Origin of the sequence: Kosakonia oryzae, assembly GCF_001658025.2 — a bacterium.
GTDB classification, from domain to species: domain Bacteria; phylum Pseudomonadota; class Gammaproteobacteria; order Enterobacterales; family Enterobacteriaceae; genus Kosakonia; species Kosakonia oryzae.
The window spans coordinates 1254846-1369024 of the sequence record NZ_CP014007.2 but is presented as its reverse complement, the minus strand read 5'-3'; the positions used below and the strand labels follow the sequence as shown (position 1 = coordinate 1369024).

Here is a 114179-nt window from a genome sequence, read left to right as displayed (position 1 = left end):
CGGGTCGTTGGGGAAAAGCTGATCAATGAGTATCAAAGCGCTATGCATGCCTCGCTGGATGTCAACAGTGAAGAGAAGCTGCTGGAAAGCGTACGCCTGCTGCGCGACGCGCGACGCATTATTCTGACGGGGATTGGCGCATCCGGGCTGGTTGCACGCAACTTCGGCTGGAAGCTGATGAAAATCGGCATTAACGCCGTCGTCGAACAGGATATGCACGCCCTGCTGGCAACCGTACAAGCCATGGAGCCGGGCGATCTCCTGCTGCCGGTTTCCTATACCGGTGAACGGCGGGAGATCAATATGGCCGTAGATGAGACGCTGCGCGTGGGCGGTAAAGTTTTGGCAATTACCGGTTTTACGCCTAACGCGCTGCAACAACGCGCGACGCATTGCCTCTATACCATTGCCGAAGAGCAGGCGACGCGCAGCGCGGCGATCTCCTCCACCAGCGCGCAAATGATGCTGACGGATTTACTGTTTATGGCGCTGGTGCAGCAGGATCTGGAGCATGCGCCGGAGCGTATTCGCCACAGCGAAGAGCTGGTAAAAAAACTGGTTTGAACAGGGAATGATCGTATAATGCCCGCCCTGTTCGTGATGTTTCTGAGATTTTCCTGATGGCGCTGTTAATTACCAAAAAATGCATCAATTGCGATATGTGCGAACCGGAATGCCCGAACGAGGCGATTTCGATGGGCGACAGCATTTATGAAATTAACAGCGACCGTTGCACTGAGTGTGTCGGGCACTATGAAACTCCGACCTGCCAGAAAGTGTGCCCGATCCCCAATACAATCCTGAAAGATCCCGCGCATGTGGAAAGCGAAGAACAACTGTGGGACAAATTTGTCCTGATGCACCACGCCGATAAAATCTAGTTCTCGATAATTACCGTCGCACAGGCATAGTGGCGCTCATCCGCCAGCGTCACGTGCATACTGCGCACGCCCATTTTTTCCGCCATACGCTGCGCCTCTTCCCACAAACGCAGGCTCGGCTTGCCCAGCTCGTCATTAAAAACTTCGAACTGATTAAACGCCAGCCCGTTGCGGATCCCCGTGCCCAGCGCCTTCGCTGCCGCTTCTTTCACCGCAAAGCGTTTTGCCAGGAAGCGAACCGGCTGCTGATGCGCCTGATAGATTTCCCACTCATTTGCGCTCAGCACCCGTCTGGCAAGGCGATCGCCGCTACGGGCGATCACCGCTTCGATGCGGGCTATCTCAACGATATCCGTACCAATTCCCAGAATCGCCATTAGCCGCGTGCTTCCAGCATCAGGCGTTTCATTTCGGCCACTGCCTCTTTCAGACCACTCATTACTGCACGGCCGATAATCGCATGGCCGATGTTCAGCTCATGCATCTCTGGCAGTGCAGCAATCGCTTTCACGTTGTGATACGTCAGGCCGTGACCAGCATTCACTTTCAGCCCCAGGCTCGCAGCATAGGTTGCCGCTTTGGCAATGCGTTCAAGTTCTTTTGCCTGTTCCGCATCGGTTTTAGCATCGGCATAGCAACCGGTGTGGATCTCAATATAGGGTGCGCCAACCTCGGCAGCGGCTTTGATCTGCTGATCATCGGCATCGATAAACAGCGAAACAAGGATGCCCGCAGCCGCCAGGCGCTGGCAGGCATCACGCATTTTCTCGCGCTGACCGGCAACATCCAGCCCGCCTTCAGTGGTAACTTCCTGGCGTTTTTCCGGCACCAGGCAGCAGAAGTGCGGCTTAGTTTCGCAAGCAATGCCCAGCATTTCTTCGGTGACCGCCATTTCCAGATTCATGCGCGTATGCAGGGTCTGGCGCAAAATGCGCACGTCGCGGTCGGTAATGTGACGGCGATCCTCACGCAGATGCACGGTGATGCCATCGGCACCCGCCTGCTCGGCAATAAACGCCGCTTGTACCGGATCCGGGTATGCGGTCCCGCGCGCGTTACGCAGGGTGGCAATGTGATCAATATTGACGCCTAACAGTAATTCAGCCATGACAATCCTCGTATTTTTATGGGTTCCGGCGCGGTCTTCGCCCCGCCTGGCCTGTAATTTTTCCGCTATCGTTTGGGAACAAACTGCCGGAATAGCTCACGGCTTTTCAGCGGTTTGCCACCAAGATACGGCTTTAACGCAATGCGGGTAAAGCGCTTTGCCGCGCGCAGAGTGTCGGCATCCGGAAACTCCCGCTCCGCCAACGCGCGCAGATGCCGTCCGGTAAACGTGCTGTTATCGATCACCACGCTGGCGATAAAGCCTTTCTCTTCCCGGTAGCGGTAGGTCATTGCATCATCCACCGGCTCGCCGCTGCCCGCGCAGTGGAGAAAATCCACGCCGTAACCGAGATGGCCAAGCAGCGCCAGTTCAAAGCGGCGCAGGACGGGTTCCGGCGTGCCAGTTGCGCCAGCCAGCGCCTGGATACAGTGCAGATAATCAAAAAAGAGTTCTGAGAAGCGCGTCTCATGCTCCAGCACTCTGGAGATGAGTTCGTTGACGTAGAGACCGCTGTAGAGCGTGATGCCGCTCAGCGGCAGCGCCAGGGATACGGCTTCCGCACTGCGCAGGGTTTTCACTTCGCCGCGCCCGCTAAAGCGAACCAGCAGAGGGGTAAAAGGCTGTAAAGCGCCTTTCAGACTGGAGCGTTTTGAACGTGCGCCTTTAGCGACAAGGCGCACGCGGCCAGACTCTTCCGTGAAGACGTCCAGCATCAGGCTGGTTTCGCTCCAGGGGCGACTATGCAGAACAAATGCGCGCTGCCAGCCTTCCATGATGTTATGTCCGGCGTTCTGATTGCAGATGCACAGGCTGTTCTTGCGCAAACCAGCCGGTAACTTCAAGACTTACGGCCTGGCCGCCTGCCTGCAACCCGAAATTCATCGAGATGGCACGCTTAGAGATCGTCTACATAACCGAGACTGCGCAAAGCGCGCTCGTCATCGGCCCAGCCGGATTTCACCTTCACCCACAGTTCAAGGTGAACTTTGGCTTCGAACATCTCTTCCATATCTTTACGGGCTTCAATACCGATGGTTTTGATTTTGGCGCCTTTATTGCCAATCACCATCTTCTTCTGCCCTTCGCGCTCAACCAGGATCAACCCGTTGATGTCGTAACCGCCGCGTTCATTGGTGACGAACTGTTCGATCTCCACGGTAACCGAGTAAGGCAGCTCAGCGCCGAGGAAACGCATCAGTTTTTCACGGATGATCTCAGAGGCCATAAAGCGCTGGGAACGATCGGTCACGTAATCTTCCGGGAAGTGATGAATCGCTTCCGGCAGATGCTTACGCACGATGCTGGCGATGGTATCGACGTTAGTGCCAGTTTCCGCAGAGAGCGGCACGATATCGAGGAAATTCATCTGGCTTGCCAGGAATTGCAGGTGCGGCAGCAAATCCGCTTTTTCCTGCACGTTGTCAACTTTGTTGACCGCGAGGATCACCGGTACTTTACTGTCACGCAGTTTGTTGAGCACCATTTCGTCGTCCGGCGTCCATTTGGTGCCTTCGACAACAAAAATCACCAGCTCAACATCACCGATGGAACTGCTGGCCGCTTTGTTCATCAACCGGTTAATGGCGCGTTTCTCTTCCATATGCAGCCCGGGGGTATCGACGTAGATTGCCTGATATTCCCCTTCGGTATGGATGCCGACGATGCGGTGACGCGTAGTTTGCGCTTTGCGGGAGGTGATCGAAATCTTCTGCCCAAGCAGCTTGTTCAGCAGGGTGGATTTGCCGACGTTCGGACGCCCGACGATGGCGATAAACCCGCAGTAGCTTTTTTCAGTTTCAGTGCTCATTCCAACTCCAGTTTTTTCAGCGCCTGTTCGGCGGCAGCTTGTTCCGCCTTACGACGGCTGGAACCCGTGCCAACCACCGGTTCACTCAGGCCGCTGACCTGGCAGTGGATAGTAAATTCCTGATCGTGCGCTTCGCCACGCACCTGCACTACCAGATAGGAAGGCAGCGGCAGATGGCGACCCTGCAAAAACTCCTGCAGGCGCGTTTTCGGATCTTTTTGTTTATCGCCAGGACTGATTTCATCCAGACGCGTCTGATACCAGCTCAGGATTAATTGTTCGACGGTCTGGATATTGCTATCGAGGAATACTCCGCCAATTAATGCCTCAACGGTGTCCGCCAGAATAGATTCACGGCGAAAACCGCCGCTTTTCAATTCACCCGGCCCTAAACGCAGACATTCGCCCAGTTCAAATTCGCGGGCGATTTCCGCCAGCGTATTTCCGCGCACCAGCGTCGCACGCATACGGCTCATATCACCTTCATCCACGCGAGGGAAACGGTGATAAAGCGCATTGGCGATCACAAAACTTAAAATAGAGTCGCCGAGAAATTCGAGACGCTCATTATGTTTGCTACTGGCGCTGCGGTGGGTTAATGCCTGCTGCAACAGATCCTGATGTTGAAAAGTGTAGCCCAGCTTCCGCTGAAGCCGATTAATTACGATGGGATTCATGCGATACCAATAAATAAATGCGTCAACAATGCAGCACACGAAACCGACCTGAAAATAAACCAACGCGGTTTCGTGTGCCGTGGCTCTTGTGGGAACCAGTCCTAAACTTCGGGGGAATATTCTATACGCAACGACCGGGGTTGTCGTTAGCCAGATGGGAATAATCTTGGAAATAATTCGGGGCGCAAGCGTAATGATTGCGCCCCGGCTAATTAATGAATTCCGCCGATACGATTCAGGCGTACGCCTGTCGGCCATTCACCTTCTTGTTTCTCGAAGCTCATCCAGATTGCCGTGGCCCGGCCCACCAGATTTTGCTCCGGTACAAAGCCCCAGTAACGGCTGTCCGCGCTGTTGTCGCGGTTATCACCCATCATGAAGTAGTGACCCGGCGGCACAATCCACGTCGCCAGCGGCTGGTTCGACTGGCGATAGTAGATCCCCAGTTGATCCTGCGCGATAGGCACGGTCAGAATGCGGTGCGTCACATCACCCAGCGTCTCTTTACGCTCGGCCAGACGCACGCCGTCATCCATACTCTGCCCTTTCGGCATCTGGTAGAAACCGCTGCTCGCTTCCCCGCCAGTACGACGGCCGAAAGTCTGCACAAAATCGCTCTCTTCCACATTGCTGTAAGTGATCGGCAGCGCGCTGCCGCATGCCTGGCCAGAGCTACAATTCGGCTGCACGGTAACCTGTTTGCTCACCGGATCGTACGTGACTTTATCGCCCGGAAGGCCAACGACGCGCTTGATGTAGTCAAGACGCGGATCGTCCGGGTATTTAAATACGGCAATATCGCCGCGTTTCGGATGACCGGTTTCGATCAGCGTTTTCTGGTAGATCGGATCTTTAATGCCATAGGCGAATTTCTCCACCAGAATAAAATCGCCAATCAGCAGCGTCGGCATCATCGAACCTGACGGGATCTGGAACGGCTCGTAAATAAACGAACGCACGATCAGAACAATCGCCAGCACCGGGAATACAGAAGCGCCCGTTTCCAGCCAGCCCGGTTTCGGGCCGATTTTCTTCAGCGTTTTCGTATCAAGAGCATCACCTGTCGCAGCCTGCGCGGCGGCCTGACGTTCCCGGCGTTTTGGTGCAAAAATAAACTTATCCAGGCACCATAAAATTCCCGTCACCAGCGTCGCGATCACCAGTATCAGGGCAAACATGTTCGCCATGCCAACTCCTTTAGGTTATTTGCTCTCTTTGCCTACGTGCAGAATGGCAAGGAACGCTTCCTGCGGCAGTTCGACGTTACCGACCTGCTTCATACGTTTCTTACCTTCTTTCTGTTTCTGCAGCAGCTTTTTCTTACGGCTGACGTCACCGCCATAGCATTTTGCCAGTACGTTTTTACGCAGCTGTTTCACGGTTGAGCGGGCAATAATGTGGTTGCCAATCGCTGCCTGAATCGCAATATCAAACTGCTGGCGCGGGATCAGCTCTTTCATCTTCTCCACCAGCTCACGGCCACGGTACGGCGCGTTATCGTTGTGGGTGATCAGCGCCAGTGCGTCAACACGCTCGCCGTTAATCAGCACATCCACACGTACCATGTTTGAAGCCTGGAAACGTTTGAAGTTGTAATCCAGCGACGCATAACCGCGCGAGGTTGACTTCAGACGGTCGAAGAAGTCCAGCACCACTTCCGCCATTGGAATTTCATAGGTCAGCGCCACCTGGTTACCGTGGTAAACCATGTTGGTTTGTACGCCGCGTTTTTCGACGCACAGGGTAATGACGTTGCCCAGGTATTCCTGCGGCAGCAGCATATGACATTCGGCGATCGGCTCGCGCAGTTCGTCGATATTGTTCAGCGGCGGCAGCTTGGAAGGGCTATCGACGTAAACCACTTCTTTATTGGTGGTCAGTACTTCGTAGACTACGGTCGGCGCCGTGGTGATCAGATCCAGATCGTATTCACGCTCCAGACGTTCCTGAATGATCTCCATGTGCAGCAGGCCGAGGAAGCCGCAGCGGAAGCCAAAGCCCAGCGCGGTGGAACTTTCCGGCTCATAGAACAGCGAAGCATCGTTCAGACTCAGTTTACCGAGCGCGTCACGGAAGTTTTCATAATCGTCGGAACTGACCGGGAACAGACCCGCATAAACCTGCGGTTTCACCTTTTTAAAGCCTGGCAGCGCTTTGTCTGCCGGGTTACGGGCTGAGGTCAGGGTATCGCCGACCGGTGCGCCGAGAATGTCTTTAATTGCGCAGACCAGCCAGCCTACTTCGCCGCATTTCAGTTCGTTACGGTCAATCTGTTTCGGTGTGAAAATACCGAGGCGATCAGCGTTATAGACCTGCCCGGTGCTCATCACCTTAATTTTGTCGCCTTTGCGCATGGTGCCGTTTTTGATACGCACCAGGGAAACCACGCCGAGGTAGTTATCGAACCAGGAGTCGATGATCAGCGCCTGCAACGGCGCATCCGGATCGCCTTCCGGCGGCGGAATATCGCGCACCAGGCGTTCCAGAACGTCCGGTACGCCGACGCCAGTTTTCGCCGAGCAGCGCACCGCATCGGTAGCATCGATGCCGACGATATCTTCAATCTCTTCCGCAACGCGTTCAGGATCGGCAGCTGGCAGGTCGATCTTGTTCAGTACCGGCACCACTTCGAGATCCATTTCAATGGCGGTATAGCAGTTCGCCAGCGTCTGCGCTTCCACGCCCTGCCCGGCATCTACCACCAGCAGCGCCCCTTCACAGGCGGCCAGCGAGCGAGAAACCTCATAAGAGAAGTCAACGTGACCCGGGGTATCGATAAAGTTGAGCTGGTAGATTTCGCCATTATTGGCTTTGTAATCCAGCGTCACGCTTTGCGCTTTGATAGTAATACCGCGCTCGCGCTCAAGATCCATCGAATCAAGAACCTGGGCTTCCATTTCGCGATCGGAAAGACCACCGCAAATCTGGATGATACGGTCAGACAGCGTCGACTTACCGTGGTCGATGTGAGCGATGATCGAAAAGTTACGAATATTCTTCATAGAGTGAGATTTTATGCCTTACGAGTAGCTAAGAGGCCTGTTCGCGCCTGACGTCAAATGTACTGAAACGCCGCATTCTACACTACAACCACAATGCGGGGAAATGCCAGAAAGTGACGCCATTACCGCAAGGCGAAAAGGGAAATTACGGACGATTTTCAGCAGTTGTGCTATCGACGCGAATCATCTCTGGCGGCAAGCCAACGCTCAGGATCACCGGCTGCCACTCGCTGCGGGTAGCCAGCTTTGGCGACAGCCCGCGCGCGAGTAAAAAGCCGCCAACGCCGCCCAATACCGCGCCGCACAGCGCTGCGATATCGGCAGCAAACAGCGACTGGAAAATAGCGCCCATGGCAAACAGCCCCACCAGTGGCGACATATACACCAGCATTGCGGAGCTCAGCAGGCTGGCTTCAGCAATGCCCAGCTCCACCTTTTGCCCCGCGACCAGCGGTTGTTCGCAAGGAACAGCAATGGTGTGCGTTGTTTGCGGACCCAGTTTATTCAGTACACGGCTGCCGCAACCTGCACGGGAAGCGCAACTGCTACAGGATGCTTTGACATCACATTCGACCAGCGCGTTACCATTTTGCCAGGAAACGACGGTCGCCCACTCTTTAATCATTGTGCGGCCTTGAATTTGAGGCTGTCCGCAATACGTTTTGCGGTTTGCGGTGGCAGTTCGCCGACAACGGTGATTTCCGCGTTATCGCGAACCGTGGTCATCACGGTGCGTCGACCGGTGCGCAGTAACTGCTCGGCGCTATTCTGATTAGCCGGGCTGATGTTAACCGAGAAGCTGAATAACCCATCAGAATAGAGACGCGATTCAACCGGCATCTCAAGCGTTGGCAATTTACGGCGGCTACTGGCGACCTGCTCAAAACCTTGCGGCACCCAGGATGGCATCCAGTTGAAATCTACGTTATCGCCAACCGGTAATGACAGCAACGGCGGCAGACTGGCTTTTGCCAGCGTCTGCATATTACTGGCAACCTGACCATTGACCGAGAATGCGATGACGCGGAACTGCTCAAGGGTTTCGCCATCGCGGTCGAGCAGATCGACGCGCATTGGCAGATGCGTCTCTTCATCCATCCAGACGATATAGCTGTAGCGGGTGCCATCGCGCGCCACAACGCGGATCACTTCGCATAGCCTGTCAGCAATACGCGTACGGCCTACGGAGATGAAGTCATAGTAAGGGGAAAGACGTTTGAAATCGGTATAAACCAGTGACGGCAGCGAATCGACAATATAGTTGCCGTTGAGCGTAAAGGGTTCAAGACCAGGCTCAAAGTAGCTGATCTCACTGCCCCGCTGCACCACTTCCCGACGCGGACCGTCCATCTGCAATAACTGTGCAAGCGGTTGGTCATTCAAACGCACATGACGGTAGCGTAAAGATTCTACTCCCTGCTTATTAATGCTGATAAAAGACAGTTCGTAGTTGAGTGACTGACTCGCCACATTCATTTGCTGTAACAACGCCCCGGATGAAACATCAGCCGAGGCGTTGACAGAGAAGAACAGGCCAGTAGCCACAAAAGACATGGCACACCAAAGTTGCTTCATTACTGCGATTGCGTTCCTAAAGTTTGATTTCCCGGCACCTGTACAGCGGCCTGCTGCGTTTGCGCCTGCTCAAACTGAAGCTGTTCGGAGTGCAGGCGGCGCTGCAGTTCATAATCCTGCAACATCGCATTAATGCGACGACGCTGTTCCTGCACCTGCTGCTGCTGACCGGCGCTTGCCGATGATGCATCAGACGGAACACCCAAACTTACCGGACTGGCTTTACCCATCATCGGCAGCGTATTAAACACTGGCGCTTCGGGCTGTTGGGTTGATTCAGTTGAGCCATTATAGTGCTGGACACCAACAATAACAGCAAGTGATACGCATGCAGCTACGCCCATTTGGGTAAGCTGACTTGCCCACGGGCGAACCTTGTGCCAGAACGGCATCTTCTGCCATTGATGCGGCGCAGGCTGCGCTTCGGGAATCAACGGCGTCGCAGTTTCAACGGCGTCGTTCTCAATCGCGGCCATCACGCGGGCGGAGATATCGAAATGGAGGAGATCGGCCGTATCACCGCGCATAGAGTCGCGAATCAGGTGATAGTTCTCCCAGGTTCTCTGCATTTCAGGATCGCGGGCCAGCTCTGCGAGCAGCTCACTATCCAGCGTTTCACCATCCATTAAAGCGGAAAGTTGTTCTTTCTGCATGCCTAATACCTTTTTCAGTATCCCGCTATCGTCAACGCCTGATAAGCGGTTGAACTTTATTATCAATAGCTTCACGCGCACGGAAGATACGTGAACGCACTGTACCAACCGGGCAATCCATGATGACCGCAATCTCTTCGTAACTCAGGCCATCCAGCTCCCGCAACGTAATTGCCATGCGTAAATCTTCCGGGAGCGACTCAATGGTACGGAAAACTATTTGTCTCAGTTCTTCTGACAACATTAAGTTCTCAGGGTTCGAAATTTCTTTTAGTGCTCCGCCACTTTCGAAGTTTTCTGCTTCAATAGCGTCCACATCACTGGATGGCGGCCTGCGCCCCTGGGCGACCAGATAATTTTTCGCTGTGTTAACAGCAATTCGGTATAGCCATGTATAAAAAGCACTATCTCCCCTGAACGAATCAAGCGCGCGATAGGCCTTTATAAATGATTCTTGTACGACATCAGGTACATCGCCCGAAGGGACATACCGGGAAACCAGACTCGCCACTTTATGCTGGTAGCGCACCACCAGTAAGTTAAACGCTTTCTGATCTCCTTTCTGGACCCTTTCGACAAGAACCTGATCCGTTAACTGCTCGCTCATCCGAGGTAAAATCTCCCCAAAACCAATTTCCACGCGTATCCAGAACGCCACTCCAATACTGCAATATGAGCAAGCAGCCAATTAGAGCCCAGGTTTACAGTAAAGTTCCGTTACGCCATTGTTTTTGTGTATCGTTCGCAAAAAATCATTATCACTCATTATAAGTCTGCAAACGCTGAACACTGTGTTTTCTCAAAGAAAAGACCTTAAGATCGCCAGAGAGTAACGCAATAGTGTTTTTTTTTCATCTCTAATACACCTTCGCTAACGGTCTGCTTCTTAATATTTTTTCTGCGGATGATACCTGCTTGCGCAGAGTTTCTGTTTAGCCATTCATACAACCCTTGCAAAAAAGAGTGATCTTTCGCCGGATGCGGTGCTATGCTCAGCAAACCTTGTTTAGTAAATTAAACACAGATCATGAAAACAACGCCTGAACTCTCCTGTGATGTATTGGTGGTCGGCAGCGGTGCCGCCGGCCTTTCCGTGGCATTACGTCTGGCAGCACAACAGCACAACGTTATCGTCTTAAGTAAGGGGCCAATCAGTGAAGGCTCAACATTTTATGCTCAGGGCGGCATTGCCGCCGTATTTGACGAAACAGACAGCGTTGAATCCCATGTGGAAGATACGCTGATTGCTGGCGCAGGAATTGTTGAACGTCACGCGGCGGAATTTGTCGCCAGCAATGCCCGTTCCTGCGTACAGTGGCTTATCGATCAGGGGGTATTATTTGACACCGAGATCGCCGCTAATGGCGAGTCCAGTTACCATTTGACGCGCGAAGGCGGGCACAGCCATCGCCGCATCCTTCATGCCGCCGATGCCACCGGTAAAGCGGTGGAAAATACCCTGGTCAGCAAGGCCATCAACCACCCGAATATTCGCGTACTCGAACGTTGCAATGCGGTGGATTTGATTATTTCGGACAAAATCGGGCTGCCGGGTACGCGCCGCGTTGTAGGCGCCTGGGTGTGGAACCGAAATAAAGAACAGGTGGAAACTTGCCAGGCAAAGGCGGTGGTGCTGGCGACCGGCGGTGCATCGAAAGTTTATCAATACACCACTAACCCGGATATCTCCTCCGGTGACGGTATCGCCATGGCGTGGCGCGCCGGTTGCCGGGTGGCGAACCTGGAGTTTAACCAGTTCCATCCCACCGCACTGTTTCATCCGCAGGCGCGCAGCTTCCTGCTCAGCGAAGCGCTGCGCGGTGAAGGAGCCTGGTTGAAACGTCCGGACGGTACGCGTTTCATGCCGGATTTTGATCCACGTGGCGAACTGGCACCGCGTGATGTCGTCGCCCGCGCTATCGATCATGAAATGAAGCGCCTCGGCGTGGACTGCATGTATCTCGATATCAGCCATAAACCCGCCGAATTTATTCGTCATCATTTCCCGATGATTTATGAAAAATTGCTGGGTCTGGGAATCGATTTGACCAAAGAACCCGTGCCGATTGTGCCTGCTGCGCATTACACCTGCGGCGGCGTGATGGTTGACGATCGCGGGCGTAGCGATGTCGATGGTCTCTATGCCATTGGTGAAGTGAGCTACACCGGCCTGCATGGCGCGAATCGCATGGCTTCGAATTCACTGCTTGAATGTCTGGTGTACGGTTGGTCGGCGGCGGAAGACATTGCTCGTCGCATGCCACATGTGCATGCCATTCCGGCCCTGCCCGCCTGGGATGAAAGCCGCGTCGACGACGCCGATGAGCGGGTAATCCTGCAACATAACTGGCACGAACTGCGTCTGTTTATGTGGGACTACGTGGGTATCGTGCGCACCACAAAACGACTCGAACGCGCCATGCGCCGCATTACCTTATTGCAGCAGGAAATTGACGAGTACTACGCCAATTTCCGCGTCTCCAATAATCTGCTGGAGTTGCGTAACCTGGTACAGGTAGCCGAGCTGATTGTACGCTGCGCGATGCAGCGCAAAGAGAGCCGCGGATTGCATTACACGCTGGATTACCCCGAGCAGCTTGCGGAATCCGGCCCGACGGTGCTTTCGCCGCGCAGTTACATAAACAAGTAGAAGCTCTGGGTCAGCGCGGTGTAACTGTCGGAATAGCGCTGGTCCGGCCCGCGAATCGCCAGCCGGTCGGCGAACACGTCACCGGCACGCGGCGAGAACGCCAGCAAGACACGATGCGGCAAACGGCTTTCCGTTTCCGCCACATCGGTTCGCAAACGTAAATGCCAGCCGATATTAAGCGCTTTTTGTGTGAAAAGATCGCTGGCTTCAATCGGTAGCACAACGCAGAAAAAGCCCTCTTCCGTCACCAGAGTGGCGGCAATTTCCAGCAACGACTGATGATCAAGCGTAGTGGTATAGCGCGCACGATCGCGTTCTGGCGTCGCACATTTCACCCCTTCGTCAAAATAGGGAGGATTGCTGACAATCAGATCGTAACGCGCGGTATTCTCACTGCTCCACTGGCGAATATCAGCCTCGTGAACGGTGATACGATCTGCCCACGGCGATGCCAGCACATTTTCCTGCGCCTGCGAAGCAGCCTGCGCATCAAGCTCGACGGCATCAATGGTCACCGTCGGCCCGGTTCGCTGTGCCAGCATCAGCGCCAGCAGACCGCTGCCCGTGCCAATATCCAGCACATGCCGGGCTTTCGATACCGGCGACCAGGCGCCCAACATCAAACCATCGGTGCCCACCTTCATGGCGCAACGATCGTGTGCGACAAAGAATTCTTTAAACGTGAAGCCGTCACGGCGCAACTGAGCCTTTGGCTGAGACATCTTTACAACCTCAATACGGAAACAGGCGTAGCATAGGTGAAAGCAAAGCGCCGGAAAAGCGATAAGCAGACAACAGATGAAGATTCCAGCCGTAACGTCTATAATCAGCGCCCCACACAGAGGTAGATCATGACTGTAACGACTTTTTCCGAACTCGAACTTGACGACAGCCTGCTGGACGCGCTCCAGGATAAAGGCTTTACGCGCCCAACCGCTATCCAGGCAGCTGCCATTCCGCCTGCGCTTGAGGGGCGTGACGTCCTTGGTTCTGCGCCTACTGGTACCGGTAAAACGGCGGCCTACCTGCTGCCAGCGTTGCAACACCTTCTGGACTTTCCACGTAAGAAATCTGGCCCGCCGCGTATTCTGATCCTGACGCCAACCCGCGAACTGGCAATGCAGGTTGCCGATCATGCCCGCGAACTGGCGGCGAATACCCATCTGGATATCGCGACCATTACCGGCGGCGTCGCCTATATGAACCACGCTGAAGTGTTCAGCGAAAATCAGGATATCGTGGTTGCCACCACCGGTCGCCTGCTGCAATACATTAAAGAAGAGAACTTCGACTGTCGTGCGGTAGAAACGCTGATCCTCGATGAAGCCGATCGCATGCTGGATATGGGCTTCGCGCAGGATATCGAGCACATCGCGGGTGAAACTCGCTGGCGCAAACAGACGATGCTGTTCTCCGCAACGCTTGAAGGCGACGCGATCAAAAATTTCGCCGAACGTCTGCTGGAAGATCCGGTCGAAGTCTCCGCCACACCGTCAACGCGCGAACGTAAGAAAATCCATCAGTGGTACTACCGCGCCGACAACCTTGAACACAAAACCGCACTGCTGATCCACCTGCTGAAACAGCCGGAAGTCAGCCGCTCTATCGTCTTCGTGCGTAAACGTGAACGCGTGCATGAGCTGGCGGGTTGGCTGCGTGAAGCGGGCATCAATAACTGCTATCTCGAAGGCGAGATGGTACAGGTGAAGCGCAACGAAGCGATCAAACGTCTGACCGACGGCCGCGTCAATGTGCTGATCGCCACCGATGTTGCTGCGCGTGGTATTGATATTCCGGATGTCAGCCACGTCATTAACTTCGATATGCCGCGCAGCGGCGACACCTACCTGCACCGTATTGGCCGCACCGGCCGCGCCGGTCGCAAAGGAGCCGCTATTTCTCTGGTTGAAGCGCACGATCACCTGTTGCTGGGCAAAGTAGGCCGTTACGTTGAAGAGCCGCTGAAAGCCCGCGTCGTGGACGAACTGCGCCCGACAACACGAGTGCCAAACGATAAGCTGAAAGGCAAACCGTCGAAAAAAGTGCTGGCCAAACGCGAAGAGAAGAAAAAAGAGAAAGAGAAGCCGCGCGTGAAGCTACGCCATCGCGATACCAAAAACATCGGTAAGCGACGCAAGCCCAGTGCTGCAAGCAGCGGGCAGCAAAAAACAGAAGAGTAAAAAAACGCCGGGATATCCCGGCGTTTTTATATCTGCCTGAAATTACAGGCTTTCAGTAAAGGTACGAGCAATAACGTCGCGCTGCTGTTCCGGCGTCAGCGAGTTAAAACGTACGGCATAACCGGATACACGAATGGTCAGCTGCGGGTATTTTTCCGGATGTTCAACGGCATCAAGCAGCGTTTCACGACGCAGAACGTTCACGTTCAGGTGCTGACCGCCTTCCACGCGTACTTCCGGTTTCACTTCCATCGGAATTTCACGGTATTCGATAGCGCCCAGTTTGTTGACCGCAACCACTTCATCTTCCGCAAAACCACCTTTTGCGCAGACGCAACGTGCTTCGCCTTTTTCGCTATCAAGCAGCCAGAACGAATTCAGCAGGTTGTCGTTTGCAGCTTTAGTAATCTGGATACCAGTAATCATGATTTGCCTCCCTTCGGCACATTATTCGATTCGCCGGTTTTTCCGGCCAATTGGTAAAACCATTGTTGTCTGATTGTTTATATACCAGTCTGACACCCTGCATTCTTTGATTTAAATCAATAAAAACCACACAGTAAAAATGGTGATTAGGGAATATACTTGTTTTATATCAAGTTACGCGTTTCAGACCATCTTAAAACATTTGTAAATTTTCAAATTTTTTTGAGGAGATTCTGCAAAAGCCGACGGTGAATTTTGTTCTGCCGAAAGAAGCAGTTAAGCTACAGGGAACCAACTTCGCAGGAGAGCGGGATGACCACCTCATTAACATGGCATGATGTGCTGGCAGAAGAAAAACAGCAGCCTTACTTTATTAACACTCTCAGTACGGTTGCGGCTGAGCGGCAGTCCGGAATAACCATCTACCCACCGCAGAAAGATGTGTTTAACGCCTTCCGTTTTACCGAACTGGGCAACGTTAAAGTGGTGATTCTGGGGCAGGATCCCTATCACGGTCCTGGTCAGGCACACGGCCTGGCATTTTCTGTGCGCCCTGGTGTCGCCATTCCCCCTTCCCTGCTGAATATGTATAAAGAGCTGGAAAACACCATACCGGGCTTTGTACGACCGCAGCATGGTTATCTTGAGAGCTGGGCGCGCCAGGGCGTATTGCTGCTCAACACCGTGCTGACAGTACGCGCCGGCCAGGCGCATTCGCATGCCAGTCTCGGCTGGGAAACCTTTACCGACAAAGTGATCGCGCTGATTAATGAGCATCGGGAAGGCGTCGTGTTTTTACTCTGGGGTTCACATGCGCAGAAGAAAGGGGCGATTATCGACAAATCCCGCCACCATGTTTTGCGCGCCCCTCACCCATCGCCGCTCTCCGCACATCGCGGTTTCTTTGGCTGTAATCACTTTGTGCTGGCAAATCAGTGGCTGGAGCAGCATGGAGAGCAGCCGATCGACTGGATGCCGACCCTGCCTGCGGAAACCGAATAAAAAAAGCCAGCATTGCGCTGGCTTTTTTAATCTGCTGGCTAACGTCAGGCTTTGTTCTGCCGCCACCATTCTGCCAGCAACACGCCGGTTGCCACAGAAACATTCAGGCTTTCAACGTTGCCGGTACCTTCAATTGAGACGCTCAGATCCGCGCGGGAAAGCGTCGCATCAGATAAACCATCGCGCTCCTGGCCCAGTACCAGCACCATTTTTTTCGGTAACGTCGCTTTGAACAGCGGCGTGCCGTTGTGGCTGGAAGTCGTTACCAGCGCATAACCGGCCTGACGGAAATCTTCCAGCGCATCGACAAAGCTATCGCCAGTGATGGCCTGAACATGTTCGGCTCCGCCTTCTGCGGTACGCACCGCAGCGCCAGATTCAATCACCCCAGCATCCTGCAATACCACGCCTTTGACGCCAAAGTGCGCGCAGCTACGCATAATAGCGCCGAGGTTATGCGGGTTGCCGACATCCTCGAGTGCCAGCACGCAATCTTCTTCACCGGCGTTCGCCACCCATTTCTGCACGCTCAGACCATTGCGTTTTTTGATCAGGAAACAGACACCGCCGTGATGTTCCGTACCAGACGCTTTCTCCAGTTCTTCGTCATCCACCACATGATAAGCTTTGCGGTTTGCCGCCATCCAACGCAGAGCTTCTTTAAAACGCGGCGTTACGCTCTGCACAAACCAGGCGCGAACAATGGATTCAGGACGGCTGCTGAATAGCGCCTGACAGGCGTTTTCGCCATATACACGCGTCTCTTCCGCACGCTGACGACGCAGCACTTCAGGGTCGATAAAGCTTTTACCGCTGATACCGCCGTGATCCGGTTTTTCCGGCGTGTCGTCGCCTGGCGCGCGGGAAACGGTGCGCCACGGTGAACCACCACGTTCACTGTAATTGTCTCGCTGCGGGCGGCGACTGTTGTTGTCGCGAGCAGAACGGCCTCGGTCATCACGGCCAGGACGGCCACGATCATCGCGGGCAGTACGACGGTCATCTCCGGCACGAGACGACGATCCTGCACGTGCTGGCCCTTTCCCGGTGCGCGGGTTTTGGCCACGTTTATCGGAATCATCATCACTGCGGACATACATCACTTTGACCTTGCCGCTTTTGTTCTTTAATTCATCGTTCATGCTTTTCTCCACCAGCGCTGCGCGAAGCGCGCAGATTACCTGATGTCCTTGCGCTTCGCCATTAATTCGTTCAAAAGCTATCGACTATTGTATTCATTGAACAAAACGCATTGTCGTTTAAAACCTTCTTATTAATAATATGTAACATAGTAGAAACATACCGGCAGTCATGCCGCTCTGTACCATCGCTTTTCCTGAGGTTAGTTATGAATACCGTATGTGCAAGCTGTCAGGCGCTGAACCGCATTCCCGAAGAGAGAATGAACGACGGCGCAAAATGTGGACGCTGTGGACACGAGCTGTTCGATGGAGATGTGATCAACGCTACCGGTGAAACGCTGGATAAATTGCTGAAAGACGATCTGCCCGTGGTCGTTGATTTCTGGGCCCCATGGTGCGGCCCGTGCCGCAGTTTTGCGCCGATTTTTGAAGATGTGGCGGAAGAACGCAGCGGCAAAGTGCGATTTGTCAAAGTGAACACCGAAGCTGAACGTGAATTGAGCGCGCGCTTCCGCATTCGCAGTATTCCAACCATTATGCTGTTCAAGAATGGTGAAGTTGTTGACATGCTCAGCGGCGCCGTGCCGAAAGCCCCGTTCGACAGCTGGCTCAACGAATCTCTGTGATCCCGTCGGGGCGCATCTTGTGCCCCGTTTTCAGCTCTGCGACAATGGCGTTTTTATTGCGCAATCCCCATGACCGAAAACGCTGTTCTTCGACTCCGTGCCGAACGCCTTGCCCGTTCGACGCGTCCGTTCCTTGCCCGTGGTAACCGTATCCGTCGCTGCCAGCGTTGCCTGCTGCCGCTGCGCCAGTGTCTGTGCGAGACGTTAAAATCCGCGACCGCCAATAGCCGTTTCTGTCTGGTGATGTTCGATACCGAACCGATGAAACCGAGCAATACCGGAAGGCTGATCGCTGACGTGTTACCCGATACGCTGGCCTTTCAGTGGTCGCGCACCGAGCCGCCGCAGGCGCTTATCGATCTTTGCCGCAGTGAGACGTATCAGCCAATGGTGGTGTTTCCCGCCTCTTATGCGGGCAGCGAACGCCAGGTGCTGAGCGCGCCGCCGTCAGGTAAACCGCCGCTATTTATTATGCTGGACGGCACCTGGACCGAAGCGCGTAAGATGTTCCGCAAAAGCCCTTATCTGGATGCACTGCCGGTTATCTCTGTGGATCTCTCGCGCGTTTCCGCTTACCGCCTGCGGGAAGCGCATGCCGATGACCAATATTGCACTGCGGAAGTGGCGATTGCGCTGCTGGATATCGCGCGCGACAACGCTGCCGCACAGGCGCTCGGCGAACACTTCACGCGCTTTCGCGAGCGTTATCTGGCAGGGAAAACGCGCCATCCATCCGCTATCACAGCAAATGCAGTCGAAAACGTTTAAAATCATCGGATCTCTCTTAAGCGGAGGCCGGTATGAGCCAACGAGGGCTGGAAGCGTTATTGCGTCCCCGATCGATTGCGGTAGTAGGCGCGTCAATGAAGCCAGAGCGCGCAGGTTTTCTGATGATGCGCAATTTACTGGCAGGAGGATTTGCCGGGCCGGTATTGCCGGTCACACCCGCCTATAAAGCGGTTCAGGGCGTGCTGGCCTGGCCGGATGTCGCCAGCCTGCCGTTTACCCCCGATCTCGCGGTGCTGTGCACGCATGCCAAACGCAACCTTGAACTGCTTGATGCGCTGGGGCAAAAAGGCTGCAAAACCTGCATTATTCTCTCGGCGCCTCCCGAACAACATTCACTTCTTCTGGCCTGCGCTGCGCGCTATCAGATGCGCCTGCTCGGCCCGAACAGCCTCGGTTTACTGGCTCCCTGGCAGGGTCTGAACGCCAGTTTTTCGCCGGTGCCAATTACGCGCGGCAAACTGGCGTTTATCTCCCAGTCAGCAGCAGTGTCGAATACGATCCTCGACTGGGCGCAACAGCGAGAGATGGGATTCTCTTACTTCATCGCGCTTGGCGATAGCCTGGATATCGATGTTGACGAATTGCTGGATTTTCTCGCGCGGGACAGTAAAACCAGCGCCATTCTGCTTTATCTGGAACATTTAAGCGACGCGCGTCGCTTTGTTTCCGCCGCCCGCAGCGCATCACGAAATAAACCTATTCTGGTTATCAAAAGCGGCCGCAGCCCGGAAGCGCAGCGATTATTGCAGGTGCATTCCGGTCTTGATCCCGCCTGGGATGCGGCGATTCAGCGAGCCGGTTTGCTGCGAGTCCAGGATACACATGAACTGTTTTCCGCGGTAGAAACGCTCAGCCATATGCGTCCGCTGCGTGGCGAGCGTCTGATGATCGTCAGTAATGGCGCCGCGCCGGCCGCGCTGGCGCTGGATGAGCTTTGGCTGCGCAATGGCAAACTGGCGACGCTCAGCGAAGAGACGCTGGCCCGTTTGCACTCCGCGTTACCGGATTTCGTCGTCCCCGGTAATCCGCTCGATTTACGCGATGACGCCGGTAATGAGCGTTATGTCGCGGCGCTTAATATTTTGCTCGACAGCCATGATTACGACGCGTTGATGGTGATCCATGCGCCCAGCGCCGCCGCGCCGGGCAGCGAAAGCGCAGTAACATTGATCGACGCACTGAACAAACATCCGCGCGGGAAACATGTGACGGTACTGACCAACTGGTGCGGCGAGTTTTCTTCGCAGGAAGCGCGACGCCTGTTTAGCGAGGCGGGTCTACCAACTTATCGCACGCCAGAAGGCACCATTACGGCGTTTATGCACATGGTGGAGTATCGCCGTAACCAGAAACAACTTCGCGAAACACCCGCAATATCCCTCAGCACGGCGGCGAACACCGCCGAAGCGCACCATCTATTGCAGCAAGCGCTGATGGAGGGCGCAACGACGCTGGATACGCATGAAGTCCAGCCGATTTTAGGCGCCTGGGGGCTACAAACTCTGCCGACGTGGATTGCCAATGACAGTGCTGAAGCCGTACATATTGCCGAACAGATTGGTTACCCGGTCGCCTTAAAACTGCGTTCGCCAGATATTCCGCACAAATCCGAAGTTCAGGGGGTGATGCTTTATCTGCGCACAGCAAACGAGGTGCAGCAGGCAGCTGATGCCATTATCGATCGTGTGAAGATGAACTGGCCGCAGGCACGTATTCAAGGTTTGCAGGTGCAAAGCATGGCAAACCGCGCGGGCGCGCAGGAATTACGGGTGGTTGTCGAACATGATCCTGTGTTCGGCCCGTTGATTATGTTAGGCGAAGGCGGCGTTGAGTGGCGGGCAGAAGATCAGGCCGCCGTCGCGTTGCCACCGCTGAACATGAATCTCGCCCGTTATTTGGTGATTCAGGCGATTAAAAGTAAAAAGATCCGCGGGCGCAGTGCGTTACGCTCGCTGGATATCCCCGGGTTAAGCCAGTTTCTGGTGCAGGTTTCAAACCTGATTGTGGATTGCCCGGAAATTGAGCGGCTGGATATTCATCCTTTACTTGCCTCCGGTAGCGAATTCACCGCGCTGGATGTAACTATGACTATTGCCCCCGTTGTCGGAAACGGTGAAGCGCGTCTCGCTATTCGCCCCTATCCTCAGCATCTGGAAGAAGAAGTAGAGATGAAGAATGGCGAGCAGTGCCTGTTCCGCCCGATTCTTCCGGAAGATGAACCTCAGCTACAGCGCTTTATCTCGCAGGTGACAAAAGAGGATCTTTATTACCGTTACTTTAGCGAGATCAACGAATTTACCCATGATGATTTAGCGAATATGACGCAGATCGACTACGATCGGGAAATGGCATTTGTTGCAGTACGCCGCACAGATCAAGGTGAAGAAATTCTGGGTGTTACGCGTGCGTTTTCCGACCCGGATAATATTGATGCTGAATTTTCTGTGCTGGTTCGTTCCGATTTGAAAGGGCTCGGGCTTGGCCGTCGTTTACTTGAGAAGCTTATCAGTTATACCCGGGATCACGGACTTAAGCGCTTGAATGGTATTACTATGCCCAACAATCGCGGCATGGTAACGCTGGCGCGAAAACTGGGATTTGACGTTGATATTCAGCTGGAAGATGGCATTGTGGGACTGTCTCTCCCACTCATGAAAACGGATGAATCCTGAGTAAGGTACTGGAAATGTTGACTACTTCAGCAGGCACGGTGTTATTATTGCCCGCTTATGTCGTCTGCATGCTACAGAAGACCCTTCAATAAACAGAGAAGAAACGCACTGTGATGTTGTCAAAATTTAAGCGTAATAAACATCAACAACACCTTGCCCAACTCCCCAAGATTGCTCAGTCAGTTGATGACATAGAGTTTTTCTACTCACCCGCTGATTTCAGGGAGACGCTGCTGGCGAAAATCGCCAGTGCTACGCGCCGGATCTATATCATCGCCCTGTATCTGGAACAGGACGATGGCGGGAAAGGAATTCTGCATGCGCTGTATGAAGCCAAGCGCCAACGCCCGGAACTGGATGTCTGTGTGCTTGTCGATTGGCACCGTGCCCAGCGTGGCCGCATTGGCGCAGCAGCATCGAATACCAACGCCGACTGGTACTGTCGCCTTGCTCAGGAAAATCCGGACGTTGTGGTTCCGGTCTATGGCGTTCCTGTGAATACGCGTGAAGCGCTTGGCGTGCTGCATTTCAAAGGATTTATCATCGATGACAGCGTCCTTTACAGCGGCGCAAGCCTCAATGATGTCTATTTGCATCAGCACGATAAATATCGCTATGACCGCTATCAGCTGATTCGCAACCCGCAAATGGCGGATATCATTCGTAACTGGGTCGATCAGAACCTGATTCAGGGACGCGGCGTAAATCGCCTTGATAATGCTCAGCGTCCGAAAAGCCCGGAAATCAAAAACGATATTCGTCTGTTCCGTCAGGAGCTGCGCGATGCCACGTACCATTTCCAGGGCGATGCAGATAACGATCAGCTGGCGGTCACGCCGCTGGTCGGTCTGGGTAAATCCAGCCTGCTGAACAAAACTATTTTTCACCTGATGCCGTGTGCAGAGCACAAGCTGACGATCTGTACCCCCTATTTCAACCTGCCTGCGGTGCTGGTGCGTAACATTATTCAGCTACTGCGCGATGGCAAAAAAGTGGAAATTATCGTTGGCGACAAAACGGCGAATGACTTTTTCATTCCGGAAGATCAGCCGTTCAAAATCATCGGCGCGCTGCCTTATCTGTATGAAATCAATCTGCGTCGCTTCCTGAGCCGGCTACAGTATTACGTTAACACCGATCAGTTAGTTGTGCGTTTATGGAAAGATGACGATAACAGTTATCACCTGAAAGGAATGTGGGTGGATGACGAATGGATCCTGTTGACAGGTAACAACCTGAACCCCCGCGCCTGGCGGTTGGATCTGGAAAATGCCATCCTGATCCACGATCCGAAACATGAACTTGCGGCTCAGCGCGACAAAGAGCTGGAGCTTATCCGCACGCATACGACTGTGGTGAATCATTATCGTGATTTGCAAAGCATTGCCGATTACCCGGTGAAGGTGCGCAAACTTATTCGCCGGTTGCGCCGTATCCGCATCGATAAGCTGATAAGCCGTATTCTTTAAAACTAAGCCCCGTCTCCGCGATGGGGCTTTTTTTCGGGTCTGCTGATGAAATATATGCTGATAGCAAGTGTGGTGCTACTGACGGGCTGTAGTCATATGGCGAATGATAGCTGGAGCGGGCAAGATAAGGCGCAACATTTTCTGGGCTCCGCCATGCTTTCTGCCGCCGGTAACGAGGTAGCACAACATCAAGGATATAGCCGCGATCGCAGCGCAATGGTAGGGCTGATGTTTTCAATTAGCCTTGGCGCATCGAAGGAGCTTTGGGACAGCCGTCCGGCGGGGAGCGGCTGGAGCTGGAAAGATTTCGCATGGGATATTGCCGGCGCCACAACGGGTTATACCGTGTGGCAACTGGCAAATCACTAAAGACGGATGCCTTTTCCTTTACGATGAAGCATAAGCGAAACCATAAATGCTAACGCTCCCAGCGCGGTGACGTACCAGAAAAAAGCGGTTTCGATACCGAATGACTTCAACGACAGCGCCACATATTCCGCCGAACCGCCAAATAACGCATTCGCCACGGCATAAGAAAGCCCGACACCCAGAGCGCGCACCTGCGCGGGAAACATTTCTGCTTTCAGGATCCCACTGATCGAGGTGTAAAAGCTGACGATCACCAGCGCCAGCATCACCAGAGCAAATGCCGCGTATGGCGAGGTAACGCTATGCAATGCACTGAGGATCGGTACTGTACACACCGTTGAAAGACCGCCGAATAGCAACATTGATGTGCGGCGTCCAATCTTATCAGATAAAGCACCGATAATCGGTTGAATCAACATGAAGACAAACAGAGCGACAGTCATGATGATGCTGGCAACATTCGCGTGCATACCCGCCGTATTAACCAGGTACTTCTGCATGTAAGTGGTGAAAGTGTAAAACGCCAGCGATCCCCCCGCCGTGAACCCAAGCACCATCAGAAAGGCTTTACGGTTGCGCCATAATCCTTTCATTGAACCGGCTTCTTTTAAAGCCCGAACTTCTTGCTGCGATGTTTCATCCAGTTGGCGGCGTAACCAGAGTGCGACAATGGCCAGCGCTGCACCAATAGCAAAGGGAATACGCCAGCCCCATGCGCGTAATTCAGCATCATCAAGAATCTGTTGCAGGATCACGACAACCAGTAGTGCCAACAGTTGTCCACCGATCAGCGTAACGTACTGGAATGACGCGTAAAAACCTTTACGACCTTCCACGGCAACTTCGCTCATATAGGTCGCGCTGGTACCATACTCGCCGCCGACAGATAGCCCCTGAAACAAACGGGCAATCAGTAATAGTGCCGGAGCCCATGTGCCGATTGCGTCATAACCCGGTAAACAGGCAATGACCAGCGATCCAAGGCACATCATGCAGACAGAGATCAGCATTGAGGTTTTACGCCCGCGGCGATCGGCGATTCGACCGAATAACCATCCGCCAATAGGACGCATCAGAAAACCGGCGGCAAATACGCCTGCCGTTTGTAACAACTGAGTTGTCGTGTTGCCTGCCGGAAAAAAGATATGAGCAAAATAGAGAGAGCAAAAGGAGTAGACATAAAAATCAAACCACTCCACCAGGTTGCCCGATGAAGCGCCAATAATCGCCCACACCCTTCTGCGAGTATCGCTGCTGGTGAGCGATGCACGCGTTGTTATGCTGCTTTCAGCCATTCGAATGATACTCCTGCCAGAGCCAGAGGTTACTTGCCTATGGTGAGTATCCTTGCCCACCACTGCGCAAAGATAGAAATGTTACTTATTTGTTATAATTAAATCGTGATTGCAATCACGTTTTAGCTTAGCAGGATAAGCAATTAAGAATATGACCTGACCAGGAAAATAAATAAAGCAAAAAAGCCCCGGGCCTGCGCCCGGGGCTTCCCCGCCTGTTCCGCGTCAGCGTTTATCTGAGCGCAGACGCAAAAAGGCCATCCTTACGGATGGCCTCTTCACTGGTTTGATGCCTGGCAGTTCCCTACTCTCGCATGGGGAGACCCCACACTACCATCGGCGCTACGGCGTTTCACTTCTGAGTTCGGCATGGGGTCAGGTGGGACCACCGCGCTAGTGCCGCCAGGCAAATTCTGTTCACCGCCATGCCCACAGGGCACACCGGTTTAATCTGTATCACGCTGAAAATTCTCTCTCACGCCAAAACATCTTCGGCGTTGTAAGGTTAAGCCTCACGGTTCATTAGTACCGGTTAGCTCAACGCATCGCTGCGCTTACACACCCGGCCTATCAACGTCGTCGTCTTCAACGTTCCTTCAGGAGACTTTAAGTCTCAGGGAGAACTCATCTCGGGGCAAGTTTCGTGCTTAGATGCTTTCAGCACTTATCTCTTCCGCATTTAGCTACCGGGCAGTGCCATTGGCATGACAACCCGAACACCAGTGATGCGTCCACTCCGGTCCTCTCGTACTAGGAGCAGCCCCCCTCAGTTCTCCAGCGCCCACGGCAGATAGGGACCGAACTGTCTCACGACGTTCTAAACCCAGCTCGCGTACCACTTTAAATGGCGAACAGCCATACCCTTGGGACCTACTTCAGCCCCAGGATGTGATGAGCCGACATCGAGGTGCCAAACACCGCCGTCGATATGAACTCTTGGGCGGTATCAGCCTGTTATCCCCGGAGTACCTTTTATCCGTTGAGCGATGGCCCTTCCATTCAGAACCACCGGATCACTATGACCTGCTTTCGCACCTGCTCGCGCCGTCACGCTCGCAGTCAAGCCAGCTTATGCCATTGCACTAACCTCCTGATGTCCGACCAGGATTAGCTGACCTTCGTGCTCCTCCGTTACGCTTTAGGAGGAGACCGCCCCAGTCAAACTACCCACCAGACACTGTCCGCAACCCGGTTCACGGGTCAACGTTAGAACATCAAACATTAAAGGGTGGTATTTCAAGGTTGGCTCCACGCAGACTGGCGTCCACGCTTCAAAGCCTCCCACCTATCCTACACATCAAGGCTCAATGTTCAGTGTCAAGCTATAGTAAAGGTTCACGGGGTCTTTCCGTCTTGCCGCGGGTACACTGCATCTTCACAGCGAGTTCAATTTCACTGAGTCTCGGGTGGAGACAGCCTGGCCATCATTACGCCATTCGTGCAGGTCGGAACTTACCCGACAAGGAATTTCGCTACCTTAGGACCGTTATAGTTACGGCCGCCGTTTACCGGGGCTTCGATCAGGAGCTTCTCCTTACGGATAACCCCATCAATTAACCTTCCGGCACCGGGCAGGCGTCACACCGTATACGTCCACTTTCGTGTTTGCACAGTGCTGTGTTTTTAATAAACAGTTGCAGCCAGCTGGTATCTTCGACTGATTTCAGCTCCACGAGCAAGTCGCTTCACCTACGCATCAGCGTGCCTTCTCCCGAAGTTACGGCACCATTTTGCCTAGTTCCTTCACCCGAGTTCTCTCAAGCGCCTTGGTATTCTCTACCTGACCACCTGTGTCGGTTTGGGGTACGATTTCGTGTTACCTGGAGCTTAGAGGCTTTTCCTGGAAGCAGGGCATTTGTTGCTTCAGCACCGTGGTGCCTCGTCATCACGCCTCAGTGTTAAAGCGCTCCGGATTTGCCTGGAGCACACACCTTCACGCTTAAACCGGGACAACCGTCGCCCGGCCAACATAGCCTTCTCCGTCCCCCCTTCGCAGTAACACCAAGTACAGGAATATTAACCTGTTTCCCATCGACTACGCCTTTCGGCCTCGCCTTAGGGGTCGACTCACCCTGCCCCGATTAACGTTGGACAGGAACCCTTGGTCTTCCGGCGAGCGGGCTTTTCACCCGCTTTATCGTTACTTATGTCAGCATTCGCACTTCTGATACCTCCAGCAGCCCTCACAGGCCACCTTCGCAGGCTTACAGAACGCTCCCCTACCCAACAACGCATAAGCGTCGCTGCCGCAGCTTCGGTGCATGGTTTAGCCCCGTTACATCTTCCGCGCAGGCCGACTCGACCAGTGAGCTATTACGCTTTCTTTAAATGATGGCTGCTTCTAAGCCAACATCCTGGCTGTCTGGGCCTTCCCACATCGTTTCCCACTTAACCATGACTTTGGGACCTTAGCTGGCGGTCTGGGTTGTTTCCCTCTTCACGACGGACGTTAGCACCCGCCGTGTGTCTCCCGTGATAACATTCTCCGGTATTCGTAGTTTGCATCGGGTTGGTAAGCCGGGATGGCCCCCTAGCCGAAACAGTGCTCTACCCCCGGAGATGAATTCACGAGGCGCTACCTAAATAGCTTTCGGGGAGAACCAGCTATCTCCCGGTTTGATTGGCCTTTCACCCCCAGCCACAGGTCATCCGCTAATTTTTCAACATTAGTCGGTTCGGTCCTCCAGTTAGTGTTACCCAACCTTCAACCTGCCCATGGCTAGATCACCGGGTTTCGGGTCTATACCCTGCAACTTAACGCCCAGTTAAGACTCGGTTTCCCTGCGGCTCCCCTATACGGTTAACCTTGCTACAGAATATAAGTCGCTGACCCATTATACAAAAGGTACGCAGTCACACCCGAAGGTGCTCCCACTGCTTGTACGTACACGGTTTCAGGTTCTTTTTCACTCCCCTCGCCGGGGTTCTTTTCGCCTTTCCCTCACGGTACTGGTTCACTATCGGTCAGTCAGGAGTATTTAGCCTTGGAGGATGGTCCCCCCATATTCAGACAGGATACCACGTGTCCCGCCCTACTCATCGAGCTCACAGCCTGTGCGTTTTCGTGTACGGGGCTGTCACCCTGTATCGCGCGGCTTTCCGGACGCTTCCACTAACACACAAGCTGATTCAGGCTCTGGGCTCCTCCCCGTTCGCTCGCCGCTACTGGGGGAATCTCGGTTGATTTCTTTTCCTCGGGGTACTTAGATGTTTCAGTTCCCCCGGTTCGCCTCACAGCACTATGGATTCATGCTGTGATGATGCACCGTAGTGCACCGGGTTTCCCCATTCGGACATCGCCGGGTCAAGGGTTCATATCACCTCGCCGGCGCTTTTCGCAGATTAGCACGTCCTTCATCGCCTCTGACTGCCAGGGCATCCACCGTGTACGCTTAGTCGCTTAACCTCACAACCCGAAGATGTTTCTTCCGATCCATCATCGCATTGCGAAAATTTGAGAGACTCACGAACAATTCGCATTGTTCAGTGTTTCAATTTTCAGCTTGATCCAGATTTTTAAAGAGCATATATCTCAAACATGACTCGTAAGTCAGTTTTGAGATACGGATGGGCAACGCCTTTCACACATTCCCGCGCAAGTGGCGTCCCCTAGGGGATTCGAACCCCTGTTACCGCCGTGAAAGGGCGGTGTCCTGGGCCTCTAGACGAAGGGGACACATAGTCTGCTTCGCAAGACGCCTTGCTTTTTACTTTTCATCAGACAATCTGTGTGAGCACTTCAGGGAAGGGTTCTTTAAGGTAAGGAGGTGATCCAACCGCAGGTTCCCCTACGGTTACCTTGTTACGACTTCACCCCAGTCATGAATCACAAAGTGGTAAGCGCCCTCCCGAAGGTTAAGCTACCTACTTCTTTTGCAACCCACTCCCATGGTGTGACGGGCGGTGTGTACAAGGCCCGGGAACGTATTCACCGTGACATTCTGATTCACGATTACTAGCGATTCCGACTTCATGGAGTCGAGTTGCAGACTCCAATCCGGACTACGACGCACTTTATGAGGTCCGCTTGCTCTCGCGAGGTCGCTTCTCTTTGTATGCGCCATTGTAGCACGTGTGTAGCCCTGGTCGTAAGGGCCATGATGACTTGACGTCATCCCCACCTTCCTCCAGTTTATCACTGGCAGTCTCCTTTGAGTTCCCGGCCTAACCGCTGGCAACAAAGGATAAGGGTTGCGCTCGTTGCGGGACTTAACCCAACATTTCACAACACGAGCTGACGACAGCCATGCAGCACCTGTCTCACAGTTCCCGAAGGCACCCCGGCATCTCTGCCAGGTTCTGTGGATGTCAAGACCAGGTAAGGTTCTTCGCGTTGCATCGAATTAAACCACATGCTCCACCGCTTGTGCGGGCCCCCGTCAATTCATTTGAGTTTTAACCTTGCGGCCGTACTCCCCAGGCGGTCGATTTAACGCGTTAGCTCCGGAAGCCACGCCTCAAGGGCACAACCTCCAAATCGACATCGTTTACGGCGTGGACTACCAGGGTATCTAATCCTGTTTGCTCCCCACGCTTTCGCACCTGAGCGTCAGTCTTCGTCCAGGAGGCCGCCTTCGCCACCGGTATTCCTCCAGATCTCTACGCATTTCACCGCTACACCTGGAATTCTACCTCCCTCTACGAGACTCCAGCCTGCCAGTTTCGAATGCAGTTCCCAGGTTGAGCCCGGGGATTTCACATCCGACTTGACAGACCGCCTGCGTGCGCTTTACGCCCAGTAATTCCGATTAACGCTTGCACCCTCCGTATTACCGCGGCTGCTGGCACGGAGTTAGCCGGTGCTTCTTCTGCGGGTAACGTCAATCAGCACGGTTATTAACCGTACCGCCTTCCTCCCCGCTGAAAGTGCTTTACAACCCGAAGGCCTTCTTCACACACGCGGCATGGCTGCATCAGGCTTGCGCCCATTGTGCAATATTCCCCACTGCTGCCTCCCGTAGGAGTCTGGACCGTGTCTCAGTTCCAGTGTGGCTGGTCATCCTCTCAGACCAGCTAGGGATCGTCGCCTAGGTGGGCCGTTACCCCGCCTACTAGCTAATCCCATCTGGGCACATCTGATGGCAAGAGGCCCGAAGGTCCCCCTCTTTGGTCTTGCGACGTTATGCGGTATTAGCTACCGTTTCCAGTAGTTATCCCCCTCCATCAGGCAGTTTCCCAGACATTACTCACCCGTCCGCCACTCGTCACCCGAGAGCAAGCTCTCTGTGCTACCGTTCGACTTGCATGTGTTAGGCCTGCCGCCAGCGTTCAATCTGAGCCATGATCAAACTCTTCAATTTAAAAGTTTGATGCTCAATGAATTAAACTTCGTAATGAATTACGTGTTCACTCGTTGAGACTTGGTATTCATTTTTGTCCGAAGACATTCAAGAATCCGCGTCACCTGAGTGCCCACACAGATTGTCTGATAAATTGTTAAAGAGCAGTGCCGCTGTGTTTTCGCTGCGGCGCGGGGTGTGCATATTACGCTTTCCCGCTGTGAAGTCAACTGATTATTTTCAGATTTCTTCACCTGACAGGCCGGTGTGTTTGCCGTTGTGCCGTGTCAGTGGAGGCGCATTATAGGGAGTTAATTCTGGCTGACAAGCATAAAATTCAAAAAAGTTATCGTTTGATTATTTTCCAGGCAAACCACCCTTTGAATGGTAATTTTTGCCTGGTTTTTATACAAAAACGAGCCCCTGAGGGCTCGTTTTCTTTATTTTGTGACTTACTGCACTGCCACAATACGATCGTCTTTTACGACAAGCTGCACCGTTTTGCCTGGAATCAGCTCACCAGACAATATCTGCTGCGCCAGCGGGTTTTCGATCTGCTGTTGGATTGCACGTTTCAACGGACGCGCGCCATACACCGGATCGTAACCATTCGCACTCAACAGCTTCAGGGCTTCATCAGAGATAGTTACCGCATAGCCACGCTCTTCCAGACGTTTGTACAGACGCTGCAACTGGATCTGCGCAATAGAAGCAATATGTTTTTCACCCAGCGGATGGAAGACCACCACTTCATCAATACGGTTGATAAACTCCGGACGGAAGTTTTGGCTCACCACACCCAATACCAGTTCCTTCATATGTCCATAATCCAGCTCGCCAAAACGTTCCTGGATCAAATCGGAACCGAGGTTGGAAGTCATGATCACGACAGTATTACGGAAATCCACCGTCCTGCCCTGTCCATCCGTCAGACGACCATCGTCAAGCACCTGCAACAGGATGTTGAATACATCCGGATGCGCTTTTTCCACTTCATCCAGCAGGATGACGGAATAGGGGCGACGGCGAACCGCTTCCGTCAGATAGCCCCCTTCTTCATAACCGACATATCCCGGAGGTGCGCCCACCAGCCGAGAAACGGAGTGTTTTTCCATAAACTCAGACATGTCGATACGCACCATTGCATCGTCGCTATCGAACATAAAGTTCGCCAGCGATTTACACAGCTCGGTTTTCCCTACCCCGGTTGGCCCAAGGAACAGGAACGAACCGATCGGGCGATTCGGATCTGACAAACCCGCACGGCTACGGCGAATGGCGTTCGATACCGCTTCTACCGCTTCGTCCTGACCAATCACACGATGATGCAGGTCATGTTCCATACGCAGCAGTTTTTCACGTTCACCTTCCATCATCCGCGACACCGGAATACCGGTCCAGCGCGCCAGCACCTCGGCGATCTCAATATCCGTCACGCGGTTACGCAACAGACGCATCGTTTTGCCTTCAGCCTGGGTTGCCGCTTCCAGTTGTTTTTCCAGTTCAGGGATTTTCCCGTACTGCAACTCCGACATCCGCCCAAGATCGCCATTACGCCGCGCCTGTTCCATCGCGATTTTCGCCTGTTCCAGCTCAGCCTTAATGGTCTGGGTGCCGGAGAGAGACGCTTTCTCGGCTTTCCACTCTTCTTCTAATGTCGAGTACTGGCGCTCTTTATCTTCCAGCTCTTCGTTAAGCATTTCGAGGCGTTTTTTACTCGCTTCGTCAGACTCTTTCATCAGCGCGCGCTGTTCCAGCTTGAGCTGGATAATGCGGCGATCGAGACGGTCAAGTTCTTCCGGTTTAGAGTCAATCTGCATACGAATGCTGGATGCAGCTTCATCGATCAGGTCGATAGCTTTATCCGGCAACTGGCGATCGGAAATATAGCGATGCGACAACGTAGCCGCCGCGACGATCGCCGGGTCGGTAATTTGCACATGATGGTGCAGCTCATAACGTTCTTTCAGGCCACGCAGAATCGCAATGGTGTCTTCCACAGTCGGCTCAGCAACAAGCACTTTCTGGAAACGACGCTCCAGTGCAGCATCTTTCTCTATATATTGACGATACTCATCCAGCGTGGTGGCACCAACGCAATGCAATTCGCCACGCGCCAGCGCTGGTTTCAGCATATTACCCGCATCCATCGCGCCGTCGGCTTTCCCGGCACCAACCATGGTATGCAGCTCGTCGATAAACAGAATGACATTGCCTTCCTGTTTAGAGAGATCGTTCAACACACCTTTCAGGCGCTCTTCAAACTCGCCGCGGTATTTCGCCCCGGCCACCAGTGCGCCCATATCCAGCGCCAGAACGCGCCGGCCTTTCAGCCCTTCCGGCACTTCACCATTAACAATGCGCTGCGCCAGTCCTTCAACGATAGCGGTTTTACCCACCCCCGGTTCACCAATCAGCACCGGGTTGTTTTTAGTCCGGCGTTGCAGTACCTGAATGGTACGGCGGATCTCTTCGTCACGGCCGATAACCGGATCGAGCTTGCCTTGCTCGGCACGCTCGGTCAGATCGACGGTGAATTTCTTCAAGGCCTGACGTTGGTCTTCAGCCCCTTGATCGTTCACGTTTTCACCCCCACGCATTTGTTCAATGGCCTGAGTCACATTCGCTGTGGTTGCGCCCGCTGATTTCAGTAAATCGGTTAGCGTACCGTGAGACTCCAGCGCGGCCAGAACGAAAAGTTCTGACGAAATAAAGTTGTCACCCCGTTTTTGCGCCAGCTTGTCGCAAAGATTGAGCACACGCACTAAATCCTGAGAAGGCTGCACATCACCGCCGGTGCCTTCCACCTGCGGTAAACGACTCAACGCCTGTTCAACGGCTGTACGTAGTGAGCCAGCGTTAACGCCAGCAGAGGTTAATAAAGGGAAAACCGAACCGCCTTCCTGCTTCAGCAGGGCGCTCATTAAATGAAGGGGTTCGATAAATTGGTTGTCGTGCCCCAGTGCAAGAGACTGGGCATCGGCAAGAGCAAGCTGGAATTTATTGGTAAGACGATCCAGACGCATAACTCCTCCCATAACAGGTCAAAATTGCTACTGGAGATTAAATGAGGTCATCCCTCAATTATTCAAGGTGAATGACCTGAATTATGCAAAAGAAAGCATATGCGAACTGGATCGTCTTGATTCTTTAGGTTATATCAGCCAAATAAAACTTGCCATACGGCCGGTTACCTTGTCCCGGCGGTATGAGAAAAAATCATCCTTTTGACTGAAGGTGCAGTGCTCACCGCCGAATACTTGCTGGACGCCCACCGACGCCAGACGCTGGCGCGCGAGCTGGTAGATATCAGCGAAATATTTCTCACCGTGCGGGCGAAAAGCCCGATCGGCCTCAACATCATGCGCCATAAATGCCTCGCGCACTTCTGCGCCGACTTCAAACGCCTGCGGCCCGATCGCCGGCCCTAACCAGGCGAGCAGATTTTCCGGCCTGTCGGTAAAACAAGCAACCGTCTTTTCCAGCACGCCCGCACACAACCCTCGCCAACCAGCATGAGCAGCAGCGACTTCGGTTCCATCACGATTGCAAAACAGGACCGGCAGGCAGTCGGCGGTCATCACCGCACAAACCGTACCGGGCGTATTGCTGTATGACGCATCCGCCCGTTTAGAGGGATAAGGCCCGCCATCGAGCAGCAGCACGTCGGTACCGTGTACCTGCTCAAGCCATACCGGTTTTGAAGGCAGCCCTCCCTCGGCAAACATACGTTTGCGATTCTCTTCCACATGCTCCGCATCGTCGCCACAGTGGGCGCCGAGGTTTAGCGAGTGATAAGGCGACAAGCTCACACCGCCGATACGGGTTGAACTGCATGACGCCACGCCTTTCGGCTGCGGCCACTCAGGGAGGATCAGTTTGGTCATAACCAGGCGACATCGTCCTTATGGGTTTCAAAATCCGCGCGCATGGCAGCAATCAAATCCACCATGTCCTGCGGAATAGGCGCGTGCCACTCCATCTCAATGCCGCTGATGGGGTGGTAAAGACGCAGCATCGTGGCGTGCAAAGCCTGACGATCAAACTTGCGTAGCGCGTCGATAAATTCCTCGGAAGCGCCTTTCGGCGGACGCGGGCGCCCACCATACAGTTGATCGCCCACCAGCGGATGAGTGATATGCGCCATATGCACGCGGATCTGGTGGGTGCGCCCGGTTTCCAGACGCAGACGCAGACGCGTGTGCACACGGAAGTGCTCCATGATGCGATAGTGCGTTACCGCCGGTTTACCCATCGGGTGCACCGACATATGGGTACGCTTGGTCGGGTGGCGACTGATGGGTTCTTCAACCGTACCACCTGACGTCATATGCCCAATCGCCACCGCTTCGTATTCGCGCGTGATTTCGCGCAGCTGCAACGACTCGACCAGCCGCGTTTGCGCCGGGATCGTTTTCGCTACCACCATCAAGCCGGTGGTATCTTTATCCAGACGGTGCACGATCCCCGCGCGCGGAACATCGGCAATCGGCGGATAATAGTGCAGCAAAGCATTCAGCACCGTACCGTCCGGGTTGCCTGCGCCCGGGTGAACGACGAGATCGCGCGGTTTATTGATCACGATAATGTCATCATCTTCGTAGACGATGTTCAGTGGGATATCCTGCGGTTCGAAGCGCGCTTCTTCTTCAATTTCCACATCAATAGTGATGCGTTCTCCACCCAACACTTTCTCTTTCGGTTTGTCGCAAATACTGCCGTTGACCTGCACGTGCTGGTCGAGGATCCATTCTTTTATTCGCGAACGTGAATAATCCGGGAACAATTCGGCCAAAGCCTGATCTAAGCGTTGACCGAGTTGGTTTTCGGACACCGTTGCGGTGAGTTGTACTCGTTGTGCCATATACAGCTTCTTCGTTAACGTTGGGTTTTACGGCTTCGCCGTTTAATATAGTGTGCTATTGTAGCTGGTCTTAGTCGGGAGCAGGAATAAAGAATCTCCCGCATAAACATTCTGAGGAAAGTCTAAACGTCATGACGCGCTTGAAATATCTGGTGGCAGCCGCCACGTTGAGTCTGGCTTTGGCGGGTTGCTCCGGTTCAAAGGAAGAGGTGCCTGATAATCCACCAAATGAAATCTACGCGACTGCCCAGCAAAAACTGCAAGACGGTAACTGGAAGGCGGCAATAACGCAACTGGAAGCACTGGATAACCGTTATCCGTTTGGCCCTTACTCACAGCAAGTGCAGCTGGATCTGATCTACGCCTACTACAAAAACGCCGATTTACCGCTGGCGCAAGCCGCGATTGACCGTTTTATTCGTCTGAACCCAACCCATCCGAACATCGATTATGTGATGTATATGCGTGGGCTGACCAACATGGCGCTGGACGACAGTGCTCTGCAAGGGTTCTTCGGTGTGGATCGCAGCGATCGTGACCCGGCTCATGCGCGTGAGGCGTTCAATGACTTCAGCAAACTGGTACGCGGCTATCCGCAGAGCCAGTACGTCACCGACGCCACCAAGCGTCTGGTGTTCCTGAAAGATCGTCTGTCGAAATATGAGCTGTCGGTGGTGAATTACTACACCGATCGCGGTGCCTGGGTTGCGGTTGTCAACCGCGTAGAAGGCATGCTGCGTGATTATCCGGATACGCAGGCAACGCGTGATGCACTGCCGAAAATGGAGAGAGCCTACCGCGAGATGCAAATGAACGCGCAGGCAGATAAGGTTGCAAAAATTATCGCAGCCAACAGCAGCAATACATAAGTCCCTGAAACACAAAACGGCAGCCAATGGCTGCCGTTTTTTTATTCATTTTACCAATAGCTGAAGCGGTTTAGCCGCAATGCATCCTATCAACTATGACCGTTAATTGAGAGTTCCACAAGGAAATTTTCCCCTCTTCCTGTCCTGCCTCACAAAACCTTCCCTTTGACAAAAACCGACAAAATAATGTGATTTAAATCACGCTTTTTGACATTAGGCACGGTATGCTGAAATCACCAAGACGGAAAGACAAGAGGTAAATTTATGACAATGAACATTACCAGTAAACAAATGGAAATTACTCCGGCAATCCGCCAGCATGTCGCAGACCGTCTCGCCAAACTGGATAAATGGCAAACACATCTGATTAATCCACATATCATTCTCTCCAAAGAGCCGCAGGGTTTTATCGCTGATGCCACTATCAACACGCCGAATGGACATCTGGTGGCCAGCGCACGGCATGAAGATATGTACACCGCTATCAACGAATTGATTAACAAGCTGGAACGGCAGCTCAATAAAGTGCAACACAAAGGTGAAGCACGTCGCGCCGCAACATCGGTGAAAGACACAAGCTTCGTTGAGGAAGAAGAAGAGTAGTCTCTACATTGAGTCCATATCCAACGCGCCTGCGGGCGCGTTTTTTATTGACAGAGCGAAAACAGTGCGGGTACTGTACTTCGGTCGCTCACAGGAAATTTACATGAAACTTGTACCGTTCTTCTTCGCATTCTTTTTTACCTTCCCCAAATAGGGAGGCGATTCGTTTTGTGATAAAGAATGCGAAGACGAACAATAAGGCCTCCCACTCCGGGAGGCTTTTTTTTTAATAATAAAAGGCAACAACATGACGGCTGAAAACCCCTTACTGGATTTACGCGTAAAGATCAGTGCACTGGATGAGCAGTTGCTGACCCTGCTGGCCGAGCGCCGCCAGCTCTCCGTTGAAGTCGGCAAAGCCAAGCTCGACTCACACCGCCCGGTGCGCGATATCGACCGCGAGCGGGATTTACTGGAGCGCCTGATCCAACTGGGCAAAGCGCATCACCTCGATGCACATTACATCACTCGCCTGTTCCAGCTGATCATTGAAGATTCCGTCCTGACTCAACAAGCCCTGCTCCAGCAGCATCTCAACAAGATCAATCCGCACTCCGCGCGCATCGCTTTTCTGGGGCCAAAAGGCTCTTATTCGCACCTCGCGGCACGTCAGTACGCCGCGCGCCATTTTGAGCAATTTATCGAGAGCGGTTGCCTGAAGTTTCACGATATTTTTAACCAGGTAGAAACCGGCCAGGCGGATTACGCCGTAGTGCCGCTGGAAAATACCAGCTCTGGTGCTATCAACGACGTGTACGATTTACTTCAACACACCAGCTTATCGATTGTTGGCGAACTGACAGTGCCGATCGATCACTGTGTGTTGGTTTCCGGTTCGACGGATCTTGAGCAGATCCAGACGGTTTACAGCCACCCGCAACCTTTCCAGCAGTGCAGCCAGTTCCTGAACCGCTACCCGCAGTGGAAAATCGAATATTGCGAAAGTACTTCAGCCGCGATGGAGAAAGTGGCGCAGGCGAACTCACCGCATGTTGCTGCGCTGGGCAGCGAAGCGGGTGGCGCACTGTACGGTTTACAGGTGCTGGAACGGAACCTGGCGAACCAGACGCAGAATATCACCCGCTTTATCGTGCTGGCGCGTAAAGCCATTGATGTATCAGAGCAGGTTCCGGCAAAAACCACGCTACTGATAGCGACAGGTCAACAGGCCGGTGCACTGGTTGAAGCGTTGCTGGTGCTGCGCAATCACAATCTGATCATGACCAAACTGGAGTCGCGCCCGATTCATGGCAATCCGTGGGAAGAGATGTTCTACCTTGATGTGCAGGCCAATCTCCACTCGGCAGAAATGCAAAAAGCGCTGCGCGAACTGGGCGATATCACCCGTTCGCTGAAAGTGCTTGGCTGCTATCCCAGCGAAAATGTGGTGCCGGTCGATCCGGTTTAACACTCTCTGAACAGCGGTTTCTTCATCCCTGCCACGCTCACCGGCAGGGTGAAGATAGCGCCAGAAAGCGGATAACGCGCCAGCTCTTCCTCTTCCATATTTTCCCGCGTGGTGGTGATAAACAGCGTTTTCATGTCATCGCCGCCGAAGCAGACCATCGTCGGGCAACGTACCGGTAAACGGTACTCCGCAAGTTGTTCTCCCTGCGGTGAGAAGCGTGCCACGCGCCAGCCGTCGAACATCGCACTCCAGTAGCAGCCTTCCACATCCACCGCCGCGCCATCCGGGATCCCCTCTCCGGCAGTAAACCGGCGCAACACTTCCCGACGCCCCGGTTCACCCTGCGCATCCAGCGGCGTACGATAAATCACACCGTTGGGCGTATCGGAGGTAAACATCCATTGCTGATCCTCGCTGAACGCCAGACCATTCGCACCGTGAATATCGCACTGCACCACTTTCGGCGTCAGATCGTTATCCACGCGCAGCAACAAAGCGCCATTGTAATCGCCCGGCCCCCAGAACGTCCCGGCGTAAAAGCGCCCCCAGTGATCGGTGCCGCCATCGTTAAAGCGCGCCAGTTGCGGGTTCGATGGGTTGTCGCACACTTTCTGTCGCAGCAGGCCGCGCGCATCCGTCAGCCAAATGGCGTTACGCATTGCCACGATAAAGCCACCTTTCTCGCGCAGCGCAAAACAGCCGACCTCTTCCGGGAAGGAGAGCACCTGATGTTCGCCAGATGCCAGATGGTAACGATGAATTTCACCTTCCAGAATATCCGCCCAGTAAAGTGCCTGTTCTGCTTCGCTCCAGGTCGGGCATTCCGGCAGATGGCCGGTGTAATCAAACAGCTTCTGTAACTCCGCCATTGCACGCCCCTTAAATAAAAAAAAGCCAGCGGTGACCACTGGCTTTTCAGTATAAACGGCTTTTCTGTTACTGGCGGCTATCGTTCGCCTGGCGCAGCAATACCCGGCTTTCGTTCTGAAAACGCTGAGCGTAATCGCCAAACCAGTGCTCCACTTTGCGGAAGCTGTCGATAAAGGCCTGTTTGTCGCCCTGCTCCAGCAAACCGATGGCTTCGCCAAAGCGCTGGTAGTAACGCTTGATCAGCGCCAGATTGTTCGACGACGACATAATAATGTCTGCGTAAAGCTGCGGATCCTGGGCAAACAGACGCCCAACCATTGCCAGCTCCAGACGATAAATCGGCGATGAGAGCGCCAGTAACTGCTCAAGCTGCACATTCTCTTCGGCCAGATGCAGCCCGTAAGCGAACGTCGCGAAGTGGCGCAGCGCCTGAATAAACGCCATATTCTGGTCGTGTTCGACAGCGCTGATGCGATGCAAACGCGCGCCCCAGACCTGAATCTGTTCAAGGAACCACTGATAAGCCTCAGGCTGACGTCCGTCGCACCAGACCACCACCTGCTTAGCAAGGCTGCCGCTGTCCGGCCCAAACATCGGATGCAGACCCAGCACCGGGCCTTTGTGCGCCGACAACATCGCCTGCAACGGACCGCTTTTCACCGATGCCAGATCGACCAGAATACAGTCATCCGGCAGCGGCGGCAGTTGGCCTATCACCTGTTCGGTCACATGGATCGGCACACTGACAATAACCATACCGGCGTCGGCCAGCAGTTCGCCCGCCTGCGCCCAGTCTTCTTTTTCCAGAATGCGCACCTGATAACCCGACAGCGTCAGCATTTTGGCAAACAGCTGCCCCATCTGGCCCGCGCCGCCGACAATCACCACCGGCCGCATTTCAGGACACAGGGTTTTAAAACCTTTGTCATTTTCGCTGGAGTAGGATTCGCGCATCACGCGGCGCAGTACATCTTCAATCAGATCCGGCGGAACGCCGAGCAGTTCGGCCTCCTTGCGGCGGGAGGCCAGCATTGTGGCTTCACGTTCCGGCACGTAGATCGGCAAGCCATACTTGCTTTTTACTTCACCAACTTCGGCCACCAGCTCCAGACGGCGCGCCAGCAACCCCAGCAGCGCCTTATCCACTTCATCAATTTGATCGCGCAGCGCGGTCAATTCAGCAACCATAACAACCTCTTAAGCGAAACGCGCCGCCAGACTATTGCGCAGATCTTTATCGATCTCACGCAGCAGCGCTTCGGTCGATTCCCAGCTAATGCAGGCATCCGTCACGGAAACACCGTACTTCATGGCGCTGCGCGGCTGCTCAGAAGATTGATTGCCTTCATGAATGTTGCTTTCAATCATCAGACCGGTAATCGAACGGTTGCCATCTTTGATCTGTGCCACCACAGATTCGGCAACGGCAGGCTGGCGACGGTAATCTTTGTTGGAATTACCATGGCTGCAATCTACCATCAGCGACGGTTTCAGTCCCGCCTGTTCCATCTCTTTTTCACACTGCGCAACATCCGCCGGGCTGTAATTCGGCGCTTTGCCGCCGCGCAGGATCACATGCCCATCCGGGTTACCCTGGGTTTGCAGCAGGCAAACCTGACCGGCCTGGTTGATGCCGACAAAGCGGTGCGGCATGGCCGCCGCGCGCATGGCATTGATTGCCGTAGCCAGGCTGCCGTCGGTGCCGTTTTTGAAACCGACCGGCATCGACAGGCCGGACGCCATTTCGCGGTGCGTCTGGGATTCGGTGGTGCGCGCACCAATTGCCGACCAGCTAAACAAGTCGCCGAGGAACTGCGGGCTGTTCGGATCCAGCGCTTCGGTCGCCAGCGGCAGGCCCATACTCACCAGTTCCACCAGCAGACGACGCGCAATCTTCAGGCCGGCTTCCACATCAAACGAGCCATCCATGTGCGGATCGTTAATCAGCCCCTTCCAGCCAACGGTGGTACGGGGTTTTTCAAAATAGACGCGCATCACCAGATAGAGGCTATCGCTGACCTCTGCGGCAAGGGCTTTAAATCGACGAGCATATTCAATCGCGGCTTCAGGATCGTGAATCGAGCAAGGACCACACACCACCAGCAGGCGCGGATCTTTTCCGGCAATGATGTTGGAGATGGTCTGGCGGGACTGCGCGATTTGCGCTTCCTGCTCAATGCTCAGCGGGAAAGCCGCTTTCAATTGTTCCGGGGTGATCAAAACCTGTTCGTCGGTGATATGTACGTTGTTCAGCGCGTCTTTTTGCATGATGGCGATCCTGTATGACTCGTTTTGCGATAGGGGTTCCTCCGCAGAGGATGGCGTAACCATACCACATACGGTAAAGATTTCAATCCACAAAACGTAGCAATTTCTTTACACCAGCAATTTATTCCGCCTGAATGCGGCGCTGAGTGTAATTATATATTTACACTCAGCGCGTTTTGCTTATGCCTGCGCGCCGGCTGAACGCTGCACGGCACGTTTCCAGCGCAGTGCATCAATCAGTATAAACAGCAGCAGACTGCCGCCCATCAGCGGTAACATAAGCCCCAGCAGCAGCGCAATGAGCAGTGTGCTAACGCGCCCTGCCCGGCTTAAACTCAGCCAGCAAGAAAGCAAGGTTGCCGCCGGATTCACCGCAGCGCCTGCCGGTCGGTGAATCCACCATAAGCGGTAGCCAACCACGATCATCACGCACAGCGCAGCGCCAAAGAGGATCAGTAATAACTGGTTCGCAAGGCCGAACAGCACACCCATATGAAAATCGACGCCCCAACGCGTCAGTTTCGCCATCAGCGGGAAGTCGGTAAACCGCGTGCGATCAACCACCGCCAGCGTACTGCCATTAATCGCAACCGCATCGACTTGCGTTGGCCAGCCGCGATCGATTTCTGTCACCGTCCACGCTTTATCCATGCTGCGCGGCGGGCGGATCTCCAGCTTGCTGGCAGCAATTCCAGCCCGCCGCGCAGCCTGCAACACATCATCGAATTGCACCCAATCCAGCGCCATTTCCGGCATATTCATGCCCGCATGATGCAGATGATGTTCCGCATGGGGATCGGCCGCCATCGCTGCGCCATCAAGCTGCGTGTTGACCTGCGGCGTCATCCAGCCGAAAGCCGCCCGCAGGCTATCGACATTGCCGCCCGCCCACTGCGACCACGTCAGGCCGGTGGCGGAAAACAGCAGCATACCGGCCAGCAGGCTCCAGCCAAGCAGCACGTGCAGGCGGCGATGATTTTGCACCGGGTTATTTATCCGCCGTTTCGGGCGCGTGAAAAACCACAGTGCAATACCGCCCAGCGCCGCCACCCACATCCATGAAGCGGCAAGCTCGCTGTAAAGACGGCCCGCATCGCCCAGCAACAGCGAGCGGTGAAAATAGTCGATCCACTGGCGCAGCGGCAAAATACCGCTGGTGCCGTACACCGTCATATCGCCCTTCATCTGTAACGTCACGGGATCGATAAAGATGGCGCGGTTTTCCGACACGCCAAGTTGCGGATCGGCAAACATCACGCGCGTCGTGGCGTTGTCGGCAAGGCCTGGCCGCACAGCCTGCAGACGCAGATGGCCGCCGGTCACCTGCTCAGCAACAGCAACCTGCTCAGCAAGCGGTTGGCGAGTACCGGCGGACACACCGTACAGCGCATCGCTGTAGAGGGCATTTTCCAGTTGTGGCGTCGCCACATACAGCGTGCCGCTCAGGGCCGCAATGAAGATAAAAGGCCCGACAAACAGGCCAATATAAAAGTGCAGGCGTCGCAGCAAATTCAGCCACGCCGCACGCGGGGTGCAGGAAGTCATACTTTTCCTCAGGAATAGTCAGCGCGTGCCGTTACGCAGAGGCAAACGGCCTTTTATAGATGTCAGGAAAAGCAGAAAAGCGGCGGCGCGCGGGTGTCAGGGTAGAGCCAGGGGAAGAAGTGCCACTGCCTGACCAGCGGGCGAGCAGGCTTCAGGCGAATGCGCAATGCACGCCCCATCAGCAGCAGTGCAACCAGCAGCATCAGGCCAGGCACATGCGCCAGCAAGACGCAGTAGCCACAGGCTTCAGCGTGATCCACAGGCAGGGAAGTTTGCGGGTGCGTTTCCGGTTGAGATGACATCTCATGATGCATCGGCATGCTCATCTCGTGATGCATACCCGGCATGGCACTCATGGGATCTTGTTGCAGGGAGACGGAAATCAGCGGAGCGACGACGATCAGCAGGATCGCAAACAGCGCCAGCCATGTGGCTGAACGTTTGGCTGCCCATTGATGAAAAACGTTCTTCACCGCATCTCCTCCCGATCGAGGCGGCATTGTAAATTAATCATCACCGGCAGGTTAAATTATTTCGAAAAAGAAAAGGTAAACGCAGCAAAAAAGTTAGTTAAACCGCTTTTTCTGCCACTCGCCGCATTCAACGATTTACCCTTATTTATCAGCGTAGAAAACCCTTTTTCATGCAGCGAATTGCAGCGTTATGCAACATCCGCCGCCATTTTGCCGCCATTAAGTTGCGACAGCGGGTTGAGCATCACCGCCTCTTCAAGATGATCCGGCGCAAAGTGCGCGTAGCGCATGGTTTCACGAATATTGGCATGGCCAAGAATGCGTTGCAGCACGAGAATATTGCCGCCATTGGTCATGAAGTGCGCAGCAAAAGTGTGGCGCAGAACATGGGTTTTCTGCCCTTCGGCCAGCGCGATATCGGTGGTCGCCAGCATTTTGCTGAATTCCCCATAGCACGGCTGGAACATCTGCCCTTGCAGCGGCGACAGCTCGTCAAAAAGCCACGGCGGGATCGGCACCGTCCGGTTGCGCCCGCCTTTGGTTTTGATAAAGGTGATTTTATTCGCCACAAGCTGCGCGCGATTGAGGTTTTCCGCCTCGCGCCAGCGCGCGCCGGTGGCGAGGCAAATTTTCACCACCCGCGTTAAATCGGCATGCCCGTAGCGCTCGCAGGCCGCCAGCAGGGTGATGATTTGCGGCTGCGTCAGCCACGTCATTTCCCGCTCTTTTTCGCGAAAAATGCGCACATTTTCAATCGGGTTCGGCAGCGACCACTCCCCCAGCCGCCGCAGTTCGTTAAACACCGCGCTCAGATATTGCTGCTCGCGGTTGACCGTGACCGGTTTCACCTTCCACTTTGCTTTGTCCGGCGTGTAACCGTTATCGATTTCGCCGCTCAGACGCTGGTCGCGATAGTGCGCCCAGGCTTTAGCGGTGAGGCGTGAGGCAACCGGATCACCCAGCCCGCGACAGACAATCTCCAGCTTTGCCATCCGCGACTTACCCGCCGCCAGCGACTGGCCATGCAGCTTAAACCACAGTGCAATCAGCTCGCTTAAACGTCGGCGATCCTCTTTCTCGCCCAGCCACGGCTTCTCCTGCGCCTCCTGTTTCGTCCAGGATTCAAACGCTTCGGCCTCGCCTTTGGTATTAAACTGCCGACGAATGCGCCGCCCTTCCCGCCCCTGCGGATAGAGTTCGCACAGCCACTTGCCGTTTTTCTGTTTGCTGACCGTCATTGCCGCTTACACATGTTTTTCCAGCGTGAAAACCACCACGCCGAACGGCGCAATCTCTGCCACGCCGCATTCAAAATCAACCGCGTTATTCGTCAGGCGTACTTTGCCGCCCGGCAGACGCACCACATCAAACACATCCAGCGCATCGTCGATACTGATAAACCAGCGCCCGTTACCAATTTTCTGCGCCGAGGTATCCACCAGCCAGGCCGCATTCAGCCCCTCGATAAAATTCAGCCCTTCCGTCGATGACGGCGCAAGGCTGCGATCCAGCGCCCAGACGCCCGCTTCTTTCAGCTCGCCGGATTCCAGACGGAATTTTGGAATGCTCAGCACAGCATCATTTGACGCCACAGGAGCCGGGGCCGGGTACATTTCGCCTTTCCCGGTCGCCAGCCAGTTCAGCGAGACGCCGGTATCCAGCGCGCAAGTCACCACCACATCGCCGGGAAAAAACTCGCGCCGCACCCAGGTGCTGATGGTCCCGGAGGAGATATCGAGCAGGTCGCCGAGATCTTTTTGCATCTGGAAACCATACGCATCAAGGATGCGACGCAGCACCGGACGCCCGCCGGTCGATAAAATCTCATCGTACAGCGCCTTGCCTTTCGGCAACGGCTTATCCGCTAATTTTGCATTTGCAAATTCACCGTTTACCAGCCAGTGCAAATCTGCGCCGGTATCCAGCGCGCATTTGACCACTGCCTTATAGGGCACGCTGTCGCGCTGGATCCAGCTACTGATATTGTTCGCCGGGACGTCCAGCGCTTCGGCGAGCGCCTTCTGGCTGGAGACAGAATAGGACGCAGCAATACGCTCGATCACATCCTGAACACTCATTTTGTTATCACTCATGTTCACCAACATCAAAAAAGCGATTTACACAATCGCATTTGCGATTTATATTGCTGTACATCGACCAAAATGCACAGCAGTGCAGTACATTTCAAACAACAGGAGATAATGCGATATGTCAGATGCAAAATCAACGCCGTCGCATCCGTTATCTGGCTCTCAAATGCAATCCAGGAATTTCACCCATGGGCAGATGGATGAGCTGGTCTCCGCCCTTCTCCCGACGTTGCAAACCCTGATCCGCTCGGCGATGTCCGATGCCATGACGGTGCGGGATTTCGCTGCCATGCGCGGTATCAGCGAGCGTCTGGTCTGGCAATGGCTCGACGAAGGCATTCTGCTGAAGGCCCCAACCCGCGACTATTCGAGCGCGGAAAACGCCGGCAAACGCAGCCGCACGCTGATCAATGTGCAGGCCTGGCGCGACAAATTAACCCAGCAGGCGATCGACTGTCGTTATCTCGACCGTCGTTCCGGCACCTCGTTTAGCTGAATTTGCTTTTGCAAGCTCAGAATCGAACAGGAGGCAATATGGCGATCACTTCACCCACCGCAACGCTTCCGCTCAACGCTGGGGAACGCCTGAGCGGGCTGAACCATATCGCGGAAATCCGCGGCCGCTTCTGGGGCGATAGCTGGCGCGAGGTGGCGCGCTTTATCGACGAGCTGCGCGACAAGCGGGATGAACACTTTGAAGAGAACAGCCGGGCGCTGGCAGCGATCTTCTTTCTCGCCAGAGTACCCACGGCGCGTCAGGCGCTTCATCCGGATGCGCTGACGCTTGAGGAGAAGCGGGCGCTGATTGCCGCGATGAACCATTTCCGCGCGGTAGTAAGCCTGTTTCCGAAACGGCTCACCATGCCGCTGTAACCCTTTTTCATACCTATGACGTCAACCCGTCGGGCCTCCCTTTGCCCGAATTTCAGGAGAAATACCATGCGAAAAAATAGTCCCCCCCATTCAGGACGCAGCCATGAAGAGATCGCGCTGCTGCTGGCAGATGCCCGCAACAACGAACGCCTGCGCTGCGCCGGCGTTATTTCCGGGCGGCTGGAGGCGCTGGCCGCGTTTATCGCCACTCAGCGTCTTGAGTGGTGCGACGCCGCCGAACTGCTACGCCAGGAAGCCAGCCATATCGATAACCAGGCGCAGGAGCTGCACTGATGGCCGATGAAATGGATCTCGTTCAGCAGCGTGAACTGGACGATCGCGAGCGCTATATCCGCCAGGCGCGTCACCGCCTGCTGTTGCCCTCACGCCTCACCTGCGAATGCTGCGATGCGCCGATTCCCCAGGCCCGGCGGATGGCGTTGCCCGGCGTGACCTGCTGCGTCAGTTGCCAGCAGCTCGCCGAACTGAAAGATAAACATTACCGGAGGCGCTAATTGGCGATCTCGTGGGCCTATCCGTGGAACGCGCCGCGTTCAGCGATCGCCAGCCCGTATCTCACTCACGCGGAACTGCACCGCCGCAACCGGCATTTTGCGGTGGTGCAGCAAGCGCGCCACGCGCTGGCGCGGCAACCGGAGTGCATCCGCTTTCCGATCACCCGTCGTATCGATGCGCTGGAACAGGCGCACGGTACGGCGAGGGCCAACGCCTTTCTCTGCCACTTCTTTCGCCGCGCTATCCCACGGCTAAACGCGGTAACGCAGCGCTACCAACACAAACCGCTTAGCCCGCGCCTCTCCAGAGCCGTGTTCAATGGCCATTTTGATACCGCCATTCAGCAGGATCTGGCGAGCCGGCTGGTGGCGCTGCTGGCCCGCTATAACCAACTACCGGATCTGGCGAAAAGCGCGATTGACCGGCTGGCAACCGACATCGCGCATTTTATACGTGGCGAACTGGCGAACATCGACAACGCGGAAGCGGCAGAGTTGAAAACCCTGCACCGTTGGTATCTGCACGCCGGAATGATTGCACTGCAATTTAACGTCACGCCGCCGCACTGGCAGCGTGTCACCCGTAAAGTTGCCTGCGCTGATGAGATTGCCCCGGCGGTGATCCGCCTGTTTAGCGAAGTGTGGTGGCGCGGCCATTTGCGCCGTATCGCCGCCCAGTGGCGCGAACATTTGCACATTGCGGTCGGTAACGTCAGCAAGAAAAAACGGCCCTACGCCAGCGACGATTGCGTCAGCGCCTGGCGCGAGCAGAAGCGCCGTAACCGCGAGTTTCTCACAAGCATGGAGCTGGAAGATGAGGAAGGAAACCGCATCAGCCTGATCGATAAGCATGATGGCTCGGTCGCCAACCCGGCAATTCGCCGCTGCGAGCTGATGACGCGCATTCGCGGCTTTGAAACGATTTGTCAGTCGCTGGGTTATGTCGGCGAATTTTATACCCTGACCGCACCTTCCGCCTGGCATGCCACCACCCGCGCCGGTTATCGCAATCATAAGTGGAACGGCGCCAGCCCGGCGCAGACGCAGGGCTATTTCACCCGTCTGTGGGCGCGGATCCGCGCCAGGCTGCATCGTAACGGGTTGCGCATTTTCGGCATCCGCGTGGCTGAGCCGCATCACGATGGCACGCCACACTGGCATCTGCTGCTGTTTATGCAGCCGCAGGATGTCAGCCGCGTGCGCGAAATTCTCAGCGACTATGCCCGCGAAGAGGATAACCACGAGCTGCGCAGCGATAAAGCGAAGCGCGCCCGCTTTCACGCCGAGGCGATCGATGCGCAAAAAGGCAGCGCCACCGGTTACGTGGCGAAGTATATCGCCAAGAATATCGACGGTTATGCGCTGGAAGGCGAGCGCGATAACGAGAGCGGCGCGCCGCTGCAGGAGACGGCCTGTGCCGTTTCCGCCTGGGCGGCGCGCTGGCGTATCCGCCAGTTTCAGTTTGTTGGCGGCGCGCCGGTGACGGTGTATCGCGAACTGAGAAAAATGGCCGATAGCGAAACGGCACGCGGCTTAAGCGTGGAGTTCGCGCTGGTGCACGATGCCGCCGATGCCGGGGATTGGGCAGGTTACGTCAATGCGCAGGGCGGGCCGTTTGTTCGTCGCGATGATTTGCAGGTGCGCACGCTGTATGCGCCGGATGAGGAATTTAACCAGTACGGCGAAACCACGGTACGTATTCGCGGGGTGTATGACACCCAGGTTGGTGCCGGTTCGCCGGTGCTGACACGGCTGAAAAAATGGAAAATTGTGCCGAAGCGAACGGGGGTTGACCTTCAGGGCGCGCCTGCGCCCTCTTGGAGTTCTGTCAATAACTGTACGCGCTGGCCCACCAGCCGCTGTAGCGATCCACCGCCCGACACCCCGGCATTAATGGGAAAACCTGTACCCAAAGCGGGGGGCGCAGCAGAACAATGGTTTTCTTTTTCAGCAACATAGTGATGCGGTGAAATAATTTTCGCTTCACATCAATAAACGGCCTATGATACTGTACAAATATACAGTAAAGAACTCATGAGGGGATTCATGGTGTCTGAACGGAATGAACGCGCTCAGCGGAAATGGGCGTGCGTAAGGTTTATTGCCGAGTTGTCTCTGCTCCACCATTGCAAAAAGGAAGAGCTGGAAATGGCGCTGTGGCTGATTGCTGACATGGCGGAAAGCGAAAGCGCGACCGCGCAGGAACGAGACATCTTTTACCAGGCAGAATAGCGGCCGGAAACTCGCCGGTTACGGCGGCCTGCGCGCCAGATCATACTTGCACAGTTTCAGGCCGCCCCTCCCACTTCATACTGCTTTCGCCCTGTTGTGCCAGCGTGCAGCCAGCGGCGACAGATAGCGTCCGCCCGCTCCGGTCTGGAGACTTAACGGTGGGAAAAATCCTTCCCGACGGTAAGAGACGCGAAAACGATGAATGTAATCACACAACAGGGCGACACGCTCGATCTCCTTTGCCTGCGCTATTACGGCTACACCCAGGGTGTGGTTGAAACGGTGCTGGCGGCCAATCCTGGCCTTGCCGATCTGGGCGTGATTTTGCCTTACGGTACTCCGGTAAACCTGCCGGAAGTGCAGGCACCGACGCAGACAGAAACGGTGAATCTATGGGCCTGACTATCGAAAAAGTCACTTCGTCGCTGGCCTACTGGATAAGCGTCGCGCTGACCTTTTTCGGCGCGATGACGCCGCAGGATTTCGCGGCCTGGTTCGGCGCGCTGGGCGTTGCCGTCACCGTCGCCGTGAACTGGTATTACCGCCGCAAAAGCTATCTGTTCCTGAAATCCTGCGCCACGAGCCAGGAGGTGATGAATGGGCTTACCCGTTAAACGCTGTAGCGCTGCGGCGGTGCTGGCACTGGCGATGCTGGTGCCGGATTTCCGTTTGCTGCATACCTCGCAGCCGGGGCTGGCGCTGATTGCCGATCTGGAAGGCTGTCGTCTGCGTCCGTACCAGTGCAGCGCTGGCGTCTGGACATCCGGCATTGGCCACACCGCTGGCGTCGCGCCAACGCGGGATATCAGCGAAAAAGAGGCGGCGGTGAATCTGGTCGCCGATGTCCTGCACGTTGAGCGACGGCTGGCAGTCTGCGCGCCGGTTGCCATGCCATCACAGGTCTACGACGCGGTAGTCAGTTTCGCCTTTAACGTCGGCACCACTGCCGCCTGCCGTTCGACGCTGGTGTGGTTTATCAACCACAAACAGTGGCAACAGGCCTGCGATCAGTTACCGCGCTGGGTGTTTATCAACGGCGATCGCAATCGCGGGCTGGAAAACCGCCGCGAACGCGAACGCGCCTGGTGCCTGAAGGGGGTGAAATGACCGTCCGGTCGATTGCCCTGCTGCTCGCAGTGCTGGGCGTAGTATGGCTGGTGCAGCAAAACCACGCGCTGCGCAGCGCGCTTTCGCAATCCACCCAGCTTACGCACGAGCAGAACAACACCATCGCGCAACTGAAAGCGCAGCGCGAGGCAGCTGATGCGCTGGCGGCCAACAACGAGCAGGCGCAGGTGGCGCTGCGTCAGCAACTCAATGCCGCCAGCGAACAGGCCGTGCGCCGCGAACAAACCATCACAAGGTTACTCCATGAAAATGACGCCTTCCGCCGCTGGTATAACACTCAGTTGCCTGATGCTGTGCGCCGGGTGCACCAGCGCCCCGCCTGCCCCTCTGCCGGTCACTGTTTACAACCGCTGCCCGCAGGTCAGCCTGTGTCCGATGCCGGGCAGCGATCCGCAAACTAACGGCGATTTAAGCGCCGATATCCGTCAGCTTGAGCGCGCGCTGGAGAGTTGCGCACTGCAAGTTGAAACCGTTAAACACTGCCAGGATGAGATAAATGCTAAAACCCGACACGCTGCGCAACGCCCTGACTGATGCTGTCCCGGCGCTGCACAACAACCCCGATACGCTGCGGCTGTGGGTGGACAAAGGCAGCAATACCGCCACGTTTGCCCCTTCGCTGTCGTTTGAAAAACAGTTCAACCTTAACGTCGCCGTCAGCGCTTTTTCCGGCGATATCGATACGATTTTTGTGCCGATCATGGCCTGGCTGCGCGACAACCAGCCGGATATTCTCACCGTCGAAGCGGGCCAGCGCGGCTGCTTTAGCTGGTCGCTGACGGCCAACAGCGACGGGACGCAGGATCTGTTGATTATCCTGCAATTGACCGAGCGCACTAAAGTGACGGAAGTCGATGGCGCGTTGCACGCCGAGACGCTGCCGGAGCCGCTGCCGCCAGCGCTGGTTACCCGCCCGGTTGAGCTCTATATCAACGGCGAACTGGTGAGCCGCTGGGCTTCATAACGCCCGCTAATGCGCCCCGCGTTGTGCCAAAAGCCGGACAGCCTTGTCCGTTTTTCAAAGCCGGGGCCGCATAGCATCATTTCCGCTATGAACACACAACTCTCGCTCCAGGAAATGGCCCGCGCGCTGCGCAATATGATCCGTACCGGGATTATCGTCGATATCGACCTGACTTCCGGGCGTTGTCGAGTGCAGACAGGCGGCATCGTTACTCAGTGGTTGCAGTGGTTAACCCACCGCGCCGGACATTCACGTACGTGGTGGGCGCCCTCGGTCGGCGAGCAGGTTTTACTGCTGGCGGTCGGCGGCGAGCTCGACACCGCCTTTGTGCTACCGGGCATTTTTTCTGACGACAACCCGGCGCCTTCCGTTTCGGCGGACGCCTGGCATGTCGCCTTTCCCGATGGCGCGGTGTTCGAATACGAACCGCAAAACAGCGCGTTGAAAGTCAGCGGCATTAAAACCGCCGATATCACCGCGTCGCAATCCGTAACCGTCAGCGTGCCGGAAGTGAAGGTTGTCGCCTCCACCCGCATCACGCTTGATACCCCGGAAGTGGTCTGTACCAACAAGCTCATCACCAGCACGCTGGAGGTGCAAAAAGGCGGCACGATGAGCGGCAATATCTCGCACAGCGGCGGTTCGTTGTCCTCTAACGGCAAAGTTCTGCATACCCATCAACACCCCGGCGACAGCGGCGGTACCACAGGAGCGCCTCTATGACAGTGCAATACAGCGGCTTTGACCGCACCACCGGCCAGCGCCTGACCGACACCGAACATATCCGCCAGAGCATCAGCGATATTCTGCGCACGCCTGTTGGCTCACGGGTCATGCGCCGCGATTACGGCTCACTGCTGTTTGAGATGATCGACCAGCCGCAAACCCCGGCGCTGGCGCTGCAAATTCAGGCCGCCTGCTATATGGCGCTGCTGAAATGGGAACCGCGCATCACGTTGAGCGCGGTGACAACCGAACGGCAGTTCGACGGCACGATGATTGTCAATCTGACCGGCCAGCTCGCCAGCACCGGCGAATCCCTTTCGTTAACCCTTCCAGTGAGTTAAAACCATGCCGATTATCGATCTGAGCCAGTTGCCCGCGCCCAATGTGGTTGAGGAACTTGATTACGAGGGTCTTCTTGCCGAGCGCAAGGCGACGCTCATTTCCCTGTTTCCTGCCGACGAGCAGGCAGCCATCGCCCGTACGCTGGCGCTGGAGTCCGAGCCGCTGACCAAGTTTCTTGAAGAGAACGCGTACCGCGAAGTGCTGTGGCGCCAGCGCGTCAATGAAGCCGCCCGCGCGGTGATGCTGGCGTACGCCGCCGGTAACGATCTTGATGTGATTGCCGCTAACAGCAATACCGCGCGGCTGGTGATCACCCCTGCCGATGACAGCACCATCCCGCCGACGGCTGCGGTGATGGAGTCTGATAAAGACCTGCGACTCCGTGCGCAGCAGGCCTTTGAAGGTTTAAGCGTAGCCGGACCAGAAGGCGCTTATGAATACCACGGCCGCAGCGCCGATGGGCGGGTTGCCGATATCTCCGTGATCAGCCCGAACCCGGCATATATCACCATCTCTGTGCTCTCACGCGAAGGCGACGGCAGTGCCAGCGACGAACTGATTGCCATCGTTGAAAAGGCGCTGAACGCAGAAGATGTCCGCCCGGTTGGCGACCGCGTAACGGTACAAAGCGCGGAAATTGTGCCCTACCAGATTGACGCTACGCTCTATTTTTACCCGGGGCCGGAATCGGAGCCGATCCGTCAGGCCGCCGAACAGCAACTCAAAGCCTATATCACCGCACAGCGCCGGCTGGGCCGCGATATCCGCCAGTCAGCCATTTACGCTGCGCTGCACGTCGAAGGTGTACAACGCGTGGAGCTGAACGCGCCGCAAAGCGATCTGGTGCTGGAGAAAAATCAGGCCTCGTACTGCACCGCCTGGAGCATTAATACAGGAGGCACCGATGAGTGATGACCGCCTGTTGCCCGTTGGCTCCTCGGTTCTGGAGGTGGCAACGGCAGAGGCAGCGGCACAAATCGAACGCGTACCGGTGCCGCTGCGCACATTATGGGATCCACAAACCTGCCCGGCAGAGCTGCTGCCTTACCTGGCGTGGGCGCTCTCCGTCGATCGCTGGGATTACAGCTGGCCCGAGGCCACCAAACGTAAAATTATCGCCTCCGCTTTTTTTGTTCATCAACACAAGGGAACCATTAGCTCATTACGACGCGTTGTTGAACCGCTCGGTTACCTGATTGAGCTACGTGAATGGTGGCAGGAGAACGCCGAACCCGGCACGTTCCGGCTGGTGATTGGCGTGCAGGAGAATGGCATTACTGAGCAGATGTACCAGGAGCTGGAGCGGCTGATCAACGATGCCAAACCGGCGAGCCGCCATCTGTCGGAGCTGAACATTAGCCTTAGCACCAGCGGCGAGTTTTATGTTGGTGCCGGTTGTTACCTTGGTGAAGAGCTGACGGTTTATCCTTACATGCCGGAAGAGATTGTGGTCGGCGGCGAGTATTACCCCGCATCTGCCATCCATCTTATCGATGATGTTTATATTTCGTAACCCGCCATATTGCTGAAACGGGCTGCGGCCCGTTTTGTTTTATCTCTCTCGTTGTATCAGCAGGCCGACAACGCCGCTGATTAGCGTCTGCCTGTGGCTGAACGGAAAATAGCCCCGCCGTTCATTCCCCCTTCAACAACCAGAGAGCATACACATGACTGTCAAATATTTTGCCATTCTGACCAATCAGGGTGCCGCAAGGCTGGCGAATGCCGCCGCTATCGGCACCTCGCTCAATCTGACGCAAATCGCCATCGGCGACGGCAACGGTGTATTGCCGACACCCGACGCGACGCAAACCCGGCTGGTGAATCAAAAGCGAATTGCACCGCTAAATGCCCTGTCGATCGATCCGACCAACAGCAGCCAGATTATTGCCGAACAGATCATCCCCGAGAACGAAGGGGGTTACTGGATCCGCGAACTTGGTCTCTACGACGATGAAGGTGTACTGATTGCCGTTGCCAACTGCCCGGAAACTTACAAGCCATTGATGCAGGAAGGGAGCGGCCGCACGCAGACGATTCGCATGGTGATCACTGTCTCATCAACCGCCGCTGTGACGCTGAAAATCGACCCGGCAGTGGTGCTGGCGACGCGTAAGTATGTCGATGATAAAGCGATTGAGGTACGCACCTATGCAGACACCCTGATGGGCCAACATGTCGCAGCGGGCAATCCGCATGCGCAATACCCTCTTATAGCCAATGCGTTGAAAGAGATGGCGAATGCCGGGCTTGTCAGCAGCGTGCAGAGCAATCTTGGGCTGAGTTCCCTTGTGCAGGCAGGAACCGCAAGTGGCCTGCTGGCCACCGCCGGTTATTTTCAGATCCCGGGTATCTTGAATGGCGGTAAACAGGCGCTGATTATTCAATGGATGAGGGTAGCGACCAGTGTGAACAACGGTGAGAACTCCGTCTTCACATGGCCAATAGCCTTTCCGAACGCCTGCCTGAATACGCAAGTCACCTATACCGAAGGCTCAGCGCCCTTCACCGATATCACGGTGCCCATCTTTGTTGTGGCCCGATCCTTACAGAACATCACCATCCGTTCCTACACCGGCGCGGGCAACGGCATCGACATTCTGGCGATCGGTTTTTAACCGCCTCGTTAGCTTGCCACGGGCTGCGGCCCGTTTTTTTCATCACGCTTGTTGTGTCAGCAGGTAACCAACGCCGCTTAATGGTGTTCGCCTGTGACTGAACGGAAAATAGCGTCACCGTTCATTCTTCACCAAACAACCTGAGAGTTAACGCATGACTGCCAAATATTTTGCCATTCTGACCAATCAGGGCGCTGCGAGGCTGGCCAACGCCGCGTCGCTCGGCACAAAACTTAATCTCACGCAGATGGCGGTTGGCGATGCCAACGGCGTACTACCGATGCCAGACCCGGCACAAACAAAACTGATTAACCAGCAGCGTATTGCGCCGCTGAACCGACTGTCGATCGATCCTAATAACAGTAGCCAGATTATTGCCGAGCAGGTTATTCCGGAAACGGAAGGCGGTTTCTGGATCCGCGAAATTGGCCTCTATGATGACGAAGGCGTGTTGATTGCGGTCGCCAACTGCCCGGAAACATACAAACCACAAATGCAGGAAGGGAGCGGACGCACGCAGACCATTCGGATGGTGCTCACCGTCTCATCAACGGCTGCCGTCACGTTGAAAATCGACCCGTCGGTGGTGCTGGCGACGCGGCAATATGCCGACGATCTGATGAACAACCATGTTAAAGCCGCGAACCCGCATGCCCAGTACGCACCGCTGGCCAGCCCGGTATTTATCGGCACGCCGACGGTGCCGGATACGCATATTGGCAACTACGGACAGCAAATCGCCAACACCAAATATGTGCGCGATGTTATTGCTGACTACGACGGCATTTTGCCGGTGGGTTCGCCCGTCGCCTGGCCGCAAGCCACTCCGCCTGGCGGCTGGTTTAAATGCAACGGCGCGTCCTTTGATAAAACCCAGTATCCACGGCTGGCAGCCGCCTACCCGGCCGGTGTTCTGCCGGATCTGCGCGGGGAATTTATTCGCGGCTGGGATGATGGGCGAAACCTTGACGCTGGCAGGGCACTACTAAGCGTGCAACTGGATGATTTTAAAAACCATAACCATACGCCGGTAAAAAACCCATCAAGGAATCGCTTCCTGACCGACTACAGCGAAAGCGGTGTTGGCGCTCTCGCCAATTTAACCACCGGGGGCGGGTTGTTCTCCTTTTCAAGCTATACCGAATATACTGGCGGAGGAGAAACACGCCCGCACAACGTCGCATTTAACTTCATCGTGAGGGCTCAATAATGTCTCAAGCAACACTAAATCAGAATCTGATTGCCGCGACCGCCGGGGAGCTAACCGTTTATAACTTTACAGGCGATACCCGCGAATATCTGGCGCCTTCTGTGGAGTATCTGGCTGTGGGGGTCGGTATTCCGGCGAATTCAGCCGTCGACGCTCCCTCTGCGGCAAAAACGGGGTTTGCTGTATGCCGTAAAACGGATAACAGCGGATGGGAGTACGTGGTCGATCATCGAGGTGAAACGGTATACAACCTGCAAAGCGGTGAAGCCTCTCAGATGAAGACTCTGGGTGATTATCCAACTGATATCACCCCATCGGCACCAGCGACCAGGTTTGATAAGTGGGACGGCAGCAAATGGGTTACTGATAGCGCTGCACAGCAGGCATCACTGGTAACCAGCGCTGAACAGAGCAAAACGCAGCGGTTGAAAGAGGCGAAAGAGAGTATCAGCGTATGGCAGACCGAGCTGCAACTCGGCATTATTAGCGACGACGACAAAGCCAGCCTGGTGAAATGGCTGGAGTACATCAAGGTCGTGCAGGCTGTCGATACCACAAGCGCACCTGATATCCGCTGGCCTGAACAGCCACAATAAGAGCAACGGGCCGCGGCCCGTTTTTTGTCGGGTTGGCGCTGCGCTTACCCGACCTACTGTTCCCCCACAGGCCTGCCCGCCAGCAGGCCATTCTCCTCAGGGTTGTATCGCCCGGCAACCAACCCTAACTGATAGGCCCCGCCCCACTGCGCCCCGGACAATACCGTTTACTCAATCGATAACCTGAGAGTGAACGCATGACTGTAAAATATTTTGCCATCCTGACCAATCAGGGCGCGGCGAAGCTGGCGAATGCCACCGCGCTGGGCACCCAAATCCATATTACGCAAATGGCCGTTGGCGATGGCAACGGCAGCCTGCCCACGCCAGACCCGGCACAAATCCAGTTGGTTAATCAGAAACGCATCGGCGCAGTAAACACACTGACTGTCGATGCCGAGGATGCCAATCAAATTATTGCCGAGCAGGTAATCCCGGAAAACGAAGGGGGATACTGGATCCGCGAGCTGGGTCTTTTTGACGACGAGGGTGTACTGATTGCCGTCGCCAACTGCCCGGAAACCTACAAACCGCTGTTAGGTGAAGGTAGCGGACGCACGCAGACGATTCGTATGGCGCTGATTGTTTCTTCTACCTCAGCCATCACACTAAAAATTGATCCGTCAGTGGTGCTGGCGACACGCAAGTATGTCGATGACAAGGTTATCGAGGTAAAAGCCTATTCTGATGCTCTGCTGAGCCAGCATATTGCAGCCAGCAACCCGCACACGCAGTATGCGCCGATTGCCAGCCCCACACTGACCGGAACACCCAAAGCCCCCACTGCAGCGCAAACGGCAAACGATACGCAACTGGCCACCACCGCTTTTGTTAAAGCAGCAATATCAGCGCTGAACCTGGGTGACGGTTCGGCATTGCCGGTTGGCGTGCCCATTCCCTGGTCATCGGCGACACCGCCGGCAGGCTGGCTGAAATGTAACGGCGCGGCGTTCACCGCAGCGCAATACCCGAAGCTGGCTGTGGCTTATCCAAACCTTGTATTACCCGATTTACGAGGGGAATTTATTCGCGGCTGGGATGATGGGAGAGGCGTTGATTCTGGCCGAAGTATTGGCAGCACTCAGACCGGAAGTATTCAAAGTCACTCACATGCAGTAAGCGTTGACACATCTGCTACGGATGATAGTAGCGGTTATTTGAGTAGTGGCGCAGGAACAGCAGGCGGGACGGTGACTTTTAATACGCAATCTACGGGTGGTAATGAAACTCGTCCGCGCAACATCGCCTTTAACTACATTGTGAGGGCTGCATAATGACATCAGCAGTATTGGATAAAGCAAAAATCGCCACCACAGCAGGAAACATCACGGTTTACGGCTTTTCTGCGCAAACCGGCGAATTTACCGGTTCCAGCGAAGAGTTTTTAGCGATCGGCGTTGGTCTGCCCGCCGGTTCAACAGACATTGCTCCCGGTACCGTTGCTGAGGGATGTGTGGCTATTTTCACGGGAAGTTCGTGGGAGCAGCAAGAAGATCATCGCGGGGAAACCGCCTATTCCACGGTCGATCTTAGCGCTTCAACGGTCGATTATATCGGCCCGCTTAAAGACGGATTTGTTGCCACCGCGCCCACAACGCCCTATGACAGGTGGAATGGAAGCGCATGGATTACGGACGCCGAAGCACAACAGGTAGCCGCAGTTCAGGATGCGCAGGCGCTTCGTCAACAACATATCGATACGGCAATGTCATCAATCAGCGTTATCCAGCTTAAGTTGCAGGCGGGCAGGACGCTGAATGACGAAGAAAAAAACCGGCTCGATCAGGTTCTGGATTATATCGATGCCATAAACGCCATTGACCTCTCCAGTGCGCCCAACATCACCTGGCCCACTCAACCCGCATAATTCAACGGGCTACGGCCCGTTTTTTTGCCGCCCGCTGTTGTTTCATCCTCGCCCCAACCCCGATAAATAGCGCTGCGCCGCTGCGGCCTGGAGAATAGCACTCACCCCAACACCACGGAGTTAAACGGATGAGTGACTATCATCATGGCGTTCAGGTCGTCGAAATCAACGACGGCACGCGCGTCATTTCCACTGTCTCAACCGCCATTGTCGGCATGGTATGTACTGCCAGCGATGCCGATGCGGCAACCTTTCCACTGAATGAACCGGTGCTTGTCACCAGCGTGCAAAGCGCCATCGCCAAAGCAGGCACCAAAGGTACGCTGGCCTCTTCGCTGCAAGCCATTGCCGACCAGGCGAAACCGGTTATCGTCGTTGTGCGTGTCGCTGAAGGCAGCGGCGATGATGCGCAGGCGCAGACGATTTCCAACATCATCGGCACCACCGACGAAAACGGCAAATACACCGGCCTGAAAGCGCTGCTGACCGCCGAAGCCGTCACCGGCGTGAAACCGCGTATTCTGGGCGTGCCGGGTTATGACACGCAGGAAGTCGCCACCGCGCTGGCGCCAGTCTGCCAGAAGCTGCGCGCCTTCGGTTATGTCAGCGCCTGGGGCTGCAAAACCATTTCCGATGCCATCAAGTATCGCGAGAACTTCAGCCAGCGCGAGCTGATGGTGATTTGGCCCGATTTCCTCGCCTGGGATACCGTGGCAAACTCGACGGCAACCGCCTACGCTACCGCCCGCGCACTTGGCCTGCGTGCGTATATCGACCAGTCCGTTGGCTGGCACAAAACGCTGTCCAACGTTGGCGTGAATGGTGTCACCGGCATCAGCACCCCGGTCTTCTGGGATTTGCAGGAATCCGGTACCGATGCCGATCTGCTGAACGAAGCGGGTGTGACAACGCTGATTCGCAAAGATGGTTTCCGCTTCTGGGGCAACCGTACCTGCTCCGACGATCCGCTGTTCCTGTTTGAAAACTACACCCGCACTGCGCAGGTTATCGCCGACACCATGGCAGACGCGCATATGTGGGCGGTCGACAAACCGATCACCGCGACGCTTATCCGCGACATCATCGACGGTATCAACGCTAAGTTCCGCGAACTGAAAAGCAACGGTTACATCGTTGACGCCACCTGCTGGTTCGACGAGAGCGCTAATGACGCCGAGACCCTGAAAGCCGGGAAACTGTATATCGATTACGACTATACGCCGGTGCCGCCACTGGAAAACCTGACCTTACGCCAGCGCATCACCGATAAATATCTGGCGAATCTGGTCTCCTCGGTCAACAGCAATTAAGGAGCCTGATAAATGGCAATGCCGCGAAAACTGAAATATATGAACGTGTTCCTCAATGGCTACAGCTATCAGGGGATCGCAAAATCCATCACGCTGCCGAAACTGACCCGCAAGCTGGAGAACTACCGTGGCGCAGGCATGAACGGTATCGCGCCGATTGATATGGGTCTTGATGACGACGCCATGGCAATGGAGTGGTCGCTGGGCGGCTTCCCGGATGAGGCTATCTGGGAACTGTATGGCGCAACCAGCGCCGATGCGGTGCCAATCCGCTTTGCCGGTTCCTACCAACGCGATGACACCGGCGAAACGGTCGCCGTTGAAGTAGTGATGCGCGGTCGTCAGAAAGAGATCGACACCGGCGAGAACAAGCCGGGCGAAGACACCGAGTCCAAAATCTCTGTCGTCTGTACTTATTTCAAACTGACGATGGACGGCAAGGAACTGGTGGAAATCGACACCATCAACATGATCGAAAAAGTGAACGGCGTCGATCGTCTCGAACAGCACCGCCGCAATATCGGCCTGTAACCCCTGCCCGGTCAGCCTGGCTGGCCGGGACTTCCCTTCGCTAATGCAATCACGAGGATTTTATGAGCAACGAAACTGATAACGTCGTTACCCTGGAAACGCCGATCAAACGCGGCGAACAGCTTATCAACGCCGTTACCCTGATGAAACCGAATGCCGGCACCCTGCGCGGTCTGAGCCTGGCGGCAGTGGCGAATGCTGAAGTGGATGCGCTGATTAAAGTGCTGCCGCGTATCACCTCGCCTTCTCTGACCGAACAGGAAGTGGCGGCGCTGGACCTGGCGGATATGGTCGCGCTGGCAGGCAAGGTGGTCGGTTTTTTGTCGCCGGTTTCGGCACAGTAAGTTTTCCGGCCAACCTGTCGGTTGACGATTTGATGGCGGATATCGCGGTGATTTTTCACTGGCCGCCATCAGAACTCTACCCCCTGAGTCTGACCGAACTCATCACATGGCGCGAAAAGGCGCTTCAGCGAAGCGGAAACACACATGAGTAACAGCACAAATATTGACGCACTGCTCACGGCTGTTGACCAGGCGACGCGCCCGTTTAAAAACCTGCAAACGGCGAATGTTTCGCTTGCTGCGGGTATCAAAGAGACGGAGAAAAACCTGAGCGGGTTGTACAGCCAGCTCGCCCAGGTTGAAGGTTTAACGCAGGCCGAAAAATCCCTTTCGGCGCTCAGTCTGCGCCTGCAAACCGTGCAGTTGCGCGCGCAAAAGCTGACGGAGCAAGGCCCGCCGACGCGCAGCCACGCCAGTATTCTTACTTTCACGCAGGAGCGCGCAACCGCGCTTTCGCAACAGCACGAAACGGCACGCGGAGCGGTGATCGACCACCGGTTAGCGCTGCTACGCGCAGGTATCGAACCAAACGCGCCGACGGCGGCGAAACTGCAACTGCAAAGCCAAATCAACGAACATCGCGCGCAGCTCGTTACGCAGCAGCAGGCGCTGAAGCAGGAGAACCGGCAAAAACGCGCGGAAAAAATCCAGGCGGGCCAGCAAACGATTCAGGGCATCGCCGGGAAAGTCTCTGCGGTGGGCAAAACCGGGATGTCCGTCGCCACTTCCGGCTTCAACATCGGCAAAAAACTGTTGCAGCCGGGCTATGAGCAATCGCTGAAAAATAGCGCACCGGCACAGCCTGAAAGCGGAGTGAGTAACCCGGCAAGTGCGGTAAGTGCGCAGGCGGGCAATCTCGGTAGCGATTTACAGGCGCTGCAAAGTGCTTATCAGTCACTGAGCGTGGATATTTTCACTACGCAAGAATCCTCCCTGCGCCAGCTGGTGCAAACCGCAACGGTTTATCTGGGGCAACTGCAACAGTGGGTGCAGAACAACCAGGGGTTGGTGCAAACCTTCGGCATGATTGCCACTGTCGTGGTCGGCGTCGCCGGGGCGATTGGCACCGTGGCGGGCGTTATCGCGCCGGTCTTTACCGGCATCAGCACGCTGATCACCATTGCGACCACTTTTGGCAGCGTCTTTACCACCGTCTGCGGCGGGATTATGGCGGTGCTCGGTTCGCTCACGCTGCCGATTGTCGGCGTGATTGCCATTGTGGCCGCCGCCGCGCTGGCCATTTACACCTGGTGGCAGCCAATCAGCGCTTTCTTTAGTGGTGTAATGGCCGGGATTAGCGCCGCGTTCGCCCCGCTCGCCGGGCTATTTGCGCCGCTGCAACCGCTGTTTGATTTCATCAGCACCAGCTTGCAGAACATCAAACAACTCTTCAGCGATCTGATTACCCCCGTTCAGGCCAGCCAGGAAACGCTGAACCAATGCGCAAAAGCGGGTTTCTATTTCGGTCAGATGCTTTCTGGCTCCATCGCGCTGGTGATTGAGAGCGTAAAAATATTGGGCAGCGGCTTGAATTGGGTACTGGAAAAACTCGGGATTATCGACAAAAAACCGGTGCTCGAGGTACCGAAACCGCCGACAGATGCCAGCGGCAGCCAGAGCTACATTCAGCCAACCAGCGCAATGCCTGGCTTTAACAATTATCAGGCAGCGAAACCGGCTGGCGGTGGTTCCTACGTTGACCAGAGCAGAACGGATATCAACGTGACGCTACAGGGCGATGTTTCACCGGGCAGCGATAACAGCCGCCACCTGATGGAGCTGCTCGAACAGTACGAAAACAATAAGCGCGACAATGCGCTCTCGCAATTCAACGCGTTAGGAGGTTATGCACCATGATGCTGGCGCTGGGACTTTTTGTATTTATGCGGCAGACACTGCCCTATACCACCATGAACCGCACGGCCGGATATAACTGGGCCTCCAATAGCCGCGTCGGTAAACGCGCGGCATTTCAGTACCTTGGCCCGGGCGAAGAGACCATCGCTCTTGGCGGTGAACTCTATCCGGAGCTGACCGGCGGCCCGCGGTCGCTCGATGTCGTGCGCACGATGGCCGAACAGGGGAAAGCGTGGCCGTTGATTGACGGAACGGGAACCATTTACGGCATGTTTGCTATCGAAAGCCTGAAGGACAACGGCTCCGAGTACTACAGCGACGGTTCGCCGCGCAAAATTTCCTTCACTCTGAGCTTAAAACGGGTGGATGAGTCACTGGCCGCCATGTTCGGCGATATTCGCCAGCAGGGCGAAGCACTCTATTCCGGGGCAAGAAAAACGCTGGGGATCGACTTATGATCGATGCGCTGACCAATGGGCTGGCGCAGGTCAGCAGCCCTGCTTATTTATTGATGCTGGATGATAAAGATATCACCGAAAATATCGCCCCCCGGCTTATCAGCCTGACGATCGAAGATAACCGTGGTTTCACCGCTGATACACTGACCCTGGTGCTGAGTGACGCCGATGGCGATATTCAGTTGCCGCAGCGCAAAACAAAAATCCGCGTGTTTATCGGCGAAAAGGGCTATGCGCTGGCCGGGCTGGGTGAGTTTGTTATCGATCAGGTTAAGCATGATGGTGCGCCGGATAAGGTGACGGTGATCGGACGCAGTGCGGATTTCAACGGCAAACTCAACAAGGAGCATGAGCAGTCGTGGCATGACACCACGCTGGGCGCCATTGTCGAGGAGATTGCTAAACGCTGCGGGCTGGAAGCCAGCGTTGCCGAATCACTGGAGGGAATAAAGATTGCGCATATCGACCAATCGATGGAATCGGACGCCAGTTTCCTGCACCGCCTGGCGGTGCGTAACGGCGCCGAACTGACGGTGAAATGGAACAAACTGATGCTGATTAAACCTGGCCGGGGATTGAATGCAAAGGGCGAAGCGTTCCCGCAGGTCGTCATTCAGCGCAGCGACGGTGATAAACACAGTTTTAATATTGCCGACCGCTCAAGCTACACCGGCGTGACGGCGCGCTGGCTTGATACCAAAAAGCCCAAAAACCAGACGCAAAAAGTGCAGTTACAACGAAAAACCACTACGCAAACCCCAGCCAGTACAGGGCATCCCCAGGCGGTGACACCCGCGGCAGAGCAAAGCGAAAAGCCGGTTTACGTTGCCGGGAGTGCCGATAACGTCTATGGCATATCGACCGTCTATGCCAGCAAAGAGGAAGCGATAAGGGCTGCTGATGGGCTGTGGAGTTACATTCAGCGCAATACGGCCACCTTTTCCCTCACGCTGGCGCGGGGACGTACCGACATCACCCCGGAAACGCCGGTGCGAGTCTCTGGCTTTAAGACGGTCATTGACGATACGCCATGGACGATTAAAAAAGTGACGCACAGCCTGGATAACAATGGATTTGTCAGCAAGCTTGATTTGGAAGTCAAAATCAAGGAGGGACAATATGATGTGCAGAATGAATAGCAAATGCGATTTACAGTTTGCATTTGCAAGTTATAAGTTTATTATTGCAGCATGTTAACGAGGGAGAACCCACCATGATGCATTGCCCGGTATGCCAGCAAGCGGCGCATGCGCGCTCAAGCCGCTACCTGAGTTCCGAAACCAAAGAGCGCTACCATCAGTGTCAGAATATCCAGTGTGGCTGCACATTTGTCACCCACGAGTCGCTGGCGCGTTACATTGTCCGCCCGCCAGTGACAGAAGCCGCTCCCCATTCAACACGATAACTGCTTCCTCTTCAGCCTGCGCCAGCAGGCTTTTTTTTGCCTGTCGCCACGGCGATCCGCTGCCGCCATTCTGCCGCCATCGCCAATAAAAAAGGGGTTAGCATTACGCTAACCCCTTGTTCTATAACACGCTTTGGATGTAGCGCGTGCGTTTTATCAGTTAAGACGCTCTTTAATACGAGCAGCTTTACCGGTACGCTCACGCAGGTAGTACAGTTTAGCTTTACGTACAGCACCACGACGTTTAACAGCAATGCTGTCAACTACCGGAGAGTGAGTCTGGAAGACACGCTCAACGCCTTCGCCGTTGGAAATTTTACGAACAGTGAATGCAGAGTGCAGACCGCGGTTACGAATAGCGATAACCACGCCCTCGAATGCCTGCAGACGTTTTTTGGAACCTTCAACAACCCATACTTTCACTTCCACGGTATCACCCGGACGGAAGGAAGGTACGTCCTGCTTCATCTGCTCTTGTTCAAGTTGCTTAATAATGTTGCTCATAATTTAATCTCTTATCCTGGGTAAACTGATATTCGGGGGGTGTGTTACACCAGCCCATCATGTTTGTGTTGCTGTTGTGCGTGCTCTCGTTGGAACTCCGCCAGCAACCTTGCTTGCTCTTCAGTCAGAGCCAGGTTTTCCAGAAGTTCAGGTCTTCTAAGCCAGGTACGGCCCAGCGACTGCTTCAAACGCCAGCGACGTATCTCGGCATGGTTCCCCGACAGTAATACCGCCGGTACTTCCATCCCTTCTAACACTTCAGGTCGGGTGTAGTGTGGACAATCCAGCAACCCGTCAGCAAAGGAATCTTCCGTTGCCGATGCTTCGTGCCCCAGTACCCCTGGAATAAACCGGGAAACCGAGTCAATCAGCGTCATTGCTGGTAGCTCACCACCGCTGAGAACGTAATCGCCGATAGACCATTCTTCGTCAATCTCGGTTTGAATTACGCGCTCATCTATCCCTTCGTAGCGACCACACACCAGAATCAACTTCTGATTGGTAGCCAGCTCGCTAACGCCCGCTTGATCAAGCTTGCGTCCCTGAGGCGACAGATAAATCACTTTGGCGCCTTCGCCCGCCGCGGCTTTTGCTGCATGAATGGCGTCCCGCAACGGGTTCACCATCATTAACATCCCCGGTCCGCCGCCGTAAGGACGATCGTCCACGGTACGGTGCCGGTCATGAGCGAAATCACGCGGACTCCAGCTCTGGATGCTCAGCAGGCCATTTTTTACTGCCCGGCCAGTTACCCCGTAGTCGGTAATCGCGCGGAACATTTCAGGAAACAGGCTAATTATGCCAATCCACATAGCGCCGTCTTTTACCGTATATCCGGAGGTTTAAAAACCAGGATCCCAATCTACTTCAATGGTTTGAGTAGCGAGATCGACTTTCTTGATAACCTGCCCATCGAGGAACGGAACCAACCGCTCCTTGATACCAAATGCATCTTTCAGGTTTGCCTTGATGACGAGAACGTCATTAGACCCGGTTTCCATCATATCGACGACTTTACCGAGGCTGTAACCTTCAGTAGTCACTACCTGGCAGCCCATCAGGTCTTTCCAGTAGTAATCACCCTCTTCCAGTTCCGGCAACTGCGAGGAATCCACGACGATTTCGCAATTCGTCAGCAAATTCGCTGCATCTCTGTCATCAACACCTTTCAGTTTGATGATGATGTCCTGATTGTGGTAGCGCCAGCTTTCCAGCTCAATGCCCTGCCACTGACCCGCCTTCTGGATAAACCAGGGCTGATAGTCAAAAATGCTTTCGGCGTCTTCGGTGGAGGAAAACACTCTGAGCCAACCACGAATTCCGTAAGAAGACCCCAGTTTGCCGACAATAATTGGCTCAGCGGGGACCGCTGCGGTTTGTTGCTTGCTCATCATGACCACCGTGACAGATTAAGCTGCTTTCTGTGCTTCTTTGATCAGCGCGGAAACGCGATCGGAAACGGTAGCGCCCTGGCCAACCCAGTGCTGAATGCGATCCAGATCCAGGCGGGTGCCTTCTTCTTTCTCGGAAGCGATCGGGTTGAAGAAGCCAACGCGCTCGATGAAGCGACCGTTGCGTGCATTACGGCTGTCAGTCACAACAACCTGATAGAACGGACGCTTTTTAGCGCCGTGACGTGCTAAACGAATAGTTACCATAACATCCTCTTGTGTGAATAAAACACCAGGCCCCATCGAGGAACGGAGCCCGGCGTCATATTAAAAGCCCGAAAATTTTACTGATTTTTGGGGAAATTGCAATCAGGATAAATAAACAAGGAGAATAAGGCGTATATCGGTGCAGCCAGTTTAGTTTCGGCGTGTGCGCAGCAAGCGGAGCGTACACAGAGTACGTGAGCATTTACTCGCTCCGCTCGCCCTCCGGGGCCGCCCTAAAGGGCGTTCAAAACACGTTCGTGTTTTGTCGAGCCACCGGAGCGAAAATGGCAAACAAGATAGCCTTATATCCTTGTTTTACACGCAGTACGTGAGGGTGACAAGCACCCCCGATGCAAAAATGGCAAACAAGCCAGGCCGTTTATTAGCGCCCAGGGAAGCCTGGCGGCATCATCCCCTTCATCCCGCGCATCATCTTCGCCATCCCGCCTTTCTTCATCTTCTTCATCATGCGCTGCATGTCGTCGAACTGTTTAAGCAGACGGTTCACATCCTGCACCTGCATACCGCAGCCTGCTGCGATGCGGCGTTTACGGGAGCCTTTGATGATGTCCGGGTTGGCGCGCTCTTTCAGCGTCATCGAGTTAATGATCGCTTCCATCCGCACCAGCACTTTGTCATCCATTTGCGCTTTGACGTTGTCCGGGATCTGCCCCATACCCGGCAGCTTGCCCATCAGGCTTGCCATACCGCCCATGTTTTTCATCTGGCGCAGTTGTTCAAGGAAATCGGTCAGATCGAAGCCGTCGCCTTTTTTCAGCTTGTTCGCCAGCTTCTCGGCCTGCGCACGATCGACCTTGCTCTCGATATCTTCAATCAGCGACAACACATCGCCCATACCGAGAATGCGCGAGGCAATACGATCCGGATGGAACGGCTCCAGCGCTTCGGTTTTCTCGCCGACGCCGAGGAACTTAATCGGTTTGCCGGTGATGTGACGAATCGACAACGCCGCACCGCCGCGGGCGTCGCCGTCCACTTTGGTCAGCACGACGCCGGTAAGCGGCAGCGCTTCATTAAAGGCTTTCGCTGTGTTCGCCGCATCCTGACCGGTCATAGCATCGACAACAAACAGCGTTTCCACCGGATTAATCGCGGCATGAACCAGTTTGATTTCGTCCATCATCGCTTCATCAACGTGCAGACGACCGGCGGTATCCACCAGCAGCACGTCGTAGAATTTCAGCTTCGCTTCTTTCAGCGCCGCGTTAACGATATCGACCGGCTTTTGCGCGACGTCAGACGGGAAGAAATCGACTTCAACCTGCTGCGCCAACGTTTCCAGCTGTTTGATCGCCGCCGGGCGATAAACGTCCGCAGAAACGACCAGTACTTTCTTCTTGTGCTTTTCGCGCAGGAACTTACCGAGCTTACCGACGCTGGTGGTTTTACCAGCACCCTGCAAACCCGCCATCAGCACTACCGCCGGCGGTTGCGCGGCGAGGTTCAGGCTCTGGTTCTCTTCCCCCATCGCCGCAACCAGTTCGTTACGGACGATTTTGACGAATTCCTGGCCCGGCGTCAGGCTTTTGTTAACTTCATGCCCAACCGCTTTCTCTTTTACGCGGTTGATAAAGTCACGCACTACCGGCAGCGCAACGTCCGCTTCCAGCAGCGCCATACGCACTTCGCGCAGGGTATCTTTGATGTTGTCTTCGGTGAGGCGTCCACGGCCACTGATATTGCGCAGCGTGCGCGACAAACGATCGGTTAAATTATCAAACATTGTCTCTCGCCTGAGGTGATACGGTTGGCCGCCAGGGCGACGCATTACAGAAATTTGCCGGAGTATAACATGAAGACATTGCTCCTGTATGTGATGCAACTGTTGGAGCCAACGTCGCCTGACGTTATACTGCTTTTCTTTCTTCTTCAGTCAACTGCCGACATCCCTATGCCCGTTTTTGCTCTGATCGCTCTTGTTGCCTACTCAATCAGCATCGCGCTGATCGTCCCCGGTTTGCTGCAGAAAAACAGCGGCTGGCGGAGAATGGCTATTCTTTCGGCGGTGATCGCGCTTATTTTTCACGGTTTCGGGCTGAAAGAACGGCTGTTCCCGGACGACGGCGGGCAAAACCTCAGCTTGCTGAATGTCGGTTCGCTGGTCAGTCTGATGATCTGTACGGTGATGACCATTGTCGCCTCGAAAAACCGCGGCTGGCTGCTGCTGCCGATTGTCTATACCTTCGCGCTGATCAACCTCGCCTTCGCGATTTTCGTGCCGAATGAGTACATCACTCACCTGGAAGCGACGCCCGGCATGCTGGTGCATATTGGCCTGTCGCTCTTCTCTTATGCCACACTGATTATTGCAGCAATGTATGCCCTGCAACTGGCCTGGATCGACTATCAGTTGAAAAACAAACGGCTGGCTTTCAGTAGCGAAATGCCGCCGTTGATGGTCATCGAGCGTAAGATGTTTCACATCACCCAGGTCGGTGTGGTGCTGCTGACACTGACGCTCTGTACCGGCCTGTTCTATATGAAGAACCTGTTCAGCATGGAGAATATCGACAAAGCCGTGCTCTCTATTATTGCCTGGTTTGTCTATATCGTCCTGCTGTGGGGCCATTACCATGAAGGCTGGCGCGGTCGCCGGGTTGTCTGGTTCAACGTTGCAGGCGCGGGTATTTTAACGCTGGCCTACTTTGGCAGCCGCATCCTGCAACAGTTTGTGAGTTAACGCCAAAAGGAGTTCCCCCTGGAACACATCTCTACCACGACGCTGATCGTTACCCTGATTATCATGGTCGTGGTTTCAGCCTATTTCTCCGGTTCTGAAACCGGGATGATGACGCTGAACCGCTATCGCCTGCGTCACCTGGCCAAGCAGGGCAACCGCACGGCCAGACGCGTCGAAAAACTACTGCGTAAGCCCGATCGCCTGATTAGCCTGGTGCTGATCGGCAACAACCTCGTCAATATTCTTGCCTCGGCGATAGGGACTATCGTCGGGATGCGCCTGTACGGTAACGCCGGTGTGGCGATTGCCACCGGCGTGCTGACATTCGTGGTGCTGGTGTTCGCCGAAGTATTGCCGAAAACCATTGCCGCGCTCTACCCGGAAAAAGTTGCCTTCCCCAGCAGTTTTCTGCTGGCACCATTGCAGGTGATTATGATGCCGCTGGTGTGGCTGCTTAACGGCGTTACCCGCGTGCTGATGCGCATGGTTGGCATCAAAGCCGATGTGGTGGTCAGCGGCGCGCTCAGCAAAGATGAATTGCGCACTATTGTTAACGAATCGCGCTCGAAAATCTCGCGCCGCAACCAGGACATGCTGCTGTCGATTCTCGATCTGGAAAAGGTGAACGTTGATGACATCATGGTGCCGCGCAACGAAATTGTTGGTATCGATATCAACGACGACTGGAAAGCGATTGTTCGCCAGCTCACTCACTCACCGCACGGTCGCATTGTGCTATACCGCGATTCGCTTGATGACGCCATCAGCATGTTGCGCGTGCGCGAAGCCTACCGTCTGATGACCGAAAAGAACGAGTTCACCAAAGAGGTGATGCTGCGCGCTGCCGATGAAATCTACTATGTGCCTGAAGGAACGCCGCTCAGCGTTCAGTTGGTGAAATTCCAGCGCAATAAAAAGAAAGTCGGGCTAGTGGTCGATGAGTATGGCGATATTCAGGGGCTGGTGACGGTAGAAGATATTCTTGAAGAGATTGTCGGCGATTTCACCACTTCTATGTCGCCTGCGCTGGCCGATGAAGCCACGCCGCAAAACGACGGCTCGGTAATAATCGACGGCAGCGCCAGCGTGCGCGAACTGAATAAAGCCTTTAACTGGCACTTGCCGGAAGATGAAGCTCGCACCATTAACGGCATGCTGCTGGAAGAGCTGGAAGAGATCCCGGCCGTTGGCACGCGCGTGCGCATTGAGCAGTACGACATCGATATTCTCGATGTGCAGGACAACATGATTAAGCAGATAAAAGTGATTCCGGTGAAAACGCTGCGAGAAAGCGTGGCCGAATAATAAAATGAAAAACCCTCTCCGGGCGGAGAGGGTTTCAGACCGGGATTAACCCTTAGCCTTGGCGACGGTAACCATGGCTGCGCGAATAGTACGCCCGTTTAAGGTATACCCTTTCTGCATCACGCCCAGCACGTTGCCAGCGGCGATCTCGTCGGATTCCACCATCGCAATCGCCTGATGGACGTTCGGATCCAGTGGAACGCCGGTATCAGCAATCACTTCAACGCCGAATTTCTTCACCACATCCAGCATGGATTTCAGCGTCAGTTCGATACCCTCAACCATCGGCGCCATTTCGGCATTGTTTCTGTCTGCGACTTCGAGCGCGCGATCCAGGCTATCCACTACCGGCAGCAGTTCGTTGATGAATTTTTCCAGCGCGAACTTATGCGCTTTTTCAACGTCCTGTTCGGTACGGCGACGCAGGTTTTCCATTTCCGCTTTCATGCGCAGGACAGTTTCACGCTCGCGGTTTTGCGCTTCGGTTAACTGCGCTTCAAGGTTCGCAATTTTCTCATCGCGCGGATCCACCTGCTCAGCAGAATCGTCAGACTCAACAACTGCCTCAACTTCGTCGTGCTGTTCCATGATAATTTCTTCCGGGGCTTGCCCGTCAGGCGTTTTCTGTTCTTTACTACTCATGAATTTCTCCGCGTTTTTTTGCATTCATCTCGCTAACCTGGCTTATTATGGGGATCAGTTTCCGGGATTCAAGGGAACGTGACAGATTGTCATCATTCATTCGCCACAAGGACCACCAGAACATGACCCTCCATTTCAAGTGTATTGGTATTGTCGGGCATCCACGACACCCTACCGCGCTGACCACACATGAAATGCTCTACCGCTGGCTTCACGAAAAAGGTTATGACGTCATTGTCGAACAACAGATTGCCCAGGAATTGCAGCTCACAAATGTGAGGACCGGCACACTGGCGGACATTGGTCAGCAGGCCGACCTGGCGGTAGTGGTCGGCGGCGACGGCAATATGCTGGGCGCGGCGCGTACGCTGGCGCGCTATGATATTCAGGTGATCGGCATCAACCGCGGTAATCTCGGCTTTCTTACCGATCTCGATCCAGACAACGCCCAACAGCAGTTGGCCGATGTACTGGAAGGGCATTATATCGCCGAAAAACGCTTCTTGCTGGAAGTTCAGGTCTGCCAGCAGAGTTCCCTGCCAGAGTGCCAAAAACGGATCAGCACCGCTATCAACGAAGTGGTGCTACACCCGGGCAAAGTTGCCCATATGATTGAATTCGAAGTGTATATCGATGAAATCTTCGCGTTCTCTCAGCGTTCCGATGGGCTGATCATCTCTACGCCCACTGGATCGACCGCTTATTCACTCTCTGCCGGCGGGCCGATTCTGACGCCGTCGCTGGATGCAATTACGCTGGTGCCCATGTTCCCGCATACTTTGTCGGCCCGCCCGCTGGTAATTAATAGCAGCAGTACCATCCGCTTGCGCTTTTCCAACCGTCGCAGCGACCTGGAGATCAGCTGCGACAGCCAAATTGCACTGCCAATCCAGGATGGCGAAGATGTACTGATTCGCCGCAGCGACTATTATCTGAATCTGGTTCACCCTAAAGATTACAGTTATTTCAATACATTAAGCTCAAAGCTTGGTTGGTCGAAAAAATTGTTCTGAAATTCGTCGTCAGGGCTTTACTGTATATAAAACCAGTTTATACTGTATGAAAACACAGTTATGGTTTTTCATACAGGAAAGCAACCATGTTGGCACAACTGACCATCAGTAATTTTGCTATCGTTCGTGAGCTTGAGATCGATTTTCACAGCGGGATGACGGCTATTACCGGCGAAACCGGGGCGGGTAAATCCATTGCCATTGACGCGCTCGGGCTGTGCCTCGGCGGCCGCGCCGAAGCCGACATGGTGCGCGCAGGCGCGCCGCGCGCCGATCTGTGCGCCCGCTTTGCGCTGAAAGACACGCCCGCCGCGCAGCGCTGGCTGGAAGAGAATCAACTGGAAGATGGACGTGAGTGTTTACTTCGCCGCGTCATCAGCAGCGACGGGCGTTCCCGTGGTTTCATCAACGGAACGGCGGTGCCACTTTCTCAACTCCGCGAGCTTGGCCAACTGCTCATCCAGATCCATGGTCAGCACGCGCACCAGCTGTTAACCAAACCAGAACACCAGAAAAACCTGCTCGACGGTTATGCGGGTGAGTATGCACTCACTCAGCAAATGGCTGAACACTACCGCACCTGGCATCAAAGCTGCCGCGAACTGGCTCAGCACCAGCAGCAGAGTCAGGAACGCGCCGCCCGCGCCGAACTGCTGCACTACCAACTGAAAGAGCTGAACGAATTCCACCCGCAGCCGGGTGAATTTGAGCAGATCGACGAAGAATACAAACGTCTCGCCAACAGCGGTCAGCTGCTTTCCACCAGCCAGCATGCGTTGAACGTGCTGGCCGATGGCGAAGAGGTCAATCTGCAAAGCCAGCTTTATACCGCCCGCCAGCTTTTAACGGAGCTGGCAGGTATGGATTCGCGCCTTTCCGGTGTACTGGATATGCTGGAAGAAGCGGCCATTCAAATCAGTGAAGCCAGCGATGAGCTGCGCCATTACTGCGACCGCTTAGATCTCGATCCCAATCGTCTGTACGAGCTGGAACAGCGCCTCTCCCGGCAGATCTCGCTGGCGCGCAAGCACCATATTTCCCCGGAAGAGCTGCCGCAGTTCCACCAGTCTCTGCTTGATGAACAGCAGTTACTGGACGATCAGGCTGACTCCCAGGAGACGCTGGCGATGGCGGTAACGCAGCACCATCAACTGGCGCTGTCCAGCGCGCAGGCCCTGCATACTCAGCGCGTGAAATATGCACAGGAACTGAGCGAGCTGATCACCGAGAGCATGCATGCGCTTTCCATGCCGCACGGCGTGTTTGTCATTGATGTCGATTTTGACGATCGCTCGCTGACGGCGGAAGGCGCAGATCGTATTGAGTTTCGCGTTACTACTAACCCCGGCCAGCCGCTGCAACCGATCGCTAAAGTCGCCTCCGGCGGCGAGCTGTCGCGCATTGCGCTGGCGATTCAGGTGATCACCGCACGGAAAATGGAAACCCCGGCGCTGATCTTCGATGAAGTGGATGTCGGTATCAGCGGGCCAACGGCGGTCGTGGTCGGCAAGCTGCTGCGTCAACTGGGCGAATCGACTCAGGTGATGTGCGTTACGCACCTGCCGCAGGTTGCCGGTTGTGGCCATCATCACTTCTTTGTCAGCAAAGAGACCGACGGCGCAATGACCGAAACGCATATGCAACCGCTGGATAAACGTGCTCGTCTGCAGGAGCTGGCCCGCCTGCTCGGCGGCAGTGAAGTGACGCGCAATGCGCTGGCAAATGCCAAAGAGCTGCTGGCGGCGTAAACTTTTCGGTAATATGACGGTCTGAGTTCTCGACAAAATCGACAACAGACCAGCCCGCAGAGGTTTTAAACTGGCTAAAGGTCTATTATCATCGGCATATTACATATGAGCCACGTATTGTTCGGGCCCGAAAAGGAATCAAATCACTATGCGCTGTAAAATGCTGACTGCTGCCGCAGCGGTTCTCCTGATGTTGACCGCTGGTTGCTCTACCTTAGAACGCGTGGTTTACCGCCCTGATATCAATCAGGGGAACTACCTGACAGCAAACGATGTTTCTAAAATCCGCGTAGGTATGACGCAACAGCAGGTTGCTTATGCACTGGGTACGCCAATGATGAAAGACCCATTTGGCACCAACACCTGGTTCTATGTGTTCCGCCAGCAACCGGGCCACGAAGACGTCACGCAGCAGACGCTGACGCTGACCTTCAGCAGCAATGGCGTGTTAACCAATATAGATAACAAACCTGCTCTGACCAAAAGCTAAGGTCGCAGAAACGCAAAAAGGTGCTCAGTGAGCACCTTTTTTGTTTCCGCTAACAGCGCATTACGACTTGTTCGCCGCTTTTTCTGCCCGCTGGCGACGCAGCTCTTTCGGATCGGCAATCAGTGGACGGTAAATCTCCACGCGGTCGCCCTCATGCACCACATCATGCAGTTTTACCGGACGGCTGTAGATGCCGACTTTATTGACCTTTAGATCGATATCGCTGCGCAACTCCAGCAGACCCGACTGGCGAATCGCCTGCTCAACGGTCGCGCCCTCTTCCAGCGTCACCTGTTGCAAATACTGCTTTTCAGGCAGTGCATAAGCCACTTCGACAGCGATTTTACCCGACACGGTAAACCTCTTTCGCGCGAAGGGTAAACGCCTGCACCATATTGGCCGCCAGCTCTTTAAAGATGCGGCCAAACGCCAGCTCAATCAGCTTATTGGTAAATTCAAAATCAAGCTGAAACTCGATGCGACAGGCATCGGCGCTGAGCGGCGTAAATTTCCAGCCGCCCATTAATGACTTAAAAGGTCCATCGACCAGATGCATCAAAATGCTTTGGTTAGCAGCCAGCGTATTGCGCGTGGTAAACGTTTTGCTGATCCCGGCTTTGGAAACATCGACCGCCGCCGTCATCTGCGTCGGCCCGGCTTCCAGCACCCGGCTGCCGGTGCAGCCAGGCAAAAACTGAGGATAGGACTTCACATCGTTCACTAACTGATACATCTGCTCCGCGCTGTAAGGCACCAGAGCAGTACGGCTAATCTGAGGCATAAGGTTTCCCGCGTTCACACAATCTTCAAATAATACCATTTCCGTCGGATGAAAGGAAAACGCTAAGCCGGAACTCATGCTAAGATAACGCGTTAAACCTCACAGGACGCAATGAGGTCAGTTTCAGATATCAGATTACCGGATGGCTTCACGACATTATGACGAAGAAAAAAGCACATAAACCAGGTTCAGCCACCATTGCGCTGAATAAGCGCGCCCGCCATGAATACTTTATCGAAGAAGAATTTGAGGCCGGGCTGTCACTGCAAGGCTGGGAAGTAAAATCCTTACGCGCAGGTAAAGCGAACATTGGCGACAGCTACGTTATTCTGAAAGACGGCGAGGCGTTTCTGTTTGGCGCAAACTTCACGCCATTAACCGTTGCCTCCAGCCACTATGTTTGCGACCCCACGCGTACCCGTAAGTTGCTGCTGAATCAGCGCGAGCTGGATTCCCTCTACGGCCGCATTAACCGCGAAGGCTACACCGTTGTCGCGCTGTCGCTGTACTGGAAAAACGCCTGGTGCAAAGTGAAAATTGGCGTAGCGAAGGGTAAGAAACAGCACGATAAACGCTCCGATTTGAAAGAGCGCGAATGGCAGCTGGATAAAGCCCGCATCATGAAAAACGCCGGGCGCTAACCCGCACAGCCCTCTCACACCGGGAGAGGGCAACGCGCTTTCCGTCTTCTCTTCTTTACCCTGCAAAAATTTTGTTCGCGAATCACGCTTCGATAGAACAAATGCCGCTCAGAATATCCTCAACTCGTATTATCAGGCCCGCTTGCCGCGATATGGACTGGTATGCTGCGTCATAAATCTGTTATACTCAGCGAACACTTTTGGGGCTGATTCTGGATTCGACGGGATTTGCGAAACCCAAGGTGCATGCCGAGGGGCGGTTGGCCTCGTAAAAAGCCGCAAAAAATAGTCGCAAACGACGAAAACTACGCTTTAGCAGCTTAATAACCTGCTGAGAGCCCTCTCTCCCTAGCCTCCGCTCTTAGGACGGGGATCAAGAGAGGTCAAACCCAAAAGAGATCGCGTGGATGCCCTGCCTGGGGTTGAAGCGTTAAATCTAATCAGGCTAGTTTGTTAGTGGCGTGTCCGTCCGCAGCTGGCAAGCGAATGTAAAGACTGGACTAAGCATGTAGTACCGAGGATGTAGGAATTTCGGACGCGGGTTCAACTCCCGCCAGCTCCACCAAATAAAACAAGGGGTTACGTGAAAGCGTAGCCCTTTTTCTTATGTTATGTCCACTTTGCGTCCACTAAGCTTTATGAACTGATATTCTGATGGAGTAGATATGGGACGACTTATACCTCAACCAGTCATAGCTGTAGTTGCTGACTTCTTAGCAATTAATGAAACCCATGCTAGCCTTGATAGCTTGTTTGCTTACGCTGATGCCCCTGGTGAGCCTCCACTAGGTTCAAAGCATGTCAAAGCTCTGGAATGGTTAAGGCGTATCAATAAAGAAAGCGAAGAACCACTGACTATCTTAGGCCGCTTGATTGAAAACCATATGGAGTCTGAACTTCCTAAAAACGCTGAGTATGAATGGGAAAAAAAGAAAGTCGATTTCGTAAATAAAATGCCTGATCTTCTCGGCCGCTATGGACTGCAATATATCACTGGCGGGTATATTACTGACGGTTCCTCCATAGCCTCACTTTCCTTGAAAGAAGCTATAGAGAAACGCAATACTCCGGCAGTAGAGATGGAATTTACGAGAGCTATGGAAAACCTTCATACTGATCCCAGAGAAGCGGTCTCAGCAGCATGTAATATTTTAGAATCAACTTTCAAAATATTCATTGCGGACGAAAATCTTCCTATTCCAGCAAAACAGGATTTACAAGGGTTATGGAAAGTAGTCCGTGAACATCTTGGCTTGGATACGAAAGCGATAGAAGATGAAGATCTAAAACGTATTTTAAGTGGTCTATATTCGTTGACGGACGGCATAGGCTCACTCAGAACCCATGCCAGTTCAGCTCACGGTGCAGGGCGTAAGATTTATAACCTCAAACCACGGCACGCCAGGCTGGCTATCAATGCGGCTCATACCTTAACTATGTTTATTCTCGAATCTTGGGATGAAAAAAAGAAGTGACGTAACTTTCTAAGCCCATCATCCATAATGAGCTTAGATATCATGTTATAAAGCTAATGTTTTTTGTGGCCTGCTATTTTATCCCTTACAAAACTGCTAGTTAGCTCATCTCATTTCTATCAATGGCGGCAGTCATTAACTATAATGCCATTTTAGACTCTATAGCTTTAATCCACGTGCAAGATGCGCAGTTACTATATCAGCTGAGTACTCAGCAAGCGCGGCTTCCTGCATCTCTTCCCAAGATGAGTAAGTTGTGTTGTCTGTGATGAACATTTCCCACTCCTCTTCAGGAATAGCTTGAAAGTCTTCAAGAGTTTCTATTTTAAATCCTGATGCCGCAAAAAGTTCTTCTAACGAAGAAAAATTTGAGCATTTAGCCAAGAAAGATGGATTGAGCGATTGTTCCAAAGTAATTTCGTATGTTGTGTTATCTAAGCTTTCAGCATTTTCAAATATTTTTTCTAAATCTGTTTTTCCACTCATTGATTACACCTTTTCATAAGTAGTGATGATAGTTAATATTACAATCACATCCTGTTAAAATGTGGAACACTCATCCCGTTTTAGTCACGAGCCATTGCAGTAGCAAAATAAAGATATAAACAAAGCTCGCCATCCCTAAGAAAATACAACACTGAATAAATTTTATAAAATACTTGTTCAATACCTTTTGAGGGTATAGAACTATTAACCGTGACACTCCCTGCTCACTTCTTGATATAAGAAGCTCAGGAAGCTCAGAATTAATAGACAGCACTTCGCATCTAAAATTCTCCTTAGGCGCAACATATCCAAAGGTCAAAACATATCTGCCATTAGGATCATAACTTTCTGAGTAAGGTCTAACTGGCCATATATTTAAGTGCATGTCAGATTTAAAGTTAAAAATCAACTCAAAGTTTTTTGCCGCCTCTCGACCTTCGTTTAAAATAATGTAGGCTCGAGTGTTAATCACTTGCTTGGGTTTAACGACTTCTCCTTGTTCATTTAAAATCGGTTCCTCTATTAAAAAACTAAACTGATGCAACTCACCTACAGATACTTTAGCAGAACCTTTAAAAAAATTATTCAAGAGAAACGTGATCAACGGCACTAATATTGAAGTTATTTCTTTTCCATATTGAGAAAAAAAATTCATAATTTAATCCACTTTAAGAATGTAACACCACATAGAACACCGGCTGAATCTTAATAAAAAATAGCACATTAACTTCTTAAAGTGCAGTGATCACATCTACTTTTTTCAGTGCCTAATGATAAATGAAAGATAACAACCTATTGAATTAAAAGTATTAAAACCTTACTCAAGCAATAAACTTCTTCCCCCCCTCAAACATTCGACCCTGCAAAACATTCATAAAAAACTTTAAATTCAGTCAGTTAAACAATTCTTTATTTTAACTAATGCCTATAAAAACTGGAAAAAGCTGAAATTCTTTTCAATTTTTTCATTTCCGTTTTTTCCGCAAGCCGCCAGCAATGGCGCACTCTGGCGGTGTGGTTTGTAGAAAAATAAAACTGAAAAATTTCCCCGATCCAAAACCCGCAGGCGGGTGCGGTGTAGTGCCGTTTTTGTCTGTGACGACTTTATTTTGTCAGCGCGTGGCTGCGCCAGCGAAGCGGGACGGGTGCGATCGTGTTGATGTGTAGAAAAATAAAACTGAAAAATTTCCCCGATCCAAAACCCGCAGGCGGGTGCGGTGTAGTGCCGTTTTTGTCTGCGACGACTTTATTTTGTCGGCGCGTGGCTGCGCCAGCGAAGTGGGACGGGTGCGATCGTGTTGATGGGGTGCGGGGCGATGATGTGGGGTGTGACGCGCTCAGAACGCGCCGTAGCGCGTCTGGTGAGGGGTACAAAAAAGCCCGCAGGGCGCGGGCTGTCGGGAGGGGATCAGGCGATGATGCCCTGATACTTGCTGCGGGTCTGTCCTGCCCTGCCAGCCATCTGCGTAAAGGCGCTGGCGTTGGTCGGCGTGCCGGTGTCGGGGTGAGTGTGGCTCGCGCACTGCTGCGCCAGCTCTGCCAGCAAATCAATGGTGTCCAGCATCATGACCAGCGTGTTCACGCTTTCGGTGCCGATATGGACAGTCGCGCCAATCACCTGCTGACCGCCAGCGGCCACGGATTTACGCAGCGCGGCAATTTTCTCGGTGAGTGCCCCCCTGTGTTTCAACGCTGATATTCCCGGCCACGGTGGTGGACTGTCTGCCGGTGATATCTGTCTGCGCATCCCCCTTCACGCTGGCCAGAGCGTTGCCCCCGCAGGCCATCGCAAAATCGCCGGTTGTCACGTGCTGAATATGCCCGGCCATCAGCGTGGCCGTTCCCAGCACCGTGGTTTTATCCGTGGCCTTGATCGTGGTTTCGCGCGTCACCATTTCGCGGGTTTCCGTATCCGCCTGGACATTACGTGACATGGAGATTTCCCGGATGGCCTGATCGGTCTGACGCTCCCAGTCACCGCCCTGCGTCACGCGCTGCGACACTTCCGCGCGTTGCTGTTGCAGCTGCTCCCCCGGTTTCACATCCGGCAGACTGGTGCCCTCCGGCATGGTCTGGCGCACAAAGGGTTTATCCGGCCTGCCGCCTGTAAATCCGACTTCAACCAGTGTCCCTTCGGGCGGAAACTGAAACATGCCGGAATCATTACCGGCCATCGGCACCGGCAGCGGAACCGCAGAATAAACCGGCGTGCTGTTGTCCGGGTTGCCGTCCGCGTCAAGCAACTGCACATCCACCGCATAGCGAGGGCATGTGGTGCTGGCTACGCCACGGTTTGCTGCGCAGGCAGGCAGAAAAGCAGAGCGGGCAAGTCCGTTTTGCCCAATCCAGGCTGATGAGGCGGGCTTCCGCTATCCGCCATGCCTCGTTCCAGCGCAGTAACCCGTCGCCAGGATTTCTCCTCCGGAGCCCCTCAGACTATGGAGCGCAGCACGCCGCCATCCACGCGCAAGGCCGCGCCGGTCGTCGCCGAGGCTTGTTCCGAAGCAACGTAGACCACCATGTTGGCGACTTCCTCTGTGGTGGCGAAGCGCTGGATCAGCGTGGTCGGACGCATCGTTTTCAGGAAGTTCTGCTCGGCCTGCGCTGGCGTGATGCCTTGTTCCTGCGCGGTGGACTTCATCCAGTTGGACAGGATTTCCGAATCCGTCGGGCCAGGCAGTATCGCGTTGACGGTGATGCCGCTGCCAGCGACGAGTTCGGCCAGCCCGCGCGACACCGCGAGCAACGCGGCTTTGGTTACGCCGTAGTCGATCATTTCCCTGGGAATGTTCAGCGCCGACTCGCTGCTGATGAACACCACGCGACCCCAGCCACGCGTTGTCATTTTAGGAATGTAGTGGCGCGCCAGGCGCACGCCGCTCAACACATTGAGCTGGAACAGATCCAGCCATTCAGAATCAACCTGGTCGAAGAAATTGTTCGGGTGCGCGGTGCCTGCGTTGTTGACCAGGATGTCGACGTCCGGCGCATGCGCGATCAACGCCGCGCAACCATCCGCCGTGGCAACGTCGGCGGCGATGCCGTCCAGTTCGGCGAGCGGCAACAGCGCGCGCATTTCGCGCAGCGCGGCATCCACGCGCGCCTGTGTGCGGCCGTTGATCACCACCGCCGCGCCAGCGCGCGCCAGTCCTTCGGCAATCGCGCGACCAATGCCAGCGGTGGAGCCAGTGACGATGGCTTTGCGGCCCTTCAGTTCGATGTGCATGGGATTTTTCTCCGTTCGAATGTTGAAAATGTCAGTCTGCTTTCTTCGCCATTTCGGCTTCAGCCGCCTGTGCGAGGCGTTCGACCCAATCCTGGTGATAGCGATACAGCGCGCCGGGATATTGGCGGCCGATCACGTCCAGGAAGAATTCGCCTTGCTGTGTCTCTTCGGTCAGCACATGGCAGCCTTCGGCCGTCGGCCGTCGGCGTGATAACCCAGCCGTGGTAAGCACTGGAATCCGTTTCGTCGCCATCGACGGTGGTCGCCCATGCGAGGAAGATGACATCTGCCTGCAAGGCGTCCGGCAACGTCCTGGGCGAGACGGCCGAACCGATGGCTTGTGCCTGCGGTGCCAGTGTTTCAGGTGTGCGCCGACTGGCGACGGTGACTTCGATGTTCTGGCGGGCGAAGGCACGGGCAAGAGCCTGCCCCACAGCGCCAAAACCGATGATCGAATACGACATGAAATTTCTCCTGACACGAATGTTTGTGTGAGGAGGAGAGTAATTTAATTCCATTTTGATGATAATATGCGCATTCATCATAAAACTTATTCCAGAAAAGAATGGATAGATTTCAGGAATTAACGGCCTTCATCGCCGTGGTCGAGACCGGCGGCTTCTCTGCGGCAGCACGTAAGACGGGTGATTCACAATCGGGGATCAGCAAAGCGGTGAATGCGCTGGAGAAACGTCTTGGCGTAGCGCTGCTCCATCGCAGCACGCGCAAGGTAACGCTGACCGAGCAGGGGCAGAAGTACTACGAACGCACCAAGCCGTTGCTCGATGAAATCCAGGTGGCCGATGGCGAATTGACCAGTAGCGTGCAGACCGTGTCCGGCCTGATGCGCATTGCCGCGCCTTCAACGTTCGGACGGCTGCATGTGCTGCCGCTGATCCCCGAACTGCTGTCGCAGCATCCCGGCTTGCGCATCGATCTGGTGCTGTCCGATGCGTTGCGCGACATGATCGAAGACCGGATCGATCTGGCTATCCGCATCAGCCAGATCAATGATCCGGATTCCGTAGTGCGGCGCGTGACGGGCACTTCGCTGGTTTGCGCCGGCTCCCGCCGCTACTTCGAGCAGCACGGCATTCCCGAGACGCCCGCCGATCTGGCCGACCACAACTGCCTGATCTACGGCGAAATGACCGAATGGCCGTTCACCGGGCCGGAAGGGCATTTCAGTGTTCCGGTGCGCGGCAATCTCTCGTCCAACAGTGTCGAAACCATCCTGGCTGGCGTGGTGGCGGGCGTCGGTATCGGCCTGTTCCATCGCGCATCGCTGGTCGGCGAGTTCCAGCATTCGGATGTCATCACCGTGCTGGATGAATTCATGCACGAGCCGCGCGACATCAGCCTTGTCTGGCCGAAGCGTCGGTTTGTGCCTACGCGCGTGCGTCGGGCGACTGACTTTCTTGCCTCGGCGCTCTCAAAACGTATCCAGGACGGCAAAATTAACTATCCCCCGCTTACGCCTTGAATACTCAAGGCGCATCAAAGGTTTACGGGCAGAAGCGACTGCGGGTGTGATTTTGTGGGAAAAAGCTGAGACCACTCACGCTGGCAGCCTCTCTGCCAGCGTGAGACCGCTTTAGAAAAGAATCGTTAACCATTTTCCAGCCAACGGTTTTCGGTATTTTTGCTGAAAGCGGTGAAAATACCTGCGATGAAAAAGGTGAAACCTCTTTCACATCCTGTATCGCATAGCCATTAATATTTAGCGCTCTAATATTGATATAAATGGAGAATCATTAATAGCGACCAACGTATTTCCTTTGCGTTGCCATTTCAGACGGCTATCCGAATCGTCAGGGTATTTTTTTAGACCGCCAGGCCGAACAAGTAATTTGATACAGTTATTAATCGATAACTGAAGATTCCGGGAAACCGGCCCTTTCTTTTCGCCTTTTTTCGCCCACTGATCGCCTGCTTTTGGCGGAATACCTTTGACGCATAACCATTGCCACGTCTCACCATCGTTGCGGAAAGTGCCGCCGGTACGGACAATACGTAATCGGCTGGATTGTTGCCCATCCAGGCGCATCAGGGGCGGCGTAACAATAAATGGCGCCTTATCCTTTTTGTTTTCCGTCAGCACCTGAGACTGAATTAAAATAGGGTAATTGTGCGGATTGGTTACCGTCAGGGTTGCCCCATTGGAATCAGGATCATAAATCAGGCGAGAAGCGCCAAGCCTGACTAAAGAAATCCGGCTGGAGGTTTCAGGGCTGGAGGGCATGGCTAAGACACTATCTGTAAAAAAATAAACAGATGCGATGATGAGTGAAAATACTGCAATCCTTTTCTTCACGTGACATCCTGTATAAAAATCGAAGAAAAAACGCTAAATCATTGCTTCCGGCAGGCTCTCATCCGGAGAGCGTTATCGGTTTAATTGCCCGGCAGAAAAAGATCGCCCATTGAATGCACAATACCGTTCGTCATTATTTATGCAGCAACAGCATCATATTATAAATAACGGCAACCTATGTTCTGCCCCACGATAACACCATCAACATCAAGAATTGTTTCCATGCAGTTATTTAGCGATTTTATAAAATACAAAAACTTTATTTTCGAAATACAACCATTATCGCCACATTAAAATCTTATCCAGCAATGATGGATGCAAAAGATCATGACATAAATAATAACAAAAGAGAATCTATCGAAGTCACCAGGCAAATTTAATAAAAAATCAAAGCCATCTATATTAAAATTAATTATTCATAGTGAAATATTAAAATTCATTACAATACAAACACCTAACAGGTTGCACCGGTAAATATAACCCTTTATTTTTCTGTCAGGGGAAAAGAAAAGTCGTCACTCTCAGCCAGCCCATACTTAATTTCAAAAAATATTCCAGATTATTCTTTCCCTGCATCCGATAAACAAGGCCACCTTTAACGAGTTTGATCATCGCCTGCCCGAAGCCGTCTGGCACCATAAAATAAAAACCCCGACAGACCTGAACCCGCCAGGGTTTGCATCCAACCTGTGCCCGCTAAATGACAGAGCGCAGCAGTTTCTCAAAATCTCACGCCACTTTCGCGCCATTCACCCCCATAAACTGGCGGATGCGCTGCAGCGCTGGTGTCGCTTCGCCGTGGCGGATATTTTCCGGCGTGGTATCGGCCTGAATAGTGCCTTTATCCATCAGCACCACGCGGTCAGAAATCGCCAGCGCAAAATCCATTTCGTGGGTCACAATCACCATGGTCATCCCTTCCCGCGCAAGATCGCTTATCACTTTCAGCACTTCGCCGACGCGTTCCGGATCCAGTGCCGAGGTCGGTTCATCAAACAGCATAATATCGGGCGATAGCGCCAGCGCGCGGGCAATCGCCACCCGCTGCTGCTGCCCGCCGGAAAGCTGGTGCGGATATTTGTTCATATGCGCCAGCAGGCCGACTTTATCCAGCAGCCACAGCGCCTGCGCACGCCGGGCTGGCTCCTGTTCCGGCTGCTGGTGATAACGCTGCGCCAGCATCACGTTCTGCAAAATGGTGTAATGCGGGAACAGGTTAAAGCCCTGAAAAACCATGCCGATGCGGCGAATGCCCTGCTGGCGTAAGCGGGAGTGGCGGTTGTCGCCAGCCTGAATAAAACTTTCGCCAAACAGCACAATCTCACCGCTATCCAGCGTCTCCAGACCATTAATACTGCGGATAAGCGTGGTTTTCCCGGAGCCGGAAGGCCCGATCACGCTGACCACTTCGCCGGGCGCGACCCGCAAATCAATATCCTTAAACACCGGGTTTTGCCCCCAGGTTTTCTGGATCTGTTTCATCAGCAGCGCATCGGGCGCGCCGTGCTGTTCGCCAGCCTGGCGTTTAGCCAACGGCACGGCCTGCTGGCGCAGCGCGTCAAGCTGGTGATCATCCAGCGTTTGCGGGTTTTTCACTTGCACGTTCGCCCAACGCTCCACCACCTGGAACAGCAAACTGAAGACGGAAACGATCAGCACGTAATAGACCGCCACTGCCGCCAGCGTCTCCATCACCAGGAAGTTTTCCGCGTAGAGCCGCTGCCCGGTCATCAGCAGTTCCGGCAGAGAAATCACCGACACCAGCGAAGTCTGTTTAACAATGGTAATAAACTCATTCACCAGCGCCGGTAACGCAATGCGCAATGCCTGCGGGATCACCACCTTCCGCTGAATGCCGAGGTAGCTGAAACCCAGCGCATAGCCGGCCTCGTGCTGGCCCTTCGCCACTGAGATCAGCCCGCCGCGATGAATCTCCGCCATATAAGCCACTTCAACCAGAATGGTGGCGAGAAGCCCGGCAAAAAAAGCATTGCCGAGCACCGCGCCGCTGGCTGGAAACATCTGCGGCAGGTTATAAACGAACACCACCAGCACCAGCAACGGCACACTGCGAAACAACCAGATGTAAATCTGGCAAACGCTTTTCAGCCAGAGAGGGCCGGATAACCTGGCGCTGGCGACCACAAACCCCAGCACCAGTCCCGCGCACCAGGCAAGCACGCTGAGTTCCACCACGGTGACGCTGGCCTGCCAGAATGTCGCCATCGAAAACAGTGAAAAGAAGTAGTCCCAGTTAAATGTCATGCGTGCCGCTCCCTTATCTGGTGAGGCCAGGCGCTATCAACGCGCCTGGGTTTCGGTGATGCCATAACGGGCGTATTTCTGCAGCAGCGCGGCGTATTTACCGTTTTCACGCAGGGCGTTCAGCGCGGCAGTGATTTCGGTTTTCAGCGCGGTGTTGCCTTTCTTCACATAAATCCCCAGCGTCTGCGGATAAATGGTTTGCGGCGAGGTGATTTTGACGCGGCCATTGCTGCGCTCGGCGAACATACTCACCGCCCCGGCAATATCCACCTGCGCCTGCACATTGCCGGAAAGCAGAGCCTGCAACGTCTCTGGCGCAGTGGGGAACTCTTTCACGGTGATACGTTCTTTGCCGTTTGCTTTGCAGTAACTTTCTGACAAGTCACGCAGCTTGGTCACCCATGAAGTGCCCTGCTGCAAACCGACGGTTAAGCCGCACAGATCCTGTTCGGTTTTTGGCGCGACCTTGCTGTCGCTGCGCACCATAATGTAGGCCCCGGTATCGGCATAAGGAATGGCGTCGGCCTGCGCGATGCGCCCTTCGGTGATGTACAGCGCGGAAATCACCGTGTCGTGACGATTGGCGTTCAGCCCGAGGATCAACCCGGCGAATTTGGTGTCGGCCAGTTGCAGTTTCAGGCCCATTTGATCGCTAAGGAGCTGTGCCAGCTCAGCATCAAAACCAACAATTTTATTATCCTGCCAGGATTCAAACGGCGGATAGGCCACTTCCAGCCCGACTTTCAGCTCACCGGGCGTCAGAATGCCGTCTGCAGCGCTAGCCGCCGACATGCCCGCTATCAGCGCCGCTGCGGCGCAAAGCCCACGTAACATTTTCATTTTCTTCATTCCCCTGCTCCTGTAGAAAGCCGCCGCCGATGATGCGCATCAGCAAGCTGGCAAAGTAGTTCAAACATCATGGTGGCCCCGGTCAGGCTGGTCAGATTGCCCTGATCGAACGGCGGCGAGACTTCCACCACGTCGGCTCCTACCAGATTTAACCCCTGCAATAAACGGATCCCTTGCTGCCCCTGTAGCGAGGTCAGCCCGCCGATTTCCGGCGTTCCGGTTCCCGGCGCGTACACCGGGTCCAGCACATCAATATCAAAGCTCACATAGGTCGGTTGCTGGCCCACAATGGCTCTGGCCCACGCCATGACAGCCGCCATGCCCTCTTCGGCGACCTGCTCCATGCGGATCACCGTGATACCGTTCTCTTCGGCCCAGCGATGATCTTTTTCACTGAACAACGCGCCGCGAATGCCAATCTGCACGGTGCGTGTCGGATCCAGCACGCCCTCTTCCACCGCGCGGCGAAACGGTGTGCCGTGGGTAAAACGCTCGCCACCGAAATAGGTGTCGTTGGTATCGGAATGTGCATCAAAATGGATCATTCCCAGCGGCTGCTCACGCCCTAACGCCCGCAAAATGGGTAACGTCGTCAGGTGATCGCCACCGGCAGTTAACGGCATCACCTTTGACTCATGTAGCGCGCGATACCAGGCCTCGATCAGCGCCAGCGTGTCCTGCACATCCACCGGGTTGACCGGAACATCCCCCAAATCACCGACGCGGGCCAGGTCATACGGCGACTGAAAGGTCACCGGATGCACCCGCCGCACCAGGCTGGAGGCATTGCGTAATTCACGCGGGCCGTGCCGGGTTCCCGCCCGGTTGGTGGTGCCACCATCCCACGGCACGCCAACCACGCCGATATCGAGCGATGCAATTTGCGCGCCAAACGGCAGGCGAAAAAAGGTCGGCAGCCCGCTGTAGCGCGGAATTTCGCCGCTTTGCGGCTGCGGATAATCCACTGGCGTTAAATGATTCACTGATCTTTTTCCCCCTGATAATGAACACCGGGCAACACACACAACATTTCGTACAGCAGGTTGGCGCCAAGCTGCGCCGTGATCCCGCTGATATCGTAAGGCGGAGAAACCTCCACCAAATCGCCGCCAATCAGGTTCAACCCACGGCAGCCGCGCACAATCTCCAGCGCCTGAATCGCGCTCAACCCGCCGACTTCCGGCGTACCGGTGCCCGGCGCCCAGGCGGGATCGATGCTGTCAATGTCATAGGAGAGATAGACCGGCCCGTCGCCGAGCATTTCGCGGATCTCCGCCATCAGCGGCGTCAGGCTTTTATGCCAGCACGCTTCGACCGGGATCAGGCGAAATCCCTGCTCCACGCCCCACTGGAAATCGCCGCTGGCGTAGCCCTGCGCGCGCTGGCCAATCTGCACCACGCGTTTGCAGTCCAGCAGCCCCTCTTCCACCGCCCGGCGGAAGGTGGTGCCGTGGGCAATTTTCTCGCCAAACATCTCGTCGTTGGTGTCGGTGTGGGCATCCACATGAATCAGCCCGACCGGGCCATGCTTTTTGGCGAGCGCGCGCAGGATCGGCAACGTCAGGGTGTGATCGCCGCCAAGCGTCAGCGGGATCAGCGGCCACGCATTGAGTTCGCTATAAAACGCTTCGATAAGATCGACAGACTTCAGCAGGCTGTAGGTATTGATCGGTACATCGCCAATGTCGCCCACCTGCAATGACTCAAACGGTGCAGCGCCGGTCGCCATGTTGTACGGGCGAATCATCACCGATTCGCTGCGGATGTGGCGCGGGCCATAGCGGGTACCGGCTCGTTGCGACGTACCGACATCCAGCGGAATGCCGACAAACGCCACATCCAGCCCGGCCGGGCTATCGCAATACGGCAGACGCATCATGGTGCTGCGCCCGGCGAAACGGGGCATGTCGTTACCGCTCTGCGGCTGGTGAAAAAGAGTTTCCATGCTGACTCGCTCCTCGCAATACAGGGTGTGTTGCGAAGATAGTGCCCAGGGGAAAACGGCGAAAAAATAGCAAAATGCAAAAAATTAGTTTAGAAAAGTGAAAACTAATTACGCGCGAAAAAGAGGGCAATCGACTGTCATGGCTGCAAAATTTCCCAATCTGCGGTTAATGCATATTTTCGTCACCGTGGCGAAACATCAGGGCTTTGCCAGCGCGCAACAGGATCTCAACCTGACGGTATCGGCCATCAGTAATTACATGAGCGAGCTGGAAGAGAAGCTGGGTTTTGTGCTGTGCCGCCGTGGCCGGGGAGGTTTTGCGCTCACGCCAAAAGGCGAGGCGTATTTGCAGCAAAGCATGACGCTACTGAATACGCTGGAAAACTTTGAGCGCTACACCGCCTCGCTGCGCGGCGAACAGGGCGGGACGCTCAACCTTGGCGTCATTGACTCGACCATTACCGACCCAATGCTGCCGATCACCGATGCGATTGGGCAGTTCAGCGATCTCTTTCCGCTTGTGCATCTGAATCTGCAAATCAAAAACCCGAACGCCCTGCTGCACGGCATTTTAAATAATGAACTGGATATCGCCGTCGGCACCTTTTCATTACAGGGAAACAGTGTGGTTTCGCATCCGCTGTACCGCGAGCAGCACTGGTTATATTGCAGCGATCAGCACGAATTATTCGGCGTTCGCCATCCGACCGTCGCGCATATTTCGCAGATGCGCATGGTGACCCGCAGCTACTGGAGCGCGGCAGATTTGGGTAAAAAAGGCTTTAAACAGAGCGTGGCCAGCGTGGAGAGTATGGAAGCGCAGTTGATGCTGATCCTGTCCGGGAAATACATCGGTTATTTACCGGAACACTACGCGCTGCCGTGGGTGCAGCAGCAGCGCCTGCGCGCCCTGCTGCCGACCGATTACGGCTACCAGGCACCGTTTTCCCTGATCTTCCGCCGCGGGCGCAGCAAAGAGATCCTGATCCGTACGCTGCGCGATTTACTGCGCAGCGCGTCGAAATCGTGGAAAACGCGGCGTTAACAATCGCAGTTTTACCGCAAGCTGCCGATAACGGGTCACCAGCAGTGAATTTCTGTGCTGGCGAAAGAGCCAGCCGTAAACCATGAATTCAGAGTTCAATGGGTTATTGAAATAAAGGACCAGCAATGATGAATGAAGAGACTAACCCACCGCAAAACAACACTATTGAAGATGATGCCGCCTACTACAGGCGAAATTACCATGTGGATATCAGTAAAGTTGCCACCGAATTGCATCGGACGGATAAATTCATTATCTATTTAAACCCCAGGGATGAACTATCATGGTTTATAAATCATATACCGGATCATGCAAAAAAATCATATGCAGAGTTTTGTCGATTAAACAGTCTGATATCGATTAACCTGACTAAACACAATGCTATAAATGCTTACAGACTTATCGCCAGTGCATTGAACAGTAGCCTAAGAGCGCAGGAAGAACAAACTATTGCCCAACTCTACAAAGATGCATATGAGTATTACGAAAAAAACAAAGGCGAGATAAAAAAAATAGTTATAAGAAGTGCACAATATTGTATCTACATCACACGAAAAAACACCGTTACCTGGTGGCATGGTCGTACCCCCTCAGAACATGTCAAACTTGCGCAGGCTGAATTTGAGAATACAAATTCAATGGCGGAACAATGCCTTAATGAAAGCTATAGCGAAGCTATTGCCAGTAAGCTCGGAGCAGCATTGTCTATGGCCTTCTCAAAAGAGAATCCACAGGAAATCAAAGCCTGTTTTGATGAGGTGAGAACCTTTGTCGCTGCGAAGGTGCAATCACACCTTAAACTATGGCTGTTTATCACCAATGCCAGCGTAAGCGCGATGTTTATCGCTATTGCTTTTTTCCTCTCCTGGTGGCTTCCGGATCTGACAACCTATTTTTTGTGTGCCGGCGCAGGCGTCGTTGGCTCAATGGTGTCGAGCTTACAACGAAATAAAACAGTAGAATCCGACGGCTATGTCAGCAACTACGGCTTATATTGCGAAAGTATTTCTCGTTTAATTATTGGTGCCTCTTTCGGCGTGCTGGTTTTACTTGGCGTAATGTCCGATCTCTTTCTTCCCTTAATTAAAGGAAATATGCAGGCCATTATCTGCATGTCTTTTATCGCTGGTTTTTCTGAACGTTTTGTGCCGGACTTAATTGATAACGTGGCAAAAAAACAAAAAGAGTGATCTTTTTGCTTTACCCTACGTAACTCATCGAAAAAAGGCGCATCCTGCGCCTTTTGTTCGTTGATTAGCGCATTCCCGGCCCCTGATACATACCACCACCGCCGTGACCGCCACCGCCAGGGCCACCGCCGCCGGGTCCCCACGGTCCCCAGGGACCAATACAACCGGTCAGCGCACAAGCGCTGGTTAACATCAGCACGGCAAACACCACTTTTTTCATATCCACTCCTCAGGGACATCACAGGTAAAACAAAACATTATTCGGACGGGCTGGCATGCCAGCCGCCGCCGAGCGCGGCAATCAGTTCGACGCTCGCCACCCACTGCGTGCTCTGTAGCGCCAACAGGCTCTGCTGCTCGCTCAGGCTGCTGTTTTCGGTAGTGGCCACGTCGAGGTAATCAATCATCCCGGCTTCATACTGGTTGCGGGTCACGCGTGCGGATTCCTGCGCCGCATCGGAAGCGCGCTGCTGCGCGGCGATTTCTCCTTGTAAGGTATTGAGTTCCACCAGCTCGTCTTCCACTTCCTGCAACGCCTCCAGCACCGTTTGCCGGTAGGTCGCGACTTTGCTGTCATACGTCGCGCGCGCCTGATCGACTTGTGCAGACGTCGCGCCGAAATCGAGTAGCGTCCCGCTCAGCGATGGCCCCAACGACCAGACGCGGTTCGGCAGTGAGAACAGGTTCTGAATAGCGGAGGCGCTGACGCCGCCGCTAGCGCTTAGGCTCAGATCCGGGTAATAACCGGCCACCGCCACGCCAATCGCCGCATTGGCCGCGGCGACGTTACGCTCGGCCTCGGCAATGTCCGGTCGGCGCTGTAGCAACCCGGCGGGCAAGGTTTGCGGAATAGCGGGCATGGTGGCGTTGAGTTTTGCCACCGGCAGGCTGAAATCGGCAGGCGCTTTGCCCAGCAGAATGGCGATGGCGTGCTCCAGTTGCGCGCGTTGCCACTGGTAGTCCTGCGCGGTCGAGCGGGCGCTTTCGAGCTGCATTTGCGCCTGCGCCAGCGTACCGCGCGATTCGCTTCCAGCCTGATATTTATTGTTGATAACCGTCAGATAGCGCTCATAAGCGGCAACGCTGCGCTGGTAGAGGGCGATTTTTTCGTCCATCACCCGCAGTTCGAAATAGTCCTGCGCCAGTTCGGATTGTGCGCTCAGCGTCATGTTTGCCAGCTCAGCCGCGCTGGCTTCGGCGCTGGCGCGGTTCTCTTCCAGCGTGCGTCGCTGTTTCCCCCATAGATCCAGTTCCCAACTGGCGCTGAGTTCCGCCTGGTGCGCATTGCCGGTGCTGCGCTGCCCGTTGCTATGGCTGCTGCTGCGGGTGGTACTGGCGTCATAACTGACGGAGGGAAATAGCCCGGCGCGCGACTGCGCCGCCAGCGCTAACGCCTGGCGGTACAGCGCGGCGTAACTGGCGACGTTCTGGTTGGAGAGGCTCACCTGGCGCAGTAGCGCATCGAGTTGCGGATCGCGGTACACCGCCCACCACTCGCCTTTGCTTGCGCTATCCTGCGGCGTCGCCTGCTGCCAGCCGCGCGCCTCTTTGTAATGAACCGGCAGCGCCATCGACGGGCGCTGATAGTCCGGGCCGACGGTACAGCCGCCAAGCAGCAATAAGATGACCGGAGTCAGACGTAACGACATTTTCATCAATCAGGATCCTGCATGGCGCAGACGACGCCACTGACGGCGGGTCGCGCGGCTAAGCGTATCGAGCCAGAGGTAAACCACCGGCGTCGTAAACAGCGTCAGTAGCTGGCTGAGCGCCAGACCACCGGCAATCGCCAGCCCCAGCGGGCTGCGTAAATCGGCATCGCCGCCGCTGCCCAGCGCCAGCGGCAAGGCACCAAAAAAGGCGGCAAGGGTGGTCATCATGATCGGGCGAAAGCGCATCAGGCAGGCCTGTACGATCGCCTGCTGCGGTGTCATCCCCAGCCGCCTTTCGGCGTCCAGCGCGAAGTCGATCATCATGATGGCGTTCTTCTTGACGATGCCAATCAGCAGGATGATGCCGATCAGGGCGATCACCGTCAGTTGGGTATTGCTGAGCAGTAACAGCAGCAGCGCGCCAACGCCTGCCGACGGCAGCGTGGAGAGGATCGTCAGCGGATGGATGTAGCTCTCGTACAGCATGCCCAGCACGATATAGATCGCCGCCAGCGCGGCGACGATCAGCCACGGCATCGTGGCCGCCAGTTCCTCATAAGCTTTCGCCGTGCCCTGGAACCCGGCCTGAATCGACGCGGGCAGACCGATTTTCGCCATCGCGGTTTTAATCAGGCTCTGCGCCTGCTCCAGTGAGACGCCATCATTGAGGTTAAAGGCCACTGTGCTGGTCGCCGACTGCCCCTGGTGCGCCACCGACAGCGGCGCATTCCCGCTGACAATCGAGACAAACGCCGCCAGCGGCACGCGGTCGCCATCGTCATTAATCACGAACAGTTCCTGCAATATCGCCGGATCGCGGGTGTAGTTATCGGCGAGCGTCATCACCACGTGGTACTGGTTCAGCGTGTGATAGAGGGTGGCGATCTGCCGCTGGCTGAACGCGTTATTCAGCAGGGTATCGAGCATGCTGACGTTAACCCCGAGGCGGCTGGCGCGATCGCGGTCGATCTGCAACACCACTTCCTGGCCGCCGGTTTGCGAGTCGGAATCCACGCTGTTCAGTTGCGGGATCGCCGCCAGTGCCGCCTGCACTTTTGGCGTCCACTCGCGCAGCAAATCAAGATCGTCAGCTTGCAGGCTGTATTGATAACTGGCGTTGGCGCTGCGCCCGCCAATGTGCAGATCCTGCGCCGCCATCAGAAACATTTGCGCACCGGGCACGTGGCTGGTTTGCCGGCTCAGCCGGTTGGCGATTTCAGTCGCGGTGGCGTCGCGCTGGCTAAAATCCTTCAGCCGGACAAAGAAGTTGGCGCTGTTGCGTGAGCCGAACATGCCGCTGCCCATCGATGACATCACGCTGTCCACCGCCGGATCGGCCTCGATCTGTTTGGTGAACATCTGCACTTTCGGCTCCATCGCCTGGAAGGAGATATTCTGATCGGCACGCACCGCGCCCATCAGCAGCCCGGTGTCCTGATCGGGGAAGAAACCTTTCTGCACCACGCTGTAGAGAAAGACGTTGAGTATGACGGTGAGCAGCAGGCTTAACATCACCACTTTCTGATGCGCCATCACCCACGTCAGCCGCCGCGAGTAGGCCGTCAGCAGGCGGTTAAGCTGATTTTCAATCCAGCGGTACAGCGGATGACGGCGTTCACCAACGGCGGGTTTGGCTTTCAGCAGCCGCGAGCACAACATCGGCGTCAGGCTCAGGGAGACGAACATCGAAATCAGCAGCGCCACGCTGAGCGTTACGGCGAATTCGCGGAACAGCCTGCCGATAATGCCGCCCATCAGCAGGATAGGGATAAACACCGCCACCAGCGAAACGGTCATCGACAATACAGTGAAACTGACCTCACGCGCGCCGCGCAGGGCCGCACGTAACGGGCTAAGCCCCTCTTCGATATGGCGGGCAATGTTCTCCAGCACCACGATCGCGTCATCAACCACAAAGCCGGTGGAGATAATCAGCGCCATCAATGAAAGATTATCGAGGCTGTAACCGAGCAGATACATCACCGCGCAGGTGCCAATCAGCGATACCGGCAGCGCCAACGCCGGGATCAGCACCGCCTGCGCATTGCGCAGGAACACAAACACCACCGCGATCACCAGCAGCACGGCGATCAGCAATGTCTCTTCGGTGTCATACAGCGATTCGCGCACCGTACCTGAACGGTCGACCACCACTTTGAGCTGCGTATCTGCGGGCAGATCTTTCTCAAGCTGCGGGAGCTGCGCTTTCACCGCATCGATGGTCTCCAGCATATTCGCGCCCGCCTGGCGCTTGATGCCCAGCATCACCGACGGGCTGCCGTTGAGGAAACCGGCCTGGTATTTATCTTCGATCGAGTCATAGACGTTGGCGACATCGCTCAGGCGCAGCGCTTTGCCATTCTGATAGGTAATGATCAGCGAGCGGTACTGCGCGGCTTTGTCGAGCTGGCCGTTGCCATCTACCACCCAGGATTGCGTATCGCCCTGCAACATGCCTTTCGGCAGATTGGTGGTACTGTTGGCGACAGCCTTGCGCACGGTGTCGAGCGAAATACCGTACTGCGTCAGACGCTGCGGTTGCAGATCGATGCGCACCGCGGGCAAGGCGCTGCCCATCAAAGACACTTCCCCAACGCCTTTCACCTGCCCGATAGCCTGCTCAATTTTGCTTTCCGCCAGATCGTAGAGTTCGCCCGGCGAGCGCGTCGCGGAGGTGAGCGCCAGCATCACGATCGGCGCATCAGACGGGTTGGCTTTGCGGTACGTTGGTAAGGATTCCATGCTGCTCGGCAGCAGGCTACGCGCGGCATTAATTGCCGCCTGCACGTCACGGGCGGCACCGTTGATGTCGCGGTCGAGATCGAACTGCAAAACAATGCTCGCCGATCCCTGCGAGCTACTGGAGGTCATCTCAGTAATACCGGCGATCTGCCCAAGCGATCGCTCCAGCGGCGTGGCAACGGTGGCCGCCATGGTTTCCGGGCTGGCACCGGCGAGGCTGGCGCTGACCATAATGGTCGGGAAATCGACCTGCGGCAGCGGCGCGACCGGTAACAGCCGGTATCCGAGGCTCCCCAGCAGCAGGATAGCCAACGTGATCAGCAGCGTGGCGACCGGGCGGAAGATAAACAGACGCGTCAGGTTCATGATTTCGCCTGCTGCCGACGTTTTATCCAGCGGCTACCGCGCGTGGCGAGGCCGTCAAACCACAAATAGATCACCGGCGTGGTAAACAGCGTCAGCATCTGGCTGACCACCAGCCCGCCAACAATCACCAGCCCCAGCGGCTGGCGCAGTTCCGCGCCCGAACCGGAAGCCAGCATCAGCGGCAGCGCGCCAAGCAGCGCCGCCATGGTGGTCATCATGATCGGTCGAAAGCGCAATAAACACGCCTGATGAATCGCCTCGCGCGGGCTGAGCCGCTGCTTGTATTCGGCTTCCAGCGCAAAGTCGATCATCATAATGGCGTTCTTTTTCACGATGCCGATCAGCAGGATCACGCCGATCAGCGCAATCAGGCTGAAATCGGATCCGGCCAGCATCAGCGACAGCAAACCGCCCACCGCCGCCGATGGCAGCGTGGAGAGGATGGTCACCGGATGGATAAAACTTTCATACAGGATGCCGAGCACCACATACATGGTGAGTAGCGCCGCGAGGATCAGCCACAGCGTATTGCTGGTGGCGCTCTGGAAGGCGTCGGTTTCCCCCTGGTAGCGCAGGGTCATGCTGGAAGGCAACTGCAACTGCTCGCTCACCGCAGCAATGGCTTTTTGCCCATCCCCCAGCGAATAACCGTCATTCAGATTGAACGAAATCATCGCCGCCGGGAACTGGTTCAGGCGCATATGCATCAGCGAACCGGTACGCTGGTGAATGGTGGCAATCGAAGTCAGCCGTACCATGCCGCTGGTGCTGCTTGAGGTTGAGCGGGTCGAACTGCTGCTGGTGGACGACGAAGTGCTGGTCGAACTGCTGTCTGATGACGAAGAGGCACTGCTGGTTGACGGTTGCAGCCAGACATCATCAAAAGAGGCCGGTGATTGCTGATACTGCGGCGCGACTTCCAGCACCACGCGATACTGGTTCGACTGGGTGAAAATGGTCGAAACCAGCCGCTGACCAAACGCGTTATACAGCGCCGTATCCACATCGGAAGCGGTAATGCCAAAGCGGGCGGCTTTATCGCGATCCAGCGATACATACGCCACCCGCCCCTGCGATTGCAGATTGCTGACCACGCCGTTAAATTCCGGGCGTTTTTGCAACGCCGCCACCATTTTCGGTACCCAGGTAAGCAGATTTTCGCTGTCGGCATCGTCAAGGGTGAACTGATACTGGCTGGGCGTCACCTGGTCGTTGACCGTCAGATCCTGCGCCTGTTGCAGATAGAGCTGAATGCCCACCACCTGCTGCGCCGCCTGCTGCAACTGTTTGATCACCACTGGCGCTTTATCGCTGCGCTCAGCGAACGGTTTCAGGTTGATCTGCAACCGTCCGCTGTTGAGGCTGGTGTTGTTGCCATCAATGCCGATGGTTGACGAGAGGCTCTCCACCGACGGATTCTGCAATATCACTTTCGCCAGCGCCTGCTGACGCTTCGCCATTTCATTGAACGACACGTCCTGCGAGGCAATGGTCACCCCCTGAATCAGCCCGGTATCCTGCACCGGGAAGAAGCTTTTCGGAATGGCGATATAGAGCACGGCGGTCAGCGCAAAGGTCGCCAGCGCCACCAGCAACGTTAACTTGCGGTGGTTAAGCACCACGGTCAGCAGACGGTCGTAGTGATGAATTAAGCGGTCAAACAGTTCCTCGCCCTTGCGGGAAAAACGCGACTGCTGTTCCGGCGGAATATGCCGCAGCAGGTAAGCGCAGAGCATCGGCGTCAGGGTTAGCGACACCAGCATCGAAACGAGGATCGAGACCGCCAGCGTAATGGCGAATTCGCGGAACAGCCGCCCGACCACATCGCCCATAAACAGCAGCGGGATCAGCACTGCAATCAGCGAAAACGTCAGCGAGATGATGGTAAAGCCAATCTGCTGCGAGCCTTTCAGTGCCGCCTGCATCGGCGTTTCGCCCTCCTCCAGCCGACGGGAAATGTTCTCCACCACCACAATCGCATCGTCAATGACGAACCCGGTGGCGATGGTCAGCGCCATCAACGACAGATTATTGAGGCTGAAACCGGCGAGGTACATCACGCCAAACGTACCCACCAGCGACAGCGGCACCGCGATGCTCGGAATGAGCGTTGCCGCCACACTGCGCAGAAACAGGAAGGTCACCATCACCACCAGCGCGATCGACAGCATCAACTCAAACTGCACATCGCTGATGGAGTCGCGAATGGTCTGCGTGCGATCCGAAAGAATGCTCATCTTCACGCCGTCCGGCAGCGCCGCCTGAAGCTGCGGCAGCCGCGCTTTGATGTTGTCCACCACCTGAATCACATTCGCGCCGGGCTGGCGCTGCACGCTGATGACAATCGCCGGGCTGTTATTGGCCCACGCCGACTGGAAGCTGTTTTCCGGCCCCTGCTCAATATGGGCAATGTCTTTCAGACGCAGCGCGGCACCGTTCTGATAGGTCAGAATCAGATTGCCGTACTCCTGCGCCGTGCGCAGTTGGTCGTTGGCATCGATGGTGACCGAATGGTACTGGCCGTCAAAGCCGCCTTTCGAGCCGTTAACGTTGCTATCACCGATCAGCGTATTGACGTCTTCCAGCGTCAGGCCGTGCGCCGCCAGCGCTTTTGGGTCCATCTGCACGCGAATCGCCGGTTGATGGCCGCCTGCCAGCGTCACCATACCGACGCCGGAAATCTGCGACAGTTTCAGCGCCACGCGGGTGTTGACCAGATCCTGCACGCTGGTCAGCGGTAAGGAATCCGAGCTGGCAGCCAGCGTGATGACGGCGTTATCCGCCGGGTTCACCTTTTTGTAGGTCGGCGGGTTCGGCAGGTCGCTCGGCAGCAAATTGTTGGCGGCATTGATGGCCGCCTGCACTTCCTGCTCGGCAACGTCCAGCGACAGATCGAGCGAGAATTTCAGGGTGATGATCGACGAACCGCCGGAACTGGAGGAGGTCATCTGGCTGAGCCCCGCCATCTGCCCAAGCTGGCGCTCCAGCGGCGACGTAACAGACGAGGCCATCACATCCGGGCTGGCGCCAGGGTAAAGCGTGGTCACCTGAATCGTCGGGTAATCAACCTGCGGCAACGCTGAGGTGGAGAGAAAACGGTAAGCAAAAATGCCGCTGATCAGCACGCCGACCATCAGCAAAATGGTGGCGACCGGACGTTGAATAAACAGACGGGACGGGTTCATTTCGCGCGGGCCGCCGCCGTTGTTGCCGGGCGTTCATCCACAACCGACACTTTGCTGCCCGCGCTGAGACGATCGATCCCTTCGGTTACCAGCCTGTCGCCCGGCGTAACGCCGGTGAGCACCACTTGCAGGTTATCCTGCCAGGCCGGGCCGGTCGTTACCACTTTGCGGGTAACGGTATTGTCTTTGTTGATCAGCCAGACAAAAGTGCCATCGCTGCTCAGTTGCAGCGCCTGCGACGGCACCACCGTGGCCTGTTTCAGCACGCGGGTCTGCAAGCGCAGATTGACAAACTGGTTGGCATACAGCGCTTCGTTCTGATTGGGGAACAGCGCTTTCAGGGTCACCGTACCGGTGCTGGTGTCGATCTGGTTGCTGATGAATTTCACCGCGCCCTCGTCCAGCACGCTGTTGCTGTCGGCATCGAAAGCGGTCGCAGGTAACGTCTGGCCGCTGTGCAGCGTTTTCGTCAGTTCAGGAATATCGCTTTGCGGCACGCTAAAGGTCACCGCTGCGGGCTGCATCTGGGTAATGATCACAAGCCCGGTAGTGCTGGAACTTTGCACCATATTGCCCGGATCGACCAGCCGCAGGCCGACGCGCCCGCTGACCGGCGCGGTAATCCGCGCGTACTCAATGTTCAGTTGCGCGCTGGCGATCTGCGCCTCGTCGGACGCCACTGCGCCGCGATACTGGCCAACGGTAGCGATTTGCGAATCCAGATCCTGGCGCGCCAGCGAGTCCTGCGCATACAGCTTGCGATAACGCGCCAGCGTCAGTTCTGCGCTTTGCAGCAACGCTTTGTTTTCACTTAATTCGCCCTGGTACTGTTTCAGCGTCGCCTGGTAAGTACGCGGATCGATCTGCGCCAGCAACTGCCCGGCTGACACTTTTTGCCCTTCGGTGAAAAACACCTTTTCCAGTTGCCCATCCACCCGGCTGGTGACAGTGACCGACGCGTTGGGGATCACGGTGCCGAGCGCATTCAGATAAACCGGCACATCCGCCACGCTTGCTGTACCGCTATGCACCAGCGTGGTTCCGGCACCCCTTTTCGCCATCGGCCCGCCGGGACCGCCGCCCGGAGGGAAATCGCCGCCCGGCCCTTTCCCCACAGGCAGCAGACGCCACGCCACACCGGCTGCAATCAACACCAAAATCAACACTATTAGCCATTTGAGCCAGCGGGAGCCATTGCTCGGGGATACGTTCGTTTTCATTGAATTCTTCTGGTGGACGGGAAAAGAGTCGCTACTATCCGGCGAGGGAAAACCTGTCGCCGGTTATATCCCGTTAAACTCACATGAAATTATGAAGATAATTGCTTTGGCGATATTTCAATTTATTTCAATATAATTCAAATAAATAATATGGAGAAAATAAATCAACTTTAATAATATTAAACAGTTCTTTCCATGCCGTAACAAAAATACAGAATACTCTCACAGACAAATAAAAACCGCTTAACCAAATCGCCAGTCTCCTTACCAGTAGCTTCATAACCCTACCATTATCGAAGCTATTTCCCATATTCATACGCCTACCCCCTCAGAATAATACTCCCGCATCGGGAAAACATAATTTATGGACAATTGAAACAATGAAAATTAAATCATTGGCGTTACTGATCTGCGCAGTACTCCCCTCTTTCTCTGCGCTGGCGGAAAATATTCCGGTTATTCAGATCGCGTGGAAAGGCAATACTTACCCGGCCATTATGGTCAAAATGAAGGCCGCCCCGGGCCTCACTCGTCAGCAACTGCCCGCGCTGTTAACGCTCGACGATCCCTCTCTTAGCGTTAACGCGGCATTTAAGCACGCCACCGCACGCGGGACAGAAATAAGCGAGTTGCAGGCGCTGGATGCGAAATACGGTTTTGACCGCTACCTGCGCATTGCTATTCCGGACGAACGCAAACGTGATATCGCCTATATCAATGGCATCGTCGAAGAGTTGAAACAAAATGCCAACGTCGAAGTGGTTTATCCGGAAGCGGAACTGGTGCCGCACGACGCTGTAAAAACAGGGCGCACCGCGAAGCAACTGAAGGTTATCGATTATCGCTCGTTGCAGTATTACACCAAAGGGCCGAATGACTCTTCCCCCTCCTACAGCCTCGGCGGCGTGAACCGCGATAGCGTAAATCAGTTTGAAGGTCATGACGGTTCCAACGTCACGATCTTGTCCCATGAGCTGGGCATGTGGAACCAGAACCATATTAACCTGCCCAAAGCGGCCTTTATTCTGGGTACACCAAATAACAACCAGGCGATGACGGACCATGACACCGCATCGGTGGGCATCATGGCGGCAACGGATATCGGTGCGGGCGTGAAAGGCCTGGCCTGGAATACACGTATGGCGTACGCCGCAGCGGGCAGCGATCAACTCTATAATGCTATTCCACACCTGCAAGCCGGGGACGTGGTGCAGATTGGCTTTGAGATCTCCGGTGGTCAGCAGGCCGGTTGTGCCGACGTGTGCGCTCTGCCGCTCGAAAGCCAGCAGGCGTACTTCGATGTGCTGAAAGCGCTGACGGACAAAGGCGTACACGTGATTGAAGCCGCCGCCAACGGCAATGTTGACCTCGACAACAGCGCGTTCGGCGGCCTGTTCGATGTCAAAAAACGCGATTCCGGTGCCATTCTTGCGGGTGCAATCAACCCGGTAGACAGCATGCGCGCCAGCTTCAGTAACTACGGCAGCCGCGTCACCAGCGCAAGCTGGGGTTTATATGTCACCACTACCGGCTATGGCGATCTCGCCAGACCGAATGCCAACGAAACCTACACCTGGCAGTTCAGCGGCACCTCGTCGGCTAACCCGATTATCGCCGGGGCCGTCGCCAGCCTCTCCAGTATCGCTAAAGCGCACGGTAAAACCGTTACTCCGCGCCAGATGCGCGACATCATTCATGACACGGGTACTCCGCTTGCGAGCAATACCTCCACGCTTATTGGCACCCAGCCGGATATGGGCAGAGCGGTAGAGAAGATCCTTGAGCTGGACGGCGAAGTCATCTCCGGTGAAGCGCCGGTTATCAGCGTCGATCGCGCCACCATCAATACCGTTGCCACCAGCACGAGCTGGAGCTATCCGGTGACCGCCAGCAGCGATCAGGCTAACGTCTCCTGGGAGTGGAAATTCATTTCCGGCGACAGCAGCATCCGCCTGAGCAATACCAGCAGCGACAGCACCTCGATTATCGTCCCGGCCAACGTGGGCGATACCCAGGCGCGTTTCCAGGTGACGGCGACCAACGGCAGCGGTAAATCCTCCACCACCGACGTCACGATCGTTGTTACACAGCCGACAGTGGTTATCGTCGGCGTGGACAGCATGGACACCAACAGCCCGGCCAGAATGTTCGCGCAGGCCAACTTTGAGCAGGCAAGCTATGCCTGGCAGTTGCTGAAAGATGGCCAGCCAGTGACTGGCGGCATCGATCAGAACGGCCAGATCAAAGCCGGTCTGCCTGCGGGCAACTATGTGGCAGAAGTGACCGCCACCAATACCTCGCAGGGCACGCGTACGGCCACCACCCGCCACAGCATTAGCGTGACCGGTGAAGCGGTACAGAACAACGATGCTGCCTTCATTCAGGCCTTGCAGATGGCGATTTCCGCCACCGATAACGAACGCAGCGTCACCTTCAACGGCAACGTCACTTCCACACAAGCGGCGACCAGCACACCGACCTATAGCTGGGTGTTGCCAGCGGGCGCACAGGGCAGCTCTGACGGCCTGCCTTCGCAGCGTTTCACCATCAATAAAACCAGCCAGCCGCAGACACTGACGGTGAACGTCACGGTAAACGCCGGTACTGAATCCCGCGTACTGACGCAGACGCTTACCGTTCCGGCACTGACCAGCAACGGCGGCGTAAACGACAAAGCCCCCGTCCTCAACGTTGATCGTCGCATTATCAACACCGTTGCCAGCAATGTGGCCTGGAGCTACCCGGTTGTTGCCAGCAGCGATCAGGCCAACGTTACCTGGGAGTGGAAATTCATTTCCGGTAACAGCAACATCCGCCTCAGCGGCAGCACCAGCGACCGCACCTTCATCTCTGTACCGGCGAATGCGGGCAATACGCAGGCTCGCTTCCAGGTGACGGCAACCAACAGCAATGGCAAAGCCACCTCCACGGAAGTTTCGATTGTGGTGGCGCAACCAGCAGTTGTTATTGCCGGGGTGAAAAGCATGGATACCGCCAGCCCGGCGAAACTGTATACCCAGGCGAACTTCGAGCAGGCAGGCTATGCCTGGCGTCTGCTGAAGGACGGCCAGGTGGTCAGCAACGGCATCAATCAGAACGGCCAGATCCAGTCCGGTCTGACGGCCGGTGACTATGTGGCTGAAGTGACCGCCAGCAACACGGCGCAGGGCACCCGTACGGCCACCGCGACACACGCGATCAAAGTGACCGGTGAAACCGTGCAGAATAACGACGCCGCGTTTATTAAAGCGCTGCAAATGTCGTTCTCCACTACCGATAACGGCGACAGCGTGACCTTCAACGGCTTCGTCACCTCTTCGACCGTGGCAACCAGCGCACCGACCTATAACTGGTCGCTGCCAGCAGGCGCGCAGGGCGGCAGCAACGGTCTGGCGTCCCAGCGTTTTACCATCGCCAAAACCAGCCAGCCGCAAACCCTGGCGGTGAATGTCACGGTGAAAGCCGGATCGGAATCACGCGTGCTGACGAAGACCGTCACCGTTCCGGCGAAAGAAGTGACGAACACCGATGCTGCGTTTATCAACGCGCTGCAAATGGCGCTCTCTTCCACCGATAACGGCAACAGCGTCACCTTCAGCGGCAATGTCACTTCTGCACAGGCCGCCACCAGCGCACCGACCTACAGCTGGTCGCTGCCGGCAGGCGCGCAGGGCGGCAGCAACGGCCTCTCTTCTCAGCGCTTTACCGTCGCCAAAACCAGCCAGCCGCAAACGCTGTCTGTGAATGTCACGGTGAAAGCCGGAACGCAATCCCGCGTGCTGACGAAAACCATCACCGTTCCGGCGAAAGAAGTGACGAACACCGATGCTGCGTTTATCAACGCGCTGCAAATGTCGCTCTCTTCCACCGATAACGGCAACAGCGTCACCTTCAGCGGCAATGTCACTTCTGCACAGGCTGCCACCAGCGCACCGACCTATAACTGGTCGCTGCCAGCGGGCGCGCAGGGCGGCAGCAACGGCCTCTCTTCCCAGCGCTTTACCATCGCCAAAACCAGCCAGCAACAAACGCTGGCGGTGAATGTCACGGTGAAAGCCGGAACGCAATCCCGCGTACTGACGAAGAGCATCACTGTTGCGGCGCTGACCAGCAATGATGACGGCGGCTATCCGCAGTGGGTCTTTGGTACCACGTATAAAGCCGGTGATGTGGTGACGCATAAAGGCAAAAACTTTGAGTGTGTTGTTGCAGGCTGGTGTTCTCAGGCCGGTGAGTTTTCTCAGTTGCATTACGAGCCGGGCGTCGGGCTGAACTGGAACATGGCATGGAAAAACCATAACTGACGCTTTTTAACCACCCAGGGTGGCGTCCCGCACGCCGCCCCTTTTATTTGGCAGCAAGTAGCCCCCCAACGAAGGGAATCCACACGCAATGAAAATGACTACCCTGGCGCTGATGATTTGCGCCACCCTCTCCTCTTCTGTTGTCTTTGCCGACAGTCAGCCGCAGACCAATACCGCCTGGGAAGGCAATGCCTACCCGGCCATCGTGGTCAAAATGAAAGCCGCTTCCAGCCTGACCCGCCAGCAGCTGCCCGCGTTGCTGAACCTGGACGATGAGTCACTTAACGTCAGCGCACAGTTTCAGCACAAAGCTGCGCGCGGCGCAGAGCTGAGCGAATTACAGGCGCTGGACGCGAAATACGGTTTTGACCGCTATCTGCGCATCGCCATTCCGCAGGATAAAATGCGCGATGTGGCCTATATCAACGGTATCGTGAATGCGCTGAAAGAGAATCCGCATGTTGAAGTGGCTTATGCCGAGCCGGAGCCTGTTGCCCTTGATGAAGCCACGGCGACGCGCAGCGCCGCCGTTACCGTGGGCGATTATCGCGATCAGCAGTATTACGCCAAAGCGCCGAATGAGTATGGCCCCAACCGCCGCATGGGCGGCGTCAACCGTGACAGCGTCAATCAGTACGCCGGGAACGACGGTTCGAACGTGACGCTGGTGTCCCATGAAATTGGCCTGTGGAATCAGAACCACATCAACCTGCCGAAGGCGGTGTTTACCTCAGGTTCCGCCTCCACAAATTACGCCTCGATGGATCATGACACCTCCTCTGTTGGGGTGATGGCCGCCACCGATATCGGCGCGGGCGTGAAAGGCCTGGCATATAAAGTACGGATGGCGCACGCCGCCTCCGGCAGCGGAAACCTCTATAACATCATTCCCAAATTGCAGGCCGGGGATGTGGTGCAGGTGGGGATCCAGATCAGCGGTGGTGAGGTGACCGGCTGCCAGTACAACTGCTGGATGCCGATGGAGTTATACCAGGATTACTTCGACGTGATCAAGGCGCTGACCGACAAGGGTGTGCACGTTATCGAGGCTGCGGGTAACGGCGGTATTAACTTTGATCACAGTGCGCTGGGCGGCAAGTTTAACCTCAATGTCCGCGACTCCGGCGCCATCCTGGTCGGCGCGGCCAACCCGGTATATGCGACGCGCGCAGGTATCAGCGGGTTCGGCAGCCGCGTGGACAGCAATAGCTGGGGCTACTATGTTACCACCACCGGCTACGGCGACCTCGCATCGGGGACGAATGCTAACTATACCAATACCTACAGCGGCACCTCTTCCGCAAACCCAATTGTTGCCGGAGCCGTCGCCAGCCTGTCCAGCATTGCGAAAGCGCACGGCAAAACCGTGACCCCGCACCAGATGCGGCAGATCCTGCGCGAGACGGGTACCGAGCTTGTGGGCGGTGCCGCCAACCAGATTGGCACGCAACCGGATATGGGCAGAGCGGTGGCGAAGATTCTGGCGCTGGACGGTGAAAACAGCGTCGAAAAAGCACCGACGATCACCGTGGATCACAGCACGATTAATACCGTCGCTACCAGCCTTGACTGGAGCTACCCGGTTGTCGCTACCAGCGATCAGGCTAACGTATCCTGGGCGTGGAAATTCGTTTCCGGCAACAGCAATATCCGTCTGAGCAGCACCAGCGGCGACCGTACCATTATTACGGTGCCGGGAAATATCGGTGATGCGCAGGCAGTATTCCAGGTGACCGCCACCAACAGCAGCGGCCAGTCCACCAGTTCGAATGTCACCATCAACGTCGCGAAAGCGGCGGTGACGATCACCGGTGCCACCAGCATGCTCGCTCACCAGCCGGTAAAACTGCAGGCGCAGGCGAACTTTGCACAGGCAAGCTACGCATGGCGGCTGCTGAAGAGCGGTCAGGTGGTCAGCAATGGCATCGATCAGAGTGGTTTGATCAAAACGGGCCTGCCGGCGGGGAATTATGTCGCGGAAGTGACGGCGACCAGCTATGCGCAGGGTACGCGCACCGCCACCTCCACGCACAACATCAAAGTGACCAGCGAAGCGCAAAACACCGATGCCGCGTTTATCAACGCGCTGCAAATGGCGATCTCCTCTACGGATAACGGCGACAGTATCACCTTTAATGGCAGCGTGACCTCCGGTACAGCGGCGACCAGCACGCCGTCTTACCACTGGCTGCTGCCAGCGGGTGCGCAGGGCAGCGGCAACGGCCTCTCTTCCCAGCGCTTTACCATCGCAAAAACCAGCCAGCAACAAACGCTGGCGGTGAATGTCACGGTGAAAGCCGGATCGGAATCGCGCGTGCTGACGAAGACCATCACCATTCCGGCGAAAGAAGTGACGAACACCGATGCTGCGTTTATCAACGCGCTGCAAATGTCGCTCTCTTCCACCGATAACGGCAACAGCGTCACCTTCAGCGGCAATGTCACTTCTGCACAGGCTGCCACCAGCGCACCGACCTACAGCTGGTCGCTGCCAGCAGGCGCGCAGGGCGGCAGCAATGGCCTCTCTTCCCAGCGCTTTACCATCGCCAAAACCAGCCAGCAACAAACGCTGGCGGTGAATGTCACGGTGAAAGCCGGAACGCAATCCCGCGTACTGACGAAGAGTATCACCGTTGCGGCGCTGGCCAGCAATGATGACGGCGGCTATCCGCAATGGGTCTTTGGTACCGCGTATAAAGCCGGTGATATCGTCACGCATAAAGGCAAAAACTTTGAGTGTGCTGTTGCAGGCTGGTGTTCTCAGGCCGGTGAGTTTTCTCAGTTGCATTACGAGCCGGGCGTCGGTCTGAACTGGGGAATGGCGTGGAAACTCGTTAACTAAGTCAGCCCGTTATCAAAGGCGATGATATCAGTCATCGCCTTTTTTATGCATTTTGTTAATACCGCGCAACATCTGAATTTATATCTCCCCAATAAATAACAGCTTATTAAAGCTTATTAACACCCCGCCTTTAATTTCATTTACGCAAACACAGCAAATAGATAAGAATGTATTTCCTTATCATTTAGAGCAGCTAAATTAATGATACCAGGAACATTCACCCAATAAATGCATCCTATTGAAACAAAAAAGAAAAACATCCCCCAACCATTTTAAACTGACGAAATGCCTACTTTTTTACTTTCAATTGTATTGTTAGCCATCATTCTTTTGTGTATCCTTATTTTCGTCTTAAGAATACTCCCTTAAGAAACTACTCAATAAGCGCACTATGATGCGCCGTAGTATGAAGTTAATTTATTATTAAATTGTTATTTATTTTTTTATTATCGAAATAAGTGGTTGCTCGCTTTTATTAAATTAAGAAAAACATCGTTAACAGATTGTTGAGATGTTGTTCTCAGGAGCAAACACATGCACGAACAAAAAATGAATGAGCAAATGCAGTCTATTGAGGATCTGAACCTGTCCTATCTGTTACTGGCACAGCGTCTGATTCGCGAAGATAGTATTGCGGCAGGTTTTCACCTCGGGTTGAACGAAACCACGATGGAAACCATCAAGGGCTTATCTCTTCCGCAGCTCATTAAATTGTCATCAACCGGCCAGCTGATTAGCCGACTGCGTATTGATGATGAAGCACTGATTGCTTGTTTGACAAAAGAATCCCGTATCGATGCGCTTCAGCGTTTCCATACTGGCATTATTTTATCGAGCAATTTGCTTTCTGAAGACAACGAAAGCAAAGCCGCATGAGGGATGACATGATGTGTGATAAAAGCATTATGTCTGAAATCAGGGACGCGCAAATCGCCATTGAGTTAATCACTTTTGGCGCCAGAATGCAGGTTCTGGAGAGCGAAACTGGCCTCAGTCGTCGCAAGCTGTTGAAACTTTATAAAGAACTGAAAGGCTGTTCACCCTCAAAAGGTATGTTGCCGTTCTCTGCGGACTGGTATATGGCCTGGGAACAGAATATTCATTCTTCTATTTTTTATAATATTTATTGTTTCATCAAAAAATCTGTATCTGGTCGCCCGGTAGAACTGATGCTGAAAGCATACCGTATTTATCTGGCGCAAGGTTTAGCGGATACAGAGGAAAAACCGGTACTGGATCTCACGCGGGCGTGGACACTCTTACGGTTTATTGATAACGGCATGATAAAACAGACCGAATGCAGCGAATGCAAAGGAAAATTTATTACCACGCCAGAACATATGTTTAACGGTTTTACCTGTAGCTTATGTGTTCCGCCATCGCGGGCCATGAAAAAAAGCGACAGATTAAATCAGTCAGCTTCTGCGTGAGTTCGTCGGGATAAATATTAATACAGTGCTTGAAACGTTTTCGGCGGCCTCGCATCTTCAGGAAGATCCTGAAAATGCGAGGCCGTCGCGTTTTATTATTCGGTAAACATACCGCGATAATAAGTAGGGCAAATATTCAGGCGCATCAGAATATCACGCCGGTGAACATAAGCTGTTTTCAGGCTGATCCCCAACGAGTCCGAAACCTGCTGCGCACTGGCACCACAGGCCAGCATGCGAAGCACTTCACGCTGACGCAGCGTAAGCAGCGGCGTAGTAGGGGTTCTGCGTTGCGGAAGTTTCTTTTTTCTCGCCAGATGGCTTGCCAGAAACTCAAAAATTTCCGTCATTGATGCATGCAGCCCTATTACCGGGATCTCCGGAAATAATGCGGACAACAGTGAATTATCGCTATCACCTAATAACACGCAGGGTAAATCTGCTTTTTCCTTGCGCATATTATCAAACAGGTGCGACATATCTCCGACGTTGGTTGCATCTGTCGCAATTCCCACCACCAGCCGCAGTTTGTTATTTTTCACCTGGCGCATCTCTTCCGCGCGGCGAATATGGTAAACCTTCAAACTGGGTCGATAGAGTTTAATTAACTTGATTAGACCTGATGCAGCAAAAATATCCCCACTGTGAACCAACACATGTGCGGCTGCTAATGATAATTTTCCGTTCATAGCCCCCGGGCCTGTTTTTACGTCACCTCATGTGAACGTAGGTTGTCAAAAAAACGCAGGGCTTATTGTCCCTGCGTGTGTTAACCGAACCCTTTCAGAATGATAAAAAGGGTGTCGAAAATGCCCGCCATCATGTTTTCAAAGAAGGGGGCAAGCGTGTACATCACCAGCGACATGGCGACCATGCCGACAGTCAGCGAGACGGGAAAACCGACGATAAAAATTGAAAGTTGCGGTGTCAGACGGTTCAGCACCCCCAGCGTGAGGTTGAGGCACAGCAGCAACGTAATGACCGGCAGACCGAGCATAAAACCGTACTGAAAGATCATGCGGCCCGCGCGGACGATCTCCATCATCCCCGTGGCGCCCATCGGCGCGGCGCTGACCGGGAAGGCGTTGAAGCTGCTCGCGACCACTTCCAGCAGATAGAGGTGACCATTAAAAACGAGGAACAGCAGCGTCACGCACAGGTTCAGCAGGCGGGCCACCACCGGCATATTGGTACCGCCGCTCGGGTCGTAGACCATCGCCATCGACAGCCCCATTTGCATGCCAACTAATTCACCGGCATGGCGTACCGCAACAAAAATCAACTGTACAGAGAGGCCAATCGCGATGCCGATGATGAGCTGCTGGCAGCCGGCCATCAGGCCATCCAGCGAGGCAATCGCAATGCCCGTGTCGGGTAGCTGCGGCGCAATTAAGAAGGTTGAAACCAGCGCCAGCGCAATTTTGATGCGCGCATTAACCTGTTTTTCACTGAAAATCGGCGCGGTGCCCAGTAGTGCGAGAATGCGCAGGCACGGCCAAAAGTAATGATTTACATACGGATACAGGCTGGCCAGAGAGAGCGTAAGCATCGTTAACGAAGGCTGGCAAGCGAGCTAAACAAACCGTGCATATAATCCACCAGCGTCGCCAGCATCCACGGCCCACAGGCAATCAGCACCACAACAATCGTCAGGATCTTGGGAATAAACGACAGAGTCATTTCGTTGATCTGTGTCGATGCCTGCAAAATACTGACAATCAGGCCCGCAGCCAGCGCGGCTAACAATAAAGGCGCAGCAATCAGCAACCCAACTTTGGTGGCCTGAAACGCCAACGACATTACACTTTCCGGAGTCATTCTCTTCTCTCACTTAGCGGAAAAAACTGTCTGCCAGCGAACCGATAATCAGTTGCCACCCATCCACCAGTACAAACAACATCAGCTTGAACGGCAGAGAAATTGTCGCCGGGGGAACCATCATCATCCCCAGCGCCATCAAAACACTTGCCACCACCAGATCGATGATCAGGAACGGGATGAACATCGTGAAACCAATCTGGAAGCCGGTTTTCAGTTCGCTGGTCACGAACGCGGGCACCAGAATGCTCATCGGAACATCCTCGGGCGTATTAAATTCAGCGGCTTTCGCAATGCGGGAAAAGAGCGCTAAGTCCGTTTCACGGGTCTGTTTGAGCATAAAGGCGCGCAGCGGCTGCGATCCTTTCTGCAACGCCACTTCCATGGAGATTTTGTCCTGCGACAGCGGCAGCCAGGCTTCGTCATAGATGCGGTTAGCCACCGGCGACATCACGAAAAAAGTCAGGAACAGCGCCAGCCCCAGCAGCACCTGATTAGGCGGCGTACTGGCAGTGCCGAGCGCGTTGCGCAGCAGACCGAGCACAATCACGATACGGGTGAACCCGGTCATCATCAGCAGCACCGCAGGCAAAAACGTCAGCGAGGTCATTAACACCAGTGTTTGCACCGGCAGCGACCAGCTTTCGCCATTCGCGGAATGGGTAAGCATGATGTCGTTATTTGCCGCCCAGGCGAAGTGCGCTGGCAGCAGGATCCCCGCCAGCACGGTGCCGAGGCCAATCACTCTGGATGTCAGACGAGAGACGTTTTTCATGACTGGCTCCTGCTGGCGCGCTGTTTAAAACACTGAAGCAAAGAGGCCTGAAAGTCAGAAATCACCGGCATCGCCATGCTGCTCTCTTGCTTTTCCATCGTCATCAGAGGCGTGATGCTTTGTTGCGTCACCCCCAGCAACAGCCATTTATCATCAACCTCAACCACCACCAGCCGCTCACGCGAACCGATGCTCTGGCTGTGTTTCACTGCCAGCAGGTTATGGCCTTTAGCGACGCGGGAAACCACGCCAGTGCGACGGAGAATCCACGCAACCGCCACAATCATCACCAGCACCAGCGCCAGTGATCCAACGATATTTCCCATGGAAATCGGGAAGGTCGCCGCTTCTGTGGTATGCGGCGCAACAGTATTCAGCGTCTGGGTATTCATTATCTGCTCAGCCGATGCATGCGCTCAGAAGGGGTAATAATATCGGTAATGCGAATCCCGAATTTATCGGAAACGACAACCACCTCGCCCTGCGCAATTAAATAACCATTAATCAAAATATCGAGCGGTTCACCCGCCAGGCCTTCCAGAGAAACAATTGAACCTGGGCTAAGTCTTAACAGCTCTTTAATTGTCATTTTCGTGCGCCCGAGTTCCACGGTCATTTTCACCGGGATATCAAGCACCAGATTTAAATCGTCAGTAAAATTCACCACAACATCTTCTTTTTCTGCAGATTGCATGGCTGTACCGTTTTCGGTGGTCAACTGTTCACTCATCGCGTCGCCCCAAAGATCGTCAAGTGATGATTTTTTTGCACCAGCAGAATGTTCAATATCGCTCATGTGACGATCACTCCTTCTTAAACGCTGATAATGTTGAATCCATCAGAGATTCGACCCGGATGGCATATTGATTATTGGCAAAGCCATATTTACCTGACATAACAGGGACATCATTAACAAAACCACCGACATCTTCTGGTTTATCCAGAGGAATAATATCTTGTGGTTTCAGACTCATAATTCTGGAAAGACGAGTCGATATTTCGGCAAATTTAACCACGAGTTCCAGTTCGGTATCCCGCACCTGCGTCGCCAGTGAACTGCGCCACTGATTATTTTCCTGCTGCGAGTTTTCCAGCGGCGGATTAGTTAATAATTCGCGCAGCGGTTCAATAATGCTGAACGGCATACAAATTTGTAATTCACCACTGTGCGAACCAATATCAACATGGAAAGGCGTGGTGACCACAATATCGTTCGGCGAAGAGGTAATATTGGTAAACTTCACCTGCAATTCCGAACGCACATATTCCGTTTTGATTTTGTAAATCGAACGCCAGGCGTAATCGTACGCTTCCTGCGCCATCGCCAGCATGCGCTGGATAATGCGCTGTTCTGTCGGCGTAAACTCGCGGCCATCGGCTTTAGTCGGGAAACGGCCATCGCCGCCAAACAGGTTATCCACCGCCATGAACACCAGGTTCGGCGAGAAGACAAACAGTGCCGTACCGCGCAGCGGATGCATGTTCATCAGATTCAGGTTGGTCATTACCGGCAAATTACGCGCAAATTCATGGTAAGGCTGAATCTTGATATTCCCGACGGTGACATCCGGGCCACGACGGAGAATGTTAAATAACCCGATACGAAACTGGCGGGCAAATCGTTCGTTAATAATCTCTAAAGAGTGCAGACGTTCACGAATAACGCGGCGCTGCGTATTAGGATCATAAGGTTTAATATTATCGGCTGCGGTTAATGATGACATAGCCTCGATGCTACTGTTGCCAGCATTAGGGCCACCATTCAGCAGGTTATCAATTTCATCCTGAGATAAAAGGCTATCAGACATAGTCACTACCGTAAGATAAATGCATTAAACAATACGCTTTTTACCATCACGCGTTTTTTTCCTGACAGTGGTTCACTCACCACAGCCATTATTTTTTCAGAAAGTTTTTTCTTTGCGTCATCACTGATAAGATCTTCGGCTGACTGCTGAGAAAAAAGCACCAGCAAACGACTACGTACATCCGGAAGATTTTCAACGAGAACGGCTTTCGATTTATCGTCCTGCAAGCGCAAGGTCAAACCAATATACAGAACCCGATCGTCGCCGTGGCTATCTGGTTTCAGGCTGACGGTAAAAGCTTCGAGATCTTCATAGACCGGAACAATATTTTCTTCGTGTACCGCTGATTCATTTTGGCCTTTCATATTGGCGAGCTGTGAATTCAGCTTTTTAATTTCAATGTAAGAATATGTAGCAACCGCACAGATACCAACGGCAATTAATAAGGTGAGCAGAGTCAGCAGCAGAGAACGCTTTCCGCCGTTAGCAGATAATTTCTTTTTCGACATGTAATGATTAGCTCTGTAAAAATAAATCAAGATTCAGCAATTTGCCGGACTTGATGGGATGCAAATATAGTAATACAGCACCCACTAAGTACAATTCATTGATAAGCTCAAATTATTGCCAGTAACTTACTATTTAAGGCAATAATATCAGGCAAAAGTATTGATTCCGCTGGAATATATCAGCGTACGCGGTGTTGAAATGCGCTCTTCTGCCGCAGAAACCGTCATTTCGGACGACTCTTTCTCAGATTTTCCTTGCCCGGAATGCTCACCCGATGGCGCATCGCCGGTCGAAGAGAAGCTTTCGGCGCCAACGCTGCTCTGCCCAAGCTGAATGCCGGACTCCTGCAGTTGCGTGCGCAGATGCGGCATCGCGGACTCCAGCGCGGCACGCACCTGATGATCGCCGGTGACAAAGTGCAGTTGCGCCTGATCGTTATTTAAACGCAGGCTAATCTGCAACGATCCCAGATCCTCAGGATGCAGACGCAGCTCCGCATGATGAACGCCATCACGGGTGAATACCGCAATCTGCTGGCCCAGTGATTGCTGCCAGGCGGGTGTTCCCACTTCAGCTTGCAGCGCGCCGGTAACCACTTTGTCGCCCGGCACCGCCGTCACCGGCTGGCTGACAGGCGTACTGACGTGGGCGGGATGCGCGTACTGAATCGGCTCCGCCGTTAAGGCAGAGTGCGGTTTCGCGGCGACATTTTCGCTGCTGACAACCGGCTGTGCGGCAGCCTCAGCGGTTTTCGCCGCCTCTGCGCTCTCCGCCGTTACCGGTTTCTCAACCGGCACCTCAGCCGTTTTTGCGGCTGCCGGTTTGGTAATGTGCAACGCCGTCGCCAGCGGCGACACGCCGCTCTCCTGCGGTGGAAGTTTCGGTAGTGCGTCGCTCAGCAACGTGGCACTGCTTTGTGGGATATCCGCCGACATCTCGCCGCTCAGCTCACTGCCCGGAGCTGCGGCGACCAGCGCAGCAGGATCCTGCACGGCTGAAATCTCTTGCTGGCCCGCTTGCAGGGCAGGATCCTGAGGCAACAATTCCTGCGGCAGCGTCACCGGCACCACTGGCGGTAACGGCAACGTGTTATCCGGCGCGATCGCGGCCGGTAGCGGATTCAGTTGCGCGGTATCCCCCTGCAAATCAGCCAGCTTCAGCTCTTTTGTTCCAGGCTTCTTTTTGATCTCCTGCGGCTGGGGAGCTTTTTCATCCGCCTGTTGCGGTTTGTCAGCGGAGAGCTTCTTTTTCAGCTCCGTCGAGAAGCGATCATCCTGCGGTGCAGAAATCGACGCCGATTGTTGTCCGTTATTCCCGCTGGCGGAGGTAACAGGTTGTTGAATAATCATTTTATAACTGCCTCTGGCTGGCTGCCCGGCGAGCAAATTCATCCATCATTTTTTGCTCCAGCCGGTTCTCTTTTAATAATTGCTGCTCGTCGGCACGATCTTTCAGTGTCTGGAAGGCATTCAAACGCCGCTTATCCTGTTTCCAGGCATCTTTCTCACTGTCGACCTTGTGCTGACTGGCGGAAACGCGTTTCACCTGCTGCGCCACCACACCATCCAGCGAAGCGAGAAAATTCTGTTGCGTCTGCAAGCTAAGAATCGAAACACTGCTGGTACGAACAGAATCCTGCAACTGCTGACGGTACTCGTGCGCGTAGGTGTGGAGCTGCTCC

114 protein-coding genes, 1 tRNA gene, 3 rRNA genes, 1 other RNA gene, 2 pseudogenes and 1 other annotated feature (2 of these 122 cut by a window edge) are annotated in these 114179 nt (G+C 54.7%); of the genes and pseudogenes, 58 read left to right on the top strand and 63 right to left on the bottom strand.

All coding sequences use genetic code 11. From position 1 onward, the window contains the following. Both AWR26_RS06700 and AWR26_RS06695 read left to right on the top strand, forming a co-directional pair. Positions 1-564, top strand: partial view of a MurR/RpiR family transcriptional regulator gene (locus AWR26_RS06700; protein ID WP_007370782.1) — the 3' portion only. It extends 285 nt beyond the left edge of the window; only the last 564 of its 849 coding nucleotides appear in the window; the start codon falls outside the window, past its left edge; its stop codon occupies positions 562-564. Positions 565-620: 56 nt separating this feature from the next. Then, positions 621-881 carry a YfhL family 4Fe-4S dicluster ferredoxin gene (locus tag AWR26_RS06695; RefSeq protein ID WP_007370781.1) on the top strand — a complete coding sequence of 87 codons (261 nt, stop codon included), beginning with the start codon at positions 621-623 and terminating at the stop codon, positions 879-881. Here the strand turns inward: AWR26_RS06695 and acpS are convergent. The 11 genes from acpS to rpoE form a co-directional block, all read right to left on the bottom strand. Continuing rightward, positions 878-1258 (bottom strand): holo-ACP synthase, encoded by a 381-nt coding sequence (acpS, locus tag AWR26_RS06690; RefSeq protein WP_064564487.1) that lies wholly within the window; start codon positions 1256-1258, stop codon positions 878-880. The genes AWR26_RS06695 and acpS overlap by 4 nt on opposite strands. Further along, positions 1258-1989 (bottom strand): pyridoxine 5'-phosphate synthase, encoded by a 732-nt coding sequence (gene pdxJ / locus AWR26_RS06685; RefSeq protein ID WP_064564485.1) that lies wholly within the window; start codon positions 1987-1989, stop codon positions 1258-1260. Before pdxJ ends, acpS begins: the two co-directional genes overlap by 1 nt. A gap of 65 nt (positions 1990-2054) precedes the next feature. Further along, positions 2055-2762 carry a DNA repair protein RecO gene (recO, locus tag AWR26_RS06680; RefSeq protein ID WP_035888212.1) on the bottom strand — a complete coding sequence of 236 codons (708 nt, stop codon included), beginning with the start codon at positions 2760-2762 and terminating at the stop codon, positions 2055-2057. Between the two features lie 122 nt (positions 2763-2884). After that, the gene (gene era, locus AWR26_RS06675) at positions 2885-3796 is read right to left on the bottom strand and encodes a GTPase Era (protein WP_064564483.1); all 912 of its coding nucleotides are present in this window, start codon (positions 3794-3796) and stop codon (positions 2885-2887) included. After that, entirely contained in the window at positions 3793-4473 is a 681-nt protein-coding gene (gene rnc, locus AWR26_RS06670) for a ribonuclease III (RefSeq protein WP_007370776.1), read from the bottom strand. The genes era and rnc overlap by 4 nt, the downstream gene beginning before the upstream one ends. Positions 4474-4685: 212 nt before the next feature. Next, positions 4686-5660, bottom strand: coding sequence for a signal peptidase I (lepB, locus tag AWR26_RS06665; RefSeq protein WP_064564481.1), 975 nt, complete (start codon positions 5658-5660; stop codon positions 4686-4688). Between the two features lie 15 nt (positions 5661-5675). Beyond that, the gene (lepA, locus tag AWR26_RS06660; RefSeq protein WP_043952662.1) at positions 5676-7475 is read right to left on the bottom strand and encodes a translation elongation factor 4; all 1800 of its coding nucleotides are present in this window, start codon (positions 7473-7475) and stop codon (positions 5676-5678) included. 145 nt (positions 7476-7620) lie between these two features. Further along, on the bottom strand, positions 7621-8100 hold the full coding sequence (gene rseC / locus AWR26_RS06655) for a SoxR-reducing system protein RseC (protein WP_007370773.1): 480 nt from the start codon (positions 8098-8100) through the stop codon (positions 7621-7623). Beyond that, positions 8097-9050: a sigma-E factor regulatory protein RseB gene (gene rseB / locus AWR26_RS06650; protein WP_064564479.1), complete on the bottom strand. Its 954-nt coding sequence runs from the start codon at positions 9048-9050 to the stop codon at positions 8097-8099. The genes rseC and rseB overlap by 4 nt, the downstream gene beginning before the upstream one ends. Then, positions 9050-9703, bottom strand: coding sequence for an anti-sigma-E factor RseA (gene rseA, locus AWR26_RS06645; RefSeq protein ID WP_064564477.1), 654 nt, complete (start codon positions 9701-9703; stop codon positions 9050-9052). The genes rseB and rseA overlap by 1 nt, the downstream gene beginning before the upstream one ends. A 31-nt stretch (positions 9704-9734) precedes the next feature. Continuing rightward, on the bottom strand, positions 9735-10310 hold the full coding sequence (gene rpoE / locus AWR26_RS06640; protein ID WP_007370770.1) for an RNA polymerase sigma factor RpoE: 576 nt from the start codon (positions 10308-10310) through the stop codon (positions 9735-9737). Between the two features lie 420 nt (positions 10311-10730). On the opposite strand from rpoE, the gene nadB reads away from it, so the two are divergent. Next, positions 10731-12353: an L-aspartate oxidase gene (gene nadB, locus AWR26_RS06635; RefSeq protein ID WP_064564475.1), complete on the top strand. Its 1623-nt coding sequence runs from the start codon at positions 10731-10733 to the stop codon at positions 12351-12353. Here nadB and trmN read toward each other — a convergent pair. Then, entirely contained in the window at positions 12338-13075 is a 738-nt protein-coding gene (gene trmN / locus AWR26_RS06630; protein WP_064564473.1) for a tRNA(1)(Val) (adenine(37)-N(6))-methyltransferase TrmN, read from the bottom strand. The two genes, nadB and trmN, sit on opposite strands and share 16 nt — an antisense overlap. 129 nt (positions 13076-13204) lie before the next feature. Between trmN and srmB the strand changes: the two genes are divergently transcribed. Next, positions 13205-14533 carry an ATP-dependent RNA helicase SrmB gene (gene srmB / locus AWR26_RS06625; RefSeq protein WP_064564471.1) on the top strand — a complete coding sequence of 443 codons (1329 nt, stop codon included), beginning with the start codon at positions 13205-13207 and terminating at the stop codon, positions 14531-14533. Positions 14534-14575: 42 nt separating this feature from the next. On the opposite strand, the gene grcA is transcribed toward srmB, so the two are convergent. After that, on the bottom strand, positions 14576-14959 hold the full coding sequence (gene grcA, locus AWR26_RS06620; protein WP_007370766.1) for an autonomous glycyl radical cofactor GrcA: 384 nt from the start codon (positions 14957-14959) through the stop codon (positions 14576-14578). 312 nt (positions 14960-15271) lie between these two features. On the opposite strand from grcA, the gene ung reads away from it, so the two are divergent. Next, positions 15272-15961, top strand: coding sequence for a uracil-DNA glycosylase (ung, locus tag AWR26_RS06615; RefSeq protein ID WP_064564469.1), 690 nt, complete (start codon positions 15272-15274; stop codon positions 15959-15961). A gap of 44 nt (positions 15962-16005) precedes the next feature. Here the strand turns inward: ung and AWR26_RS06610 are convergent, their stop codons facing one another. Next, positions 16006-17103, bottom strand: a complete 1098-nt coding sequence (locus AWR26_RS06610) for a tRNA/rRNA methyltransferase (protein WP_064564467.1) — start codon at positions 17101-17103, stop codon at positions 16006-16008. A gap of 206 nt (positions 17104-17309) precedes the next feature. On the opposite strand from AWR26_RS06610, the gene trxC reads away from it, so the two are divergent. The 5 genes from trxC (at position 17310) to AWR26_RS06585 (ending at position 23028) form a co-directional block, all read left to right on the top strand. After that, entirely contained in the window at positions 17310-17729 is a 420-nt protein-coding gene (gene trxC, locus AWR26_RS06605) for a thioredoxin TrxC (RefSeq protein ID WP_007370763.1), read from the top strand. 69 nt (positions 17730-17798) lie between these two features. Further along, entirely contained in the window at positions 17799-18497 is a 699-nt protein-coding gene (locus AWR26_RS06600; protein ID WP_064564465.1) for a tRNA-uridine aminocarboxypropyltransferase, read from the top strand. Positions 18498-18529: 32 nt separating this feature from the next. Further along, a complete protein-coding gene (locus AWR26_RS06595; protein ID WP_064564463.1) occupies positions 18530-21190 on the top strand; it encodes a bifunctional acetate--CoA ligase family protein/GNAT family N-acetyltransferase in 2661 nt (886 codons plus the stop codon). Positions 21191-21303: 113 nt separating this feature from the next. Continuing rightward, positions 21304-22659: a CDP-diacylglycerol--serine O-phosphatidyltransferase gene (gene pssA, locus AWR26_RS06590; RefSeq protein WP_064564460.1), complete on the top strand. Its 1356-nt coding sequence runs from the start codon at positions 21304-21306 to the stop codon at positions 22657-22659. Between the two features lie 45 nt (positions 22660-22704). Next, a complete protein-coding gene (locus AWR26_RS06585) occupies positions 22705-23028 on the top strand; it encodes a YfiM family lipoprotein (protein WP_064564458.1) in 324 nt (107 codons plus the stop codon). On the opposite strand, the gene AWR26_RS06580 is transcribed toward AWR26_RS06585, so the two are convergent. From AWR26_RS06580 to rluD, 8 genes are all read right to left on the bottom strand, one after another. Continuing rightward, on the bottom strand, positions 23025-24323 hold the full coding sequence (locus AWR26_RS06580) for an MFS transporter (protein WP_064564456.1): 1299 nt from the start codon (positions 24321-24323) through the stop codon (positions 23025-23027). The genes AWR26_RS06585 and AWR26_RS06580 overlap by 4 nt on opposite strands. Before the next feature lie 291 nt (positions 24324-24614). Next, a 5S ribosomal RNA gene (gene rrf, locus AWR26_RS06575) occupies positions 24615-24730 on the bottom strand. 94 nt (positions 24731-24824) lie between these two features. Continuing rightward, positions 24825-27729 (bottom strand): 23S ribosomal RNA (locus AWR26_RS06570). A gap of 194 nt (positions 27730-27923) precedes the next feature. Further along, positions 27924-27999, bottom strand: a tRNA-Glu gene (locus tag AWR26_RS06565). Between the two features lie 84 nt (positions 28000-28083). Then, positions 28084-29623, bottom strand: a 16S ribosomal RNA gene (locus tag AWR26_RS06560). Together the 16S, 23S and 5S rRNA genes with 1 tRNA gene alongside form the textbook arrangement of a ribosomal RNA operon. 431 nt (positions 29624-30054) lie before the next feature. Beyond that, positions 30055-32628 (bottom strand): ATP-dependent chaperone ClpB, encoded by a 2574-nt coding sequence (clpB, locus tag AWR26_RS06555; protein ID WP_064564454.1) that lies wholly within the window; start codon positions 32626-32628, stop codon positions 30055-30057. 129 nt (positions 32629-32757) lie between these two features. Further along, on the bottom strand, positions 32758-33489 hold the full coding sequence (gene yfiH / locus AWR26_RS06550; RefSeq protein ID WP_064564452.1) for a purine nucleoside phosphorylase YfiH: 732 nt from the start codon (positions 33487-33489) through the stop codon (positions 32758-32760). Then, positions 33486-34466: a 23S rRNA pseudouridine(1911/1915/1917) synthase RluD gene (rluD, locus tag AWR26_RS06545; RefSeq protein WP_064564448.1), complete on the bottom strand. Its 981-nt coding sequence runs from the start codon at positions 34464-34466 to the stop codon at positions 33486-33488. Before rluD ends, yfiH begins: the two co-directional genes overlap by 4 nt. A gap of 131 nt (positions 34467-34597) precedes the next feature. On the opposite strand from rluD, the gene bamD reads away from it, so the two are divergent. The 4 genes from bamD (at position 34598) to pheA (ending at position 37346) form a co-directional block, all read left to right on the top strand. After that, positions 34598-35335: an outer membrane protein assembly factor BamD gene (gene bamD / locus AWR26_RS06540; protein WP_043952646.1), complete on the top strand. Its 738-nt coding sequence runs from the start codon at positions 34598-34600 to the stop codon at positions 35333-35335. A 264-nt stretch (positions 35336-35599) separates the two neighbouring features. Beyond that, positions 35600-35938 (top strand): ribosome-associated translation inhibitor RaiA, encoded by a 339-nt coding sequence (gene raiA, locus AWR26_RS06535; RefSeq protein ID WP_007370750.1) that lies wholly within the window; start codon positions 35600-35602, stop codon positions 35936-35938. 102 nt (positions 35939-36040) lie between these two features. Continuing rightward, positions 36041-36166 (top strand) — a sequence feature (Phe leader region). Further along, on the top strand, positions 36042-36092 hold the full coding sequence (gene pheL, locus AWR26_RS06530) for a pheA operon leader peptide PheL (RefSeq protein ID WP_194138581.1): 51 nt from the start codon (positions 36042-36044) through the stop codon (positions 36090-36092). Its footprint overlaps the feature before it by 51 nt. Positions 36167-36185: 19 nt before the next feature. Next, positions 36186-37346 carry a bifunctional chorismate mutase/prephenate dehydratase gene (pheA, locus tag AWR26_RS06525; RefSeq protein ID WP_064564446.1) on the top strand — a complete coding sequence of 387 codons (1161 nt, stop codon included), beginning with the start codon at positions 36186-36188 and terminating at the stop codon, positions 37344-37346. Here the strand turns inward: pheA and AWR26_RS06520 are convergent. The 7 genes from AWR26_RS06520 to AWR26_RS06490 form a co-directional block, all read right to left on the bottom strand. Further along, positions 37343-38215, bottom strand: a complete 873-nt coding sequence (locus AWR26_RS06520; RefSeq protein ID WP_064564444.1) for an SMP-30/gluconolactonase/LRE family protein — start codon at positions 38213-38215, stop codon at positions 37343-37345. The two genes, pheA and AWR26_RS06520, sit on opposite strands and share 4 nt — an antisense overlap. 67 nt (positions 38216-38282) lie before the next feature. Then, positions 38283-39404, bottom strand: coding sequence for a bifunctional chorismate mutase/prephenate dehydrogenase (tyrA, locus tag AWR26_RS06515; protein WP_064564442.1), 1122 nt, complete (start codon positions 39402-39404; stop codon positions 38283-38285). Between the two features lie 9 nt (positions 39405-39413). Next, positions 39414-40484, bottom strand: coding sequence for a 3-deoxy-7-phosphoheptulonate synthase AroF (gene aroF, locus AWR26_RS06510; protein WP_064564440.1), 1071 nt, complete (start codon positions 40482-40484; stop codon positions 39414-39416). A gap of 180 nt (positions 40485-40664) precedes the next feature. After that, on the bottom strand, positions 40665-42029 hold the full coding sequence (locus AWR26_RS06505; protein ID WP_064564438.1) for a PepSY-associated TM helix domain-containing protein: 1365 nt from the start codon (positions 42027-42029) through the stop codon (positions 40665-40667). 62 nt (positions 42030-42091) lie between these two features. Further along, positions 42092-42529, bottom strand: coding sequence for a DUF2946 domain-containing protein (locus tag AWR26_RS06500; RefSeq protein WP_064564436.1), 438 nt, complete (start codon positions 42527-42529; stop codon positions 42092-42094). Positions 42530-42690: 161 nt separating this feature from the next. Continuing rightward, positions 42691-43740 (bottom strand): site-specific integrase, encoded by a 1050-nt coding sequence (locus AWR26_RS06495; RefSeq protein ID WP_064564434.1) that lies wholly within the window; start codon positions 43738-43740, stop codon positions 42691-42693. 6 nt (positions 43741-43746) lie between these two features. Then, entirely contained in the window at positions 43747-44595 is an 849-nt protein-coding gene (locus tag AWR26_RS06490) for a phage repressor protein CI (RefSeq protein WP_064568968.1), read from the bottom strand. A gap of 115 nt (positions 44596-44710) precedes the next feature. On the opposite strand from AWR26_RS06490, the gene AWR26_RS06485 reads away from it, so the two are divergent. The 29 genes from AWR26_RS06485 to AWR26_RS06350 all read left to right on the top strand — a co-directional run bounded on the left by AWR26_RS06485 (position 44711) and on the right by AWR26_RS06350 (position 63568). Beyond that, complete coding sequence (locus tag AWR26_RS06485; RefSeq protein WP_007370740.1) at positions 44711-45088, top strand: hypothetical protein; 378 nt, start codon at positions 44711-44713, stop codon at positions 45086-45088. Positions 45089-45126: 38 nt separating this feature from the next. Next, complete coding sequence (locus AWR26_RS06480; RefSeq protein WP_043952638.1) at positions 45127-45465, top strand: DUF5347 domain-containing protein; 339 nt, start codon at positions 45127-45129, stop codon at positions 45463-45465. A 66-nt stretch (positions 45466-45531) separates the two neighbouring features. Continuing rightward, positions 45532-45759 carry a DUF2732 family protein gene (locus AWR26_RS06475; protein WP_064564432.1) on the top strand — a complete coding sequence of 76 codons (228 nt, stop codon included), beginning with the start codon at positions 45532-45534 and terminating at the stop codon, positions 45757-45759. Beyond that, positions 45759-45980 carry a TraR/DksA C4-type zinc finger protein gene (locus tag AWR26_RS06470; protein WP_064564430.1) on the top strand — a complete coding sequence of 74 codons (222 nt, stop codon included), beginning with the start codon at positions 45759-45761 and terminating at the stop codon, positions 45978-45980. The genes AWR26_RS06475 and AWR26_RS06470 overlap by 1 nt, the downstream gene beginning before the upstream one ends. Then, entirely contained in the window at positions 45981-47939 is a 1959-nt protein-coding gene (locus AWR26_RS06465) for a replication endonuclease (RefSeq protein ID WP_082934081.1), read from the top strand. Between the two features lie 87 nt (positions 47940-48026). Beyond that, complete coding sequence (locus tag AWR26_RS06460) at positions 48027-48212, top strand: hypothetical protein (protein ID WP_035888419.1); 186 nt, start codon at positions 48027-48029, stop codon at positions 48210-48212. Between the two features lie 198 nt (positions 48213-48410). Continuing rightward, positions 48411-48614, top strand: a complete 204-nt coding sequence (locus tag AWR26_RS06455) for a tail protein X (protein ID WP_064564428.1) — start codon at positions 48411-48413, stop codon at positions 48612-48614. After that, entirely contained in the window at positions 48605-48826 is a 222-nt protein-coding gene (locus tag AWR26_RS06450) for an HP1 family phage holin (protein ID WP_064564426.1), read from the top strand. Before AWR26_RS06455 ends, AWR26_RS06450 begins: the two co-directional genes overlap by 10 nt. Beyond that, positions 48810-49319: a lysozyme gene (locus AWR26_RS06445; RefSeq protein WP_064564424.1), complete on the top strand. Its 510-nt coding sequence runs from the start codon at positions 48810-48812 to the stop codon at positions 49317-49319. The genes AWR26_RS06450 and AWR26_RS06445 overlap by 17 nt, the downstream gene beginning before the upstream one ends. Further along, positions 49316-49741, top strand: coding sequence for an Rz-like lysis system protein LysB (gene lysB, locus AWR26_RS06440; protein WP_064564422.1), 426 nt, complete (start codon positions 49316-49318; stop codon positions 49739-49741). Before AWR26_RS06445 ends, lysB begins: the two co-directional genes overlap by 4 nt. Next, the gene (gene lysC / locus AWR26_RS25695; RefSeq protein ID WP_235319108.1) at positions 49629-49874 is read left to right on the top strand and encodes an Rz1-like lysis system protein LysC; all 246 of its coding nucleotides are present in this window, start codon (positions 49629-49631) and stop codon (positions 49872-49874) included. The genes lysB and lysC overlap by 113 nt, the downstream gene beginning before the upstream one ends. Further along, positions 49837-50304, top strand: a complete 468-nt coding sequence (locus AWR26_RS06435; RefSeq protein WP_064564420.1) for a phage tail protein — start codon at positions 49837-49839, stop codon at positions 50302-50304. The genes lysC and AWR26_RS06435 overlap by 38 nt, the downstream gene beginning before the upstream one ends. Positions 50305-50391: 87 nt before the next feature. Further along, positions 50392-51027 carry a phage baseplate assembly protein V gene (locus AWR26_RS06430; RefSeq protein ID WP_035888404.1) on the top strand — a complete coding sequence of 212 codons (636 nt, stop codon included), beginning with the start codon at positions 50392-50394 and terminating at the stop codon, positions 51025-51027. After that, positions 51024-51371 carry a GPW/gp25 family protein gene (locus AWR26_RS06425; protein WP_007370726.1) on the top strand — a complete coding sequence of 116 codons (348 nt, stop codon included), beginning with the start codon at positions 51024-51026 and terminating at the stop codon, positions 51369-51371. Before AWR26_RS06430 ends, AWR26_RS06425 begins: the two co-directional genes overlap by 4 nt. Positions 51372-51375: 4 nt before the next feature. Next, a complete protein-coding gene (locus AWR26_RS06420; protein WP_064564418.1) occupies positions 51376-52284 on the top strand; it encodes a baseplate assembly protein in 909 nt (302 codons plus the stop codon). After that, positions 52277-52885 carry a phage tail protein I gene (locus tag AWR26_RS06415; RefSeq protein WP_064564416.1) on the top strand — a complete coding sequence of 203 codons (609 nt, stop codon included), beginning with the start codon at positions 52277-52279 and terminating at the stop codon, positions 52883-52885. Before AWR26_RS06420 ends, AWR26_RS06415 begins: the two co-directional genes overlap by 8 nt. Positions 52886-53039: 154 nt before the next feature. Continuing rightward, positions 53040-53990: a phage tail protein gene (locus AWR26_RS06410; RefSeq protein ID WP_064564414.1), complete on the top strand. Its 951-nt coding sequence runs from the start codon at positions 53040-53042 to the stop codon at positions 53988-53990. Positions 53991-54144: 154 nt separating this feature from the next. Next, the gene (locus tag AWR26_RS06405; protein WP_064564412.1) at positions 54145-55200 is read left to right on the top strand and encodes a phage tail protein; all 1056 of its coding nucleotides are present in this window, start codon (positions 54145-54147) and stop codon (positions 55198-55200) included. Then, on the top strand, positions 55200-55796 hold the full coding sequence (locus AWR26_RS06400) for a tail fiber assembly protein (RefSeq protein ID WP_064564410.1): 597 nt from the start codon (positions 55200-55202) through the stop codon (positions 55794-55796). The genes AWR26_RS06405 and AWR26_RS06400 overlap by 1 nt, the downstream gene beginning before the upstream one ends. Before the next feature lie 197 nt (positions 55797-55993). Next, complete coding sequence (locus AWR26_RS06395) at positions 55994-57070, top strand: phage tail protein (protein WP_064564408.1); 1077 nt, start codon at positions 55994-55996, stop codon at positions 57068-57070. Next, positions 57070-57663 carry a tail fiber assembly protein gene (locus AWR26_RS06390; RefSeq protein WP_064564406.1) on the top strand — a complete coding sequence of 198 codons (594 nt, stop codon included), beginning with the start codon at positions 57070-57072 and terminating at the stop codon, positions 57661-57663. Before AWR26_RS06395 ends, AWR26_RS06390 begins: the two co-directional genes overlap by 1 nt. Positions 57664-57791: 128 nt before the next feature. After that, complete coding sequence (locus AWR26_RS06385) at positions 57792-58973, top strand: phage tail sheath protein (RefSeq protein ID WP_064564404.1); 1182 nt, start codon at positions 57792-57794, stop codon at positions 58971-58973. 12 nt (positions 58974-58985) lie between these two features. Further along, entirely contained in the window at positions 58986-59504 is a 519-nt protein-coding gene (locus tag AWR26_RS06380) for a phage major tail tube protein (protein ID WP_007370716.1), read from the top strand. 62 nt (positions 59505-59566) lie between these two features. Next, on the top strand, positions 59567-59848 hold the full coding sequence (locus tag AWR26_RS06375) for a phage tail assembly protein (RefSeq protein WP_007370715.1): 282 nt from the start codon (positions 59567-59569) through the stop codon (positions 59846-59848). Between the two features lie 32 nt (positions 59849-59880). After that, entirely contained in the window at positions 59881-60000 is a 120-nt protein-coding gene (locus AWR26_RS06370; RefSeq protein WP_071777697.1) for a GpE family phage tail protein, read from the top strand. Continuing rightward, positions 59993-61705, top strand: coding sequence for a phage tail tape measure protein (locus tag AWR26_RS06365; protein ID WP_064564402.1), 1713 nt, complete (start codon positions 59993-59995; stop codon positions 61703-61705). Before AWR26_RS06370 ends, AWR26_RS06365 begins: the two co-directional genes overlap by 8 nt. Next, positions 61702-62163: a phage tail protein gene (locus AWR26_RS06360; protein ID WP_064564400.1), complete on the top strand. Its 462-nt coding sequence runs from the start codon at positions 61702-61704 to the stop codon at positions 62161-62163. Before AWR26_RS06365 ends, AWR26_RS06360 begins: the two co-directional genes overlap by 4 nt. Continuing rightward, positions 62160-63302 (top strand): phage late control D family protein, encoded by a 1143-nt coding sequence (locus AWR26_RS06355; protein WP_064564398.1) that lies wholly within the window; start codon positions 62160-62162, stop codon positions 63300-63302. The genes AWR26_RS06360 and AWR26_RS06355 overlap by 4 nt, the downstream gene beginning before the upstream one ends. 74 nt (positions 63303-63376) lie before the next feature. Further along, positions 63377-63568: an ogr/Delta-like zinc finger family protein gene (locus tag AWR26_RS06350; RefSeq protein WP_071892616.1), complete on the top strand. Its 192-nt coding sequence runs from the start codon at positions 63377-63379 to the stop codon at positions 63566-63568. 156 nt (positions 63569-63724) lie between these two features. On the opposite strand, the gene rplS is transcribed toward AWR26_RS06350, so the two are convergent. The 5 genes from rplS to ffh all read right to left on the bottom strand — a co-directional run bounded on the left by rplS (position 63725) and on the right by ffh (position 67474). Further along, the gene (gene rplS / locus AWR26_RS06345) at positions 63725-64072 is read right to left on the bottom strand and encodes a 50S ribosomal protein L19 (RefSeq protein WP_012134695.1); all 348 of its coding nucleotides are present in this window, start codon (positions 64070-64072) and stop codon (positions 63725-63727) included. Between the two features lie 44 nt (positions 64073-64116). After that, positions 64117-64884: a tRNA (guanosine(37)-N1)-methyltransferase TrmD gene (gene trmD, locus AWR26_RS06340; protein WP_007370710.1), complete on the bottom strand. Its 768-nt coding sequence runs from the start codon at positions 64882-64884 to the stop codon at positions 64117-64119. A gap of 30 nt (positions 64885-64914) precedes the next feature. Further along, positions 64915-65463: a ribosome maturation factor RimM gene (rimM, locus tag AWR26_RS06335; RefSeq protein ID WP_064564396.1), complete on the bottom strand. Its 549-nt coding sequence runs from the start codon at positions 65461-65463 to the stop codon at positions 64915-64917. A gap of 18 nt (positions 65464-65481) precedes the next feature. Continuing rightward, positions 65482-65730 carry a 30S ribosomal protein S16 gene (gene rpsP / locus AWR26_RS06330; RefSeq protein WP_007370708.1) on the bottom strand — a complete coding sequence of 83 codons (249 nt, stop codon included), beginning with the start codon at positions 65728-65730 and terminating at the stop codon, positions 65482-65484. Between the two features lie 382 nt (positions 65731-66112). After that, entirely contained in the window at positions 66113-67474 is a 1362-nt protein-coding gene (ffh, locus tag AWR26_RS06325; protein ID WP_064564394.1) for a signal recognition particle protein, read from the bottom strand. 168 nt (positions 67475-67642) lie between these two features. On the opposite strand from ffh, the gene AWR26_RS06320 reads away from it, so the two are divergent. Beyond that, positions 67643-68431: a cytochrome C assembly family protein gene (locus tag AWR26_RS06320; protein WP_043956804.1), complete on the top strand. Its 789-nt coding sequence runs from the start codon at positions 67643-67645 to the stop codon at positions 68429-68431. An 18-nt stretch (positions 68432-68449) separates the two neighbouring features. Then, entirely contained in the window at positions 68450-69736 is a 1287-nt protein-coding gene (locus tag AWR26_RS06315; RefSeq protein ID WP_064564392.1) for an HlyC/CorC family transporter, read from the top strand. A gap of 45 nt (positions 69737-69781) precedes the next feature. Here AWR26_RS06315 and grpE read toward each other — a convergent pair whose 3' ends face one another. Then, a complete protein-coding gene (grpE, locus tag AWR26_RS06310; RefSeq protein ID WP_139227921.1) occupies positions 69782-70378 on the bottom strand; it encodes a nucleotide exchange factor GrpE in 597 nt (198 codons plus the stop codon). Between the two features lie 122 nt (positions 70379-70500). On the opposite strand from grpE, the gene nadK reads away from it, so the two are divergent. The 3 genes from nadK to bamE all read left to right on the top strand — a co-directional run bounded on the left by nadK (position 70501) and on the right by bamE (position 73629). Beyond that, positions 70501-71391 (top strand): NAD(+) kinase, encoded by an 891-nt coding sequence (gene nadK, locus AWR26_RS06305; RefSeq protein ID WP_035888376.1) that lies wholly within the window; start codon positions 70501-70503, stop codon positions 71389-71391. A gap of 86 nt (positions 71392-71477) precedes the next feature. Beyond that, positions 71478-73139, top strand: a complete 1662-nt coding sequence (recN, locus tag AWR26_RS06300; RefSeq protein ID WP_064564390.1) for a DNA repair protein RecN — start codon at positions 71478-71480, stop codon at positions 73137-73139. 148 nt (positions 73140-73287) lie between these two features. Further along, on the top strand, positions 73288-73629 hold the full coding sequence (bamE, locus tag AWR26_RS06295; protein ID WP_064564388.1) for an outer membrane protein assembly factor BamE: 342 nt from the start codon (positions 73288-73290) through the stop codon (positions 73627-73629). A gap of 60 nt (positions 73630-73689) precedes the next feature. Here the strand turns inward: bamE and AWR26_RS06290 are convergent, their stop codons facing one another. After that, complete coding sequence (locus tag AWR26_RS06290) at positions 73690-73983, bottom strand: RnfH family protein (RefSeq protein ID WP_064564386.1); 294 nt, start codon at positions 73981-73983, stop codon at positions 73690-73692. Then, a complete protein-coding gene (locus AWR26_RS06285) occupies positions 73973-74410 on the bottom strand; it encodes a type II toxin-antitoxin system RatA family toxin (RefSeq protein ID WP_007370698.1) in 438 nt (145 codons plus the stop codon). Before AWR26_RS06285 ends, AWR26_RS06290 begins: the two co-directional genes overlap by 11 nt. Positions 74411-74568: 158 nt before the next feature. Here AWR26_RS06285 and smpB point away from each other — a divergent pair, with 158 nt between their 5' ends. The 3 genes from smpB to AWR26_RS06270 all read left to right on the top strand — a co-directional run bounded on the left by smpB (position 74569) and on the right by AWR26_RS06270 (position 76526). Beyond that, complete coding sequence (gene smpB, locus AWR26_RS06280) at positions 74569-75051, top strand: SsrA-binding protein SmpB (RefSeq protein ID WP_007370697.1); 483 nt, start codon at positions 74569-74571, stop codon at positions 75049-75051. Positions 75052-75253: 202 nt separating this feature from the next. Further along, positions 75254-75616: a transfer-messenger RNA gene (gene ssrA / locus AWR26_RS06275) on the top strand. 100 nt (positions 75617-75716) lie between these two features. Beyond that, a complete protein-coding gene (locus tag AWR26_RS06270) occupies positions 75717-76526 on the top strand; it encodes an abortive infection family protein (protein WP_064564384.1) in 810 nt (269 codons plus the stop codon). A gap of 159 nt (positions 76527-76685) precedes the next feature. On the opposite strand, the gene AWR26_RS06265 is transcribed toward AWR26_RS06270, so the two are convergent. The 6 genes and pseudogenes from AWR26_RS06265 to AWR26_RS25685 form a co-directional block, all read right to left on the bottom strand. Next, on the bottom strand, positions 76686-77012 hold the full coding sequence (locus AWR26_RS06265) for a hypothetical protein (protein WP_064564383.1): 327 nt from the start codon (positions 77010-77012) through the stop codon (positions 76686-76688). Positions 77013-77082: 70 nt separating this feature from the next. Continuing rightward, on the bottom strand, positions 77083-77667 hold the full coding sequence (locus AWR26_RS06260; RefSeq protein ID WP_064564381.1) for a hypothetical protein: 585 nt from the start codon (positions 77665-77667) through the stop codon (positions 77083-77085). Between the two features lie 753 nt (positions 77668-78420). Next, positions 78421-79279: pseudogene (locus tag AWR26_RS06255) on the bottom strand (hypothetical protein); the annotation flags it as partial. Positions 79280-79443: 164 nt separating this feature from the next. Beyond that, positions 79444-80238 carry an SDR family NAD(P)-dependent oxidoreductase gene (locus AWR26_RS06250; RefSeq protein WP_064564379.1) on the bottom strand — a complete coding sequence of 265 codons (795 nt, stop codon included), beginning with the start codon at positions 80236-80238 and terminating at the stop codon, positions 79444-79446. Between the two features lie 31 nt (positions 80239-80269). Next, positions 80270-80470 carry a hypothetical protein gene (locus AWR26_RS25690; RefSeq protein WP_167351131.1) on the bottom strand — a complete coding sequence of 67 codons (201 nt, stop codon included), beginning with the start codon at positions 80468-80470 and terminating at the stop codon, positions 80270-80272. A 94-nt stretch (positions 80471-80564) separates the two neighbouring features. Continuing rightward, positions 80565-80702, bottom strand: a pseudogene (locus AWR26_RS25685) (NAD(P)-binding domain-containing protein); the annotation flags it as partial. 101 nt (positions 80703-80803) lie between these two features. On the opposite strand from AWR26_RS25685, the gene AWR26_RS06240 reads away from it, so the two are divergent. Further along, positions 80804-81721: a LysR family transcriptional regulator gene (locus tag AWR26_RS06240; RefSeq protein ID WP_064564377.1), complete on the top strand. Its 918-nt coding sequence runs from the start codon at positions 80804-80806 to the stop codon at positions 81719-81721. Positions 81722-81958: 237 nt separating this feature from the next. Here the strand turns inward: AWR26_RS06240 and AWR26_RS06235 are convergent, their stop codons facing one another. The 5 genes from AWR26_RS06235 to speB (AWR26_RS06215) form a co-directional block, all read right to left on the bottom strand. Continuing rightward, positions 81959-82552, bottom strand: coding sequence for a fimbria/pilus periplasmic chaperone (locus AWR26_RS06235; protein WP_139227922.1), 594 nt, complete (start codon positions 82550-82552; stop codon positions 81959-81961). Between the two features lie 729 nt (positions 82553-83281). Further along, the gene (locus AWR26_RS06230) at positions 83282-84817 is read right to left on the bottom strand and encodes an amino acid ABC transporter permease/ATP-binding protein (RefSeq protein ID WP_064564373.1); all 1536 of its coding nucleotides are present in this window, start codon (positions 84815-84817) and stop codon (positions 83282-83284) included. Between the two features lie 36 nt (positions 84818-84853). Next, a complete protein-coding gene (locus AWR26_RS06225; protein ID WP_064564371.1) occupies positions 84854-85666 on the bottom strand; it encodes an ABC transporter substrate-binding protein in 813 nt (270 codons plus the stop codon). Next, positions 85663-86649: an agmatinase gene (speB, locus tag AWR26_RS06220; protein WP_064564370.1), complete on the bottom strand. Its 987-nt coding sequence runs from the start codon at positions 86647-86649 to the stop codon at positions 85663-85665. Before speB (AWR26_RS06220) ends, AWR26_RS06225 begins: the two co-directional genes overlap by 4 nt. Then, entirely contained in the window at positions 86646-87611 is a 966-nt protein-coding gene (gene speB, locus AWR26_RS06215) for an agmatinase (RefSeq protein ID WP_064564368.1), read from the bottom strand. Before speB (AWR26_RS06215) ends, speB (AWR26_RS06220) begins: the two co-directional genes overlap by 4 nt. Before the next feature lie 139 nt (positions 87612-87750). Here speB (AWR26_RS06215) and AWR26_RS06210 point away from each other — a divergent pair, with 139 nt between their 5' ends. Together AWR26_RS06210 and AWR26_RS06205 are read left to right on the top strand one after the other, a co-directional pair. Further along, the gene (locus AWR26_RS06210; protein ID WP_007370686.1) at positions 87751-88656 is read left to right on the top strand and encodes a LysR family transcriptional regulator; all 906 of its coding nucleotides are present in this window, start codon (positions 87751-87753) and stop codon (positions 88654-88656) included. Positions 88657-88781: 125 nt separating this feature from the next. Next, on the top strand, positions 88782-89846 hold the full coding sequence (locus tag AWR26_RS06205) for a hypothetical protein (protein ID WP_064564366.1): 1065 nt from the start codon (positions 88782-88784) through the stop codon (positions 89844-89846). Positions 89847-89910: 64 nt separating this feature from the next. Here the strand turns inward: AWR26_RS06205 and AWR26_RS06200 are convergent, their stop codons facing one another. From AWR26_RS06200 to AWR26_RS06180, 5 genes are read right to left on the bottom strand one after another with little or no spacing between them, the layout of a single operon-like run. Continuing rightward, entirely contained in the window at positions 89911-90066 is a 156-nt protein-coding gene (locus AWR26_RS06200) for a hypothetical protein (RefSeq protein ID WP_167351141.1), read from the bottom strand. Positions 90067-90103: 37 nt separating this feature from the next. Further along, entirely contained in the window at positions 90104-91495 is a 1392-nt protein-coding gene (locus AWR26_RS06195) for an efflux transporter outer membrane subunit (RefSeq protein ID WP_064568967.1), read from the bottom strand. Positions 91496-91504: 9 nt separating this feature from the next. Then, positions 91505-94606: a multidrug efflux RND transporter permease subunit gene (locus AWR26_RS06190; RefSeq protein WP_064564365.1), complete on the bottom strand. Its 3102-nt coding sequence runs from the start codon at positions 94604-94606 to the stop codon at positions 91505-91507. Further along, positions 94603-97791: an efflux RND transporter permease subunit gene (locus tag AWR26_RS06185; protein ID WP_064564363.1), complete on the bottom strand. Its 3189-nt coding sequence runs from the start codon at positions 97789-97791 to the stop codon at positions 94603-94605. The genes AWR26_RS06190 and AWR26_RS06185 overlap by 4 nt, the downstream gene beginning before the upstream one ends. After that, positions 97788-99011 (bottom strand): MdtA/MuxA family multidrug efflux RND transporter periplasmic adaptor subunit, encoded by a 1224-nt coding sequence (locus AWR26_RS06180; protein ID WP_064564361.1) that lies wholly within the window; start codon positions 99009-99011, stop codon positions 97788-97790. The genes AWR26_RS06185 and AWR26_RS06180 overlap by 4 nt, the downstream gene beginning before the upstream one ends. A 380-nt stretch (positions 99012-99391) precedes the next feature. Between AWR26_RS06180 and AWR26_RS06175 the strand changes: the two genes are divergently transcribed. The 4 genes from AWR26_RS06175 (at position 99392) to flhC (ending at position 107587) form a co-directional block, all read left to right on the top strand. Further along, positions 99392-103315, top strand: coding sequence for a PKD domain-containing protein (locus AWR26_RS06175; protein ID WP_064564359.1), 3924 nt, complete (start codon positions 99392-99394; stop codon positions 103313-103315). A gap of 88 nt (positions 103316-103403) precedes the next feature. Beyond that, positions 103404-106157, top strand: a complete 2754-nt coding sequence (locus AWR26_RS06170) for a carbohydrate-binding protein (protein ID WP_064564357.1) — start codon at positions 103404-103406, stop codon at positions 106155-106157. Positions 106158-106691: 534 nt separating this feature from the next. Beyond that, complete coding sequence (flhD, locus tag AWR26_RS06165) at positions 106692-107033, top strand: flagellar transcriptional regulator FlhD (protein ID WP_043952598.1); 342 nt, start codon at positions 106692-106694, stop codon at positions 107031-107033. Between the two features lie 11 nt (positions 107034-107044). Next, positions 107045-107587: a flagellar transcriptional regulator FlhC gene (gene flhC / locus AWR26_RS06160; RefSeq protein ID WP_064568966.1), complete on the top strand. Its 543-nt coding sequence runs from the start codon at positions 107045-107047 to the stop codon at positions 107585-107587. Positions 107588-107682: 95 nt separating this feature from the next. On the opposite strand, the gene AWR26_RS06155 is transcribed toward flhC, so the two are convergent. From AWR26_RS06155 to fliJ, 10 genes are all read right to left on the bottom strand, one after another. Further along, the gene (locus AWR26_RS06155; RefSeq protein ID WP_074922539.1) at positions 107683-108276 is read right to left on the bottom strand and encodes a response regulator transcription factor; all 594 of its coding nucleotides are present in this window, start codon (positions 108274-108276) and stop codon (positions 107683-107685) included. A gap of 80 nt (positions 108277-108356) precedes the next feature. Beyond that, positions 108357-109136: a flagellar biosynthetic protein FliR gene (gene fliR / locus AWR26_RS06150; protein ID WP_043952596.1), complete on the bottom strand. Its 780-nt coding sequence runs from the start codon at positions 109134-109136 to the stop codon at positions 108357-108359. A 2-nt stretch (positions 109137-109138) separates the two neighbouring features. Next, complete coding sequence (gene fliQ, locus AWR26_RS06145; RefSeq protein ID WP_064564353.1) at positions 109139-109405, bottom strand: flagellar biosynthesis protein FliQ; 267 nt, start codon at positions 109403-109405, stop codon at positions 109139-109141. A gap of 13 nt (positions 109406-109418) precedes the next feature. Beyond that, complete coding sequence (gene fliP / locus AWR26_RS06140; RefSeq protein ID WP_269467843.1) at positions 109419-110075, bottom strand: flagellar type III secretion system pore protein FliP; 657 nt, start codon at positions 110073-110075, stop codon at positions 109419-109421. Positions 110076-110176: 101 nt separating this feature from the next. Then, positions 110177-110572, bottom strand: coding sequence for a flagellar biosynthetic protein FliO (gene fliO, locus AWR26_RS06135; RefSeq protein WP_064564349.1), 396 nt, complete (start codon positions 110570-110572; stop codon positions 110177-110179). Further along, positions 110572-110976: a flagellar motor switch protein FliN gene (gene fliN / locus AWR26_RS06130; protein ID WP_064564347.1), complete on the bottom strand. Its 405-nt coding sequence runs from the start codon at positions 110974-110976 to the stop codon at positions 110572-110574. Before fliN ends, fliO begins: the two co-directional genes overlap by 1 nt. A gap of 7 nt (positions 110977-110983) precedes the next feature. Continuing rightward, positions 110984-111988, bottom strand: coding sequence for a flagellar motor switch protein FliM (fliM, locus tag AWR26_RS06125; protein WP_035888299.1), 1005 nt, complete (start codon positions 111986-111988; stop codon positions 110984-110986). A 5-nt stretch (positions 111989-111993) separates the two neighbouring features. Further along, positions 111994-112497 (bottom strand): flagellar basal body-associated FliL family protein, encoded by a 504-nt coding sequence (locus tag AWR26_RS06120; RefSeq protein WP_064564345.1) that lies wholly within the window; start codon positions 112495-112497, stop codon positions 111994-111996. Between the two features lie 147 nt (positions 112498-112644). Next, complete coding sequence (locus tag AWR26_RS06115; RefSeq protein WP_064564343.1) at positions 112645-113847, bottom strand: flagellar hook-length control protein FliK; 1203 nt, start codon at positions 113845-113847, stop codon at positions 112645-112647. A gap of 1 nt (position 113848) precedes the next feature. After that, positions 113849-114179, bottom strand: partial view of a flagellar export protein FliJ gene (fliJ, locus tag AWR26_RS06110; protein ID WP_064564341.1) — the 3' portion only. Its footprint extends 116 nt past the window's final position; 331 of the gene's 447 nt are visible here — the last part of the coding sequence; its start codon lies off the right edge, out of view; it ends in the stop codon at positions 113849-113851.

Coding starts and splice junctions, on each gene's coding strand:
- AWR26_RS06695 (WP_007370781.1), top strand. CDS start 621: ATGGCGCTGTTAATTACCAAAAAATGCATCAATTGCGATATGTGCGAA.
- acpS (WP_064564487.1), bottom strand. CDS start 1,258: ATGGCGATTCTGGGAATTGGTACGGATATCGTTGAGATAGCCCGCATC.
- pdxJ (WP_064564485.1), bottom strand. CDS start 1,989: ATGGCTGAATTACTGTTAGGCGTCAATATTGATCACATTGCCACCCTG.
- recO (WP_035888212.1), bottom strand. CDS start 2,762: ATGGAAGGCTGGCAGCGCGCATTTGTTCTGCATAGTCGCCCCTGGAGC.
- era (WP_064564483.1), bottom strand. CDS start 3,796: ATGAGCACTGAAACTGAAAAAAGCTACTGCGGGTTTATCGCCATCGTC.
- rnc (WP_007370776.1), bottom strand. CDS start 4,473: ATGAATCCCATCGTAATTAATCGGCTTCAGCGGAAGCTGGGCTACACT.
- lepB (WP_064564481.1), bottom strand. CDS start 5,660: ATGGCGAACATGTTTGCCCTGATACTGGTGATCGCGACGCTGGTGACG.
- lepA (WP_043952662.1), bottom strand. CDS start 7,475: ATGAAGAATATTCGTAACTTTTCGATCATCGCTCACATCGACCACGGT.
- rseC (WP_007370773.1), bottom strand. CDS start 8,100: ATGATTAAAGAGTGGGCGACCGTCGTTTCCTGGCAAAATGGTAACGCG.
- rseB (WP_064564479.1), bottom strand. CDS start 9,050: ATGAAGCAACTTTGGTGTGCCATGTCTTTTGTGGCTACTGGCCTGTTC.
- rseA (WP_064564477.1), bottom strand. CDS start 9,703: ATGCAGAAAGAACAACTTTCCGCTTTAATGGATGGTGAAACGCTGGAT.
- rpoE (WP_007370770.1), bottom strand. CDS start 10,310: ATGAGCGAGCAGTTAACGGATCAGGTTCTTGTCGAAAGGGTCCAGAAA.
- nadB (WP_064564475.1), top strand. CDS start 10,731: ATGAAAACAACGCCTGAACTCTCCTGTGATGTATTGGTGGTCGGCAGC.
- trmN (WP_064564473.1), bottom strand. CDS start 13,075: ATGTCTCAGCCAAAGGCTCAGTTGCGCCGTGACGGCTTCACGTTTAAA.
- srmB (WP_064564471.1), top strand. CDS start 13,205: ATGACTGTAACGACTTTTTCCGAACTCGAACTTGACGACAGCCTGCTG.
- grcA (WP_007370766.1), bottom strand. CDS start 14,959: ATGATTACTGGTATCCAGATTACTAAAGCTGCAAACGACAACCTGCTG.
- ung (WP_064564469.1), top strand. CDS start 15,272: ATGACCACCTCATTAACATGGCATGATGTGCTGGCAGAAGAAAAACAG.
- AWR26_RS06610 (WP_064564467.1), bottom strand. CDS start 17,103: ATGAACGATGAATTAAAGAACAAAAGCGGCAAGGTCAAAGTGATGTAT.
- trxC (WP_007370763.1), top strand. CDS start 17,310: ATGAATACCGTATGTGCAAGCTGTCAGGCGCTGAACCGCATTCCCGAA.
- AWR26_RS06600 (WP_064564465.1), top strand. CDS start 17,799: ATGACCGAAAACGCTGTTCTTCGACTCCGTGCCGAACGCCTTGCCCGT.
- AWR26_RS06595 (WP_064564463.1), top strand. CDS start 18,530: ATGAGCCAACGAGGGCTGGAAGCGTTATTGCGTCCCCGATCGATTGCG.
- pssA (WP_064564460.1), top strand. CDS start 21,304: ATGTTGTCAAAATTTAAGCGTAATAAACATCAACAACACCTTGCCCAA.
- AWR26_RS06585 (WP_064564458.1), top strand. CDS start 22,705: ATGAAATATATGCTGATAGCAAGTGTGGTGCTACTGACGGGCTGTAGT.
- AWR26_RS06580 (WP_064564456.1), bottom strand. CDS start 24,323: ATGGCTGAAAGCAGCATAACAACGCGTGCATCGCTCACCAGCAGCGAT.
- clpB (WP_064564454.1), bottom strand. CDS start 32,628: ATGCGTCTGGATCGTCTTACCAATAAATTCCAGCTTGCTCTTGCCGAT.
- yfiH (WP_064564452.1), bottom strand. CDS start 33,489: ATGACCAAACTGATCCTCCCTGAGTGGCCGCAGCCGAAAGGCGTGGCG.
- rluD (WP_064564448.1), bottom strand. CDS start 34,466: ATGGCACAACGAGTACAACTCACCGCAACGGTGTCCGAAAACCAACTC.
- bamD (WP_043952646.1), top strand. CDS start 34,598: ATGACGCGCTTGAAATATCTGGTGGCAGCCGCCACGTTGAGTCTGGCT.
- raiA (WP_007370750.1), top strand. CDS start 35,600: ATGACAATGAACATTACCAGTAAACAAATGGAAATTACTCCGGCAATC.
- pheA (WP_064564446.1), top strand. CDS start 36,186: ATGACGGCTGAAAACCCCTTACTGGATTTACGCGTAAAGATCAGTGCA.
- AWR26_RS06520 (WP_064564444.1), bottom strand. CDS start 38,215: ATGGCGGAGTTACAGAAGCTGTTTGATTACACCGGCCATCTGCCGGAA.
- tyrA (WP_064564442.1), bottom strand. CDS start 39,404: ATGGTTGCTGAATTGACCGCGCTGCGCGATCAAATTGATGAAGTGGAT.
- aroF (WP_064564440.1), bottom strand. CDS start 40,484: ATGCAAAAAGACGCGCTGAACAACGTACATATCACCGACGAACAGGTT.
- AWR26_RS06505 (WP_064564438.1), bottom strand. CDS start 42,029: ATGACTTCCTGCACCCCGCGTGCGGCGTGGCTGAATTTGCTGCGACGC.
- AWR26_RS06500 (WP_064564436.1), bottom strand. CDS start 42,529: ATGCCGCCTCGATCGGGAGGAGATGCGGTGAAGAACGTTTTTCATCAA.
- AWR26_RS06495 (WP_064564434.1), bottom strand. CDS start 43,740: ATGACGGTCAGCAAACAGAAAAACGGCAAGTGGCTGTGCGAACTCTAT.
- AWR26_RS06490 (WP_064568968.1), bottom strand. CDS start 44,595: ATGAGTGATAACAAAATGAGTGTTCAGGATGTGATCGAGCGTATTGCT.
- AWR26_RS06485 (WP_007370740.1), top strand. CDS start 44,711: ATGTCAGATGCAAAATCAACGCCGTCGCATCCGTTATCTGGCTCTCAA.
- AWR26_RS06480 (WP_043952638.1), top strand. CDS start 45,127: ATGGCGATCACTTCACCCACCGCAACGCTTCCGCTCAACGCTGGGGAA.
- AWR26_RS06475 (WP_064564432.1), top strand. CDS start 45,532: ATGCGAAAAAATAGTCCCCCCCATTCAGGACGCAGCCATGAAGAGATC.
- AWR26_RS06470 (WP_064564430.1), top strand. CDS start 45,759: ATGGCCGATGAAATGGATCTCGTTCAGCAGCGTGAACTGGACGATCGC.
- AWR26_RS06460 (WP_035888419.1), top strand. CDS start 48,027: ATGGTGTCTGAACGGAATGAACGCGCTCAGCGGAAATGGGCGTGCGTA.
- AWR26_RS06455 (WP_064564428.1), top strand. CDS start 48,411: ATGAATGTAATCACACAACAGGGCGACACGCTCGATCTCCTTTGCCTG.
- AWR26_RS06450 (WP_064564426.1), top strand. CDS start 48,605: ATGGGCCTGACTATCGAAAAAGTCACTTCGTCGCTGGCCTACTGGATA.
- AWR26_RS06445 (WP_064564424.1), top strand. CDS start 48,810: ATGGGCTTACCCGTTAAACGCTGTAGCGCTGCGGCGGTGCTGGCACTG.
- lysB (WP_064564422.1), top strand. CDS start 49,316: ATGACCGTCCGGTCGATTGCCCTGCTGCTCGCAGTGCTGGGCGTAGTA.
- lysC (WP_235319108.1), top strand. CDS start 49,629: ATGCTGTGCGCCGGGTGCACCAGCGCCCCGCCTGCCCCTCTGCCGGTC.
- AWR26_RS06435 (WP_064564420.1), top strand. CDS start 49,837: ATGCTAAAACCCGACACGCTGCGCAACGCCCTGACTGATGCTGTCCCG.
- AWR26_RS06430 (WP_035888404.1), top strand. CDS start 50,392: ATGAACACACAACTCTCGCTCCAGGAAATGGCCCGCGCGCTGCGCAAT.
- AWR26_RS06425 (WP_007370726.1), top strand. CDS start 51,024: ATGACAGTGCAATACAGCGGCTTTGACCGCACCACCGGCCAGCGCCTG.
- AWR26_RS06420 (WP_064564418.1), top strand. CDS start 51,376: ATGCCGATTATCGATCTGAGCCAGTTGCCCGCGCCCAATGTGGTTGAG.
- AWR26_RS06415 (WP_064564416.1), top strand. CDS start 52,277: ATGAGTGATGACCGCCTGTTGCCCGTTGGCTCCTCGGTTCTGGAGGTG.
- AWR26_RS06410 (WP_064564414.1), top strand. CDS start 53,040: ATGACTGTCAAATATTTTGCCATTCTGACCAATCAGGGTGCCGCAAGG.
- AWR26_RS06405 (WP_064564412.1), top strand. CDS start 54,145: ATGACTGCCAAATATTTTGCCATTCTGACCAATCAGGGCGCTGCGAGG.
- AWR26_RS06400 (WP_064564410.1), top strand. CDS start 55,200: ATGTCTCAAGCAACACTAAATCAGAATCTGATTGCCGCGACCGCCGGG.
- AWR26_RS06395 (WP_064564408.1), top strand. CDS start 55,994: ATGACTGTAAAATATTTTGCCATCCTGACCAATCAGGGCGCGGCGAAG.
- AWR26_RS06390 (WP_064564406.1), top strand. CDS start 57,070: ATGACATCAGCAGTATTGGATAAAGCAAAAATCGCCACCACAGCAGGA.
- AWR26_RS06385 (WP_064564404.1), top strand. CDS start 57,792: ATGAGTGACTATCATCATGGCGTTCAGGTCGTCGAAATCAACGACGGC.
- AWR26_RS06380 (WP_007370716.1), top strand. CDS start 58,986: ATGGCAATGCCGCGAAAACTGAAATATATGAACGTGTTCCTCAATGGC.
- AWR26_RS06375 (WP_007370715.1), top strand. CDS start 59,567: ATGAGCAACGAAACTGATAACGTCGTTACCCTGGAAACGCCGATCAAA.
- AWR26_RS06370 (WP_071777697.1), top strand. CDS start 59,881: ATGGCGGATATCGCGGTGATTTTTCACTGGCCGCCATCAGAACTCTAC.
- AWR26_RS06365 (WP_064564402.1), top strand. CDS start 59,993: ATGAGTAACAGCACAAATATTGACGCACTGCTCACGGCTGTTGACCAG.
- AWR26_RS06360 (WP_064564400.1), top strand. CDS start 61,702: ATGATGCTGGCGCTGGGACTTTTTGTATTTATGCGGCAGACACTGCCC.
- AWR26_RS06355 (WP_064564398.1), top strand. CDS start 62,160: ATGATCGATGCGCTGACCAATGGGCTGGCGCAGGTCAGCAGCCCTGCT.
- AWR26_RS06350 (WP_071892616.1), top strand. CDS start 63,377: ATGATGCATTGCCCGGTATGCCAGCAAGCGGCGCATGCGCGCTCAAGC.
- rplS (WP_012134695.1), bottom strand. CDS start 64,072: ATGAGCAACATTATTAAGCAACTTGAACAAGAGCAGATGAAGCAGGAC.
- trmD (WP_007370710.1), bottom strand. CDS start 64,884: ATGTGGATTGGCATAATTAGCCTGTTTCCTGAAATGTTCCGCGCGATT.
- rimM (WP_064564396.1), bottom strand. CDS start 65,463: ATGAGCAAGCAACAAACCGCAGCGGTCCCCGCTGAGCCAATTATTGTC.
- rpsP (WP_007370708.1), bottom strand. CDS start 65,730: ATGGTAACTATTCGTTTAGCACGTCACGGCGCTAAAAAGCGTCCGTTC.
- ffh (WP_064564394.1), bottom strand. CDS start 67,474: ATGTTTGATAATTTAACCGATCGTTTGTCGCGCACGCTGCGCAATATC.
- AWR26_RS06320 (WP_043956804.1), top strand. CDS start 67,643: ATGCCCGTTTTTGCTCTGATCGCTCTTGTTGCCTACTCAATCAGCATC.
- grpE (WP_139227921.1), bottom strand. CDS start 70,378: ATGAGTAGTAAAGAACAGAAAACGCCTGACGGGCAAGCCCCGGAAGAA.
- nadK (WP_035888376.1), top strand. CDS start 70,501: ATGACCCTCCATTTCAAGTGTATTGGTATTGTCGGGCATCCACGACAC.
- recN (WP_064564390.1), top strand. CDS start 71,478: ATGTTGGCACAACTGACCATCAGTAATTTTGCTATCGTTCGTGAGCTT.
- bamE (WP_064564388.1), top strand. CDS start 73,288: ATGCGCTGTAAAATGCTGACTGCTGCCGCAGCGGTTCTCCTGATGTTG.
- AWR26_RS06285 (WP_007370698.1), bottom strand. CDS start 74,410: ATGCCTCAGATTAGCCGTACTGCTCTGGTGCCTTACAGCGCGGAGCAG.
- smpB (WP_007370697.1), top strand. CDS start 74,569: ATGACGAAGAAAAAAGCACATAAACCAGGTTCAGCCACCATTGCGCTG.
- AWR26_RS06270 (WP_064564384.1), top strand. CDS start 75,717: ATGGGACGACTTATACCTCAACCAGTCATAGCTGTAGTTGCTGACTTC.
- AWR26_RS06265 (WP_064564383.1), bottom strand. CDS start 77,012: ATGAGTGGAAAAACAGATTTAGAAAAAATATTTGAAAATGCTGAAAGC.
- AWR26_RS06260 (WP_064564381.1), bottom strand. CDS start 77,667: ATGAATTTTTTTTCTCAATATGGAAAAGAAATAACTTCAATATTAGTG.
- AWR26_RS06250 (WP_064564379.1), bottom strand. CDS start 80,238: ATGCACATCGAACTGAAGGGCCGCAAAGCCATCGTCACTGGCTCCACC.
- AWR26_RS06240 (WP_064564377.1), top strand. CDS start 80,804: ATGGATAGATTTCAGGAATTAACGGCCTTCATCGCCGTGGTCGAGACC.
- AWR26_RS06230 (WP_064564373.1), bottom strand. CDS start 84,817: ATGACATTTAACTGGGACTACTTCTTTTCACTGTTTTCGATGGCGACA.
- AWR26_RS06225 (WP_064564371.1), bottom strand. CDS start 85,666: ATGAAGAAAATGAAAATGTTACGTGGGCTTTGCGCCGCAGCGGCGCTG.
- speB (WP_064564368.1), bottom strand. CDS start 87,611: ATGGAAACTCTTTTTCACCAGCCGCAGAGCGGTAACGACATGCCCCGT.
- AWR26_RS06210 (WP_007370686.1), top strand. CDS start 87,751: ATGGCTGCAAAATTTCCCAATCTGCGGTTAATGCATATTTTCGTCACC.
- AWR26_RS06205 (WP_064564366.1), top strand. CDS start 88,782: ATGATGAATGAAGAGACTAACCCACCGCAAAACAACACTATTGAAGAT.
- AWR26_RS06200 (WP_167351141.1), bottom strand. CDS start 90,066: ATGAAAAAAGTGGTGTTTGCCGTGCTGATGTTAACCAGCGCTTGTGCG.
- AWR26_RS06195 (WP_064568967.1), bottom strand. CDS start 91,495: ATGTCGTTACGTCTGACTCCGGTCATCTTATTGCTGCTTGGCGGCTGT.
- AWR26_RS06190 (WP_064564365.1), bottom strand. CDS start 94,606: ATGAACCTGACGCGTCTGTTTATCTTCCGCCCGGTCGCCACGCTGCTG.
- AWR26_RS06185 (WP_064564363.1), bottom strand. CDS start 97,791: ATGAACCCGTCCCGTCTGTTTATTCAACGTCCGGTCGCCACCATTTTG.
- AWR26_RS06180 (WP_064564361.1), bottom strand. CDS start 99,011: ATGAAAACGAACGTATCCCCGAGCAATGGCTCCCGCTGGCTCAAATGG.
- AWR26_RS06175 (WP_064564359.1), top strand. CDS start 99,392: ATGAAAATTAAATCATTGGCGTTACTGATCTGCGCAGTACTCCCCTCT.
- AWR26_RS06170 (WP_064564357.1), top strand. CDS start 103,404: ATGAAAATGACTACCCTGGCGCTGATGATTTGCGCCACCCTCTCCTCT.
- flhD (WP_043952598.1), top strand. CDS start 106,692: ATGCACGAACAAAAAATGAATGAGCAAATGCAGTCTATTGAGGATCTG.
- flhC (WP_064568966.1), top strand. CDS start 107,045: ATGTGTGATAAAAGCATTATGTCTGAAATCAGGGACGCGCAAATCGCC.
- AWR26_RS06155 (WP_074922539.1), bottom strand. CDS start 108,276: ATGAACGGAAAATTATCATTAGCAGCCGCACATGTGTTGGTTCACAGT.
- fliR (WP_043952596.1), bottom strand. CDS start 109,136: ATGCTTACGCTCTCTCTGGCCAGCCTGTATCCGTATGTAAATCATTAC.
- fliQ (WP_064564353.1), bottom strand. CDS start 109,405: ATGACTCCGGAAAGTGTAATGTCGTTGGCGTTTCAGGCCACCAAAGTT.
- fliP (WP_269467843.1), bottom strand. CDS start 110,075: ATGCTTACCCATTCCGCGAATGGCGAAAGCTGGTCGCTGCCGGTGCAA.
- fliO (WP_064564349.1), bottom strand. CDS start 110,572: ATGAATACCCAGACGCTGAATACTGTTGCGCCGCATACCACAGAAGCG.
- fliN (WP_064564347.1), bottom strand. CDS start 110,976: ATGAGCGATATTGAACATTCTGCTGGTGCAAAAAAATCATCACTTGAC.
- fliM (WP_035888299.1), bottom strand. CDS start 111,988: ATGTCTGATAGCCTTTTATCTCAGGATGAAATTGATAACCTGCTGAAT.
- AWR26_RS06120 (WP_064564345.1), bottom strand. CDS start 112,497: ATGTCGAAAAAGAAATTATCTGCTAACGGCGGAAAGCGTTCTCTGCTG.
- AWR26_RS06115 (WP_064564343.1), bottom strand. CDS start 113,847: ATGATTATTCAACAACCTGTTACCTCCGCCAGCGGGAATAACGGACAA.